Here is a 108,095-nt window from a genome sequence, read left to right as displayed (position 1 = left end):
TCGTAGAAGCGGAAGCCGCCGACGATCTGGTAGGGCAGGCCGATCGCGATGAAGCGTTCTTCGAATTCGCGGGTCTGGAACTGGGCGCGGACGAGGATGGCGATGTCGCTGAGGCTGCCGCGGCGCTGGTGCTGCTCGGCCTCTTCGCCGACCCGGCGGGCTTCCTCCGGGCCGTCCCACACGCCGACGACCTTGACCTTCTCGCCCGTATCGACCTCGGTCCACAAATCCTTGCCGAGGCGGCCCGAGTTGTTGGCGATGAGGCCGGAGGCGGCGCCGAGGATGTGGGGGGTCGAACGGTAATTCTGCTCGAGCCGGATCACCGCGGCGCCCGGGAAATCGCGCTCGAAGCGGAGGATGTTGGCGACCTCGGCCCCGCGCCAAGAGTAGATCGACTGGTCGTCGTCGCCGACGCAGCACAGGTTTCGGCGCGGCTCTGCGAGCAGCTTCAGCCATTCGTACTGGACCGCGTTGGTGTCCTGATATTCGTCGACCAGCAGATATTTGAAGCGGGTGCGATAGCGCTCCAGCACGTCCTCGTGGGTGCGGAAGATCACCAGCATGTGCAGCAGCAGGTCGCCGAAATCGCAGGCGTTCACCGCTTTGAGGCGGGCCTGATATTGCGCGTAGAGATCGGCGCCGCGGCCATTGGCGAAGGCTTCCGCTTCGCCCGCGTCGACCTGGTCGGGGGTCAGTCCCTTGTTCTTCCAGCGGTCGATGCAGGAAGCGAGCTGGCGGGCCGGCCAGCGTTTCTCGTCGAGTTCGGCGGCGACGATCAATTGCTTCATCAGGCGCAGCTGGTCGTCGGTGTCGAGGATGGTGAAATTGCTCTGCAGCCCGACCAGCTCGGCATGGATGCGGAGCATCTTGGCGGCGATCGAGTGAAAGGTGCCAAGCCACGGCATGCCTTCGATCGCGCCGCCGCTGATCCGGGCGATCCGCTCGCGCATCTCGCGCGCGGCCTTGTTGGTGAAGGTCACCGACAGGATCTCGCTCGGCCAGGCCTTCCGAGTCGCGATGAGGTGGGCGAGTCGCGCGGTCAGCGCGGCGGTCTTGCCGGTCCCTGCGCCGGCCAGCACCAGCACCGGGCCCTCGGTGGTCAGCACCGCCTCGCGCTGGGGAGCGTTGAGGCTGGCGAGATAGGCCGGCTCGGGCGACAGGGCAGCGGATTCGGACACGGATCAAGCAGTTAGGGCGAGGAGAACGGAACGGCAACAGCGCGGGGCGGAACAGCGGCGAAACGATTGCACCCGATATCCCCGTTATCCACAGCCACCGCGCTGTCGAATCCGCTTTGCGCGAATCAAAAAAAGAGTCATCTTTCAATGGTGATCGGGGGGCAACCGGCCCTCTCCTCCGAAGGACCCGCAAGGGTGTGACGGCAGGAAAGGAAAGGAACTTCCGATCTCCGCCGGCAAGGCGACGAAGTGGAATTCGTTTGCGAAGCTCGGGCTTCCCCAGGATGCCCGGACAGAGCGGCCGAAGGATCTTCGAAGCGAAGCCGGCAAGAGGCGCCGGAAGAGATGATCGTCTCACCGCCGCAGGCCGGGCATTCCGCAAGGAGCGTCAGGGCAGCGCGAAAGACGATGGTCCCAAGAAGGGCCGCGAACGGACGGTTGGTGGCGACACGGGTTTGAAACTGGCTTGCCAGGGAGAACTCGGGAAGCAGGTTCAGGACCGGACCGAAGCTTGGAAGGTTGCAGCGCTCCTCGGAGTGCAGCGAGTTCGAAGCGGAGGCGAGGACCAGGACCGTCGGAGCGGAACGGTGACAGGGCAAAGGTCTTCGGACTGGAGCTTTTGGATCCGGGAGGCGCCGGCAGAGCCGGGTGGAAGCGACGGAAAGGCCGCAAGGCTGGAACGTGGCGGATGCTTCGGGGAAGAGCTCGGGAGACCGGGCAGCCGATCGAGACCGACGCGACGCCTGAGCGAGTGCGCGAGGATCGTGGAACGCGGACGCTTTTCCTTCGGGATGGAGTGTCGGCACGAAGCGAAGACCGGCAATCTCAAGCTCGGCGCAGTGGGGCTCGGCAGCAATGCCGGGCCCCATTTCTGTTTGGGCGAGGCGCGAATGGCGCCGACCTGCACTCAAGGCCAGCCGCACCAGTGCGAGGCTCGTGCGTTCTCCTCCCAAGAAGGAGTGAGACCTATGGCCGACACCATCGACGCCGACGAACGTAGCGACATCCGCAAAGCTTTCACGGACGCCGTCAACATGAGCCCGTCCGAGCTCGAGAAGTGGCTCGACACCGACGAGAGCAGGGAAGTCGGCTGGAAAGGCGAGGACGGCAAGGGCAAGGGAGAAAGCGTCGGTCACAAGTCGGGCAAGCGGATCGTCGACCTGCTTCGGACAAAGGTCGCCGATCTCGACGAGGACGATCTCGCCCACATGAAGAAGGTGGCGGGCTATGTTCACCGCCACAAGGCGCAGAAGCCAGCGCATCCCGACGGGTCGCGCTGGGAGGCCAGCCTCAAGAACTGGGGACATGATCCGGCCAAGGGCTGAACCCTTGTGTGACGGGCGGTCCGGGCTAGGCTGAGCATCGTCGGGGCGGCGCCATGCCCTCCAGCGCGTGAGGGCCCGTGATGACCATGCTCCTGCTTGCCTTGCTCGGGACTGCCCAGGCCGCGGCGCCCCGTACCCCGCCGCTTGCGCACGGTCGCTACATCGCGCGGCCGCGCGCGAACCTTGCGAGCTACGTCACGTCGAACGACTATCCGCGTGACGCGATCCGCGCCGGACAAGAGGGGACCACCGGCTTCAAGCTGACCATTGGGCCCGACGGGCGGGTGACCAGTTGCGTGATCGAAAAATCAAGCGGCTCGGCATCACTCGATTCGACGACTTGCCGCATCATGGCCAGCCGCGCTCGCTTCGAGCCGGCGCTGGACGCGGCAGGCAAGCCGACCAGCGACACGATGTCGGCGCGGATCACCTGGCGGCTGCCGATGCGACAGACCATTCCGGACCTGGTCGTCAGCAGTTTCAGCCTCGCCCCCGACGGCACGCCCAGCGATTGCCAGATGGAAGTGACCATGGGCGGGCAGGTCGGACGCCGTGCCGCGCCAGACTGCGGTGCCACGCTCTCGGCGCAGCCTTATTTCGAGGCGATCAAAAAAGCAGCGAACGGCACTGCGACGCGGGTGACGATGGAGGTCAGGTTGATCCGCGATGCTGCGGCGCCCTGGCCCGATCTGGACGGGCCAGGGCGGCGGGTAATCTCAAGGGAATTGGCCCGGTTGCAGGTCTCGCAAGGCGGGCAGGTGATGGGTTGCTCGGTGCTCGATTACCGGCCGCTTCCGGGGCCGACCGTTCGTGCCTGTTCGGTGGTCGGGTCGCGCATCGGGCAGTATGAGGTGCCGGGCGACAGCGAGATGCGCATGGTCGTCACGACGGCGCTTGCGGACGGGCCGAAGCGCTGAGGTAAGAATCGGCGGAAGCGCTTATGCTTCCGCCGATCCCGAACTCGATCAGTCGATGAAGCTCGCCGGCACGCGGCCGCCATTGGCAGCAAGCTGCTTCATGGTCGCTTTGTGCAGCCAGATGTTCATCTCCGCCGAGCCGTTTAGCTCACCGGTGTAACCGAGTTCCTGCGCGAGTTCCTTGCGGTTCTCGAGGCTGGAATCGATGCCGAGCAGCTTCATCAGGTCGACGATCGACGTCTTGTAATTAAGGTCGGGATTGCCGCGCTGGGTGCTGATGTCAGCAAGCACCTGCTCGACATCCACTTCCTTGGAGGCGGGTGCGGGTGCGGGCTGAACCTGCGTGTCGGCCTGACCGATGGCTTGGCCTCCCGACGGCTGCGGCTGGGCTGGCGGACCGCCGGCCATCCCGGCCGGGATCGTCGGGCGATGGCCCGGTCCCGGATCCTTGTGACCGAAGATCGCGTCCTTGATCTTGCCGAAGATACCCATGGTGTCAGGCCTCCAGGCCGTGCTTCAGGCTGCTGATCTGGTCGTGGCCTTGGCGCACCGACTGATAAGCGCGCTCGATGATCGTGCGGGTTTCCGGCGCGACGTCGGTGGCGTTAAGCGCGGCCTCGAACTTTTCCTTGAGATAGTCCTCGCCGCGCTCGACCTCGTTGATGATCGCCTTGTCGTCACGACCGGTGACCGCAGCCTTGAGGTCGAGGAAGCGCTGGTGGGTGGCGCCGAGGAAGCTGCCGTCGTCGGGCGCATTACCGCCCAGACGGCGGATTTCGCTGCGAAGCTCTTCGGCGATGCGGCTGCGCTCGTCGGCGTTGCGGCGGAACAGTTCCTGGAACCGGGTGCCCTCGGCGTTCTGCGCGGCGTCGCGATAGCCGTTGACGCTGTCGATCAGGGTGGTGGTGAGGGTCTCGAGCGTAGCGACGCCCTTGTTGTCCGAACCGATCATGGAAATCTCCTCTGGTTCAATTCACGGGGGATGAACTGTCCGGGCCTCAACGCGCCTAGACCCCGGCTGGTTCGGGGGGAGGGGGCTTTTATTAAGCCGGGCCGCAGCGGCAGAGCGGTGGACCGCGCAAGGTGCGGCCACTTGCACGGTCCGACCGGGCCGCTAGTCAGGAGCCAAGCGTGCTCGCGCCTGGAGTTTGACAAAGAATGACTGACGCAACCGCTGCGCCCGCCGACCGACCCAAGGGTCCCGGCGGCAAGAGTGCACTGCTGCTGATGGCGGCGCTGATCGTCGGCCTGGTGCTGGGGATCCTGGTCGCGGGCATGGGCGACGGGATCAAAGAGCCGCTGGTCCAGGCGGCCGGGCTGATCGGCGGCCTGTGGCTCGACGCGCTTCGGATGACGGTCATTCCGCTGATCGTCGCGCTGCTGATCGTCGGCGTCGTCGGGGGCGCCGATGCGGCGCGGGCCGGTGGCCTTGCTGCCCGTGCAGTCGCCTGGTTCATCGGTTTCTACATCTTCTCGGCCTTGTTCGGCGCGATCATGACCCCGGCGCTGCTCAGCGTCTTCCCGCTTCCGCAGGCCGCCGCACAGGCGCTCCAGGCTGGTCTTGCCGGAGTGGATCAGGCGGCCACCGCCGCTGCCGTCCCGACCGTGGCCGACTTCTTCAAGACGATCATCCCGCCCAACCCGATCGCGGCGGCGGCCAACGACCATATCCTGCCCTTGGTCTTCTTTACCGGGGTGTTCGCCTTCGCGCTCGCCAGGGTCGAGCCGGCGCGGCGGGCAGGCGTGCTGGGCTTCTTCGAAGGCGTGTCGGACGCCATGTTGCGGGTGATCGGCTGGGTCCTGTGGCTGGCCCCGGTCGGCGTGCTGGCGCTGGCCTTCGCGGTCGGCGCGGGGGCGGGCGGATCGGCGCTTGGCGCCGTGGTCCACTATGTCCTGATCATCTCCGCGCTGGGCGTGGTCCTGACCCTGGTCGGGTTCGGGATCGCAATCCTGGTCGCGGGCTTCGCACCCGCCGCCTTCTTCAAGGCGATCACCGGGCCTTCGGTGGTGGCGCTGTCGACCCGCTCGTCGCTCGCGTCATTGCCGGCGATGCTGCAAGGCGCCGCAGACCTGCGGGTCCGCCAGCGCGACGCCGACGTCGTCCTGCCGCTTGCCGTCGCGCTGTTCCGGGCAACGGGGCCGGCGATGAATATCGGCGTGGCGCTGTATGTCGCGCACTGGCTTGGCGTGGAGATCAGCACGACCGGCTATGTGGCGGGGATCGCGGTGGCCGCCATGGCCTCGATCGGTGCGGTGAGCCTCCCCGGGCAGATCAGCTTCGTCACCTCGATCGCACCGATCAGCATTGCGCTTGGTGTGCCGATCGAGCCGCTTGCGCTGCTGCTGGCGCTGGAAACCATTCCCGACACTTTCCGCACGCTCGGCAACGTCGTACTCGACGTGGCGGTGACCGGCGTGGTGTCGGAGCGCGGAGCGGTGGCGGAGGAATTACTGGACTAGCGTCCGGCAATCTCCCGCACGCAGTCGGCGTAGAGGCGGCCGACCGGTTGCTCGGTGCCGTCCGCCAGCCGCGCGATCCACCGGCCCGAGGCGTTGCGCTGGAACCCGCTGATGAAGTCGCGGCGGACGATGGCCGACCGGTGCAGACGCACGAACTGCGCCGGGTCGAGCCCTTCCTCGAGCGCCGCCATGCTGTGGTGGATCAGCCAGCTGCGCGTTCCGACGTGGAGCCGCATATAGTCGCGCTCGGCCGAGACGCGGTCGATGTCGATGGCGCGGATCCGGACCAGACCACTGAGGTCGGAGGCCCAGAATTCTTCCAAGTGGCTGCCGGGCGGCGGAGCCGCCTCCTCGGCGCCGGAGCCGCGTCGACTGAGGTGGGCGCGGGCGCGTTCGAGGGCGCGCTCCAATCGCTTGGGATCGACCGGCTTGACCAGATAGTCGACCGCCTCGACCTCGAAGGCCGACACGGCGAACTGGTCGAAGGCGGTCACGAAGATCACCGCCGGCCGGCCGGCCGAACGGCCAAGCTCGCGGGCGACGTCGATCCCGTCCATCCCCGGCATGGCGATGTCGAGTAGCAGGAGGTCGGGACGAAGTGCTTCGGCCATCCGGCAGGCGGCCTCGCCGTCGCTTGCGGTGCCGACCAGGTCGATCCCGCCAAGCCTTGCGAGCAGCAGTTGCAGCCGCTCGGTGGCGAGCGGCTCGTCGTCGACGACCAGCGTCTTCAGGAGGAGATCATCCATCGATGCGGCTCGTCGGCAAGGTCAGGGCCACCCGGTAGCCGCCACCGTCGAGCGGGCCGTGCTCGACCCCCGCGGCGCGTCCGAACCGGGCGCTGAGGCGCTGTGCGACGTTGGCGAGGCCAACCTTCGTGCCGGCCGGCGGAACCGGCTTGCGCGGTGTTTTCAGGATCGTGCCCCCGAAGTTGGCGACCTCGATCCGCAGTCGGCCGGGCAGGGGTTCTTCCGCCGCGATGCGCAGCGTCACCTTGTCGCGGGTCTTGCCGAGGCCGTACTTGATCGCATTCTCGACGATCGGCTGAAGGATCAGCGCGGGCAGGCGGGCCGAAGCCAGCCCTTCCGGGACGTCGATCTCGACATTGAGGCGGCGGGGAAAGCGGACCTGCTCGATATCGAGGTACAGCCGCTGCAGGTCGATTTCCTCGGCCAGGCTGACGTCGGCGGTGGGGTCGATCGACAGGCTGGAGCGGAAAAAGGTCGACAGCTTGAGGATCATCTCCTCGGCTTCTTCCGGGCGGCCGGTCATGACCAGGCTCGACAGGCTGTTAAGCGTGTTGAACAGGAAGTGCGGATTGACCTGGTAGCGCAGCGCCCGGACCTGCGCGACCTGCGCCGCGCTTTCGGCGGCGGCGGCGCGCTTCTGTAGGTCGAGCGCCTGGCGCTGGCTGACAAGTGCCAGATAGACGGCCGACCAAGCCCCGAAGAAGAACAGCCAGATGACCGCAGCATCGGCAGCCAGGCGCAGTTTGTCGCGCTGGGCCATGTCCTGAACGGTTGGCATGGTGAACACTACCGGATCGGCAGCGCTGCGTTCGATACGCACCTTGCCTTCCTTTTGGATCAGGACGACGCCGTCGCGACCCTGGATCCGAAATTCCTCCTTGCTGGTCTTCTGCTGGCCTTCGCTCAGGACGAGGATCGCGGCATGAACGAGACTGGCGACGACCACTGCCGCACTCGCCACGACGGCCTTGCGGCGGATCGCCGGTCCGGTCGCGAATGTCGCGATCGCCAGATAAATCAGGGTCGTGAGCACGACCCCGACCAGGATCGTCAGCATCTTGTTCAGAAGGATCGTGGTCGGATCGCTGCCGAGAAAAGCGCGAATGACGATGGTGGCGATGTAAATCGCCCAGAAGCCCACGATGGTCTTTGCAGCCAGGCGCCAGTCGGCAAAACGACGCGGCGCAAGCTCATCGCCAAAGATCAGCCGGTCGCTGCTGAGGGGCATGTTCATGCGCGGCATCGTGGCGGGGGCCGACCCGCCGCGCAAGCGGCCGGCCGCCGGTTGCCGAACAGCGATGACCATTGGTCGAAGCGGAACGGCCACGGCGGGGAGAACGTTGTTGCGGCGAAAGGATGACCGAATGAGCGAAGAGAGGGGTAAGGACACGCCGCCGGCCGTGCACATTGCCGATCCCGATGGTGAACTGGAGAAGAAGCTGCGCCGCGATCCGGGCAACGACGATGCCAAGGTCGACGTGGGCAGCGATGAATCAATGGACGCATCGGATCCGCCATCCGCGTCCCAGCCCGGGTCGAGCGACCAGCCGGTTCCCTCGAGCGGGTTTCCCGCCAAGGACGGCTAGCCGACCGTCAAGGTGAGTTGATCACTGCGTTGCAGGATTGCGACAGCCGCGGGTCATCTCGCGGCTGTTCGATTAAGCACGTGCAATCACCACTCAATCCGGTTTCAATATGAACCGGGGTTGGGTTGATGGTTAAGCACTTTGCAACGCTTCAACTGTCATAGCTTTCAGCCCGAGTTATAGGAGCCTGGGGTCATGACGACGCGTTCGACGCAGCCTGCCGGTGGAGCGTTGCTGCTGAGCGAGATGAAGGAGTTCGCCGGGTTTCCCAAGGCGACCCAGCGTTACATCCGTCGCAGCCTCGACATCGCCTTCGGCCGCCGTGACGCGCTCGAATGCTGGGCGCGCGACGAGGGCGAAGCCGCCTCGATCCGCGGCCAGGGCCGGCTCTACAAGCAGCTTGACGCGCTTCGGATGCAGGTGCCGGACGACAGCGGGCTGGACACCATCGACCCGTTTATGGGCCTGCTGATCACGCTGACGGCGTTCGACCTCGGCCAGGACCGGATCCCCAACTTCGCCGCCTATCGTTTCCTTTACGAGCGGCTGCTGGGATCGGCTGCCCGCCCGTGGCTGCCCGCCGCCTTCTGCGCGGCGTCGGCGCTGCCGCATCTCCATCCCGATCGCCGCCGGCTGCTGCTGCAGTCGATCAGCGAAAGCGCGGCCACCGCGCCCGGCTGGTCGAACCGTGAGCCGGTGTTCTGGCCGGAGTGGGTCGAGAAGGTCGACATGGCGGACGCCGCCTGAGCCACGCCCGTCGCCGCTTCGGCGTCAGGCTTTCACGCTGGGATAGATTTCCGCCAGCCGCGCGATGCTGTCGCGCGCGCTGCGGTGGAGCACGTAGATCCCGCCCGCCGCTTCCCACGCCGCCATGTGGCGTTCGCTGTCGTCGACCAGCACGTCGGCGCCTTCCATGTGGCGATGCTTGTCGCGGGCCATGCAGGTGATGATCGGCACGCCGGGGAAGTGTTCGGCGGCCCACGCCACTTTCTGGGGTGCAGCCCAGTTGCCGATCGGAAGACCGGTGAGGATGGTCGGAGCCAGGTGCCTGACCGCAGCGAACAGCTCGTCGGCGTCGGGCATCTTGGGCAGGGCGGCGTAGAAGTCCCCCGCGCGGGCAAGCCGCTTCCAGAACTGGCCCTTGCCATTTTCCGCCTCAAAGGTCGCGGCATCGGTGCCGAGCAGGGCCCGGACGCCGGCATCGAAATCTGCCAGCACCCCGTCACAATCGAGGAACAGCCTGGGTTCGGTCACTAGAGGCGGGCCGGGGTCACGGTGATCGGGACCGGATGGTCGAGCTCCTTCCAGCCGCGCTCCTTCAGCACGTCGTTGCTTTCGCGCGCCTTGCGGCCGGGGGCGAGCGACCAGGTGATGTGATAGGTCGATCCGTCCGGGCGGTCGACGGTGCCGTCGATAGTCACCACCATCGCTTCGACCCCGCTGTCATCATCGGTCCGGCCGACGATCGCTGCTTTCACCTCGTGCGGCGGATCGCTTTTGCGGACGTCGAGGGTGACATGGTCGGCGACGACCTCCGCATAGCGCGGAGGGTGGTCGCGGAGCAGGGTTTCGCGCATCTCGCGGTCGAGTTTCCAGCCATTGGTCATGCGGGGCTCAATCAGCCGCGTGCGGCGAGGTTCCCGATCAGTTCGGCCGCGAATTCGCTGAGCGTGTCGTCGCGCGCGCCGAGGATCGCGATGGTGTCGCCGGGACGGGCAAGCTCGAGCAGCCGCGCGGCGATGGCGGGGCGCTCGGGCACATGCTCGGCCCCGCCGCCCTGGCTGCGCACCGCGTCGACCAGCCATTCGGAGCCGCGCGAACGGTCCACGGTGCCGCCCTGGTAGACGGGGTCCGACAGGATCAAAGTGTCGCCTTCGCGCAGGCCGCCGGCAAAGGTCGCCGCAAGCTCGTCGCCCATCTTCGCCAGCGGGCCGTAGCCGTGCGGCTGGAACATCACGAGCAGGCGGCCGGAGCGCGCGGTCAGCGTCGCGAGGGTGGCGGCGATCTTGTCGGGGTTGTGGGCGAAGTCGTCGATCACCGTGATCCCGTTCGCGCTGCCGACCGTCTCCAGCCGGCGCTTCAGGCCCTGGAAGGAGCCGAGCGCCTGTGCGGCCGCGTCGAGCGGCACGCCGAGCGCCTGGGCGGCGGCGAGGGCGGCCAGCGCGTTGCCCGCGTTGTGACGGCCGGGAAGGGGGAGCAGGACGTCGGCAGTTTCGCTGCCGGTGGTGACGGTGAAGCGGCTGCCTTCGTCCCCCAGCGCCAGGCCGGAGCCGCGGACCGCTGCAGCGCCGTCGAAGGCGAAGCCGGTGGCGCCGGCCGGCGCGAGCATCCGGCTTTCCTCGTCATCGAGGTTGACCACGGCGATGGTCGCCGCGGCCAGGAAGCCGCCGAACAGCGCGCGCAGTTCATCCATTTCCTTGTGGTCGAGGCTGACGTTGTTCAGCACCGCGACTGTCGGGCGATAGAGCGCGATCGAGCCGTCGCTTTCGTCCACCTCGCTGACGAACAGGTCGGGATCGCCGACCAGCGCGCTTGCAAAGGGCGTTTCGGGCGAGACGAAATTCTTCATCACCGCGCCGTTCATGACTGTCGGGTTGCGGCCCGCACGATGGAGGATCCAGCCGATCATACCGGTCACGGTCGATTTGCCCGAGGTCCCCCCGACCGCGACGCTGGCGGCGGCGGCGTTGAGCAGCTCGGCCAGCAATTGCGGGCGGGTGAGGTGCGGGAGGCCAAGCTCACGCGCCCGGGCGACGTCGGGAATGCTTTCCTCAACCGCGGCCGAGGTGACCAGGGTCATGCCGGGGCGCAGCCCGCTGCCGTCCTGCGGAAACAGCGCGATGCCCTGTGCGCGGAGAAAATCGAACTTGGCCGACAGCCGGCCGGCGTCGAGCGCCCGGTCGGAGCCGACGACCGCGCCGCCGCGGGCGCGGACGATGCAGGCGAGGGGAAGCATGCCACTGCCGCCGACGCCGCAGAAGAAGGTGCTGGAAGAGGTCATGGGCCTGCCCCTATTGAGGCGGCGGGCCAGTGGCAACGGAGCGAGTGCGCGATGAGGATCGGAGTGGTGGCGCCAAGCTGCCCGTTGAAGGTCGAAGCGGCAGAGCGGGTGCAGGCGCTTGCAGGGCAGGTCGGGGCAAGCCTCGTCATCCATCCCCAATGCTTTCTCGAGGACGGGCATTTCGCCGGGCCGGACGAAGCGCGGCTTGGCGCGCTCACCGAAATGCTGGCCGATCCCGGCATCGACGCGGTGTGGTTCGCCCGCGGCGGCTATGGCTCCAACCGGATCGCCGCCGAGGCCGTGCGCAACCTGCCCGAGGGCGCGCGATGGAAGCGGGTCGTCGGCTTCAGCGATGGCGGCTTCCTGCTCGCGGCGCTGCACAAGGCCGGGCTTGCGGTGGCGCACGGACCGATGGTCCAGGACATTCTCCGCAAGGATGGCGAGGACGCCGTGATGCGTACCCTGCGCTGGTTGGCCAGAAACGATTTCGATGCGCTGGAGCCGCGCCTCGATGGTCCGGCCTTCGCCTTCAACCTGGTCGTCCTGTCGAGCCTGATGGGTACCGACCTCGAGCCCGACTTCACCGGCGCCGAGCTGCTGATCGAGGAAGTCGACGAGGAGCTCTACCGGATCGACCGATTCCTGTTCCATGTCACGGGCCAGCCCGGCTTCGCCAGGGTCCGCCAGCTGCGGCTTGGACGCTGCGCGCTCAAGGCCAACGACCGGCCGTTCGGGGCCGAACCGGAGGCCGTCGCGCGGCACTGGTGCGAGCGGGCGGGCGTGCCGTATGGCGGCCGCGCGGATATTGGCCATGACAGCCAAAATCGAGTGGTGCCGTTCCCCTTGCGGAACAGAGGGGCCGCTCTCTCGTAGGAGCCTCTTGCAGAGGGACGCGCTTTGCGCTCTATCTCTCTGCCGAAACCAACAGGAGGGCCGTATGGCAAAGGAATCGAGCGGGACTGGTCGTAAGGCAGGGGGCGGTCTTGCGCGGCCCGTTCAACCTTCGCCGGATCTCGCCAAGATCGTAGGAAACGACCCGCTTCCGCGCAGCGAAGTGGTGTCGAAGGTGTGGGATCACATTCGCAAGAACAACCTGCAGAATCCTCAGAACAAGCGCGAAATCGTCGCTGACGACAAGCTGCAGAAGATCTTCGGCAAGGACCGTTGCACCATGTTCGAGATGAACAAGCACCTGTCCAAGCATCTGTCGTAAGCGCGTCTACCAGCGCTGCTGATGATGAAGGGGCTCGCCGCAAGGCGGGCCCCTTTCGCTTGTGGTGCGATCAGTCCTTGAACTGGATCGATTCGTCTTCGGCGTCGGTCAGCGGCAGGCGCGCCAGCCGGCCGGGCCGCGGTCGGCGGTATCGAGATGCAGGTGGTCGCGGTGCGCCTCGTTGTAATCGGGCGAAAGAACGGTGCTGAAGACCCTGCAGGCCGAATCCCTGGCGGCGCGAAGAAAGGCGGCGTCGGCCGGCGCGCCGGTCCAGTCGCGAAGGAGCGAGATGCGGCGTCCGTCGGTCAGTTCGAAGCCCAGGATGTCGACCGCATCGGCGGTGGCATGCTCGCTGAATGGCCCGCCCCCGCGATTGTAGAGGCGGCGGCAGGAATAGCTGCCGGCATGGACGAAGCGGGCAATTCCGGACCCCAGGAGCCGCTGCGCGTCGGCCTGCACCTGCCGCTCCCACACACCCAGTGCCGCCGCGACCGGGCAACTGGTGATTAGCCCGCCGGGGGAGGGGGCGATGCCAAGCGACACCCTGGTCCCGTCATTATAGCCGCAATTGTCGGACTCGCGGCGCGAGGGGGCAGGGCGGCTCTGGTTGCCGGCGGCTGCGATCAGGGCGCGGCAGCGCGGCGCGTCCTCTCCCAGTTCGGCGATCTTGCCGGCGGTGAAGCGGCCCGGAGGGGCGGCGAGGTCGAGCTGCGCCCAAGGCAGGTCCTGCCCGCGCCCGCGCAGCAACGCGGAGCCTTTGATCAGCAGTATGGCCAGGACGGTGAAGGCAAGGAAGATCCGGATTGCGCTGAGCATTGCCTGCTTCAACGCGTCCGGCCCGGATCAGGCCCGGATCGCGCGATCCAGCCTTTCGGCCGTAACCGGATAGCCAAGATGATCGGGGATGACGAGAAAGCGGGTGCCCTCCCGCTCCTCGATCCACGGGCTGATCACCTCGACCGGGTGCGCCTCGGCATGGTCGCGGATTGCGGCGAAGGAGGCGAACTGGGCCAGCCGCTCGAGGTTGCGGATGGTGGGGAAGATGGCGCTGGCCTGATTGGCGGCGATTTCGTCGAGCATGGCGGCCGCGGAGATCCATACCGCCCGCTCGCATTCCCCCGGCTGGGGCAGGAGCGGTCCGGGGTCAGGCGGGCAGGGGGCGATGAAGAAATAGGTGTCGAACCGGCGGTGGCGGACGTTGTCCGGACGCCAGCGGGCGAAGGGAAGCAGGTTGCCCGGCTCGATCCGCAGCCCGGTTTCCTCCGCCGTTTCGCGAACCGCGGCGCGGGCGGCGGCATGCGCCTCTGAACCTGCTCCCGCCCAGTCGGAAGGATCGACACGGCCACCGGGAAACACCATTGCCCCGGCGGCAAAGGCCATGGTCCTCGGCCGTTCGATCATCAGCAATTCGGGCGGGCCGTTATCCACCTCACGGATCACCACGAGGGTCGCCGCTAGAATTGCTGGATTGTCGGTCATGTCCGGGAGATGAGGCGCGGAAGGGCAAAAGAAAAGGCCGGCCTCCCGCAGTGGGGAGACCGGCCCGTCCCAATCGCTCAGGAAGCGATTGATTACATCGCGTTCACGGCAGCAGCCGCGCCAGCGCCGTTGGCGGCGTTGACGTCGGCGTCGTCGATCGCGTCTTCCTTGCGATCGCCTTCGGCCTCGAGGGCGTCGGCCTGGTTCTCGAGGCTGGCGGCTTCGGCGCCGTTGGTGGTGTTGTCAGCCATCGCTTCCAGGTTGTCGGCAGCGGCTTCGTAGTTGTCGTTGACGTTGTCACCGAGCGAATCGTCGCCCTTGCCGCCGCAAGCGGCGAGAGCGAGGCTGGCGGCGCCGACGAGCGCGAAAGAAAGCTTCTTCATATTGGTACTCCCCTTATGGTTCTTGTGACCCGCGGTTCTTTACCCGCTTGAGGGCGCCCAACGCCAGCCCAATCCTTTCGGTTCCGTCACGCATCACTTGGAATGCGGAACCCATGCGCCTACATTGGCCGGGCCGGGCAACCGGCTATGCTGGTAGAGTGTAGGTAGAAATAAGCATTTCGGACCCGGGGGGCAGTACCCCGGCGCCTCCACCAGCAGCGGCGAATTTTTCACGTCTCGCCGTTGCTGATGGGGGCGAAACAGGATCGACGGATGTGGTAAAGTGCTTGCTGCCAGCGGGCTTGGATCGGCCCTAAAACGGTCATTCTCACAAGTGCCAACGATAACGAGGCGCTCGCGATTGCTGCGTAACTGACGGCCTAACGGTCAGACGTTACAAAGCTTAAGCGCGGTTGGACCGAACCGGGCAACAGAATCGGATTCCAGCGGTACGGGAGGCACCGGGCAACAGAAGCCTCCCACCTTTTCTTTGCAGTCGCGCCGTGCAAGCTTCCCGTCATCATTTTGGGGGGAAACCATGCGCCTTTCACTCGCCGCTGCCGCTTTGCTGCTCACCACCTCGAGCGCCGCGCTTGCCGCCCACCCTGGCGAGGAACTGGACGGGCGCATCCACGCCGGCCTGTCGCAGGACCCGCCGGGCCCCGGAAGCGTGCCGCTGCCCAAGGAAAAGCTGCTGGTCCCGCCGGCCGGCGCCCAGCATTTCGTGGTCGTGTCCGATTCGGCCAAGCATGGCGATGCGTGGCTGTGGGACCAGCCCGACGGCAGCCGGGCCGGGCGCTTTTCCATGTCGCTGCGCGGGTGGATCACGGAAACCGACGGCGTCGTCCGCCTGAACCAGGCGGGCTTCCCGGCCTCGCTGGTGGTGCGCGGCGTGTCGCCCGAAGGCGATGCCGCAGAGACGATGAGCGTCGGCCCGGACGGCGTTGCGACCTGGAAGGCGGCCGCGGACAGCGGCTCGGCCCCGCTTACCGGCTTTTATGTCGACAATGGCGCTCCGCCGTTCCTGATGGAAGCGGCGCTCGGGGCGGCGCTTCGCAAGAGCGGTGCGGCGGGGGTTCCGCTGCTTCCGGTCGGGCGGGCGTTCCTCGAGCAGACTGGCGTCTCGGCGACGGTGCAGGGGCCGGGGGGACCAAAAACGCTGCGCCTGGTCCAGACCCGCGGCTTCGGCATGGCGCCGTCCTCCAGCTGGGTCGACGAGAAGGGCGAGCCGTGGGGCTCGGTCGGCTGGATCTCGTTCGTCCCCGCCGGCTATGAGGAAGCGCCCAAGGTGCTGCGCCCGATCCAGCGGGATTATGAGCGCAGCCAAGTGACGGCGGTCGCCGCCAAGTTCCTCGATCCCGTCAACCGCGCCCCGGTCCTGTTCGACAACGTCACCCTGTTCGATGCCGATGGCGGCCGCTTCGTGCCGGGGCAGGCGGTACTGGTGCAGGACGGTAAGATCGCGCGCATCGGCCGCGCCGGATCGCTCAAGGCGCCGGCCGGGGCGCGAAGCATCGACGGAGCGGGCAAGAGCCTGGTGCCGGGCTTGTGGGATGCGCATCGCCATGCCGGCAGCGAGCGGGCGCTGATCGGCAACCTGGCCACCGGCATCGTCAACTATCGCAGCCCCGGAAGCAGCATCGAGGATGCCGAACGGCTGATGGCCGCGCAAAAGGCCGGCACCCTGCTTGGCGGCGAGGGCTGGTTCCAGGCGATCGTCGACCGCAAGGACCCGCTTGCGGCGCAGGGCGCGACCACCGTGTCGAGCGCGGCGGAGGCGGTGGAAGCCGTTCGGATGATCAAGGCCAAGGGCCTGTGGGGGGTGAAATTCTACACCTCGATGGATCCGGCCTGGATCGCCCCGGCCGCCGCCGAGGCGAAGAAGCTGGGGCTTCACGTCAACGGCCACGTGCCGGCCCGGATGCGGCCACTGGAGGCGGTGCGGGCCGGCTATGACGAACTGACCCACATCAACTTCGTCGTCATGCAGCTGATGCCGCAAGCGGTGGTCGACAAGGCCAATACCGCGGCCCGGATCGAGGGGCCGGCGAAATATGCCCGCAGCCTCGACCTCAACAGTGCGGAAGCGCACGCCATGCTGGCCGAGCTGAAGCGGAAAGGCACTTGGGTCGATCCCAGCCTGGTGGTGTTCGAATCCACCCTCGTTGCCGATGGCGGCACACCGCAGGCCCCCGTCGCGGCCTATGCCGACAGCGTGCCGCCGCTGGTCGCCCGCGGGTTCAGGGCCAGCGGACACCCGCTGATCGAGAATTTGACCCGCGACGATTACCGCAAGAGCTTCGCCAAGCTGGTCGAGCTGACCGGCGCGCTGCACAAGGCGAGCGTGCCGATCGTCGCCGGGACCGACGGCGAGGGCCGTGAACTGGTCCGCGAGCTCGAACTCTACGAGCAGGGCGGACTCAGCAAGGCGGCGGCGCTGCAGACCGCCACCATCAACCCGGCCAGGCTGGTCGGCGCCGAGGCGCGCACCGGATCCATCGCGGTCGGCAAGGAAGCCGACCTGATCCTCGTCGACGGCGACGTCAGCAAGGATCTCGGCGCGCTGCGGCGGGTGTTGACGGTGGTCAGCAACGGGGTGGTGATGGACGGCGACGCACTGCGCCAGGCCGCGGGCTACACCGGCCGGCCGAAGTAGCATTGCAGCCGGCCGGTGTCCCACCTACGTAAGGCACCAGCAGTCAATTCCTCAGGGGGAACACCACCATGACGACCCTTCGCCGCCTCGGCCTGCTTGCGCCGCTCGCTGCCCTTTCGCTGGCCGGTTGCGGCCTCAACTCGGTCCCGACGGCCGAGGAGAACGTCAACGCCAAGTGGGGCGACCTGCAGAGCGAATATCAGCGTCGGTCGGACCTCATCCCCAACCTCGTCAACACGGTGAAGGGTGCGGCCCAGCAGGAGAAGAGCGTGCTGGTCGAGGTGACCGAGGCGCGTGCCGGTGCCAATCGCATCCAGCTCAGCCCGGCCGACCTGTCGGACCCGTCCAAGGTCAGCGCCTTCAACGACGCGCAGAACCGCATCACGCTCAGCCTGCAGCGGCTTCAGGAAGCCTATCCCGAGCTCAAGTCCAACCAGAACTTCCTGACCCTGCAGAGCCAGATCGAAGGGACCGAGAACAGCATCCTCGTTGCGCGCCGCGATTATAACGAGGCGGTGCAGGGCTATAACACCCGCATCCGCACCTTCCCCGACGCGATCGGCGCGAAGGTCATCTATGGCGCCAAGCCCAAGGTTCCGTTCGAGGCAGCGGCGGCCGCCCAGAACGCGCCCACGGTGAACTTCAACGCGCAATAAGCGGGTGCGCGCGGCCCTGACATTGCTCCTCGCCTGCGCTCTCGCTTCCTGCGGGGAGCAGGGCGGAGGCGAGTTCAGCTTCTGGCAGACCAAGCGCACCGGGGCCAATGCGACGCTGCGCGTCGAGGTCAAGACCACTGGCCTGGTCATCGACGCCGCCAACGTGCTCGAACCCGGTGAAGAACAAAGGATCGGCAGACTGGCGGAGAAGGCCGGCGAGACGTCAAGGCGCAAGGTGCTGGTCCTGACCGTGCCGCCGCTTGCGGGACAGTCGCTGGAGCAGTTCGGCTGGGCGATCAACGGCCAGCGCAAGGATGAAGGAACGGTGTTGCTGATGGTTCGACCCGACGACCGCATGGTGCGGGTGGAAAGCGGCGGCGCGCTGACGCCGGTGCAGGCGGCCCGGGTCGCGGCGGCCATGGGGCCGCAGCTTGCCGCCAAGCGGCCGGCGGCGGCGATCGAGACTGGTCTTGGCGTCTACGCATCGCTGTGGGGCGCCGACTGATGCTGCGCCGGCTCCTCCTCGCCCTCACCCTTGCCCTGTTCGCGCTGGCGCCGGCCACCGCACAGACCTTTCCCAAATTGTCGGGCCGGGTGGTCGATGCGGCGAACCTGCTCGATCCCGCGCAGGAAGCGGCGCTGACCCAGGAGCTGTCGGCACTCGACCAGCAAAGCGGACGGCAACTGGTGGTCGCGACCATCCCCAGCCTCGAGGGCCGGACGATCGAGGATTATGGCTACCGCCTCGGCCGCGAATGGGGAATCGGGTCGGCCGAGGAAGACGACGGCGTGCTCCTGATCGTCGCGCCCAACGAGCGCAGGGTGCGGATCGAGACCGGTTACGGCGCGCGCGTGTTTCTGACCGACGCCTTGTCCAGCGTGATCATCCGTAACGCGATCACGCCGCGATTCAAGGCCGGCGACTTTCCGGGCGGCATCGCCGCCGGCGTGGCTGCCATTTCCGAGCAGATGCGGCTTCCGCCGGCCGAGGCCGCCAAGCGTCTGCAGGAAGCGGAAGCCGGGGCGGCATCCAGCAAGCGATCGGGCGGAAGCATCGGGATCTTCCCGATCGTCTTCTGGGGATTGGTGGTCGGCTTCGTGTTCCTGTCGTTCGCGCGCCGGGGCCAGGGCCGCAAATATCGCGGTAAGCGGCGGCGCGGCAGCGGCGTCGATCCGATGGTCGTGCTGTGGGGCCTCGACGTGCTGAGCCATGCCGCCCGCGGCGGCGGCGGTGGCGGCGGATTTGGCGGGTTCGGCGGCGGCGGCGGTGGCGGCGGCTTCTCGGGCGGCGGCGGAAGCTTTGGCGGCGGCGGAGCGTCGGGATCATGGTAACCCTGCGGCTGGAACCCGACGACCATCGCAAGGTGAGCGAGGCCATCGCCGCGGCCGAAGCTGCCAGCGACGGCGAGATCCTGACCATCGTGTCGGCCGACAGCGACAGCTATCACGACGTCGCCCTGCATTGGGCGGTGGCCGGAATGATCGGGGTGCTGGCGATCTGCGCTTGGCAAACGGCGAGGCTTGCGAGCGCCTGGGAGGGGCTGTTCGGCTGGGGCGCGGAAGCGAGCGCGGGAGAACTGCTGTTCGCTGCGATGATCCTCGCGGTGGTCAAGTTCCTGGCCGTCCTGCTGGTCCTGAAATGGAAGCCGCTGCGGCTTGCGCTGACCCCCGGCGCGACCAAGGGCCGCCGGGTCCGCCGCCGCGCCATCGCGCTGTTCCGCGCCGCCGCCGAAAGCCGCACCGTCGGCCGGACCGCGGTGCTGATCTACCTCAGCCTTGCCGAGCACCGCGCCGAGATCGTCGCCGACGAAGCGGTGACCAGGGTGACTACGCCCGAATGCTGGGGCGACGCGATGGCCGAACTGATCGGCGAGATCAGGGAAGGGCGTCCCGGCACCGGCCTTGCGCTTGCAGTCGAGGAAGTGGGCGAGGTGCTGACCCGCCATTTCCCCAAGACCAGCGAGGACGTGAACGAGATCCCCGACAAACTGATCGAATTGTGAGCCGCGATCCGGACCTCGACCTGCCGCCCGAAACGATGTGGGCGGGCCGCTTCGTTCAGGCCCAGCGCAAGGGCAAATGGGAATATGCCGGCCGGGTCGGCGGGATCCGGGCGGTGGTGGTGCTGGCCGAGCATGAAGGCCAGTGGATCCTTGTCGAGCAGCCTCGCGCAGCGCTTGGCGGGCCATGCCTCGAACTGCCGGCAGGCCTGGTCGGCGATCACGGCGACGGCGCGACCATCGAGGACACCGCCGTCAAGGAACTGGAGGAAGAAACCGGCTTCACCGCCGGAAGGATCGAGCGGCTGGGCGACTTCCATGCCTCGCCCGGAATGCTCAGCGAAGGCTTCACCCTGGTCCGCGCCCATGATGTCCGCCGCATCGGCGAGGGCGGCGGCGTGCCGGGGGAAGAGGACATCGTCGTCCACCTCGTGCCCAAGGCGGAGCTTGCGAATTTCGTCGCGGCGCGCCGTGCGGCAGGTGTCGCTGTGGACGTCAAGCTGCTGCTTCCGCTCGCCCCGTTTCTCCTCTCCGATCAATAGCTTGGCCATATTGGGTTAAGCGGGTGCCAGCTATCGCGGGCCCCGATGCACATCCGTCCGTCGAACTTCCCCTTGGCCTCCGCCGGGAAGCGCGGCACTGCCCCTCCTGCAATCACCAAGAGGTCGTTCCTTGATGCTGAAATCCGTTCTCCTTGCCGGTTCCTCGATGCTGTTGCTGGCCGGCTGCGCGACCGTGCCGGCCGCTGAGCCCGCCGCGACGCCGCCGGCGGTCGCCGACGCCGCGCCGGTCGAGGCTGCACCGGCGGTGCCCGACAACATCCTGCTGGCGGACTGGACCGGCGCTTATGGTGGCGTCCCGCCGTGGGACCAGGTCAAGGTCGGCAACTTCCCCGAAGCGCTTACCTTCGCGATCGACGAGCAGCGCCGCGAATTCCGCGCCATCGCCGACAATCCCGATGCGCCGACCTTCGCCAACACGATCGAGGCGATGCAGGAGGCCGGCGACCGGCTCGACCGCGTCGGCAGCGTGTTCGGCGTCTACACCAGCAACCTGTCGACCCCCGAGGTCCAGGCACTGAACAAGGAGTGGAGCCCCAAGCTGTCGGCGGCGGGGGATGAGATCACCCTCGATCCCAAGCTGTTCGCCCGCATCGAGACGCTCTACAACAATCGCGCCGGCCTCGGCCTCGATCCGGTCCAGCTGCGGCTGCTCGAGCGCACCTACGAGGCGCGGGTCCGCAACGGCGCCAAGCTCGATCCGGCGCAGAAGCAGCAGCTCAGCGGCTACAACCAGCAGCTGGCGTCGCTGTTCAGCGATTTCAACGCCCGCCTGCTCGCGGACGAAAGCACCTTCATTCAGGCGAGCGAGGCGGAGATGGCCGGGGTTCCGGCCGACATCAAGGCGGCTGCCGCAGCCGTTGCGAAGGCCAAGGGCCTGCCCGCCGGCAGCTATGCCATCCGCAACACGCGCTCGGCGTTCGAGCCGGTGCTGACCTTTGGCACCAACCGCGCGCTGCGCCAGAAGGTGTGGACCGCTTTCGTCAACCGCGGCGACAACGGCAATGCCAACGACACCAACGGGCTCATCAGCCAGATCGTGAAGCTGCGCGCCGACCGCGCCAAGCTGCTCGGTTTCCAGACCCATGCCCATTGGCGCATGCAGGATACCATGGCCAAGACGCCCGACCGGGCGATGGACCTGATGATGCGGGTGTGGCCGGCAGCGGTTGCCCGGGCCAAGGAAGAGATTGCCGACATGGCGCCCTTCGCCCGCGCCGCGAAGATCTCGACCGTCGAGCCGTGGGACACGCGCTTCCTCAACGAGAAGGTGCGCAAGGCCAAGTACGACCTGTCGGAATCCGAGATCAAACCCTATTTCCAGCTCGATAATCTGGTCCAGGGCATGTTCTGGAGCGCTGGCCAGCTCTACGGCCTGCAGTTCAAGGAGAATACGGGAGCGGTCCCGGTATTCCACCCGGACGTCCGCACCTTCGAGGTCAGCCGCGAGGGCAAGACTGTCGGCCTGTTCTACCTCGACACCTACGGCCGCGAGGGCAAGCGCTCGGGCGCCTGGATGACCAGCTATCGCCTGCCGAGCGCACTTACCGGTCGCGACCCGGCGCTGGTCAGCAACAACAACAACTTCAACAAGCCCGAAGCGGGCCAGCCGGTGCTGGTCAGCCTCGACGATGCCTCGACCCTGTTCCACGAGTTCGGACACGCCATCAATTACCTGCTGTCGGATGTCCGCTATCCGGGCTTCAACGGCTCGCAGCGCGATTTTGTGGAATATCCGAGCCAGGTGAACGAGAATTGGCTGCTGACCCGGCCGGTGCTCGACCGCTTCGCGCTGCATTACCAGACCAAGCAGCCGATGCCGAAGAGCCTGGTCGACAAGATCGAGCGCGCCGACACCTTCGGGCAGGGCTTCCAGACGGTGGAATATCTGTCCTCGGCGCTGGTCGACATGAAGCTGCACCTGCAGCCGGGCGGGGTGGTCGATGCCGACAAGTTCGAGCGGGACACGCTGACCGAGCTTGGCATGCCCAAGGAAATGACCATGCGGCACCGCCTGCCGCAGTTCGGGCACCTGTTCAGCTCCGACGCTTATTCGGCCGGCTATTACAGCTACCTGTGGTCGGAAACGATGGACGCCGACACCTGGGCGGCGTTCGAGGAAACCGGCGACCCCTTCAACAAGCAGATCGCGGACCGCTTCCGCACGATCCTGTTGTCGACCGGCAGCCAGACCGACCGGGCCGAGGCGTATCGCCAGTTCCGCGGGCGTGACCCCGACGTGACGGCGCTGCTCAAGCGTCGCGGCTTTCCTTTGAAGTAAGGTGAAGGGGCCGCTGAAGTAAGGCGAAGGGGCCGCTCCGGGAGTACCGGGGCGGCCTTTTCGCTAGAGCCGGGCCTGTTCGGCCTGTGCCCAGGCCATGGCGGCCAGCGGCTCGAGGACCTTGGCGCTCTCCGCGGCGTGCGCGCTCGACGCATTGCCGCGGGCGAGGCGGCCCTTGATGCCGTGGATGATGGCGGCCAGCCGGAACAGGTTGAACACCATCAGGTAGTCGAACGCCGGGATGCCCTTGCGCCCGGTGCGGCGGCAATAGGCGGCGACATAGTCTTCCTCGCTTGGGATGCCGAGCGAGCCCAGGTCGAGTCCGCCAAGGCCGGTGAACAGCCCGGCCGGCATGCGGTACATCATGCAATGGTAGACGAAGTCGCTTTCGGGATCGCCGAGCGTCGACAATTCCCAGTCGAGCACCGCCCGGACCTGCGGATCGGCGGCATCGAAGATCATGTTGTCGCAGCGATAATCGCCGTGGATGACGCGGCTGTCCCCGCTGTCGGGCGGAAGGTGGGTGCCCAGCCAGTCGACTAGCCGGTCCATGTCCTCGTTGCGCCCGGCCTCGACGTCGCCGAGATACTGCTTCGACCAGCGGGCGACCTGCCGCTCGACGAAGCCGCCGGCCCTGCCATAGTCGCCGAGCCCGATCGCGGCGGGGTCGTAGCCGTGCAGCCGCGCAATGGTCGCGTTCATCGCGTCGAAGTGCGCAGCCCGCTCGACGGGCGTCAGGCCGGGAAACTGCGCCTCCCACACGATCCGCCCCGGCACCATGTCCATGACGAAGAAGGCGGTACCGATGATCCCCTCGTCCTCGCACAGGCCGTGGACGCAGGGGACCGGGAAACCTTGCGCGCCCAGCGCCGCCATCACCTTATATTCGCGGTCCACCGCATGGGCGCCCGGAAGCGTCTTGCCCGGCGGCTTGCGGCGCAGGACGTAGGAGGCGGCCGGCGTGTCGAGCTTGTAGGTCGGGTTGGACTGGCCGCCCTTGAACTGGCTGACGACCAGCGGTCCGGCGAACCCGTCGACATGCGCTTCAAGCCAGCGTCCGAGCGCGGCCTCGTCGAAGCGAAGGCGCTCCGACACCTCGCGCGTGCCGGTGTTTGCGGTGGTGCGGTCCATGGGCTCGGCACCCTAAGCGCGAGGCGGCACGAAACAAGCCGCCCCGTCGGCGCATTGTGACCCCATGGCCCGTATCGTACATCTTTCCGACCTTCACTTCGGCGCGCACGACGAGAGGATCGTCGCCGCCGTCCTGGCCGAGGTCGACTCCGCCGCCCCCGACCTCGTCATCATCAGCGGCGATTTCACCCAGCGCGCGAAGACCGAGCAATATCAGGAGGCCTGCCGCTTCCTCGAGAAATTGCGCGACGCGGGGCACGAGATGCTGGCGGTTCCGGGCAACCACGACGTGCCGCTGTACGACGTGTTCCGCCGCTTCCTGTCGCCGCTCGCCCGCTACAAGAAGTATATCGACGAAACCCTGTGCCCCTGGCACCGGATGGACGGGGTGTCGGTCCTCGGCCTCAACACCGCGCGGTCGCTGACGATCAAGGACGGGCGGATCAATTCGGAGCAGCGCGATTTCGTCTGCCGCCATTTCGAGGAAGCACCGCAAGGCGACCTCAAGGTGCTAGTCACCCACCATCCGCTGTTCGCGCTGCCGGTCAGCGACGAGGGCATCCTCGGGCGTCCGGTCGGGCGGCAGGAGAAGGCGCTCGACGTGGTGAACGAGCTTGGGATCGATCTCCTGCTCGCCGGGCACAACCATCGCGCCTCGACCCATCACGCACGGGACCTGGTGACTCGCGCCGGCGGAGCCCTGGTGGTGCAGGCCGGCACCGCTACCTCCGTCCGCACGCGCGAAGAGGAACAGAGCTTCAACATCCTCGAGGTCGAGCCCGGCGCGGTGGCGCTCGGCCTCAAGCGCTGGACCGGCGACTCGTTCGAGACCGCCGAACCGACCCGTTTCACCAAGGAGGACGGCGCCTGGCACCGGGCCGAGGTGCTGGCGGACCCCGCCGAGGCTTGAGCCCGCGGCTCCCCCGCTCCATGAGCGATGCCATGATCAACGGCTTCGACATGCACGACTTCGTCACCCGCACCCTGGCCGAGGACATGGGCGAGGGCGGGGACGTCACCTCGGCCGCGACCATCCCGGCGGAGGCGCGCTTCACCGCCACCATGAATTGCCGCGAGGAGATCGTGGTCGCGGGAATCGAGATCGCTGCCGCCTTCTTCCGCCGGCTCGATCCCGACGTCATCCTGGAGTGCGCCATCGCCGATGGCATGCGCGTGCCGGCCGGAACGGTGCTGATGCGGATCGAGGGCAAAGCGGCCTTGATGCTGACCGCCGAGCGCGCGGCGCTCAACACGCTGCAGCACCTGTCGGGTATCGCCACGCTCACCCGCCGCTATGTCGATGCGATTGAGGGCACCGGCGCGATCCTGCTCGACACCCGCAAGACCATCCCCGGCCTGCGGGTGCTGGAGAAATATGCGGCGCGGATGGGCGGGGCGCAGAATCACCGGATGCGGCTCGACGACGGGCTGCTGATCAAGGACAATCACGTCGCTGTGAATGGCTCGGTCGAGGCGGCCGTCGCCCGCGCGCGGGCCTATGGTTCCAGTCTGCCGGTGCAGGTCGAGGTCGACCGGGTGGAGCAGATCGAGCCGGCCCTTGCGGCCGGTGCCGACCGCCTGCTGCTCGACAATATGGCCCCGCCGGTATTGCGCGAGGCGGTGGCGCTGGTCGCCGGGCGGGTGCCGCTGGAGGCGTCGGGCGGGGTGCGCCTCGACACCATCCGCGCGATTGCCGAAACCGGCGTCACCTACGTGTCGGTCGGGCGGATCACGCAATCGGCTCCGGCGGTCGATATCGGGCTCGATTTCGCGCTCGCCTAGCTGAACGAACGCCAACAGCGCGGTTCAGGCAAGCGACACGGCGAAAGGCCCAGAACGGCTCCAACGCAAAGGAGCCAAGCTCATGGTCAACAAGTTCATCATCGCCGCCGCTGCCGCCTCGCTCGTCGCCATTCCGGGCGCCGCCAGCGCGCAATATTATCCCGGCTACGGCGGGTATAACGGTGGCTACAGCAACACTTATCAGCGCGGCTACAACGGCTACAACAACTACCAGCGCGGCTACAACGGCCAGACCTATTACGGCAACCGTTGCTCGGGCACGACCGGCACCATCGTCGGCGGCGTCGCCGGCGCGGTGGTCGGAAGCCAGATCGCCGGTGGCCGTCGCAGCTACGATTATTACGGCAACCGCCGCGGTGGCAGCGGTGCGACCGGTGCCATCATCGGTGGCGCGGTAGGCGCCCTGCTGGGCCGCAAGGTCGACAAGGACAGCTGCAACCGCCGGAACAACAACTACGGCTATCGCTACTAAGCGAGGGGCGTCGCTTAGGGGGGGCTGCTGGGCAATGGTCCAGCAGCCCCTTTTTCGTTTGGGGCTGCGGTGGGCCGGAGTATAGGCGCTGTTTCGCAAAGAACTGGGAGTGCCGACGTGTTCAAGGGTTTGTCGCCGATCAACTACCGCGGGCGCGACGTGTGGCCGCTGGTCGAGGGCGGCAAGGGGGTCTCGGCCACCAACCACATGAGCTCGGGCGCGTGGGCGGCCGCCGGCGGTATCGGCACGGTCAGCGCGGTCAACGCCGACAGCTATGATCCCGAAGGGCGGATCATCCCGCAGGTGTACAGCGGCATGACCCGCCGCGAACGCCACGAGGAATTGATCAAGTACGCCATCGACGGCGCGGTGACGCAGGTCGAGCGCGCCTACGAGATGTCGAACGGCAAGGGCGCCATCAACATCAACGTGCTGTGGGAAATGGGCGGCGCGCAGCCGATCCTCCACGGCGTGCTGGAGCGGACCCGCGGCAAGGTCGCGGGCGTCACCTGCGGCGCCGGCATGCCCTACAAGCTGTCCGAGATCGCCGCCTCCTACGGCGTCTCCTACCTGCCGATCGTCAGCTCTGGCCGCGCGTTCCGCGCCTTGTGGAAGCGCGCTTATTCCAAGTTCGCCGACTATCTGTCGGGCGTGGTCTACGAGGATCCGTGGCTGGCCGGCGGCCACAACGGGCTGAGCAACGCCGAAGACCCCAAGGTCCCGCAGGCGCCGCTTCCCCGCGTCGCCGAGCTGCGCACGATGATGCGCGAATGCGGCGTGCCCGACAGCGTTCCGATCGTCATGGCCGGCGGCGTGTGGCGGCTCGACGAATGGGAAGACTGGATCGACAACCCCGAGCTTGGCGCGATCATGTTCCAGTTCGGCACCCGCCCGCTGCTGACCCAGGAAAGCCCGATCCCGCCCGAGTGGAAGGCGCGCCTGACCACGCTGGAGGAGGGCGACGTCCTGCTGCACAAATTCTCGCCGACCGGCTTCTACAGCTCGGCCGTGCGCACGCCGTTCCTGCGCAACCTGGAAGCGCGCTCGCATCGCCAGATCGCCTTCACCAAGGAGGCCGTGGGCGACCACATGTTCGAGCTGGACGTCGGAATCGGCACCAAGAAGAATTACTGGGTGACCAAGGGCGACCTGCAGCACGCGCGCGAATATTATGGCGCCGGCTTCACCCAGGCGATGAAGACCCCCGACGACACTTTGGTGTTCGTCACGCCGGAGGAAGAAAAGGTCATCCGCAAGGACCAGGCCGACTGCATGGGCTGCCTCAGCCAGTGCAGCTTCTCGAGCTGGGCCGACAATGAGAAGAACTCCACCGGCCGGCTGGCGGACCCGCGCAGCTTCTGCATCCAGAAGACGCTGCAGGATATCGCCCACGGCGGGCCGGTCGACAACAACCTGATGTTCGCCGGCCATTCGGCCTTCCGGTTCAAGACCGACCCCTTCTATTCGAACGGCTTCGTCCCCACCGTGGGGCAGCTGGTGGAACGGATCCGGACCGGCGCGTGATGAAGCGGCTGGCCGGACTGGTGCTGCTGGGGCTGGCGGCGGGCGCGTCGGCGCAGGACCGCGCGGTGCCTTACTGGGCGTCGATCAGCAGCGGCGAAGCGATGATGCGCACCGGCCCGGCCCGCACTTATCCCGGCATCTGGCTCTACAAGCGGCGCGACCTGCCGATCCGGGTCCTCAAGATCCACGAGAACTGGCGGTTGATCGAGGATAGCGAGGGCACCCGCGGCTGGATGCTGCGGACCATGCTGAGCGACACCCGCACCGCGATCGTCAAGGGCAGCGAGCCCCGCCCGGTTCGCGCCAGCGCCGACGACGGCAGCCGGGTCCGCTACCTTGCGGAACCCGGCGTGGTCGGCCGCATCGACGAATGCGGCGAGGGCTGGTGCCACATCAGGTTCGGCAAGCGCGAGGGCCACATCAAGGTGGCCGACCTGTGGGGCGTCGCCGAGGGTGAGACGGTCGAGGATTGAAAGCTCCCCGGCCGCAACCGGGGAGCCTCTGGCTTACAGCAGTTCGACCGCCACCGCCGTGGCTTCGCCGCCGCCGATGCAAAGGCTGGCGATGCCGCGCTTCAGGCCCTTTTGTTTCAGCGCGTTGAGCAAGGTGACGATAATGCGGGTGCCGCTGGCGCCGATCGGGTGACCGAGCGCGGTGGCGCCGCCGTGGACGTTGATCTTGTCGTGGCCGATGCCGAGGTCCTTCATCGCGAACATGGCGACGCAGGCAAATGCCTCGTTGACCTCGAACAGGTCGACTTCGCCGATCGACCAGCCAGCCTTGTCGAGCACCTTGTGGATCGCGCCGATCGGGGCGATCGTGAATTCGGCCGGGGCCTGGGCGTGGGCGGCGGTGGCGACGATGCGGGCGACCGGGGTCAGCCCCTTGGCCGATGCATCCGACTCGCGGGCGAGGACGACCGCGGCGGCGCCGTCGGAGATGGACGAGCTGGTCGCCGCGGTGATCGTGCCTTCCTTGTCGAAGGCGGGCTTGAGCTGCGGAATCTTGTCGGGGCGGCCACGGCCCGGGGCTTCGTCGGTGTCGACCACCGTCTCTCCGGCGCGGCTCTTCACCGTCACCGCGACGATCTCATCCTTGAACCCGCCGCCGTCGATCGCCGACTTGGCGCGGTTGAGGCTTTCGATCGCATAGGCGTCCATGCCTTCGCGGGTCAGCTGATAGTCGTTGGCGGTGGCTTGGGCGAAGCTGCCCATCGCGCGGCCTTCCTCATAGGCGTCTTCGAGCCCGTCGAGGAACATGTGGTCGTAGATCTTGTCATGGCCGATGCGCGCGCCGCTGCGGTGCTTCTTGAGGAGGTAGGGCGCGTTGGTCATGCTCTCCATGCCGCCGGCGACGATGACGTCGGCATTGCCGGTGAGGATCGCCTCGGCGCCCATGATCACGGTCTGCATGCCCGAGCCGCAGACCTTGTTGACGGTGGTCGCCTGGACGCTGGTCGGAAGTCCCGCCTTGATCGCCGCCTGCCGCGCCGGGGCCTGGCCGAGGCCGGCCGGAAGCACGCAGCCCATGTAAATGCGGTCGATGTCGCCGCCGTCGACTCCGGCCCGCTCGACCGCCGCCTTGACCGCGGTGGCGCCAAGATCGGTCGCGCTGACGTCGGCCAGCGCGCCCTGCATCGCTCCCATCGGGGTGCGGGCATAGGAGAGGATGACGACGTTATCGGATGCGGTGGCCATGACAGCGGACTCCGTGAGAAGAATGTTGCACTGCAATAAGCATTCGGGCCGCCTTGTCCAAGTCTTAGCCCCTCTGCTAGCGCCGACGTCATGTCAGCACCGACCCTCGACTTCGACCTCGGCGAGATGGCCGATACCATCCGCGAGTCCACGCAGCGCTTCGCGGCCGACCGCATCCAGCCGATCGCGGCGGAGATCGATCACAACGACCGCTTCCCGATCGAACTGTGGCCAGAGATGGGCGAACTCGGCCTTCACGGAATCACGGTCGAGGAGGAGTGGGGCGGGCTTGGCCTCGGCTACCTCGAGCATGTCGTGGCGCAGGAGGAAGTCGCCCGCGCTTCGGCCTCGGTGGGCCTCAGCTACGGCGCGCACTCCAACCTGTGCGTCAACCAGATCCGCCGCTGGGCGAACGACGAGCAGAAGAAGAAGTACCTGCCCGGCCTGATCGACGGCACCAAGGTCGGCGCGCTGGCGATGAGCGAGGCGGGCGCCGGGTCCGACGTCGTGTCGATGAAGCTTAAGGCCGAGAAGTCGGGCAATGGCTATCGCCTCAACGGCACCAAGTTCTGGATCACCAACGGCGCTTATGCCGACGTGCTGGTGGTTTATGCCAAGACGACGCCCGACGCCGGCAGCCGCGGCATCACCACCTTCCTGATCGAAAAGGGCATGGAGGGTTTCTCCATCGGCCAGAAGATCGACAAGGTTGGCATGCGCGGCTCGCCGACCAGCGAATTGGTGTTCGACGATTGCCTCGTGCCGGCCGAGAACATCATGGGCCCCGAGAATGGCGGGGTCGGGGTACTGATGAGCGGCCTCGATTATGAGCGCACGGTGCTGGCGGGCATCCAGCTCGGCATCATGCAGGCCTGCCTCGACGTGGTCATCCCGTTCGTGCGCGAGCGGGTGCAGTTCGGCAAGCCGATCGGCGCGCAGCAGCTGATGCAGGCCAAGATCGCCGACATGTATGTCGCGCTGAACAGCGCTCGCGCCTACGTCTATCAGGTCGCCAAGGCCTGCGACGCGGGCAAGACCACCCGCTTCGACGCGGCGGGCGCGATCCTGCTGGCGAGCGAAAGCGCGTTCAAGGTGGCGGGCGAGGCGGTCCAGGCGCTGGGCGGAGCGGGCTATACCAAGGACTGGCCGGTCGAACGCTTCATGCGAGACGCCAAGCTGCTCGACATCGGTGCGGGAACGAACGAGATCCGCCGGATGCTGATCGGACGGGAACTGATCGGGGCGTGATCAAGCTCAAGGTTTGAGATCACCAAAAAGAGCTGGGAACTCTGCAATCAGCGCTTTGCGTTTGTCGTGATTGTAATTGCGACCGCTCCAAATGCCGAGAACCAGTAAACTCAAACCGACTGGAAAGGCGGGAAGGAGTAGAAGTATGCCTGCCACTATTGTTCCGATTGAGAACCAGTTTTGTGTCAACGTCCATCGCGCTCGGGCTTCTGTCTTGAGAAGTCTTTCCAAAGCACTCCGGCCGTAATCGGTCGGCGCCAGTGCGGCCAACGGCGACTCGTGAGCAATCGATAGCTTTCCGCATTCGTGACGTAACGGCACTCCTATGGCCGTCTTTTCGGCAACTAAAGCGTCCAGTGCAGCAGCCTGACGTTGCTGTTCTTGGCGGGCGAGGTCAGCGCGGGCCTCCTGCTTCTTGCGCGCCTCGTCTCCGTCCTGACTTGCCAGTTCCGCCCGCCGCGCCGCTACCTTTGCCTGAATGTCCATTTCAAGCCTCGTCGCTGTTGCTGAGAAGAGCACCCAGAAATGCGCCACCGGCAGCTAAGCCGATAGCTCCGGCCGCTGCGCGTCGGCCACCCTGTCGCGCTCTGTCCTCGGCAGCGATGACATCGTCCACGCACCGTGCCGCGCGGTTTTCCCGTTCAGCTTCAGCAACGGGACGTTCGAAGGTAATCATCAATGTCTCGCGATCCGACAGAACGAGATGGCGCTGAAGGACCTTCTCCATAAACTTCAGGCGCCACCCTTCCGACGCCATGGCGTTTATGTACGCTTCAAGAACATCAGTTTCGATTCGCCCTTCGCCAATAAGAAGCGAACTAAGCGCGCCGTCTGCGACATCAATGACCCGATACTCATACGCCATTCCGTGCGACAAGATTCCTGCTCCCCCGATACTAGACCGAGTGAAGCATGATCATTCGTCGTGAACAATAACTATTGGCCGGGCAATTTTGCGCTGATTACCAAAGCCTGCTTGGCTTATGTGGTCGATTGCCGAGCACCCGCGAAGTTTATCGGGCGAAGGCTAGCGCGCGGCCTGCTTGCCGACGACCTTGTCGTAGGCGTGCAGCACCTTGTCGCAGGCGGAGCGGACCACCGCATCGACGCCGGCGCCTTCGGCCGAGGCGACCACGGGCGACAGATGCTCGGGACGGACTTCGATCGAGCAGCGATATTCGGGAGTGCTGCCCCGGCTTTCCTTGACGTGGGCGATATGGACCTGGGCGCTGGTCACCTTGCCGTCGAGGCGCCCGAGGCGATGATTGACGATGCTCTCGACCTGCTCCTGGCTCGCTTCGTTTTCCTGCACCTGATTATCGCGATTGAAGTCGATGAACACGCCCGTCTCCTGAAAGTTGAGTCGGGTGGTGAACGTCCGCGATGGAGTCGCGGTTGCGCGACTTACTTGCCGGCGAACAGAAATCCGACGGCGGCCATGATGCATCCGAAGGCGGCGAGGTGCCGCCAGTGGAGCGGTTCGCCAAGCACGGTTACCATGAAGCCGCCGAACACGATCAGCGTGATCGCTTCCTGCGCGATCTTGAGCTGGGCGCCGGTCCAGCCGTTGGCGTAGCCGATCCGGTTGGCCGGCACCGCGAAGCAATATTCGACCAGCGCAATGCTCCAGCTGATGAAGATCACCAGCAGGATCGGTTTGCTCATCCCGCCTTTCAGGTGCCAGTACCAGGCGGCGGTCATGAAGATGTTGGAGCAGATGAGCAGCAGGATCGTCGGCATGACGTCCTGCTAGCTCATCCGGCCAATCGCGGGGAGGGGCTTACCAGACCTTCACCCGTTGTTCGGGCGCGAGATACAGTTTCTGCCCGGCCTTGATGTCGAAGGCGCCGTACCAGGGATCGAGGTTTCGGACGGTCTGGGCGCGATATTGGCCCGGTGCATGGCCGTCGGTGGCGATCCGGCCGCGGAGCGTCTCCTCGCGCATCTTGGTGGCCCAGGCCTGGCCATAGGCGATGAAGAAGCGCTGGTCGGCGGAGAAGCCGTCGATGGTCGGCGCGGGCTTGCCGCCGAGGCTGTCGTGATAGGCCTGGTAGGCGGCGGCGAGCCCGGCGACGTCGGCGATGTTCTCACCCAGCGTCAGCTTGCCGTTGACGTGCAGCCCCGGAAGCGGCTCGTAGGCGTCATATTGCTTGGCCAGCGCGTCGCCGGCCTGGCTGAAGCGGGCGAAGTCCTGCGGCGTCCACCAGTTGCGCAGCTTGCCGGTCGAATCGAACAGGGCGCCGTTGTTGTCGAAGCTGTGGCTGATCTCGTGCCCGATCACGCTGCCGATCGCGCCGTAATTATAGGCGGGGTCGGCCTTGGGATCGAAGAAGGGCGCGACCAGGATCGCGGCCGGGAAATTGAGCGCGTTCTGGACCGGCAGGTTGACCGCGTTGACCAGCTGCGGCGGCATCCACCATTCGCTTCGGTCCATCGGCTTGCCGATCTTGGCAATCTGATGCTTGTATTCGGCGAGGCCCGCCGCCTTCTGGTTGGCATAGGCATTGTCGGCGGCGATGGTCACCGCGCCATAATCGCGCCAGCTGTCGGGATAGCCGACGCCGACCACGATCGACTTCACCTTGGCCAGCGCTTCCTGCTTGGTCGACGGCGCCATCCAGTCGAGCGCTTCGACCCGCTTGGCGAAGGCGGCCTTGATCTGGTCGACCATCGCCTGGACCTCGGCCTTGGCCGAGGCCGGGAAATAGCGTTCGACATAAGCCTTGCCGACCGCGTCCTGCAGCGCGTTGCTGGCGGCGTTCAGGGCCTGGATGTCGCGCGGGCGCTGTTGCGGAGTGCCTTGCAGCGCGGTGCTGTTGAAGGCGAAGCTGGCGTCGCGGATCGGGCGGGGCAGCACGTTCGCCTGCTGGTTCAGCGTGTGAAACGCCAGCCAGTCCTTCCATGCGTCGAGCGGCTCCGACCCGACCAAAGCGGCGAGCCGGGGGATGGCGGTCGAGTGATAGGCCTGGAACTTGGGCGCGCGCCCGAGCTGTGCGGCGCCGAGCAGCGCGCCCCAGTCCAGGCCGGGGGCGTTCTTTTCGAGTTCGGCGCGGGTCCAGACCTTGGCCGCCTTGCTGAAGTCCTCGCTCTCCTCGCGGCTGGCATGGGCCTGAGCGATCTTGGTCTCCAGCGCCACGACGCGGCCGGCGGCACCGGCGGCGTCGGGGTGGCCGGCGGCCTGCATCATGGTCTGGACGTAGTTGCGATACTTGTCGCGGAGGCCACCCATCTTGGCGTCGGCGGACAGGTAATATTCGCGCTCGGGCATGCCGAGGCCGCCCTGGAGGATGTAGGGCAGGGTTTCGCCCGGCGTGTTCAGCCCCTGCGTGACGAAGATTCCGAACAGGTTGTCGGTCTGGAAATTGGTCGCGTTGAGCGGGTCGACATCGGCCCTGAGCGAAGCGCCGATCGCGGCCGACAACGCGCGCTTGTCGGGAATGGCGGCGATGGCGTCGAGATCGGACTTGGCCGGCGTCATCCCCGCGCGGTCGATCGCGTCGGTGTCGAGATACGCCTTGTAGTAGTTGGCGATCCGCCCCTCGTTCGAGTTCGCGTCCTGGTCGGTCTTGAGCAGGTCGTCGAACAGCGCCCGGGTGTTCTTCTCGCGGACCTGGTCGGCGATGTAGAAGGCGCCGATGCTCGACCGGTCGGCGGGGATTTCGGCGGTCTTCATCCAGCCGCCGTTGGCAAACTGATAGAAATCGTCGCCCGGGGCGACCGACCGGTCCAGCGAGGCCGGATTGATGCCAAGCGCGGTGCCGGCCTCGGTCGCAGCCGCTTCCGTCGGATTGCCGTCCTTGGTGCTGACGTTGCACCCGCCAAGCGAAAGGGCGAGCGCGGAGGCGGCGAGCAGGAGCGGCGAGCGGAGCATAAGGGACCTCGTGACGTGAACCATGTTCGCAATGCGCTGCGACCACCTGCCGCGCTTTGCAAGCGCGCACCGCGCGGCTAGGCGCGGAGACGACACGTGTTTTCGACGAACGGGATAGCCAACAGCATGAGTGCGCCGCGCCTCGACACCAAGGTCCAGCCCGACAGCCCTGAATATCAGGCGCGCGCGGCGCATAATCGCGCGCTGGCCGACAGGCTGCGCGCCGACGTCGCCAAGGCCGCCCTCGGCGGCAGCGAGAAAAGCCGCGAGCGCCACGTTTCGCGCGGCAAGCTGCTGCCCCGCGAGCGGGTCGAACGACTGCTCGACCCCGGCTCGCCCTTCCTCGAGATCGGTCAGCTTGCGGCCTGCGACATGTACGAGGGCGACGTCCCGGGCGCGGGAATCATCTGCGGCATCGGGAGCATTTCCGGCCGCCAGGTGATGATCGTCTGCAACGACGCCACGGTAAAGGGCGGCACCTATTATCCGCTGACGGTCAAGAAGCACCTGCGCGCCCAGGAGATCGCCGAGGCCAACCGGCTGCCGTGCATCTATCTGGTCGACAGCGGCGGCGCCAACCTGCCGCACCAGGCCGAGGTGTTCCCCGACCGCGACCATTTCGGGCGGATCTTCTTCAATCAGGCGAACATGAGCGCGCTCGGCATCCCGCAGATCGCCTGCGTGATGGGCAGCTGCACCGCCGGCGGCGCCTATGTGCCGGCGATGAGCGACGAGAGCATCATCGTGCGCGAGCAGGGCACCATCTTCCTTGCCGGCCCGCCGCTGGTGAAGGCCGCAACGGGCGAGGAGATCAGCGCCGAGGAGCTGGGCGGCGGCGACCTCCATGCCCGCAAGTCGGGGGTGGTCGACCATCTGGCGGACGACGACGAGCATGCGCTGACCATCGTTCGCGACATCGTCAGCACCCTGCCGCCCCAATATGCCGAGCTGGAGGGCACCGAGCCGCGCGATCCCGCCTACGATCCGCAAGAGCTGTACGGCATCGTCCCGCAGGACGTCCGCGCCCCCTACGACGTGCACGAGGTGATCGCCCGCATCGTCGACGGGTCGGAATTCCACGAATTCAAGCCGCTTTACGGCACGACCCTCGTCACCGGCTTTGCGCATATCCACGGCCAGCCGGTCGCGATCCTCGCCAACAACGGCGTCCTGTTCAGCGAAAGCGCGGTCAAGGGCGCGCATTTCATCGAGCTGGCCTGCCAGCGCCGCGTGCCTCTGCTGTTCCTGCAAAACATCTCCGGCTTCATGGTCGGCGGCAAATATGAGGCCGAGGGCATCGCCAAGCATGGCGCCAAGCTGGTCACCGCCGTCGCCACCGCGCAGGTGCCCAAGCTCACCGTTCTGATCGGCGGCAGCTTTGGCGCCGGCAATTACGGCATGTGCGGCCGCGCCTACTCGCCCCGCTTCCTGTTCAGCTGGCCCAACAGCCGGATCAGCGTGATGGGCGGCGAGCAGGCGGCGAGCGTGCTGGCCACCGTCCACCGCGACGCCGACAAGTGGAGCCCGGAAGAAGCCGAAGCCTTCAAGGCCCCGATCCGCGAGGACTATGAGGCGCAAGGCAATCCCTGGCACGCCACCGCGCGGCTGTGGGACGACGGCATCATCGACCCCGCCCAGACCCGCGACGTCCTCGGCCTCGCGCTCGCCGCCTGCCTCAACGCGCCGATCCCGGACCGCCCGCGGTTTGGCGTGTTCCGGATGTAGGCCTCGGCAGCATCCTGTTCTTCCCTGTTCAGTAAGGAATTTTCGTGGCGTCATCGCGTGCCGGTCGCTTGGCCATCCTGCCCACCGCCGTCACCGGATTCGCGGTGGTCATGGTCATGAACCTCCTGCACGAGGCAGGGCATGCCCTCGCCGGCAAGGCCATGGGCTATGACGTGATCGTGCGCACCAATCATGCCACCGTCGCCTCGGGCCGGTTCGATTCGGTCGCCGACGGCCTGACCATGGCGGCCGCCGGACCGCTGGTGACCATCGCCATCGCCCTGGTCGCCTGCCTCACCGCGCGGCGTGGCTCGATCCTGGCCGCGGGGATCGTCCTAGCGGCTTTGGCATCGCGCCTCATCGCTGCAGCCGCCAGCCTCAATTATCCCAACGACGAAGCGCGTATCTCGATCGCGCTTGGCCTTGGCAAATGGACCCTGTTCGGGGCCGTGATCTCCCTTCTCGCGCTGCTCACCGCGTTCGCCTTGCGCGGAAAGCGCCTCGGCTGGCGCTGCTATCTCGGCGCCTACATCGGCGCTTCGGTCGGCACCGCCTTGGTGGTGCTGGGCGAACCCTGGCTTCCCGTCCTTCGTTTTTGATTCGCAACGCTTCCGGAGAAAGCCGCCTTGTCCTCCATCGTCCGCCAAGATTGGGCCCGCGCCGAGATCGCCGCGCAGTGAGCGTGCGCGCGCCGGCAATGGCGTTTCGCCCCGATATCCAGCTGCTCCGCGCCGTCGCGGTCCTGCTGGTGCTCGGCTACCATCTCGGGTTCGCCGGTTTCGGCAATGGCCTGCTTGGAGTGGACGCCTTCTTCGTCATCAGCGGCTATCTGATGGAGAAGCTCTACCGCCCGGGCGATGGCGCGATCACCTTCTGGCGCCGTCGCGCGGCGCGGCTTCTGCCGGCCTATTTCACCATCCTCGTCGTGACGCTCGTCACCGCATTCCTTGTGGTCCTCCCCGATGCCTTCGCGCAGGTCGCGGCTCAGGCCGTCAGCGCCGCACTGTTCGTCCCGAACATCCAGTTCTGGTCGGCCGACAACTACTTCAATCCGATCAGCTTCGTCCCCTTGCTCCACCTCTGGTCGCTTGGCGTGGAGTTCCAATATTACCTGCTGGTACCGGCCATCGTGTTGCTTGTCCGACGCTGGCCGTGGCTGATGGGGCTGATGATCCTTGGCTCGTTGCTCGCCTGCCTGGCCATGGTGACGATCAGCCCGAAGACCAGCTTCTTCATGGTGCCGTTGCGGCTGTGGGAGTTCGGACTTGGCATGCTGGTCGCCTCGCGTCGCGGGGATGCGCCGATCCTGCCGCGCTGGGTCTTCCCCGTGGCGCTCGCGGGACTTGCCGCGCTGATGGCGTTGCCGATCGATGGCACCGCGACCAGCATCGTGCGGGGGCATCCAGCGCTTGGTGCGATGCTTGCCTGCGCGCTGACCGGACTGGCGCTGGCCAGCGGCCTTCGCGACACGGTCCTCGACAATCGGCTTGGTCGCGGCGCAGTCCGGCTCGGCGACATCAGTTATTCGCTCTACCTCGTCCATTTTCCGCTGATTGCGCTGGTCGGCTATGTCCCGTTTGGCGGCACCCGCCTCGGCAACGGGGACGGCACTGCCGTTCTTCTGTTCGCCATCGCGCTGGGGCTGGCGATCTTGCTTCATCGACTGGTCGAACGACCGGGCGGATCGATCGTCACCTGGCCGCGCGCCCTGATGGCGGCGGCGGTCATGGCTGCGATCGCCCTTGTTGCGCCGAGGGTGCAGCAACACCGCTTCGATCCTTATGAGCAAAAGGTCTTTGCCGGATTCGAGGACCGCGCTCCCTACCGCTGCGGGAAAATGTTCCGCATCACCAATTTCGGCGAGGGGGCCTGCATCTTGGCTCCGGCTTCGGGCGAACGAACGGTGCTGCTGGTCGGCGACAGCCACGCCGACGCCATCAAGCGCAGCTTTGCCGCGGCCGCCACGGCAAACGGAACACGGGTCGCCTTCCCGGTATCGAACGAGCCCTTGCTGATCCCGGCGCTCGGCCCTGACTGGCTGCTGGGCGAGGCGAAGCGGGTCGGCGCCACCCATATCTACCTCCATTATCATTCCGCGCACCTCACGCCCGCGCTGGTCGAGGCGACGGTGGTCGCGGCGCGCGCGAAGGGGATCGGGGTAACGGTGATCCTGCCCGTGCCTGAGGACCAAGCGTCGATTCCCGCGCTTCTCTACGCCGCGCATCGTCGCGGCGTTTCCGCGCCGATGCTCGACCGCGCTGCATACGACCGCTCGATCGAGCCCCTTCTCTCGGCCTTTGCGAAGATGGAGGGGGTGGACGTGCTCCCCGTTGCGCGGGCGCTGTGCGGGGCAGGGCCTTGCCCGCTCGCGGCCGCCGATGGCACGACCTACTATTTCGACGCGAACCACCTGACCCTGACCGGTGCAAGACGGCTCCAGCCCATCTTCGCCGCGCACATTGCGGGACTCGCACCGGGCCGCAAATCGGATAGTGAGGCGCTATGATCACCTCTCTCCTCATCGCCAATCGGGGCGAGATCGCCTGCCGGGTCATCCGCACCGCACAGGCGCTCGGCATTCGCACGGTTGCGGTCTATTCCGATGCTGACGCCAGCGCACTGCATGTCCGAATGGCGGACGAGGCGGTGCACATCGGGCCGTCGCCTGCGCGCGAGAGCTATCTGGTCGGCGAGAAGATCATCGCTGCGGCGAAGGAGACTGGCGCCGAGGCGATCCATCCGGGCTATGGTTTCCTGTCGGAGAATGCCGATTTCGCGCAGGCGGTGATCGACGCCGGACTGGTCTGGGTCGGACCCAAGCCTGCCAGCATCCGCGCCATGGGCCTGAAGGACGCCGCCAAGAAACTGATGGCCGATGCGGGCGTGCCGGTGACGCCGGGCTACATGGGCGACGACCAGTCGGCAGAGCGGCTCAAGGCGGAATCCGACGCGATCGGCTATCCTGTCCTGATCAAGGCGGTGGCCGGGGGCGGCGGCAAGGGGATGCGCAAGGTCGACCGCGCGGTAGACTTTGCCGACGCGCTGGACAGCTGCCGGCGCGAGGCAGCGTCGAGCTTCGGTAACGACGTTGTGCTGCTCGAGAAGTGGATCGAAAGCCCGCGTCACATCGAGGTGCAGGTGTTCGGCGACAGTCACGGCAACGTCGTCCACCTGTTCGAACGCGACTGCTCGCTTCAGCGCCGCCACCAGAAGGTGATTGAGGAAGCCCCCGCGCCCGGGATGGACGAGGAAACGCGCGCGGCGGTGTGCGGCGCCGCGGTGCGCGCGGCGCAGGCGGTCAATTACGAAGGCGCCGGCACCATCGAGTTCATTGCCGATGGCAGCGAGGGTCTGCGCGCCGACCGCATCTGGTTCATGGAGATGAACACGCGGCTGCAGGTCGAGCATCCGGTGACCGAGGAAATCACCGGCCAGGACCTCGTCGAATGGCAGCTTCGCGTCGCCAGCGGCGAACCGCTACCGAGGCGCCAGGACGAACTCGCCATCACCGGCCATGCGATCGAGGCGCGGCTTTATGCCGAGGACCCGTCAACCGGCTTCCTGCCCAGCACCGGGCGGCTCGACCATTTCGACCTCGGCGAAGAAGGCCGGATCGAAACCGGGGTGGAAGAAGGCGATGCGATCTCGCCCTTCTACGACCCGATGATCGCCAAGCTGGTCGCCCACGGCGATGACCGTGACGAGGCGATCGGCACGCTTACGGCGATGCTCGACGGGGTGGAAGTGTGGCCGGTCCGGACCAACGCCGGGTTTCTCGTCAACTGCCTGCTCGACGAGGATTTCGAGGACGCCGCGCTCGATACCGGCTTCATTGGTCGCAAGCTCGATACGCTGGTCCCGGACAATGAGCCCGACGACGCACTGTGGCGGGCCGCCGCGGTGGTCGCGCTCGCGGCCGAGGAGCAGCCCGCGCTGGCCGGGTTCCGCCTCAACGCCGCCACGGCGCCAGCCGCGACATTGAGCTTCGGCGCCGACCGTCGCCGCATCGTGCTCGACGATGCCGAGGATTATGCGCCTGCTTCGGGCTTTGCCGATGACAGCCGAGTGGTGCTGTTCGAAGGCGGGCAGGTCTATGCCTTCGACCGCCGCGCCCGCGGCAGCCATGCTGGCAGCGCGGGCAGCGGCAGCCTGCTGGCACCGATGCCGGGCAAGGTCACCAGCGTCGATGTCGCGGCCGGCGAGCGGGTCGAAAAGGGCCAGCGGCTGCTGACGCTCGAGGCGATGAAGATGGAGCATGCGATGCTTGCCCCGTTCGACGGCGTGGTTGCGGAATTGAACGTCGAGGCCGGCGCGCAGGTGCAGGTCGAAGCCGTGCTGGCGCGGGTCGAGGCGTCCGAATAATCCTGTCCACCAAGCGAGCCTTTGGGTAGACGCGCTGCAGTCACGCAGGCGTCCGAACCTGACCAAGGGACGCCATCAGTTACTTCTCGGGAGAGCGCTCGATCATGAATATCAACGGCATTGCGGCGGTAGTCACCGGCGGCGCGTCGGGGCTTGGTGAAGCCACTGCCCGGGCGCTCGCCGCCAAGGGCGCCAAGGTCGCCATCTTCGACCGCAACCAGGAGCAGGGCGAAAAGGTCGCGGCCGACATCGGCGGCATCTTCTGCGACGTGGACGTCACAAATGACGACACCGTCGCCGCCGGCTTCGAGAAAGCCCGCGCCGCCCATGGGCAGGAGCGGGTGCTGGTCAATTGCGCCGGCGTCGCCAATGCGGTGAAAACCGTCGGCCGCGACCGCGAAACCAAGGCGGTGAAGAAGTATCCGCTCCACCAGTTCGAACTGGTGATCGGGATCAACCTTGTCGGCACCTTCCGCTGCATTGCCCATTCGGCGGCCGGGATGGTCGACGCGGAGCCAGGTGAGGACGGCGAAAAGGGCGTGATTATCAACACCGCCTCGGTCGCGGCCGAGGACGGCCAGATCGGCCAGGCGGCCTATTCGGCGTCCAAGGGCGGCGTGCTGGCGATGACCCTTCCGATTGCCCGCGACCTCATGAACGAGGGTGTCCGGGTCAACACCATCCTTCCGGGCGTGTTCAAGACGCCGATGGTCGCGATGATGCCGCCGCAGGTCCAAGATGCGCTGGGCGCGCAGGTGCCGTTCCCCAAGCGCCTCGGCCAGCCGCATGAATATGCCAACCTCGCCGTGTTCATGATCGAAAGCGGATACATGAACGCCGAGCATGTCCGCCTCGATGGCGGCATCCGGATGGCGCCCAAGTAAGGTGGATCTGGCGGCGCTGCTGGACCCGCTCGGGGCTGCCTGCCGCGAGGCGGGGGAGGCCATCCGGGCAGTCCGGAGCCGGGGCTTCGCAGTCGAGCGCAAGGGCGACCTGTCACCGGTGACCGAGGCCGACCGCGCGGCCGAGGCGATCATCCTGGCGGCGCTTGCCCGGCATGCCCCCGGTGTTCCGGTGGTGGCCGAGGAGGAAGCGGCGGCGGGCCGCATCCCCGACCTCGCCGAGGCCTTCTTCCTGGTCGATCCGCTCGACGGCACCCGCGAATTCGTCCGCGGCGGTGACGATTACACCGTCAACATCGGCCTGGTTGTGGCAGGAACGCCGGTGCTGGGCCTGGTCCTGGCCCCCGAGCAGGGGCGCCTGTGGGCAGGTGTTGTCGGACTTGGCGCCTGGGTCGAAGAAGCGGACGGGAAACGCAGCGTGCTCAAGGTCCGCTCGCTAGGCGAGCGGCTGAGCGTGGTCGCCTCCAAATCGCACATGAACCAGGCGACCCGCGATTTCCTTGCCGCCGAATTGCCCAACGCCGAGCTGGTATCGGTCGGCTCAAGCCTCAAATTCTGCCTGCTGGCGGAAGGGAGCGCCGATTATTACCCGCGGCTGTCGCCTACGTCGGAATGGGACACGGCCGCCGGCCATGCGGTCCTTCTCGCCGCCGGGGGGCGCGTCGAGGGACCGGACGGCTTGCCGCTGGGTTACGGCAAGCCCGGCTTCCTGAACGCAGGCTTCGCCGCCTCCGCCGGCTGGGATGGGCCGGTGCTCGCGACCTACATGCCGGACTGACTGGCCGCGCCCGTGCGAAAGGGGTGCGGCGGCAGGTCCCAGAGCGGGTCGTTGTGGGCGCGGCGGATGTCCGGGTTGCTGAACGCGAGGCTGTCCAGCTCTGCGCCGATCGCCTTGAGGCGGCCGAGCAGGCCCAGCGCTTCGTTGCCGACGATCAGATCGCCGGTGAGTTCCTCGGCCAGCCGCGACGACTGGCGGATGCCATGGCGCAGGCTGATCAGTACCTTGCCCCGGTACCAGGTGTCGTCGCTGTTGCCGCTGGTCATTTCGCCCTCGTTATAGTCGCCCCCAACCCGCAAGACACCCGTTCTTGTTGCCGCCCGATGGCAGTCACATCCGATGCGGACGAAGATTTCGCTGACATGGCGCCGATTTGCAGTGTAGTCTGCTCAGGCTCGGTTAGTTTGACTCCCACAGGATGGTGTCATGACCGTTGCCACGTCTTCACTCCGTTATGACAATGCAGAACCCGCCCGTGCGCCCATCATGGTCGTCGGCGACACGCCCGCCGCGCGCCACCGTGCCCGCACCACGGCAGAACTGAGCGGGCTCAGGACCTTGTCGGAGCTCAGCCCGGCGGAAGCGGTGGAAGCGCTGGAGGAGCGGGCGACGCTGTCCGCCTTGTGGATCGAGCTCGACGACGAGCCGACCCTTCCCGTCCGACGCCTGCTCGATCGCGCCGGGCGGGAGTCGGCACGCAAGAGCTTCGGGGTGGTGGTCGCCACCCGGCTGGAGCAGGTCGACGAGGTGTTGGCGCAGCTTGCCGATGCCGATGTCGAATTGCTGGTCAGTGCCGATGAGATGGAACGCTTCTCCAGCCTTTCGCTGGCGGTGCAACCCCAGCATATCGGCGCCGCGCGGGACGTTGCCTCGGACGCCAGCGCCGCCCGCCTGCGGCAGCTGAGCGAAGAGGTCAGCCGCATCGCCTCCACCTTGGCGCGCCTGAGCACGGCCTCCGCCGGCCCACCGCTGTCGCCCGCGACCATGGCGCCACCGCGTTCGGACGTTCCCAACGTGTCCGCCGAAGCGCTGCGGTCGATGATCAGGGCACGGCGGCTTCGCTCCACCTTCCTTCCCGCAGACCTTTTCGCCGATCCGGCCTGGGACATGCTGCTCGACCTGCTGCAGGCCGAGATCGTTCAGCATCGGGTCCCGGTTTCAAGCCTGTGCATTGCCGCCGCGGTTCCCGCGACCACGGCCCTGCGCTGGATCAAGTCGATGACCGATCGCGGCTTGCTGGTGCGGCGGGACGATCCCCACGACGGTAGGCGCGTCTTCATCGAAATGGCTCCGGCCACAAGCGCGGGACTGCGCCGCTACTTCCAGGAAGTGGGGATGGCCGCGGTGTAGGCGCCACGGTGACGGGGGCAGAGGATTGCGCTTTGGCGGACTGTGAGGATGGCCATGTCAAAGGACCGAATTCTGTCGGTTCTGTCCCGATATCCGGCAGCCCGTCATGGGCGGGATGTGGTGGGCGCTGACGGGTTCGAACCGCCGACCTACTCGGTGTAAACGAGCCGCTCTACCAACTGAGCTAAGCGCCCCAAGGCAGGGGAGCGGCGCCTTTTCCAGTCTTTTCGCCGCCGGTCAACCGCCGCCAAGCGCTCAGCAAGTCGGGCGGGGGGTTCAACCGAGCTTGCGAACGAGTCTGGCGGGAAGCGCGAGGAAGCTCGGATCGCTGACCACGACCTGGCGGGCACCGCTGCCAAGGGGAAGCAGGTGCAGCTTGCCTTCTTCGCGCGCGAGCAGCCGCCCAAACTGGAAGCGGCCACTGGGGCGAGGAACCAGGACATCGCGATTGAGCGCACGTCCAAATTGCTCCGGGCTCAAGCGATCGCACCACAGTTCGTCGCCGGTGCGATAATCGGCGATGCTGGCGGTGACGAGGATGGCGACTTGCGCCGGCTCCGGGCGAGGAGGAAGGACCACCTGGGCCTTGCGCGGAGCGACGGCGCTGTCACCGTTGAGGAGGGCAATGACCTCCAGCTTCTCAGCCTCGGGATGATCGACAAGATCGGTCGGTGACACGCCGAGCGCATCCGCGATGCGATTGAGCCACCCGATCGAGACCGTCCGCATGCCGGTTTCGAGGCGTCCGATCGTTTGCGGTGTCGTCGCCGGCGAGCAGGCCCGTGCCACGTCGTCCAAGGTCATGCGCTTGGCTTTGCGGACTTCGCGGATACGCGTGATCATCAACTTCCCCCTACGAACCTTTTAGGTTTTTTTCTCCTGTCCTACATTCGACGCGATCTGGCAAGTGGGGACGACTCGGGTCTGGCAGGGGGGATGCATGGCCAAGCGCGTGATTATCGAGCAGGCGGTCAAGGACGGCGGCAAAGTTACCCGTGGGGTTCGTCGCTCGGTCAGTGTCAATCAGGTGGAGTCGCCGCTCGGATGGCTTCATCGCCATGGCCATCTCGATCGCCGGCAGTTCGATGCCGGCGAGCAGCTGCGTGCGGACTGGGAACGTGCGAACTTGTCGCCTTGCGTGACGATGCGGTGGGATCCGGCTCCGGGTTCCAGTGCGCAGGGCAGCGGACAGAAGCTCGAACGAACCGAGATGCAGGCGATCGCCAAGGCCCGATTCGACGATGCCCTCCAGTCCGCCGGGACGGGGCTGTCGGACATCCTGTGGCGGATCGTCTGCGCGGGCGAGGGGATGCGGGACGCTGAAACGGCCCTTGGGTGGCCGGCGCGGGCAGGCAAGCTGGTCCTGAAAATGGCACTCGACCGGGTCGCGGACTACTACCGCATCCGATAGCCGATCGAGCCAAGGAGGCGAGAATTGGCCTGGGAGCGCAACCGCGCGCGCCCCCAGGCCGAAAACCTTACAGGCTGCTTCCCTCGATGTCGCCATCGCGACTGTGGGCGCGCTCGGTATCGATGTCGGTCGTTCCGCCCTTTTCGGCCGAACCCATTGCGTCACCGCTCATGGCACCCTGGCCTTGATCGGCGAAGCTCTGGTCCTCGGCGTCGAGGCTGCCTTCGATACCCGAGCGACCGGTACTGCCGCCGAGATTGGCGTTCGACCTATTGGGATCATCGACACTTCCCGCGATGCCGGACCGACCTGTGCCGGCGCTGCCAAGGTCATTCTCGGTGCCGCTGAACAGCCTGGTTTCGCGACCTTCGCCAGTCTCACCGGACTGTCCCTCGTCGCTCTCCTGGCCGAGGCTGCTGCCATTCGGGTCGAGAGTTTCACTGCCCGTGTCACCGCTGTTGCCGTACGAGGCCTGGCCGGTCGACATGCCGCCATCCGCCTGTCCAGCGGTTCCTGGTTGTGGGGCAGGCTGGCGGCCCTGAGGGGTTTGTCCGTCGAGGCCTTGCTGGCCAGGGATGCGATCGTCGGCGTTCATGTCGTCTCTCCTCCAAGTCCCACGCTCTTCAAGGGAAATGGCCGGAGAAGACGAGCGTTCCGCGGCGTTGCGGCAGACGGAAGTCCTTGCGACAAAAGGAAAGGGCCGCCCGGTAATACCGGACGGCCCTTGTCACTGGTTGCAGCGATGGAGATCAGGCTTCGGGAGCCTGCTCTGCCTCCGCTTCGCCTTCCTCGGCAATGGTGCCGGGCTCGGCGTTGGGATCGTAGGCCTCGGTGAAGCCGGCGTTATCACGCTCGAACATCTGGGCCATGACGTCGACGCCCTGCGCCTGCAGCTCGGCCTCTTCAGGCGAGCGGGCGACGTTCACCTTGACGGTGACCGCAACCTCGGCGTGGAGGACGACGCGCACTTCGTGCATGCCGATCGACTTGATCGGACGATCAAGCACGACCTGGCTCTTGGCGACCTTGGCACCGTCGGCCTCGAGGGCATCGACGATATCGCGGGCGCTGACCGAACCATATAGCTGGCCGGTGTTCGATGCCTGACGAATCAGCTGGACGGTCTTGCCGTCCACACCCTTGGCCGAGTCCTGCGCCGCCGTGCGACGCTCGGCATTGTCGGACTCGATCTTGGAACGATTGGCCTCGAACAGCTTCCGGTTGGCTTCGTTGGCACGAAGCGCCTTCTTGCGCGGCAGGAGGTAGTTGCGAGCGAAACCGTTCTTGACGGTAACGACATCGCCGATGGCGCCGAGCTTCTCGACGCGCTCAAGCAGGATGACATCCATGGGTAGCGCTCCTTACTTGACCACGTAGGGGAGCAGGCCGATGTGGCGGGCGCGCTTGATCGCCTTGGCCAGCTCGCGCTGCTTCTTGGTGCTCACCGCGGTGATGCGGCTCGGGACGATCTTGCCACGCTCAGACACGAAGCCCTGGAGCAGACGAACGTCCTTGTAGTCGATCTGGGGAGCATCCTTGCCCGAGAAGGGGCACGACTTGCGGCGGCGGAAAAATGCACGGGCCATCGGTTACGCTCCCATCTCTTCGCGCGGACCACGGTCGGGGCGATCGCCCCGGTCCATGCGGGGACCACGATCGCCGCGGTCACCACGATCACCGCGATCGCCACGCTCACTGCGGTCACGCTCCTGACGACGCATCATCGCCGACGGACCCTTCTCATGCGCGTCGACGCGCACGGTCATGTAGCGGATCACGTCTTCGTTGATGCCCGTCTGGCGCTCGAGCTCGGCGACGGCAGCGGCCGGCGCGTCGATGTCGAGCATCACGTAATGGGCCTTGCGGTTCTTGGCGATCCGATAGGCGAGGCCACGGAGACCCCAGGTCTCGGCCTTGACGATGCTTCCACCGTGTTCGTTGATGATGTTGGTTGCCGTCTCGGCAAGGGCGTCGACCTGGGCTTGAGCCAGATCCTGCCTTGCGAGAAAGACATGCTCGTAAAGCGGCATGCAAGTCTCTCATGTTGACCGATCGCTGACATCCGCCCCATGCGAACGCCCCTCCGGCTGTCGTCGGTATTCCTGATGCCCGCCGCGCAAACGGATTGCGGCAACGGACGCGGGCCTTTGGCACAGGTGGGGCCAGCACGCAAGTCCGGCTCATGACCGCACAAACCCAACTAACCTATCAGGCACAAAACGCTTGACATCGTCACGCTATTCTGGCACATACATGAACACTGGGACGAATCGCAGGACGGTCGGCCCGATCATCAAAGGATCTGAGATGCGGTGGTTCGGACGCAAGTCGGCGGACGTTCCGCCGCTGTTCCTGTCTTATCCGGGGCCAAGCGAACGCAACCTCTTCCCGAGCGGCTATCAGGCACAGCTAAAAGAGGTGTTCCTTGGTAATCCGGTCGGTCAGCGGGCAGTACGGATGGTCGCTGGCGCGGTGGGCGCGCTCAAGGTGTACGCGCTCGAAGGCGATAACGCAGCGGCCTCGCTGATCGGGCGCGCCAGCCTGCTCGAGCAGGTTGCGGCTTCGCTGCTGCTGCATGGTAACGCTTACCTTCAGCTGGTCGAAGCGCTCGGTGCCCCGGCAGAGCTGTTCCTGCTGCAACCGGACCGCGTCACGGTCGACACGGACGAGCGCGGATGGCCGCGCGGCTATACCTACCGGGCCGGTCGCAGGTCGGTCAGGATCAATCGCCACGATGCTCTCGAACGCGTCCAGCTCATCCATATCAAATCGCTCAATCCGGTGCAGGATCAGAGCGGGCTTGGATGCCTGGAAGCGGCATGTGCTGCCGCGTCCATCCACAATCGTGCGAGCCGCTGGAACAAGGCGTTGCTCGACAATGCGGCGCGGCCCTCGGGTGCGCTGACCTACGATCCGCCGGATGGCGCGCCGCTGAGCGCGTCGCAATTCGAACGTCTTCGCGAGGAGATCGAGAAGCAGTTCAGCGGGAGCCTCAACGCCGGCCGGCCGATGCTGCTGGAGGGGGGATTGCGTTGGCAGTCGCTTGGGTTGAGCCCGACCGACATGGATTTCGTGGCGGTCAAGGAAGCCGCGGCACGCGATATCGCGTTGGCCTTCGGAGTGCCGCCGGTGTTGCTCGGCCTGCCCGGGGACACCGCCTACAGCAACCTGCGGGAAGCCGGGCGGGCGCTTTACCGGCAGACGGTGCTGCCACTTGCCGAACGCATCATCGGCGAGATGTCGGAGGCGCTGCGTGACTGGATCGGTCCGGTCAAGCTGGCCATCGACACGGATGCGATCAGCGAGCTTGCGGAGGATCGCGAGCGGCTGTGGCAGATGGTGGCCCAAGCCGACTTCATTTCGTCCGAGGAGAAGCGCGAAATGCTCGGCTTCGAGCGCAAGAGGCAGCAGCATTGATCCGGCGGGATTCGGACGAGCTGCTCGCCCAGCTTATCGCCAGCGCGGAAGGGCAGCCGGTCAATTTCGTGATCCTGCAGGCCATGGTCGAGGAGGCCAGCAACGCCGGCGCCTGTCGGGCACTCACTTCCTTAGGCCTTGAGGACAAAACGGCGCGACGCGACATGGATGAGCTGCGCGAGTTGCTTGGGGCCTGGCGCGACGTCAAGAAATCGGCCTGGCAAACGGTCGCCAAGTGGTTGGTCCGAATTTGCCTGGCCGGACTGATGGTGTCGATCGCCTACCAGTCCAACCTTCGCGACCTGCTGAGGAACTGAGCAATGCGCATCGAGCGAGCCCGGAAGGGGCTGCGCTTCGCCGGCTATGCGTCGGTGTTCGACCGCGTCGATCGCGGCGGCGATATCGTGCGCGCTGGCGCCTTTCGGCAGTCGCTGGAACGGAACGGCACGGTGCCGCTGTTGTGGCAGCACCAGGCGGGGCGGCGGGTCGGGCAGATCGAGCATCTGGCCGAGGATGCGCGGGGGCTACAGGTCATCGGGCGGTTGAACGATGACGAGTTCGGACGACTGCTGGCCCGAGAGATCGAGCAGGGGCGATTGTCGGGACTGAGCTTCGGCTACCGCGTGAGGTCGGCGGAGCAGCGCGCTTCGGCCCGCGAAATCCGCGACCTCGAGCATCTGGAAGTCAGTCTAGTGCGGCGGCCAATGCAGCCGCTCGCCTGCGTCCACAAGGTTGCTCCGTAACCATTCTGGTTGCGGGGCCACGATTCCACACTGGAGAACATGCATGGAATTCAAGGCTGATTCGCTTGCAGAGTCGTTCACGGCTTTGCAGGGGCAGGAGGGCGTGAGCGGGCTTCGTGCCGAGATCGACGATCTCAAGGCGAAACTTCGCAGCAACCTCGTCGAGGCGGGTCGCCCGGACCTCGGCACCGAACAGAAGAGCGCCGCGCAGGAGGGCTTTGGTGATTTCCTCCGGACCGGCGACAGCGGGTTCGAAGGAAAGTCGGTCGACAACGCAAGCGTCGGTGCCGGCGGTCACGCCATTCCGCGCGAGATCGACGAGGTCATTGATCGCACGCTGGTGGCCATTTCCCCGATCCGCCGGATCGCCAACGTGGTGAAGATCGGCAGTTCGAACTATCGCAAGCTGATCTCCACCGGTGGAACGCCGGCGGGCTGGGTCGGCTTCGAAGCGCTTCGGCCGGAAACCGCGACGCCTACCTTTACCGAGATCGTCCCGGCATCGGGCGAACTCTACGCCAATCCGGCCGCGTCGCAGCACATGCTGGACGATGCGATGTTCGATGTCGAAGGCTGGCTTGCCAACGAGATCGCGACCGAGTTCGCGCGGGCCGAGGGATCGGCTTTCGTGAAGGGGACTGGTGCCAACCAGCCGCTCGGCTTCCTTTCCTCGCCGACCGCGACGACTGCCGATGGTGTTCGTCCGATCGGTACGCTGCAGACGATCGGCACCGGCGTGTCCGCGGCCTTCCCGGCGACCAATCCGCAGGACAAGCTTGTCGACCTGGTCCAGTCGCTGCGCCAGCCGTACCGGCAGGGCGCCGTGTTCGTGATGAATTCGGCAACCGCGGCGCTGGTTCGCAAGATGAAGACTACCGACGGCGCCTTCATCTGGCAGACCGGGATGGTGGCGGGCCAGCCTTCGACGCTGCTCGGCTATCCTGTGATCGAAGCCGAGGACATGCCCGACGTGGCCGCGAATAGCCTGTCGATCGCCTTTGGCAACTTCAAGGCCGGCTACATCATCACCGAGCGCGCCGAGACGAGCATCCTCCGCGATCCCTATTCGAAGAAGCCCTACGTCTACTTCTACGCGACCAAGCGGGTCGGCGGGCAGGTGGTGAACTCGGAAGCGATCAAGCTTCTCCGCTTCGCCTGATCCTTCCTTGAGCGGCTCCGGCCGAGGCTCGTCAGCAAAAGAGTGTCCCAAGACATGGCGCTAAGCTTTACCCCAACGTTCGCAAATATGGTCCGGGTGACCACGTCCACGCAGGGCACCGGTCCTTTTCTTTGCGGTCCCGCGGTGACGGGCTTCGCGAGTTTTGCTGAATCGGTCTCGGCCGGAGACAGTTTCTATTATTCTGTCCAAGGCGTCGACAAGCCGCAGGAACGGGAGGTCGGTCGCGGCACCTACCTTGCCAACGGCACGATCACGCGGTCGGCATTGGGCGGATGCCTGACCCATTTCAGCAGCGGCGCAAAGACCATCGCGCTGGTGGCTGCGGCGGAATGGTATGCGGGCGTTCAGGAGTCGCTCGCACAGGGCGGTGACAGTAGTATCGTCGCCAATCGGACTGCACTGACCGCCCCCGCGGCCGGAGCGATCGGAGCCTGTTTACTCAAGGAGCTCGGGCGCGAGGGGATGTTTTCCTGGGATCCTGCGGTCCCGCCCGCCGTGCACCAGGCTGATCCGGGCCAAGGCTTGTTCGTCGCTCCTTCTGCGACTGCCAACGGGGCCTGGGTCCGACGCTTCGACGGTCCGGTCAATGTGCGGTGGTTCGGCGCCAAGGGCGACGGCAGCACGAATGACGGCGCGGCCTTCACGCGCGCGCTGACCTGCTTGAGGGCGGTCGCTCAGCAGGGATTCGGATATGGCATTGGTACCAATCGGCTGTACGTTCCCAAGGGGCATTATTTCCTTGGGACGACGACCCTCGACCTTTCCGCGTCGATGGTCATCGAGGGGGACAGCAGCGGTCTGCCAAGCGGGGGCGCCAGTGTCCTTCGCTGGTCGGCGAACACGACGGGTATCCGCATTCAGGGAAGCGGAACCAGCGGGGCAGAGGCGACCAAACCGACCGACTATGTGACGGGCACTTCAATGGTCCGCGGGCTGCACCTGATTGGCGGCTATATCCATGGATCGACCGCCGAGGGCGAGTTCCACGGCGTGCACATGCGGGCGATGGCAGCCGTCGAGGACTGCTTCATCCGGGGCTTCCAGGGCGATGGCATCCATGCGCGCGGTGATGTGGGTTTCGGCAACAATGCCAACCAGTCCTGCGTCACGCGCACGAGCATCGAATTGTGTCGCAACGGTGTGTTCCTGCAGGGCGGCGATGCCAACGCCTGCACTTTTTCGCACCTCAATGTGAATTCCAATCGGCAATGGGGTGTCCTGGATCGCAGTTTCCTCGGCAACACGTTCATCGGCTGTCATTCGGCCACCAATGGATCAATGATCGACAGCAGCGGCCCGAGCATCGTTGCGGCCAATCGTGCCCGCTATGGCGGCCGCGTCTACGCGGTGCTGATCGGCCAGGAAGACTGGTGCTCAACGAATGCGCCAAGCGGTACGGACGCGACCAACCAGGGTTGGCATTACATCGGCCCGATGGCCGACGACCAGCCGTGGAACAACATCCGGGGTTGGGTGAGCGGCAGCGCCTATCGATCTGGCGGTTCTTATGCCGCTTCGGACGCCAATAACCGAACGCAATATCTGTCCTGCTACAGCGAAGGCGACATGGCGCCGAGCCAGATCTATGGGCGCGGCCGTGTCGATGGTGGTCTGCACGAGAACGGTGTTCGCGGCCTTTACGTTTACAACGAATATGATGGCCTGCGCGTCGGCGGGAACTACCTGACGGCCTGCAAGGGTTTCCGGGCGTGGGGTCCGACCGAGCTTGGCGAAGGGGACAAGCCGTTTCAGGGCGCCTCGATCCTGAGCTCGAATTACTCGTTCCTGAAGTTCAAGGTGAACTACGCCGACATTGCCGAGATTTACGCGAATGCGTCCGGCCTGCACCTCAGCGCCAGCACTCAAGGCGTGCGTCTGCAGGTCGCGGCCGTAACGACGGCCACGGTGACGGCCGATGGGATCGACCTGACAGCAGGAAAGACGCTCAGGGTCGCCGGAACGCAGGTGGTTGGAGCACAGCGCACGGGCTGGACAGCTGCGACCGGGGCGGCAAATCGGAGCGCGTTCGCTGCTGCGACCGCGGGGACGGCGGCCGCTACCTACGTCCAGACGGAGGCTCAGGAGGTGCGCAATCGCATCGCTGCGCTGGAAGCACGTTTGGTCGCCCTCGAGACGGATTGCCGGGCGCACGGCCTGATCAACTGACGATCAGCCGGGGCCGTGGCCCCGGCCAATCCCTCGCACCAGAAGAGATAGGAAAGGACGTGCCGTGAGCATCGCAGCCTTCGCGCCTGCGCAGCACCCTGTCGCAGCAATTGCGGCGCCTTCGATCGTCAAGGCGCCGCCCAAGCGGACCGTCACGCCGCTCTACGACCAGATCATCGTTCCTGAACCCCGCTGAGGAGGCAAGATGGCCCTTGTGTTGAAAGATCCGGGCAGTGCGCTCGATTACAGCGTGGATTGGGGACTGCGGTACCTCACCGATGATGTCCTGGCGGAATCCAGCTGGAGCGTGGTTCCCGTCGAAAGCGGCGGAGTGACGATCGATGGGAGCCGCTTCGACGAACTGAGTGCCACCGTGAACGTCAGCGGAGGGGTGCCGGGCAAGGTCTACCGGCTGCTCAACCAGATCACCACCAGTCAGGGGCGGCACGACAGCCGTTCGATCCTCGTTCGCGTGGAGGTCCGTTGATGATCGTCGAGGCTAAGACCGCACTCTGCGTGAGCCTGTCCGAGGTTCAGGCCTACGCACGAGTGGAGACGGGCGAAGAGGAGGCGCTGCTTGCCGGCTTGCTGCGAACCGCCAGCGAAATGTGCGAAACGTTCCTCAACCAGGCGCTCATCGTTCGCAGTTTCGAGGCCAGGGTTAGAGGAAATGAGGGATGGACCTTGCTGCCTGTGCAGCCGGTGCGATCCGTCGCGTCGATCCGCAGGCTCAACGAGGTCGAGGTGCTCCCGGCCGCTTCTTACCGGTGCGATGTCGATTACGAGGGGCGGGGACATGTGGCCGGTCTGCAAAGTGGTGAAACCTTCTTGGTTTCCGGCACTGTCGGCATGGCAACCGAAGGCAATGACGTACCCGAGCCGATCCGGCAGGGCATCCTTCGCCTTGCCGCTACCATGTTCGCCAATCGCGACGGCCCGGTCGGCGACCTTCCCAAGGCGGTGACGGCGCTCTGGCGGCCGTATCGAAAGGCAGGACTATGCCGGTGAGCGAGTTTGCCGGAAGCCTCACCCAGCGCATCGAGTTGTGGGAGCGATCGCAGGATCGGCTTGCGACCGGTGCGTCGAGCGAAACCTTGAGCATGGTGCTTTCTTGCCTTGCAGCGATCGTCGCTGAGGGCGCGGGGGCCGCCAATGAAGCGATGAGCGTCAGCGCCATGCCGCGTTTCAAAGTCACCGTTCGGCGACAATCCGAGTTCGCCATCGATCAGCAGGTCAGGTGGCGGGGCCGGCGCCTGGTTGTCCGCCAGATAGTGGACGACCCCATGCTGCCGGACAGGCTGGTCCTGCGCTGCGAGGAGCAACGATGATGAGCGCCACCATCGCCCTTCAGGAAGCCTTAGTCGCAAAGTTGAATAATGGAGGCCAGCTCTCGGGTATCTACCACGATGCCCCGGCCCGCGCGCAATATCCGTACGCCGTGCTCAACTGCAGCGACGAACGCGACTGGAGCTGCAAGCAGAGGCAGGGGCGGGAGATCGCCCTGCAACTCGTGCTGTGGGACGAGTGGCCGTCGCGGTTGCTGACGCTTGAGAACCTCATCGAGGTCGAACTCGGCTCGTTCGAAGCAGGAGCCGACTGGCATCTCAGCACGATGGTACTCACGGGCAAGCGCCGTTCCCGCGATCCGGGTGGTCCGTGGAGTTGCATGTTCGAACTCCGGGCACGTCTCATCGAAACAACCGTGAGTTCAGCAGCATGAGCCTCCCCATTGCTGGAAGCGACTGCCTGCTTCGAATCTCCAACGGCGAGCCAACCCCCCAGTATCTCCTGGTGGAAGGGCTCCGCCTGAGCGGCTGGAAAGTGTCGCAAGAGGAAGTGGATGTCTCCGACCTGAGCGATGGCGGATGGCGCAAGCTGCTGTCGGGAGCGGGGCTGAGGTCATTAGAGGTCAAGCTGACCGGGCTATACCTGGGCTCGGAGGGCGAACTCCGTTTGCGCGACATGGCATTCAGCGGCGTGAGTGCCGAATGCACGCTTTCGCTGGACCAAGGAACGGCTGTTCGCGGGCAATTCATCGTGTCGGAGCTGCGATTCGACAGCGCTGTGAACGAGGAGGCGACCTACGCCTCGATCCTTCGCAGCACTGGACCTGTCAGCATCAGCTGAACAAGCAATTTTGGAGGAGGCGACCATGCGGCACTGGTTGACGCGTGACGACCGACGGCTGCGCCGCGACGTCATCAAGCGCTTCGAACCTTCGCACTGGACGGTGGATTTCCCGCGGGGGAGCATGGCTTGCGTCGTCAGCCACCCTGGCGAAACCCGCCTTACTGCGACTGCGACTTTCGGACGAAAAGGCGATCTGGTTGGGCTTATCTTCACGACGATCGATGAGGCTGTCCACGTCGCGCATCGGCGTCACGCGATCACCAATTATTCGCGCTGTACGTTGCGGTTCCGCTGGCGTTCGATCGGCCTCGCCCAACTCGACGCAGTGAATGGACCTTCACTGACCATCGAGGGGCGGGACGAAGCCGGGAACGAGCGCATCTGGTATGTTCGTTTGTGGAACTACGCCACGGGCAGCGGATCGGATGCGACCGTCGAGTTGCCCTTCGACAGGCTGATGGCCGGCTTCCAGATCGACGAGAATAGTGAGCGGATTCATGTCGGTGACATCAGCCGCATGTTCATCAGCCTGGTCCCTCCGGGCTTCGTGGATGGAAGCCAGGAACGCTTCTCCGATATAACGGAGGCAGAAGTCGATCTGAGCGAAATAGAGTGTCTCGGTTCCGGTAGCGTCATTCCGATCAACGATGCCTTCGTGCCTGAGCACAAATTGCGGATCTGCACGGCCTACGACGACAGCTATCACCTCACTCCCGAGCGGGTGATCGATAGCCTGGAAAGGCTCGGCTATCGCGGGTTGCTCGATCATTACGTCGGGATGAGCCACTATCCAGCGCTCGATGGGGCAGGACTGGCGGATCCGACAAAGACGCTGTGCCTGCCGGCGCGACGCTGGCACGAGAGTTTCGCTGCCGTTGCGCAAAGCCGAGGCTACGACGTCATTTGGTCGCTTTCCATGGAGCTTCTGGAAGAACTGTGCCCGGAGGCCTGGAAGCAGCGGGCGTGGAATGGAGCGCCGGCTCGGACGGGGTGGGTTCCGCCCTCGACCTTGTTGTCGCCGGCCGTTGACGAGGCGATTGGCTACCTCAGCCGGGCCGCGTGCGACTTCGTCGAGATTGGCGTGCAGGCGGGCCTGGCGCCCAAGTTGCAGATTGGCGAGCCATGGTGGTGGGTCACGAGCGCTCATGCCATCTGCATTTACGACGAGGCAAGCGCGGCGCGATGGCCAGTCGGTCACGTTCCGATCGAGGATGTGCGTACTGTTTCAGCCGAGCAAATACATGTTCTTGATCGTGCCGGAGCGCTGCTCAGCTCAGCGACTGCCTCAATCGTCGCAGCGGTGAAGCAGAATACACCGCTACTCCAGTCACATATCCTGATTTATCTGCCTTCGCTCTTGCGATCGGATGCACCCGAGGTCGTGAGGGCCAATGTTCCGGTTGGCTGGTGCGCACCTGCCTTCGATGTCCTCCAGCTCGAAGATTATGACTGGGTCACCGAGGGCCTGACCACCAGCCGTCTCAACGCGCTCGAAGTGGCGAGGGCCCGGCTCGGCTACGCGCTTGAAGACTGCCATTACCTGGCCGGCTTCGTCACTGCGCCAGAGCATGCAAGCGACTGGAACGAGATCATGGCCGCGGCAATCGCAGCCAGCGACGCAGGCTTTCGCGAGGTCTTCTTGTGGGCCCTCCCGCAGGTGCTTCGTGACGGCCTCACCGTCTTTCAAGGAGAGCAGGAAGTGCAAGCCTTTCGCGACGTTGCCTTCCCAATCGAGCTTGGCCTCAACGCCACTGTTGAGCCGTGCTTCTCGACCACCATTGCGACGTCGCCCGGCGGGGTCGAATATCGCAATGCCGACTGGCAGCAGGCACGTTTGAGGTTCGATGTGGGCCCCTGCCTGCGCAGCAATGACGAACTGCGGACGCTGATCGCCTTTTTCCGGGAAATGCGCGGCAACGCTATCGCCTTTCGCCTTCGTGACTGCACGGACTTCAGTTCCTCGGGCATGATCGGCGTGCCATCTGCAACGGACGTCTTGCTTGGAACCGGGGATGGCGTCCGCAGGCGTTTCCCGCTCATCAAGCATTATGGTGAGGGGGAGGAGCGGCGAATAACCCGCCCGGTCGCAGAGAGCTTGGAGATTTCCGTTGGCGGTCTGCCCACGGATGCATGGAGCCTCGCAAACAAGGGCGTGGTTGAGCTTGCGGAAGCCCCTGCCGCCGACGTTGAAGTCCGAGCAGGGTTCTATTTCGACGTCCCTGTACGGTTCGAGGAGCCAAGCCTTCGGATCAGTCACAAGACGCATCTTGCGGGCGAGTTGATCAGCGTACCGCTCCTGGAGGTCCGTGAGGGATGAGCCAGTCAACGGATGAAGTCACGACCCTGGCCTATGATTGGATCCTCCAGCGGCCGGATGGTGCAGGCTTCGGAGCGACCAGCCACGATCGCCGGCGGATGGCGGGATCGATTACCTTCACGCCCGATCTGGACCTCGCACCGAGTGATCTGCTGATCAGCGAAGAGATGTTTCCAAGCAGGCTGCAGCTTCGTGGCAGCCTCGGCGGTGGCGCGCTTGCGAGTGCTGACCTGCTCTCCGGGAAATGGCGAGGAGCAAGTGTGCGATTGCTCTCGAGCGATTGGGCGCAACACGCAGATGGAGTGGTGATCTGCGACGGCGAACTCGGCGGGGTAGAGGTGGATGGCAGCAAGAATTCGATGCAAGTCGATCTTCTCCCCGCCGCGCTTCGCCGGCAGCCCTGCATTCAGACCAGCCCCGAGTGCAGGGCAGTACTTGGTGATCGACACTGCAGGGTGGACATGCGCACTCGTCGGCTACGCGTCCAAGTCACTGCGATCGAGGCAGAGACGATTATCGTGAACGAGGCTCAGACCGAGCGCTTTCGCCTGGGTCGGTTGCGGTGGATCAGCGGCGCACAGTGCGGTGTCGAGCAGACTGTGATTGCGAGCGATGCAGGGAAGCTTTCGCTGCAGAACTCCGAGCATCATCCTGCAGCGATTGGCGATTGGGCAATACTCAGCGAAGGGTGCGACGGTCGGCGGGCCACCTGCGCGGAGCGTTTCAGCAACATCCTGAATTTCCGCGGTGAACCTGATCTGCCGGGGTCTGAAATTCTGATGCGCTTTCCGGGTGCCTGAGCCGCACGAACGCGCACGGGCGCTCATCGGTATTCCTTTTCGCCCGCAAGGGAGGGACCCGCTTGTGGGCTTGGATTGCATCGGGGTGGTCGCTCACGCCTTCGAGCTGACTCTGCTCGAAGCCCCTCGATACCGCCTTACGGACGGTGACTGGGGCCTGGTGGAGCGAGGCGTCGCCCCGTGGTTCAACGCAGTCTTCGGTCGCGAAAGAAGCAATAGCGATCTTGCAGTCTTCAGGCTCGCGCGGTCCTGTCATTTTGGCGTGGTCAGTGGCGACGATCTGATCCACGCCGATCTCAAGATTGGCCGGGTAGTAGCCCGCCGCTTGCCGGCAAGACTTGGGCGCGAATGCCGCTTCTTTGAATTTCGTAGAGGGTGTTGAGGCATGGCCAATCTTGTTCTGGGCGCTGCCGGCGCAGCGCTCGGTGGGCCAGTGGGCGGCGCCCTGGGATCAATGCTTGGCCGGCAGATCGACCGCAGCCTGGGGCGGGTTCCAAGTGCACGACTGTCCGACTTGCGAGCACCGTCCTCGCAGTATGGCGACCAGATACCATCCATTGTTCGCTCCATGCGTGTTGCTGGAGTGGTTAATTGGACCGCGCAGCCAGTGGCTACCGCAACGGTGAGCAAGTCTGGTTCCAGCCAGGGGAGCAGCGTCAGCTTCGCCTATGCCATAAGCTCGGGCCGCGTCGGCCAGATCGGGCGCATCTGGGCCGATGGGCGAGTAATTCGCGACCAGGAGGGGCGGCAGGAAGTCTCCTTCGAGATGCGATTGCACGATGGAGACGAAGATCAGCCGAGCGATCCTCTCATCGCCTCCATTCTGGGGGATGCGAGCGCCCCAGCCTTCCGAGGCATCGCCTACATTCTCTTCGAAGATTTCGATCTATCAAGCTTTGGCAATCGCCTGCCGTTCATCACTGTGGAGCTGCTCGGAACCGGAGAGCCGATTGCTGCCGAGCAAGTTCTGAGCAGCCAGCTCGGCATCGACGGCGCGATAGCGGCTGCGGAGCATCTGATTGAGGGTTGTGCGCTGACCGGCGATAACCTTCTCTCGGCAATAGGCCCGTTCTGCGATGCCTTCGAACCGTCATTCGCTTATGCCGATGGTGAGTGGTCGCTTGGAAAGGCAGCGATCCATCACGTCATCGACGATGCCTTGTGGACCTTGGACCATGCAGCGCAGAGCGTCGTGGGGGTTGGGGGAAATGATCATCCAACCAAGGTGTCGGTGCGGTTCTTCGATCCGGATCTGGACTTCGCGGCAGGCGAGAAAAGCGCGCGGTTTCTAGGCGTTGAACGATTGAAGCGCATCGAGCTCCCGGCTGCGCTTGAGGGCAAGCATGCGAAGGCTACGGCGTTCGAGCGATTGGCAAGCACAAGGGGGAAGGCCCACCCGGCCTGGCTCAAGCTCCCACTCAGCTACGCAGATGTTTGCGTCGGCGATCACGTCAGCTCCTCACGCAGTCCCGCTCAGCGTTTCCTGGTTTGCACGAAAGAGCTGGCTTCCGGGGAGCTGAAGTTCGGCCTGCGAAGGCAGGCAGCCTCCATTGCGTCCGAGGAGGCAGATGCAGGCGGCAGGCGACTTGCAGGCGCACTCGGTCGGGAGCCATTGGCGGTGTCCGTTGTGGAAATGCCCGGTTTGCCAGGAGAAAATGAACCCGAAGTCGCAATTCTCGTCAGTGGCGGCCACGTTCCTTTCCAGCAACTGCCGCTAGCTATCTCGATTGATGGTGTTGAACAGACCAGCTCATCAGCTCCAACCGCGTGTTCACGTGCAGTGCTACTCGATCCGCTGCCGGCCTCCGCAGGCGAACTGATCGATAAGCGCAACGCGATCCGCGTCGAATTCGACAAGGATCCATTCTTGACCAGTTGCGACGAGAGCGCGTTGCTGGCGGGCGCCAACCTCGGCTGGCTGGATGGAGAATTCATCCAGTTCGCAACGGCGAAGCACCTTGGTAGAGCGCGGTACGAGCTATCTGGCTTGATCAGGGGGCGTTTCGACAGTGGCGTCGCAGTCGTTCACGACAGCGGCTCACAGTTCATCATGTTGGCGCCCACTGCCTTCACGACGCTGAAGGTAAGCCACGCAAATATCGGCGCTACCTTTGTTGCCAAGGTGCATGGTCCCGACGGCACCGTCGCCGAGGCGACTGCGACGATTAAAGGCTTGGCTGCAAAACCCTGGACGCCCGTCCACCTTTCCGCTGCCGATGTCGCCGACGGATTGGCCGTCAACTGGGTGAGACGGTGCAAGGAAGGGGCGCCCTGGCTCGATGCCGTGGAAACGCCGATCGGTAGCAGCCGAGAGGCTTATCGCGTCAGGCTGACCGATCAGGAAAACGTTACCTTGGAGCTCGAGACATCGACTTCCTCGGCCGTTTTCGCTGCGCAAAGCCTTGCCAGTTTGGGTGCCCGCCCGTGGCGCCTCGTTATCGTGCAACTTGGTGACTTTGCCGCAAGTCGCGAAGCAATTCTAACGGTCAAATAAGGAGCGCGGGATGGCAAAATCGCATCGCATTGGACTGCCGTTCCTGTCCGCGGGGCAGGCGCAAAAAGAGCTTTTGCACAACGAGGCCCTAATTCTTCTGGATGCAGTCGTGCAGGGATGTTGCGAGGGAGGGCCTCTCAACTCTCCACCGGAGATCCCGGAGCAGGGTCTTTCTTATCTTTGCGGAAACGACCCCATAGGCGAATGGGCCGGTCGCCCGCGCGACGTGGCATGCTGGTCGGACAGCGGATGGAGGTTCATCACTCCTTTCGACGGCCTGCAGATGGTGGATCGGAGCAACGGCTGCACATGGCGCTTCATGGCGGGTCAGTGGTCATCGGGGATCGTCAGGGGAAGCGAACTTCACCTCAATGGGGTACGGGTCGTGGGCGATCAGTATACCGCGATCGCTAATGTCTCTGGCGGAACCGTCGTCGACACTCAGGCGCGTGATGCGCTGGCGCAGGTCCTGTCAGCCTTGCGGAGTCATGGACTGATAGCGTCAGCATAGTGAGGCTTGAAAGCCACACGCCGTCGTTTTCGAGGCGCTGGTGAAACAAACAGAGGAACATCGGCGGCCGGTTTCCTATTATGGACCCCAACTTACCAACGAGGGGGACGTATGACGTCTAAATCTGCTCTGCTCGCCGCAACGCTGCTCGCGCTTGCCCCGTCTGCCGCCCTTGCGCGCGATGGCCTGCCGTACGTCGGCTTCGAGGGCGGCGCGGTGAAGCCGGAGAAGCTCAAGCTTGATTATCAGTTGGGCGCGTTAAACGTCTCGAACGGGATCGTCGTCGAGCACAAGACCGGTTTCGATCTCGATTTCATTGCAGGTTATGATCTTGGCCTGGTGCGTGCCGAAGCTGAGCTTGGCTGGAAGCGTGCCGTGCCGAATGGCGTTTCGGTTGCGCCTGCGATCCAGTTCAACAACACTGGCCCGCTGACCATCGATGGAAGGACGAACGTCCGCTCCGCAATGGCCAATCTCCTTCTCGACTTCGGTAGCGACGACGCTCTGCAGGTGTACGCCGGCGGTGGCGTCGGGCTGGCTCGCGTTTCGCTTAACAACGTCATCGCCGGGCCCAACGTGCCGGCAGGGCGTGGAGTGAGCGGTAGCGACCGTTCGTTCGCATGGCAGTTGATCGCCGGCATGCGGGTGCCGGTCAGCTACAATGTCGATCTCGGCCTCAAGTATCGCTACTTCAGGTCCAAGGTCGATCTTGAGGACGCGACCAACCTGTCGACTGTGGAAAGCCTCGACGGTCGCTTTCGGTCGCATTCGATCCTGGCCAGCCTGATCTTCAACCTGGGTCGCGAGCCGGTTCCGCCGCCTCCGCCGGTCGTTGAAGCTGCGCCTCCGCCTCCGCCTCCGCCGGCCACGCAGACCTGCCCCGACGGAACGGTGATCCTCGCGACGGATCCGTGTCCGGCCCCGCCGCCGCCGCCTCCGCCCCCGCCGGTTGCGCCCGTTCGCGGCTAATCTTCGTGAGACCCGGTTTCGGCAAATGCCGGGCCGGGTCTCTCGACCTGCGAGTCCGCGCACGCTAAGGCTCGCCCATGCATTTCCCCTTGGCTCTGCGGCACTGCAAGAGTGCGCTGGCGGCCAATTATCACCATCTTCGCGTCCGTTCCGGGACCTGCGCCGGCGCCGCCATCAAGGCTGATGCGTACGGCCTTGGCATTGAGACAGTCGCCCGTCTCCTCCTGACGGAGGGCTGTCGCGATTTTTTCGTGTCCACATGGACCGAGGCGGCCAAGCTCGATTTCCTTGAGCCCGGCACGTTGTCCGTCCTGCACGGATTCGGACCGGACGACGAGCCGCGTTCCGGCGTTCGCCCGGTCCTGATTTCCCCGACGCAAATAGCACGGTGGAAGGCGTCGGCCTGGGCATCCGAGCCATGCGACGTCATGGTCGACACCGGAATGAACCGGCTCGGACTGGCGCTGGACGAGCTCGGCTGCCTCGAAGGTCTCTCGATCCATACTCTGCACAGCCACCTCGCGTGTGCAGACGAGCAGCATCAACTCAATCAAGTCCAACTGGATCGTTTTCGTGCGATCCGGTCCGCCGTGACCGCCGACAGGTACAGCCTTGCAAACAGCGCCGGCATCTACCTCGGTCGCGATTTTGCATTCGATCTCGTGCGGCCCGGGCTGGCCCTCTACGGCGGCATTCCGTGCCCTGCCGCTGCCGCCGAAATCAAGCAGGTCTGCATTCCCAGCGCTCAGATAATCCAGCTTCGACAGGTCGTTGCGGGCGAAAGCGTTGGCTATAATGCGACGTTCACCGCGGCGCGTGAGACAAGGGTGGCCGTGATCAATATCGGCTACGCGGACGGCTACCGCCGCGCCTTTTCCTCGGTTGGCCATGCGACATTCGAGGACTGCGACCTCCCGGTCATCGGCCGCGTGTCGATGGACCTTGTCACGCTCGACGCCAGTGCTTCTCCCCAGTTGCGCGAAGGGGACTGGGTAGACCTCGACTTCGATCTCCAGCGTGCCGCTGCCCAGACGGGAATTTCGCAGTACGAGCTTCTTACTGGGCTCGGTCAGCGCTTTCAGCGGTCCTGGACCTAGGCGGGGTCAGGCGCTTGTCGCGGTAGCGGCAGATCTCGACGATCGGGCACCGCCAGCACTCCGGCGCCCGCGCCTTGCAGATGTACCGACCATGCAGGATCAGCCAGTGGTGGGCATGAAGTAAGTATTCGCTCGGCGTCACCTTCGCGAGCTTGCGCTCGACCTCGAGCGGCGTCTTTCCCGGAGCGAGGCCTGTACGGTTGGCCACCCGGAAAACGTGGGTATCGACCGCAATCGTCGGCAGGCCGAAGGCAATGTTGAGCACGACATTGGCCGTCTTGCGCCCGACTCCTGCCAATTGTTCCAGCGCCTCCCGGTCCGCCGGCACCACCCCATCATGCCGCTCGATCAGCTGGGTCGCCATCAGCACCAGGTTCTTCGCCTTGGTGTTGAACAGGCCGATGGTCTTGATGTGCTCGCGAATGCCCTGCTCGCCCAACGCCAGCATCTTGTCCGGCGTGTTGGCGACCCTGAACAGCTTCCGGGTGGCGATGTTGACGCTGACATCCGTGGCCTGGGCGGAGAGCGCCACGGCCACCAGCAGCGTGTAGGGGCTCGTCCATTCAAGCTCCCCCTCCGGCTCGGGATTGAGCTCGGCAAGGCGCAGGAAGAGCTCGGCCGCCTGGGCCTTCTTCACAGCGCCCCGACCACGTCGCGCATGGTGTAGAGGCCGGGCGCCTGACCAGCGAGGAACCGGGCTGCGGCCAGAGCCCCGCGGGCGAAGATCATCCGGCTGTCCGCGCGATGCGACAGGATCACCCGCTCGTCGGTGCCGGCGAAGATCACATCGTGGTCGCCGACCACGGTTCCTCCCCGCAGGGCCGCGAAGCCAATCGCGCCGTCTTCCCGCTCCAGCTGCCGTCCGCTTCGCGCATCTTCCCGGCGCATGGGCGTACCGCGGCCCCGCGCTGCCGCTTCACCAAGGGTCAGGGCCGTCCCGGACGGTGCGTCGCGCTTGCGGCGATGGTGTATTTCCAACACCTCCACGTCCCACCCGGTACCGAGCACCTGCGCCGCCCGCTCGACCAGTTCTTCCAGCAGCGCCACGCCCAGCGAGGTATTCGACGCGCGCAGCACCGCGACCGAACGGCTCGCTTCCAGGATCCGCCGGCTGGCCAGATCGTCGAGCCCGGTCGTTCCGATCAGTATGGGTATCGCGGCGAGGGTCGCTCGCTCCAGCGAATTGGCAAGCGCTTCGGGCGCCGAAAAATCGACGATCACGTCGCCGTGGTCGGGATCGAGCACGAAGCCCGGATCGTCGGCGACAGCCTCGGCGATCGCTTTCCCCATCCTCCCCTCGGGAGCGACAAGCGTCAGGCGAAGCGGCTGGGAAGTCGGGCGCATCGGCGCACCTTGGCCGGCAGCCCGGGCCGAAGCAACCGGCCTCAGGCCGGGACGAAGCGGCTGACGATGTCCTTGGCAAGGCGGGCAGGCCGCATGGAGGTCGCGTCGAGGCAGCACCAGGTGCTCTTTACCTCCGCAAGCACATCCTCACCGCGGCGAATCACCGTGGTGAACAGCGCTCTCGCACCCTGCACCCGCTCGGCGATCACGTCGGCCACCACCACGTCGTCGAGAAACGTCGGGCGCCGGAACTCGATCTCGTGCTTCAGCGCTACCCACAGGTGCCGGGTCACCGCGTCAGCCGGGGCGACACCCTCCCAATAGCGAACTACCGCTTCCTGAACCCACTTCAGGTAAACACTGTTGTTCACATGACCCATGTGGTCGATGTCGGAAGGATCGATGCCGATCTCGTGGCGGTACATGGTGCTTTTATCCTATGATCAGCGCTTGCTGACAATAGTGTAAACAAAAAGGTTTCAGGATGGTTGCCGACGGCAGGCGAATTGGCGACAGCCTGGTTATCCTCACCGGCGCCGGCATGTCCGCCGACAGCGGCGTGCCCACCTTCCGCGCCGCCGACGGCCTGTGGGAAGGTCACCGGGTCGAGGAGGTCGCAACGCCGGAAGGCTTTGCCCGTGACCCGGCCCTGGTCCACGCCTTCTACGACGCTCGCCGCGCGCACTTGGCGGCGGTCGAACCCAACGCCGGCCATCTTGCCCTCGCCCGGCTCGAACGCGAATGGCCCGGCAACTTCCTGCTCGTCACCCAGAATGTCGACGACCTCCACGAGCGCGCCGGATCTGAGCGCCTGATCCATATGCATGGTGAATTGCAGCGCGGCTGGTGCCTCGCCTGCGACCATCGCTTGCCGTGGGCCGGCGCAATGGGGGAGGGGGCGGTGTGTCCAGCCTGCGCCGCCACCGGCCAGGTCCGCCCCGATATCGTGTGGTTCGGCGAGATGCCCTACCAGATGGATCGCATCGACGAGGCGATCCGCACCTGCGACCTGTTCGTCTCGATCGGCACGTCCGGCGCGGTCTATCCGGCGGCCGGCTTCGTCCAGACCGCCCGCTACGTCGGCGCCCGCTGCCTGGAACTCAATCTCGACCCCAGCCAGGGCAGCATCTTCTTCGATGAAACGCGGCTCGGTCGCGCATCGGAGATCGTGCCCCGATGGGTCGATGAACTCCTCGACTAGTTCGACCAGTCGAGCCCGATGTCCTCGTAAAGGCCCTTGTCCTCGCTCCACCGCGGATTGACCTTGACGTGCAGGAACAGGTGGACCTTGCGGCCGAGATGCTCGCCGATCGCCTCGCGGGCGGCCGCGCCGATCGCCTTTAGCTTGGACCCGCCCTTGCCCAGCACGATGGCCTTCTGGCTGTCGCGCTCGATCAGGATCTGCTGGTGGATCACCGCTGATCCGTCCTTGCGCTCTTCCCACTTCTCGGTCTCGACCGCGCTGGCATAGGGCAGCTCGGCATGGAGCTGGAGATACAGCTGCTCGCGGGTCAGCTCGGCCGCAACCATCCGGTCGGTCGCGTCGCTAAGCTGATCCTCGGGATAATGCCACGGCCCTTCCGGCATCGCTGCCGCCAAGTGCTTCTTGACGTCCGCCACGCCATCGCCGCTGGTGGCGGAGACCATGAACACGATCTCGGGTTCAAGTCGCGCGCTGAGCTCGGTCGCGAACTTCAAGAGGTTGGCCTTGTCGGCGATGTCGACCTTGTTCAGCACCAGGATCTTGGCCTCGGGCCGGCCCTCGATCCCCTGCAGCACCATCTCCGCGCGCTGGCCGATACTGGCCGCGGCATCCACCACCAGCACCAGCCGGTCGGCGCTTTCCGCGCCCTCCCACGCCGCCTTGACCATCGCCCGGTCGAGCCGCCGCTTGGGCGAGAAGATTCCCGGCGTGTCGACCAGCAGGATCTGGCTGTCGCCCTCGATCGCGATCCCCATCAGCCGCGCCCGCGTGGTCTGAGCCTTGGGGCTGACGATTGCCACCTTCTGCCCGACCAGCGCATTCACCAGCGTCGACTTGCCCGCATTGGGGGCGCCGATCACTGCCACCAGGCCGCACCGCTTGCTCAACAGATCTTCTCCAGCAAGGCAGCCGCAGCCGCCGTTTCCGCTTCCTGCTTGCTCGCGCCCTCCGCCTCGGTCTCGCCGGCACCGCCGACGCTCACCTTGACCCGGAAGGTCGGCGCATGATGCCGCCCGAATTGGCCCAGCAACTCGTAGACCGGCGGCTTGAGGCCGCGCGCCGCCGCCACTTCCTGCAGTAACGACTTGGGGTGCTGCGGCGCTTTTTTCTGGTCGTTGAGATAGCCGGCCCAGCTGGCCCGGACCAGCCGCTCGGCCGCTTCCAGCCCCCCGTCCAGCAGCACCGCGCCAAGCAGGGCCTCGACCACGTCGCCGACCACATTGTCGGACAGCTGCGCGCCATCCTCGCGCGCCTGCTTGCCCAGCTTGACCAGCTTGGGCACGCCCCAGTCGCGGCCAACCTCGGCGCAGGTTTCCCGCGCCACCAGCGCATTGTAGCGTCGGCTCATCTTGCCCTCGGGCTCGTCGGGGAAGCGCTCGAACAGCCAGCGCGCGATCACCAGGCCCAGCACCCGGTCGCCAAGGAACTCCAGCCGTTCGTAACTGTCCCGGCCGGCGCTGCCGTGGGTCAGCGCCCGCTCGAACAGCTTGGGGTCGGTCGGGCGATGGCCCAGCCGCTCGCTGACGAAGGTTCCGACGTCGGCCATCAGTGCGCCGACCCGATCCGGTCCCACCGCGCGGCGCTGAACCAGGTCCACGGCAGCAGCCACGATGCGCTGCCATCGGTCGACCAGAAGGTCGTCTGGGCCTTGCCGACCAGCGACTCGATCGGGATCATGCCCATCCCGCCCATCTCCGGGGGAACGCGGCTGTCGGCACTGTCGTCGCGATTATCGCCCATCAGGAAGACGTGGCCCGCGGGGACCTGTGCCGGTGCGAATTCGTCGACCACCGGATTGTCGATCTGGTCGAGAACGACATAGCTCTTGCCGCCAGGAAGCGTCTCGCGGAAGGCGGTGAACAGGCAGTCGTTCCCCTGCACCCGTGGCTGCACGGCGCGGCACGGGCTGTTGGGGCTGACCGGAATGCCGATCGCGCCCACCGGGCGCGTGGCCAGCGGCTGGCCGTTCAGGATCACCCGGCCGCCAACGGTCCCGACGCTGTCGCCCGGAAGCCCGATCACCCGCTTGATGACGTCGTTACCGGCCGGACCCCGGAAGACCACCACGTCGCCGCGTTCCGGCAGCTTCGCCAGCAGCCGTCCCTCGATCGGCGGAAAGCCGAACAGGAAGCTCGCCCGGCTGTACCCGTAGTTCCACTTGGACACGAGCAGGTAGTCACCAATGTAGAGCCCCGGCAGCATGGAGCCCGACGGGATGCTGAACGGCGCCGCGATCAGGCTGCGCAGGATCCACGCCAGCACCAGGATGACCAGCAGTCCGCGCAGCAGTCCGCCGCCACCGTCCTGTTTCGACTTGTCGTTCGTAGTTTCTGCCATTCTGCAGATGGCCTTGGGCTCGGGCGGGGCTCGCGGTCAAGCAGGGCAGGGTGGATTTCGCGGCCCCCGTCGCTATGTCCCCACCATGCCTTCCCCCCAGTCCTCGCTCGCCGCGCTCGGCGCCGGCCCCCGGTCCACCCTTGCCGAGCTGTTCGCCGCCGATCCCGCCCGGGTGGAGGACTTCACGCACGACCTCGGCGGCATCCGCTTCGACTTCTCCAAGACCCATCTTACCCGCGAAGCGGTCGCGGGCGTCGGGACCGAGGATTATTACGACGCGCTCGCCCGGTTGTTCGCCGGCGAGGTGGTCAATCCCACCGAGGGCCGCGCTGCCGAGCACCCGGCCGAGCGCGGCTTCGGCTCCCCCGATGCGGTGGCGCTGGCGGCGCAGCGCCGGGCCCGGATGCGCGGCCTGATCGACGCGATCGAGGCGGGCGCCTTCGGCGACATCACCGGCATCCTCCACATCGGCATCGGCGGGTCGGCGCTCGGCCCGGCGCTGCTGGTCGATGCGCTCGGCCGCAACGAGCGGCGCTACCGGACCGAGATCCTCTCCAACATCGACGGCCAGGCGGTGGACGAAGCGCTCGGCCGGCTCGATCCCGCCACCACCTTGGTCGCCATCGCCTCCAAGACCTTCACCACCGCCGAAACCCTCCGCAATGCCGAGGCGGCGCTGGCCTGGCTGCAGGAAGCCGGGGTCGAGGACCCGTACGGCCGGCTGATCGCGCTGACCGCCGCACCCGACAAGGCGATCGAGTTCGGCATCGACGAGACCCGCGTCCTCGCTTTCGCGCCAAGCGTCGGCGGCCGCTACTCGCTGTGGTCGGCGATCGGCTTCCCCGCCGCGCTGGCGCTCGGCACCGATGCCTTCGAAGCCCTGCTCGACGGCGCGGCGATGGTCGACGAGCATGTCGCCGAAGCGCCCGCAGAGGCCAACGTGCCGCTGCTCGCCGCGCTTGCCGACCTCACCTACACCCAGGGCCATGGCGCCGCGACCCGCGCCGTCTTCGCCTATGACGAGCGGCTTCGCCTGCTTCCCTCCTACCTCCAGCAACTGGTGATGGAATCGAACGGCAAGTCGGTCCGTCTCGACGGTTCGGCGGTGGAAGGCACCACCTCTGCGATCCTGTGGGGCGGCACCGGCACCGATGCCCAGCATGCGGTGTTCCAGCTGCTCCACCAGGGCACCCACCTCGTGCCGGTCGAGTTCATCGCGGTCGCCGAGGGCAATGACGAGCAGGACCCGGCTCACCACCGCGAACTGCTCCTCAACTGCTTCGCGCAGGGCGCCGCGCTGATGACCGGGCGCTCCTCGGACGACCCGCACCGCAACTACCCCGGCAACCGCCCGTCGACCACCATCCTCCTCGACGAACTGGACCCTTCCGCGCTCGGGACTTTGCTCGCCTTCTACGAGCATCGCACCTTCGCCGAAGCGGTGCTGCTCGGCATCAACCCGTTCGACCAGTTCGGCGTCGAGCTCGGCAAGGACATGGCCCGCGCCATCGACGACCCCGACACCCGCGCCGCCTTCGACCCTTCGACCCGCGCGCTCATCGAGAAGGCTGGCCTGTGACCGATCAGACTTACGACTACGACCTGTTCGTCCTCGGTGCCGGGTCCGGCGGGGTCCGCGCCGCCCGTATCGCATCGGGCCACGGGGCCCGCGTCGCGGTCGCCGAGGAGCATCGCGTCGGCGGGACCTGCGTCATCCGCGGCTGCGTCCCCAAGAAGCTGCTGGTCTATGGCGCCCACTTCGCCGAGGATCTCGACGACGCCGCCATGTTCGGCTGGGACATTCCCACCCGCCGCTTCGACTGGCCGGTCCTGCGCGACAATGTCATGGCCGAGGTCAGCCGGCTCGAAGGCCTCTACGGAGAGACCCTCGCCAACCACAAGGTCACCGTCCTCAAGTCCCGCGCCGTGGTGACCGGCCCCCATTCGCTCCGCCTGGCCGACGGCCGCACCGTCACCGCCGGCAAGATCCTGCTCTCGCCCGGCGCCCGTCCGGCACTGCCCGACATCCCCGGTGTCGAACATGCCATCACTTCCAACGAGGTGTTCGAGCTCGAGCGCATGCCAAAGCGGGTGGTGATCGCCGGCGGCGGCTACATCGCCAACGAATTCGCCGGCATCTTCCACCAGCTTGGCGCGCACGTCACCATCGTCAACCGCTCGGACACCATCCTGCGGGGCTATGACGAACAGATCGTCGACCGGCTGGTCAAGATCAGCCTCGCCAAGGGCATCGACTTCCGCTTCAACGCCAGCTTCACCGCGCTCGAGCGGCAGGACGATGGCTCGATCCGCTGCCGGATGAACGGCTGCGACGACATCGAGGCCGATCAGGTCCTGTTCGCCATCGGCCGCCTGCCCAATACCGAAAACCTCGGGCTCGATGCGGTCGGGGTCAAGCTGACCGAGCGCGGCGCGGTGGTGGTCGACAAGCAATATCGCTCGTCGGTCCCCTCTATCTTCGCGGTCGGCGACGTCACCGACCGAATCCAGCTCACGCCCGTCGCCATCCGGGAAGGCCACGCCTTCGCCGACACCCAGTTCGGCAACAAGCCGTGCGAAGTGGACTATGAAAACATCCCGTCGAGCTGCTTCAGCCACCCGCCGATCGGGCTGGTCGGCCTCACCGAAAGCGAGGCCAAGAACAAGCTCGGGGTGATCCGCACCTACACGTCGGACTTCCGCCCGATGAAATATGTTCTCGCCGGCCGCAACGAGCGCGCGCTTTACAAGATCGTGGTCGAGGAAGGGTCGGAAAAGGTCGTCGGCGTTCACCTGATCGGCCCCGATGCGCCCGAAATCCTCCAGGGCGCCGCCATCGCGGTCAAGGCCGGGCTGACCAAGGCTGACTTCGATGCCACCGTCGCGCTACATCCGACCATGGCCGAAGAACTGGTGCTGATGCGCTGACGAACCCGATGTCCTACGACGCGATCATCATCGGCGCCGGCCACAACGGCCTCGTCTGCAGCTTCTACCTCGCGAAGAAGGGCCTCAAGGTCCTGCTTCTCGAGAGCCAGTCGCAGGTCGGCGGCGCCGCCGTCACCGACGAATTCCTGCCCGGCTTCCGCAATTCGGCTGCCAGCTACACCGTCTCGCTGCTCCAGCCCAAGGTCATCCGCGACCTCGATCTCGCCCGTCACGGCCTCAAGGTCGTTCTGCGCAAGATCGACAACTTCCTCCCCGGCGAACACGGCGACTATCTGCTCAGCGGCCGCGGCGGCCTGACCCGCGCCGAGATCGCCCGCCACCATGCCGGGGATGGCCCTGCCTACGACCGCTACATGGCGGAGCTCGACACCATCGTCCCGCTGCTCCGCAAATGGGTGATGAAAGCCCCGCCGGAGGCCGGCGCCGGGTTCCGCGGCCTGCCTTCGCTGCTCAGCCTCGGCCGCGACCTTGCCGGCTTCTCGACCGACCAGGTCCGCACCGTCCACGATTTCACCACCCGCTCGGCCGGCGACATCCTCGACCGCTTCTTCACCGGCGACCTCGCCAAGGCGCTGTTCGGCTTCGACGGCGTGGTCGGCAACTTCGCCTCGCCCTACACGCCGGGCACCGCCTACGTCCTGCTCCACCACCTGTTCGGCGAAGCGGCTGGCGTTCCCGGCGCGTGGGGCCACGCCATCGGCGGGATGGGCGCGATCACCCGCGCCATGGCCAGCGCCGCGCGTGAGGCGGGGGTCGACATCATCCTCAACTCGCCGGCCGAGGAGATCATCGTCGACCGTGGACGAGCGGTCGGCGTGGTCGCCAACGGCAAGGCGTGGCGAGCGCCGCAGGTAATCGCCGGCCTCAACCCGCGCCTGCTGTTCGATAAGCTTGTACCCAGGGGCGCGGTGCCCGAACCCGTCCATCGCCACATGACCGACTGGGCCTGCGAAAGCGCCACCTTCCGCATGAATGTGGCGCTGTCGGAACTCCCGCGCTTCACGGTCAAGCCGGAGGCGGGCGATCACCTCACCGGCGGCATCATCCTCGCTCCCAGCCTCGCCTACATGGACCGCGCCTACGACGACGCGAAGCGCGACGGCTGGTCCAAGCGTCCGATCGTCGAGATGCTGATCCCGTCGACCCTCGACCCGTCGCTGGCGCCCGAAGGCAAGCATGTCGCAAGCCTGTTCTGCCAGCACTTCCGCTACCAGCTTCCCGGCAAGCTCCACTGGGACAAGCTCCGCGACAAGGTCGCCGACCATGTCATTGCCACCGTCGACGCCGCCGCCCCCGGCTTTGCCCGCAGCGTCATTGGCCGCCAGATCCACTCGCCGCTCGACCTCGAGCGCCGCTTCGGCCTCGTCGGCGGCGACATCTTCCACGGCAAGATGGGCCTCGACCAGTTGTTCAGTGCGCGGCCGATGATCGGCGCCGCCGACTACCGCCTGCCGCTCCCCGGCCTTTATCTCTGCGGCTCGGGCGCCCACCCCGGCGGCGGCGTTACCGGCGCCCCGGGCCACAATGCCGCGCAAGCTGTGCTCGCTGACCGCAAGCCGTGGCGCCGCCGCGCCTAAGCCCCTCCCGCTGGCGGGAGGGGTTGGGGTGGGCTCCGTGCTCCGTTACGGAGCACCGATGACAAAGCCTCTCGCCGGCATCCGCGTCCTCGACCTCTCCCGCGTTCTCGCCGGCCCGTGGTGCACCCAGCTACTCGCCGACCTCGGCGCCGACGTCATCAAGATCGAACGGCCCGGCGTCGGCGACGACACCCGCCTGTGGGGCCCGCCCTGGGTCGAGCACGAGAACGGCACCCGCACCGCCGCTTATTTCCTCGCCGCCAACCGCGGCAAGCGGAGCGCCGCGATCGACCTTGCAAGCGACGAAGGCGCCGACCAGATCCGGCGCATCGCGGACCGAAGCGACGTGGTGGTCGAGAACTTCAAGGTTGGTGCGCTCGCCCGATATGGCCTCGACGCCGCCACCCTGCGTGCCCGCAACCCGCGCCTCGTCTATGCCAGCATCACCGGCTTCGGGCAGGACGGCCCACGCGCGCGCCAGGCCGGCTACGATTTCATGATCCAGGGCCAGGCCGGGCTGATGAGCATCACCGGCCTTCCCGACGAAGTCGACGGCGGCGGCCCGCTTCGGGCCGGGGTGGCGATCGTCGACCTGTTCACCGGCCTCTACACCGCCAACGCGATCCTTGCCGCGCTGGTCGGCCGGGCGACGACGGGGCAGGGGGCGAGCATCGACAGCGCGCTGTTCGACTGCGGCCTCGCCATGCTCGCCAATCAGGCCAGCAACTATCTCGTCAGCGGCGAAGCGCCCCCGCGCCAGGGCAATACCCACCCCAATCTCGTGCCCTACCAGCCCTTCGCTTGCGCCGACCAACCCCTGATCGTCGCAGTCGGCAACGACCGCCAGTTCGCGTCGCTGGCCGCCATCCTCTGCCATCCCGAATGGGCGACCGACCCGCGCTTCGCCACCAACGCCGCCCGGATCGCCCACCGCGCCGTGTTGGTCCCGTCGATCGAAGCGATCATGCGCGCCTCACCCGCCGCTTATTGGTACGAAGCTTGCGAGCGCGCCGGCATTCCCGCCGGACCGATCAACAGCATCGCCAACGCGCTTGCCGATCCCCAAGCCACCCACCGCGCCATGCTGCGCGAAATGGACGGCATGCGCCTGCTCGGAAGCCCGGTCCGCTTGTCCGGCCACCGGATGGACAGCGATCGGCCGCCTCCGCGCCTCGGCCAGCACACCGCCGAAATCCTCGCCGAGCTTGGCTAATTGGCGCCGCTCGTGCGTTACCCTTTCGTCATGATCAACACACTGACCCAGCCATGAGCGTCGCCTTCCGCCGTGAGAGCGACGACGAGCATCTCGAGCCCAAATACGAGCTGCCGATCCCGCCCGGCCCCAACCTCGTCACTGAGCGCGGCCTCGCCGAAATCGAGGCCCGCGTCGCCGCGCTCGAAGCCGCACTTGCCGAGCCGATGGACGAGGAAGCACGCAAGAAGGTGCAGCGCGATGCCCGCTACTGGCTCAACCGCCGCGCCACCGCCCAGCTGGTGCCCCCGCCCAATGGCGAGGAAGTCGCGGTCGGGACCCGCGTGACCTACGCCCGCGATGGTCAGACCCGCACCATCACTATCGTCGGCCATGACGAGAGCGATCCCGATACCGACCGCATCGCCTTCACGGCGCCACTGGTCCGCGCCATGCTCGGCAGCGTCGAGGGCGACGAGGTCGCGCTCGCCGATGGCCAGACCCTTATCATCGAGGCGATTGAGCCCGCCTGAGCTTGCCTGGCGTTACCTCGGCTGACGACCATCCCAGCCTCGGAGCCCGACCTCATGCAAACCCGCCGCCTCGGTGACAGCGACCTTCACGTGTCAGAAATCTCGCTCGGCTCGTGGCTGACCTATGGCGTCGGGGTCGAGGCCGACAAGGCGCGCGCCTGCCTCGACGCCGCCTTCGAGGCAGGCATCAATTTCATCGACACCGCCAACGTCTATGGCCAGGGCGCGGCGGAAAGCTTCCTTGGCGACGCCCTCGCCGATCGCCCGCGCGACAGCTACGTCCTCGCCACCAAGCTGTTCTTCCCGATGAGCGATACGGACCGGGGCCTGTCGCGCGAGCAGGTCCGCAAACAACTCGACGCGTCCCTGGCCCGCCTCCGCACCGACTACGTCGACCTCTACCAATGCCATCGCTACGACGAGCACACCCCGCTCGAGGAAACGATGGAAGCGCTTTCCGAAGCCGTGCGCAGCGGCAAGGTGCGATACCTCGGCTTCTCGGAATGGCCCGCCGACCGCATCCAGGCGGCGATCGACATGGGCGGCGTCGAGAAGTTCATCTCCAGCCAGCCGCAATACAGCCTGCTTCATCGCGATCCCGAAAACGAGGTCATTCCGCTGTCGGCCGCCAACGGCATCTCGCAGATCGTCTGGTCGCCGCTCGGGCAGGGCGTACTGACAGGAAAGTACAAGCCGGGCGAAGCGCCGGCGGCGGGTACCCGCGCGACCAGCGAGGAGATGGGCGGCTACCTCAACGACCTGATGACCACCGCCATCCTCGAAGCGGTGCAGCAGTTCCGTCCGATTGCCGAGGAGGCGGGCCTCAGCCTCTCGCAATTCGCCCTCGCCTGGGTGCTTCGCGAGCCCAACGTCGCCTCGGCAATTATCGGTGCGTCACGGCCCGAGCAGGTGCACGAAAACGCCGCGGCGTCGGGCGCCAAGGTTGACCCAGCCCTGTTCGCCCGCGCCGAACAGATCGTGAGGCAAGCAAAGACCTGAGCCTCCGCCGGCTGGGTACGTCGAGACCTCAGTGACGACGGGCTTCAGTCGGTCTGGCCGTATTTGCTTTCGATAAAGCGTCCCTGCGTGCTGAAGGCGTCGACGTCGCGCTTGGCCAGCCGCTCGCTGACTTCACCCAGCGCGGTGCGCGTGGCGCTCAGGCCCTCGACCAGCCTCTGGTCGACGGTCTTGCCCTCGCCGTCCGCTTCTTGGCGATAGGCGGCGGGAACCTTGGCATAGCGGTCGATCAGGCCGGGCAGGTGAACGCTCATCAGTCGCCGCGCGTCCTGCGCGTCGGGATCCATCGGGTCGATCCGCTCCAGTGTCTGCTTGAGCGTGCCGAGCTTGCCGCTGATCGAGTCCACCACCTCCTGCGCCGGGGCGGGCAGGGCACGGCGGTTCTGATACAGGTAGCTTCCGAACCGCTGCACCATCTCCCCATTGGGAAGGTCCTTGGACACCGACGTCATCGGCTCCTCCCGCGCTCCCCACATGAAAAGCAGACCGGCCACTGCCACCGCCAGCATTACCGCCGCCAGGAAGCCGAACATTCCGATGGGCGTCACGACACCCAGGGCAATCGTTGCAATGCTGATCGCCAGCAGCGCCAGCGCGGCATTGCGTGTCGCCTTGCCGTAGCGGCGGATGGTGCGCTGCCGCTCCTGCCGTGCCTGCGTGGCGATCGGCCCCTCACGCTCGTCGACCACCGCCATGACCCGGTCGAACCGGGCCAGTGCCTTCGTTACCTTGGCGTCGGTCTCGCTCACTTGGTCTCGATCGCCGCAAACGGGGAACTGGCCTCTAGCCGGCTTCCGCCACCGCTGTTCGCGCCCTCGGCCCGGGCGATGTACCCGCGGCTCTTCTCCACCTCGTTGCCGAGCGTGTTGACGGTCTGCTTCATGTTCTCGAGCGCCTTCAGCTTGAAGCTGTCGATCGAATCCATCGTGTCGTAGATGTTCTGGAACGCCCGCTGCAGCGTTTCGAGCGGGATGGTCGAGCTTGCCGCCTGCTCGTGGATCGTCGCCGACTGGCTCTTCAGCAGTTGCCCGGTCGAATCGATCATTCCGGCGGTCGTCGTGTTGAGCGCGCTGATCTGTTCCAGCACCAGCCGCTGGTTGGTCAGCGCCTGCGCCACCGTCACTGCAGTCCGCAGCGCCGACACCGTGGTAGTGCTGGCACGGTCGACACCTTTCACCAACTCCACGTTGTTCTTCTTGACGATGTCGAGCGCCAGATAGCCCTGCACCGTCACCGCCATCTGGGTGAGGAGGTCGGTGGTGCGCTGGCGGGTGTAGAACAGGGCGGTCTCGCGTACCGCCTTGGCCTTCATCGGCTCGGTCGCGTCCAGCTCGGTCGCCTTCTCCTCGAGCCGGGCATCAAGCGTCTTGGAGATGTGGATCATCTGCTCGAGCTTGTGCATCGTCTTCCACAGGTTGGCGCGTTCGGTGTCGATGGCGGCATTGTCCATCAACAGTTCGTCCTTGCCGCTCTGCAGCCGCGCCAGGATCGCGCTGATGTGCCCTTGCGCGCTCTGATACTGGCGGAAGTAGTTCTTGATCGACTTGCCGAAGGGGATCAGCCCGAACAGCTTCTTGGTCGGGGTCAACGCGCCGTTGCGCTTCGGATCGAGCGCTTCGACGGTGGTCCGCAGCTGCGTCAGGTCCGCGCCGATGCCGGTATCGCTGTCGATCGCCTTGACCGGTCGGTCGAGAAAGCGGTTGGACGCGCCCGCGGCTTCCGAGATTTCCTTGCGGCCCATCGCGGTCAGCTGGTCGACCTTCCTTCCGAATTCGGGCGAATTGCTGTCCAGCGCGACGAGTTCGTCGACGAAACCATCGACCTTCTTCTCCAGTTCGCTGCGCTCGGTTTCCTTGAGCGGCACGAGCCCGGCCGCTTCCTGCGGCACGACTGCCTGAAGCGCTTCCGGCGGATCTAACTTGAGCCGGGTGGCAGTCTGAGTCTCGGTCGGGTCGGTCGCCATAATATCCTCAATCCCCTTCTTGAGCACGAACATGGCTGCCGCTGAGCCCGCGTGCAAGAAGCGAGTGTATGATATGGCTGACACAGTCGGGCTTCAAGTCCGCGACGGTCAACGCGCCATTAACCTCGTTCTGGAAGGAATTGCTCACCTTGCCGGGGGTAGGAACCTATCGGTTTAGAGGAATTGAGGCCCATTCGATGCTGCGACTGCTGAAAAAGCTCCGGCGCAACGAGCGCGGCAATGTCCTGATTCTGGCGGGCATGGCCATGCCGCTGATCATTGGATCGGCCGGCCTCGCGGTCGACGGCATCCAGTGGGCGCTGTGGAAGCGCCAGCTGCAGCGCGCCGCGGACTCGGCAGCCCTCGCTGCGGTCTATGCCAAGGTTCAGGGCGCTTCCAGCCAGACGCCGGAAGAAGCGGTCGACTATGAGCTTGGCATCGGCGCCACGGCGGGCACGCGTCGCAATGCCAGCGGTTTTGCGCTTACCGCCGCCAACCGTGCCGTCACCGTCGCGACCGGAACCGGTTACACCAACGGTTCGCGGGTGGTACTAACGGTCGACCAGGTTCCTGCTTTCTCGTCGATGTTCTGGCCAAGCATGAACATCAAGGCGGGCGCTACCGCCGCGACCGTGGAAACCGGCGTTTATTGCGTCGTGAGCCTGATCAATACGGGCGCTACCGGGATCACCGCTTCGGGCAACGCAGACATCAACCTTGGCTGCGGGATGATCACCAATTCCACCTCGATGGATGCGGCGATCGCCACCGGCAATTCGGAGGTGTTCGCGACCCCGGTGGCGGCCGTCGGTGGGATCAGGTCCAGCGATAACTGGAACGGCGCCGAATTGCTGCCGTTCACGGTCAAGCAGGACGATCCGTTCGCCGGCATCTCGCCGCCGCCGCCTACCGACTACGCGGCTCCCTGCTACGACCTGTCGGTCGGACCTCAGGACACCGTCAACGTTGCCGCGCCAACGACCGCAGGCAAGGTCACCTGCTTCAGCAGCCTCCATGTGCAAGGTAATCTGACGCTGGCGCCCGGAACCTATGTCATCAATGGTGGCGATGTGAGCGCCAATTCAGGTGCCAAGCTCAGCTGCACGGGATGCACCTTCATCCTGACCAACTCCAACAGCGACACGAGCGCGGCCATCGGCGATGTCGATTTCAACGGCGGGGCTGAGATCAAGATCTCGGCCTCGACGACGGGAACTTACAAGGACATCCTGTTTTACCAGGACCGCCGAGCCTCCTCTGGCACCAATACCATCAACGGCAATTCGAACTCCACGTTCAGCGGCGCGATGTATTTCCCCAAGCAGCTCTTGAGGATCAACGGCACTTCGGACCTGACCTTCAGCTGTGCTCAGTTCGTGGCGTGGCAGGTCGAATTCTCGGGCAACACCGACATCGTCAACACTTGCTCGACCGGCTACGGCACCCGCCGCGTCATGGGCCGCCACGTGAGGCTTGTCGCATGAGGTTGTTCCGCAAATTCCTTGGTGACGAGAGCGGGGCTTCGGTAGTCGAACTAGGGCTGCTCGCACCGATCCTGTCCGGCTTGCTGATCGGCGTTGTCGATCTTGGCAAAGGCTTCAGCGAGAAACTCGTGCTCGAGCAGGTCGCGCAGCGTGCGATCGAAAAGGCGATGCAGGGAGTGCAGGTCGACTCGCAGAGCTCGATCTTCGCCACGCTCAAGTCGGAAGCAGCGACCGAGGCCGGCGTTCAGAACAGCGCGGTGGTCGTGAAGTACTGGCTTGAGTGCAACGGCACTTCGACCTTCGTCGACTTCGCTTCCATGGACACGAAGTATAACGACGATTGCCCGGCGGGTCAGCGCTATGCCCGCTTCATCGAAGTGAAGATCGAAAAGGCCTACACGCCGACCTTCGCGATGCCGTGGCTGAACACCAATTCCGCCGGCAAGGTGTTGGTCAAGGCACGGGCCGGGACCCGGGTGCAATGATGGCGCTACTGCACAAGCTCGCGCGTGATGACAGTGGCGGAGCCATGGTCGAGACGGCTCTGGCTCTCCCGATCGGTCTGACGATGATCTGGGGAGTGATCCAGTTCGGCCTCGCCCTCTATGCCAATGCCGGCATCCAGAATGCGCTCGGCGAGGGCGCGCGCTACGCGACCCTGTGCGTCGCCCCGAATGCCGCAACGGGCTGCGGCCGCCCAACGGACGAACAGATCGTCACCCGCATCAGCGAGCGGCGCTTCAGCTCCACCTACGGGACTTTCGGAACCCCGACCGTCGCGGCAGGACAGACTTCGTCGGGCCTGCGCTACCTCGACCTCAAGGTCACCTACAGCGTGGTGCCGAGCCTCATTCTCGTCAACGGGCCCACCATCGTGTTCACGCGCACCAAGCGGGTCTACATCGCCGCCTAGCGCGCGGCGCGTGCAGCAAAGAAGCGCTGGATCGCCTCCCTCACTTCAACGGAGGTCAGCCGCTCCGAGAAGTGACCATTCTCCCATTCCATCCGCTCGAGCACCTCGTCCTGTGACGTTCCGCGAAGCAGGCGCTGGGTCAGTCGCATGGCTTCTGGTGGGCGGGAGAGAAGGGTGCCGACCACGGTCTCCAGCCGCTCGGCCAGGTCGCCGGTCGCGGCGCGGTGGGTGACCAGGCCGAAGCGTTCGGCTTCCTCCACTCCGAACGGCTCGCCCAGAAGGAGATATTTAGCGGCTAGCTGGCGGCCAGCCAGGCGCGGAAGGATCAGCGAGCTCGCGGCTTCGGGAACCAGGCCGAGTTCGGTGAACGGCATCTTGAATAGCGTTCCCTCCTCGGCGAGCACCAGGTCGCAGTGGAACAGCATGGTGGTGCCGATCCCGACCGCATTGCCATGCACCGCGGCGATCAGCGGAACCTGGTTGGTGGCCAGAGCCCGCAGCAACCGCCACACCGGGATGTCGGTCTGGCCGTCCTGCGGCATCTCCTTCATGAAGTCGGCGAGATCGTTTCCGCCGGTGAAGTCGACGCCCTCGCCCTCGAGCGTGATGACCCGGATGCCCGGATCGTCCTGTGCCGCGGCGATCGCGTCGGCCAGCGCCGCATACATGGCGACGGTGATCGCATTGCGCCGCTCGGGCCGGTTCAGCGACAGGCGCAGGTGGGCGCCGCGGCGTTCGTTCAGGACATGCTCGGTCATGGACGCCTGTGTGCCGCGCCGCTAAGCGCAGGGCAACTGCACTTGGGATGGTACCACCATGAAGTTCTTCGCCGACACCGCTGATCTCGCCGACATCCGGGAGCTGATGGACACCGGACTTCTCGACGGGGTCACGACCAATCCGTCACTGGTGAAGAAGTCCGGCGGCGACTTCATCGAGACGGTGACCGAGATCGCCAAGATCTGCCCCGGGCCGGTGTCGGCCGAGGTGATCGCGCTCGATCACGCCGGCATGATGCGCGAGGCCGAGGTGCTGCGCCGGATCGCCGACAACATCACCATCAAGGTCCCGCTGACGCTCGACGGGCTCAAGACCTGCAAGGCGCTGACCAGCGACGGGACGATGGTCAACGTGACCCTTTGCTTCTCCGCCAACCAGGCACTGCTGGCGGCCAAGGCGGGGGCGAGCTTCATCTCCCCGTTCGTCGGCCGTCACGACGATGTCGGCTATCCGGGGATGGAGCTGATCGCCGACATCCGCATGATCTACGACAATTACGACTTCGGGACCGAGATCCTGGTCGCCAGCGTGCGCAGTCCGATCCATGTCCACGAAAGCGCCAAGCTGGGCGCCGACGTGATGACCGCGCCGCCCAGCGTCATCCGCCAGCTCTTCTCCCATCCGCTGACCGACAAGGGCATCGCCGCCTTCCTCAAGGACTGGGAAGCGACCGGGCAGAAGATCGGCTGACACCGTTGCGTCCAGGCACTGGACGTTAACCTTCCCGGGCATACACTGCCGCCATGGGACAGCTCCTGTCTTTCGAGGATCATGCGCTGGCGCGCCTGCGTGAGCGCGTGGCTGCGGCCGAGGAGGCCCGGGAGGACCTGCTCGCCTTTGCACGCGGCCAGTCCGGCGCAGTGGCGGCCATCCACCAGGCGGTCCTTGCAGCGCTCGACGCGACTGACTTCGACCATCTGCTGCACGTCGTGGTGCAGGAATGGCCGCTGATCCTCGGCCTTGATGCGGTGGCCCTCGGATTGATCGTCGGTCAGCAGGGATTCCGGGTCGATTCGAGCGGCGTCCAGCATTGCGAAGCGGCATTGCTGCGCCAGTGGGTCAACGGCGGCGAGCCGGTCGAAGTCCGCAGCGTGGAGCGCGGCCACGCGCTGTTCGGGCCGGCCTGCGACCTCATCGGGGCGGAGGCCCTTATCCGTCTTCCCGACGCCCTTCCCGACGCCATCCTCCTGCTCGGACAACGCGGGGCAGAGCCGCTCGACGGTCATCACGGATCGGAATTGCTGCTGTTCCTCGGGGCCAGCCTCGGCGCTATGCTGCGGCGGTGGACGCTGAACCCCTGATCCCCGACGCGCGGTCGCTGGCCGCGACATTCGACCGGCAGTTGCGGCTCGACCGCCGTTCCAGCCCGCACACGGCGCGGGCCTATGTCGCAACCGCCCATCGCCTTATCGACTTCCTGACGGTCCACCTGGGCGAGCTGCCAAGCCCGCTCCTGCTGACCCGGGTCGAGGCGACGGACCTGCGCGCCTATCTCGCCCGGCGGCGCGGGGAGGGACTCGGTCCGTCCGCCGCGGCGCGGGAGATGTCCGCGGTTCGGGCCTTTCTACGCTTCGTCGCCGAGCAGCAGGGCGTCCCCGCGGCGCTGCCGCGCATCGCGACCCCCAAGCGCCCGCGTACCCTGCCGCGCCCAGCCGCCCCCGCCGACGCCATTGCGCTGGCCGAAGAAACCGGTGCACTCGCACGTGAGCCCTGGATCGCGGCGCGCGACACCGCGCTCCTGCTGCTGCTCTACGGCTCCGGCCTTCGCATCTCCGAAGCGCTTGGACTGCCGGCAGAGGTGCATCCGCTCGGCGATACGCTTCGCCTCACCGGCAAGCGCAACAAGACGCGGGTCGTCGCCATGCTGCCGGTGGTGGCGGAGGCCGTCGCCACTTACGTCGCGCTCTGCCCTTGGCCGCTCGACTTCAGGCAACCGCTGTTTCGCGGCGCCAGGGGAGGGCCGCTGAGCGGCGACGTGGTGCGGCGCGCGGTGGCGACGGCGCGGCGGACGCTCGGCCTCGGCGACCGCATCACGCCCCATGCGCTGCGCCACAGCTTCGCCACCCACCTGCTTGCCGGCGGGGCTGATCTCCGGTCGCTGCAGGAGCTCCTCGGGCACGCCAGCCTCAGCTCGACGCAACTCTATACCGCGGTCGATGCAGCGCACATGCTGGATGTGTGGCGGACCGCGCACCCTCGGTCCTGACCGAGTCTGTCGAGGCGACCGGCTGTGGGTTTGACCGGCCGCCTCGACACCACCCTCAAAGCGTTCCGCCGGTTAACGCGAGGCTAAACAACTGAATCGGAGCGATCTTTCGTGATCCGCCGCGCCATTACAGCAACCGTATCGGATCAACTCATCGCGCGATAACGGATCAGCCGCCATAGATAGCCGAGGACCAGGGTGACCAGGATCGCGTTGCTGACCGGGCCAAGCCACTGGTCCACCTCGGTGAACTGTTCGCGCAGCTTGAACCCTGCATAGGCGAGCGCCGAGGTCCATCCTGCCGTTCCGATGGTGGAAGCGATGAAGAAGGTCTTGAAGCGCATCTTGAGGAGTCCGGCCGGGACCGAGACGAGGCTCCTGACCGTCGGCAACATCCGGCCGAGGAAGACGAAGAAGGTGCCGTTCTGCCGGAACCAGTGTTCCGCGCGCTGCACCTCGTTCCAGTCCATTGTGATCCAGCGCCCGAACCGGTCGATCAGGGGCTTGAGCCGGATAATGCCGAGCGCGCGGGCGGCAAGATACCACACGATATTGCCGAGCATCGCGCCGGTGGTTCCAGCGGCGATCACCCCGGCCAGGCTCATCTGCCCCTTGGCCGCGGCCACCCCCGCGACCGGCATGATCACTTCCGACGGGATCGGCGGAAAGATGGTTTCCAGGAACATCAGGAAGCCCACGCCGAGGTAGCCCGATTGCTCGATCAGGCGGATGACCCAATCACCCACGGACGTCACCCCGCCCGAGCTTGCGCTCGATCGCATCCCAGATCAGCCCGGCGCTGTTGATGCCCTCGAACCGGTCCAGCGCGACGAGGCCGGTCGGTGAGGTGACGTTGATCTCGGTCAGCATGCCGCCAATCACGTCGATGCCGACGAACAGCAAGCCGCGGCGGCGAAGCTCGGGACCGAGCGCCTCGCAGATCTCGCGCTCGCGGTCGCTGAGGTCGGTACGATGCGCGGTACCGCCGGCGGCAAGGTTGGAACGGATTTCTCCCGCGCCGGGTACGCGGTTGATGGCGCCGATCGGGTCCCCATCGACCAGGATGATGCGCTTGTCCCCCTCGCTGACGGCCGGGAGAAAGGCCTGGGCGATAAACGGCTCTTTCCAGGTTTCGGAGAACAGCTCCGCCAGCGCGCGCAGGTTGCTGCCGTCGTGGCCGATGCGGAACACGGCGGCACCGGCATTGCCATGCAGCGGCTTGACCACGATCTCGCCGTGACGGGCACGAAAGGCGGTCAGTTCCTCCATGCTGCGGGTGATCAGGGTCGGTGGCATGAAGCGGGCGAAGTCGAGCACCCACAATTTCTCGGGCGCACTTCGGACATTGGCCGGGTCGTTGACCACCAGGGTCTTGCCGTCGAGCCGCTCGAGCAGGTGCGCGGCGGTGATGTAGCCCATGTCGAAGGGCGGGTCCTGGCGCATCAGGATGACGTCCACGTCCTCGGCCAGATCGAGCGAGGTCGGGTCGCCTGGCGCGAAATGCTCGCCATGCGCCCGCTTGACCGTAACCGGCCGCGCCCGGGCGCGGAGCGCCCCATCCTCGTAGGTCAGGGCATCGGCCGGATATTCGAACAGGCGATGCCCGCGCCCCTGCGCTTCGAGCATCAGCGCGAAGGTCGAATCCCCGTCGATATTGATGGATTCGAGCGGATCCATTTGGACCGCGACGGTGAGGCTCATGGGGACTCCGGCAAAAACTGAGCCGCCGCCTTAGTGACCCGCCAACCCCCTGTCATCCTTGCCAGACGTCGACCAGATAGCGCGGCAACTGGCCCGGGACGATGTGGATGACGTCGATCCGGACGTCCTCGGCCTCCCCGATGAAGCGTGGCAGCAGCAGCTCGGCGGCAGCGGCGACCCGCCGCAGGCGGTGGGTGTCGAGCGAGGCATCGGCCGCTGCGCGGGTCGCGCGGGCCTTGACCTCGACAAAGGCCAGCACCTTGCCGCGGCGGGCGACGAGATCGACTTCGCCAACCGGGGTCCGAACCCGCTGGCCGAGCACGGTCCAGCCCTTGCAGCGCAGATACCATGCGGCGAGGTCTTCCGCTCGCCGGCCTCTCCGCTCGGCCTCGGCGCGGGCCTCGCTCAGCGGCCGAGTTCCAGCGCGCGTTCATAGGCAAGCTTGCGCCGCACTCCGAGACGCTGGGCGATCGCGGCGGCGGCCCGGCTCGGGCTTTCCCCGGCGGCGAGGGCGGCGCGCAGTGCACTGTCGAGGTCCTCGAGACTGGGCGCTTCGGCGTCGGGCGGCGGCCCGACCACGACCACGATCTCGCCCTTGGGCGGCGCCTCGGCATAGCGGGCGGCGAGTTCGCGTAGGTCGCCGGTCACGCACTCCTCGTGCAGCTTGGTCAATTCCCGCGCCACCGCCCCTTCCCGCGCCCCAAGCCCATCGGCAAGGGCGGTCAGCATGGCGGCGAGGCGCGGCCCGCTTTCGTAAAGCACGAGGGTCGCGCGGATGGCGGCGACTTCGGCAATGGCGTCGGCCCGGGCTTTTTCCTTGGCAGGAAGAAAACCGAGGAACAGGAAGCGGTCGGTGGGCAGGCCGGCGAGGGTCAATGCCGCCACCGCCGCGCAAGCGCCCGGCACGGTGACGATGTTGTGCCCGGCGGCCCGCGCTTCCCGCACCAGTTTGTAGCCGGGATCGCTGATCAGCGGGGTTCCGGCGTCGCTCACGAGGGCGATCGCTTCCTGTCCGAGGCGGGCGACGATCGCGTCGCGGTCGGCGGAGTCGCTATGGTCGTTGTAGGTGCGCATCGGCACATGGGCGTCGACGTGCGCCATGATCCGCGAACTGACCCTCTTGTCCTCGGCCAGGACTAGCGCCGCACGCCGCAGCACATCGGCGGCCCGCATCGTCAGGTCGCCGAGATTGCCGATGGGGGTCGCGACGATGTAGAGGCCAGGGGGCAAGGGATCGTTCATGGGAAGCAGCACCGTCATGGCACTCTCGGCCAGCCCGGCACAAGGCCGCCGGACTTTTCTCACCGCCGCGCTTGGCGCGCTGTTGCTGGCGGGTTGCGCCGGCCGTCCGCTCGATCGGCCGGGATCCGGCGGCTCCCGGGTCAATCGCGTCGCGGTTCTGGTCCCGCTGACGGGTCCCGACGCGGCGGTTGGCCGGGCACTTGGCAATGCAGCCCGGCTGGCGATGCTCGACACGGGAACCAAGGCCTTTGAGCTCACTCTCTTCGACACGGCCCAGCGCGGCGCTCTCGCTGCGGCCCAGCAGGCGATCGCTGCCAATCACGGCCTAATCCTGGGTCCATTGCTCAGCGCCGACGTCCGCGCGGCTACTCCGCTGGCCCAGCGGGCCCGCGTGCCACTGATCGCCTTCAGCAACGATCGCGACGCCACGGCGCCCGGCGCGTACATCCTGGGCTTTACGCCGAGCCAGGCCGTCGAGCGGGTGGTGCTCGAGGCCGCGGCGCGGGGCAGCCGGCGCTTCGCGGCGATCGCGCCGGCGAGCGACTATGGCCAGCGCTCGATGCAGGCATTCTCCGCGGCGGTCCGGCAAGCGGGCGGCCAGTTGGTCGGAATCGAGACGTATGACGCGCCGGGCTCCGCACGTGCGGCGGCGCGGCGGCTCGGGAACCGTCCCTACGATGCCATCCTCATCGCCGACAATGTGCGCGTGGCGGGCGCTGCAGCGGCCGGAATTCCCGGCGGAGCGCGGATCCTCGGCACGGAACTGTGGGCATCGGGCGGAGCCGGAAGCAGCACGCGCCTGCGCGGCGCTTGGTTCGCGGCACCGACGGAGGGGCGCTGGAGCCAGTTCGTCGGGCGCTACCGGGCGCGCTATCCCGGTCAGAACCCGCCCCGCATCGCCAGCCTCGGCTATGATGCGGTTCTGCTGGCCTCCCGGGCGGCGCGTAGCTGGAAGCCTGGCCGGCGCTTTCCGTTGGGCGCCATCGACGACCGCGAAGGCTTTGCAGGCGTCGATGGCATCTTCCGCTTTCGCTCCGACAACGTCGCCCAACGCGCGTTCGAGGTGCGGGCACTGACAGCCTCTGGTTCGACCCCGGTTTCACCGGCACCGACGAGCTTCTGAGAGGACTGGAAAACACCCGCGAATCGAGTCATCCTGCGCCCCGCAACCACTTGGGGAGGGGCCTTTGTGATGCTTACAGGGTTGATGTTGATTGGCGCCGCTGCGGCCATGCAGGCGGACGGGGCGACGCAGCGAAAGGCATTCGTGACGTGCCTGCGGACCACTGTCGAACAAGCCACGAAAGACAAGAAGACTCCCGCCGATTTCGACGGCATGGCGCGGGCCGGCTGTTCGGCGCAGATGACGGCGTTCAAGTCGGCGCTGGTCGCGGTCGACCTTCGCAACGGCAGGTCGCGCAAACCGGCGGAAAGTGACGCCGACCAGCAGATTTCGGACTATGTCGCCAGCTATGCCGAGCGGATCACCGCCGACGGGGGTTGAGGGTCGGCTATCAGGCCCAGGATGTGATCGAGCAGCAGCCGGCCCGCGGCGGTGGTCCGGAGCCGATCGCCTGTCCATGACAGGTGGCCGCTGGCGACGAGCCGGGCGACCGCGCGATCGTCGAGCAGGCGGTCGAGGCCGAAGCGCGACCTGATCGCCTCCGGGTCGATGCCCTCGGCCAGCCGCAGGCCCATCACCAGTGCCTCGTCGGCCGATTCGATCGGCGACAGGGGCGCTTCCTCGACGATGCCGTGGCCGTTGCGAGCGAGGCCCGAAAGGAAATTCTCGGGCTTCCGGTGGCGAACGGTGCGCTGGCCGAGGCGGCGGCCATGGGCGCCAGGGCCGACGCCCGCATAATCGGCGTAACGCCAGTAGGTGAGGTTGTGGCGGCTTTCCTGGCCCGGCCGGGCATGGTTGCTGACCTCGTACAGCGGCAGGCCGGCGGCGGCGGTCACCTCGCCGGTCAGTTCGAACATGTCGGCGGCCTGGTCGAAATCGAGCGGATCAAGCTTGCCCGCGGCATGCAGCGCGGCGAAGCGGGTGCCGGGTTCGATCGTCAGCTGGTAGAGCGAAAGGTGGCCGGTCCCGAGCGCAAGGGCGCGGTCCAGCATCGCCTGCCAAGCGGACAGTGCCTGACCGGGGAGGGCATAGATGAGGTCGAAGGTCACGCGGCCGAAGTGGCGCTGGGCGATATCGAGCGCGCCGAGGCCTTCGCCTGCGGAATGGGCGCGGCCGAGGAAGCGCAAGGCGCTGTCGTCGAGCGACTGGAGGCCGAGGCTGACGCGGTTGATCCCCGCCGAAGCGAGATCGGCGAAGCGTGCGGCCTCGACCGAGGACGGATTGGCCTCCAGCGTGATCTCGATATCGTCCGCGGCGGGCCAATGGCGGCGGGCCGCGTCGATCAGCGCCTCGGCGGTGGCCGGGTCCATCAGCGAGGGCGTGCCGCCGCCGAAGAAGATGCTGGTCAGCCGCCGTCCGGGAAGCAGCGCCGCTTCATGCGCGAGGTCGGCCAGCAACGCGTCGCGCCATGCCTGCTGGTCGACCGACTCGCGGACGTGGCTGTTGAAGTCGCAATACGGACATTTGCTGACGCAGAACGGCCAGTGGAGGTAGAGGGCTAGGTCGCCAGCCATTGCACCAGTTGCTCGAACGCCTTGGCGCGATGGCTCATGGCGTGCTTGGCTTCCGGCTCCATCTCGCCGAAGGTCTGCTCGTGGCCGTGGGGCACGAACACCGGGTCGTAGCCGAAGCCGTTTGCACCGCGCGGCGGCCAGACGAGATGACCCAACGACTTGCCTTCGAAGCTTTCGGTGCGGCCGTCGGGCCAGGCGAGGCTGAGTGCGCAAGTGAAGTTCGCGTCGCGGCCGGCTTCGGGTCCGGCGGCCTCGAGAGCCTCCTCGACCTTCTGCATCGCGCGGCCGAAGTCACGGTTGCCGGCTTCGTCCTCGGCCCAGCGGGCGGAGTGGATGCCCGGGTCCCCGTTCAAGGCATCGACGCTGAGGCCGCTGTCGTCGGACAGGGCGGGCAAGCCGGTCAGGTCGGCGGCGGCACGCGCCTTCAGTTCGGCGTTGGCGACGAAGCTGGTGCCGGTCTCCTCGGGCTCAGGCAGGTCGAGTTCGGCGGCGCCGACGCATTCGATTCCGAACGGTGCGACCAGCGCGCGGATTTCGCGCAGCTTGCCCTCGTTATGGGTCGCGATGACCAGCTTCGGCCCGACCGCGTTCACCGCCCGCACGCCTTCAGCTGCGCCGCGAAGATGTCGCCGCAGCCGATCCGGGCGAGGCGGAGCAGGCGCAGCAGGCCCTCTTCGTCAAAGGTCGCGCCTTCGGCAGTAAGCTGCGCCTCGACGATCGCGCCATCCGCGGTCAGCACGAAGTTGCCGTCGCTGCCGGCGGTCGAATCCTCGAGATAGTCGAGGTCGAGGACGGCAGTATCCTGGTGGAAGCCGCAACTGACCGCGGCGACCTGGGTGCGGATCGGGTCGGCGGAGAGCTTGCCCATGGTGCCGTCCACCGCGAGGCGAAGCGCGACCCAGGCGCCCGAGATGGCGGCGGTACGGGTGCCGCCGTCGGCCTGGATGACGTCGCAATCGAGCACGATCTGGCGCTCGCCGAGCAATTGCAGGTCGGTGACGGCGCGCAGGCTACGGCCGATCAGGCGCTGGATTTCCTGGGTGCGGCCCGACTGCTTGCCCTTGGCGGCCTCGCGCGCGCCGCGGGTGTGGGTGGCACGGGGGAGCATGCCATATTCCGCGGTGACCCAGCCCTGGCCCTTGCCGCGCAGGAACGGTGGCACCTTCTCCTCGAGGCTGGCGGTGACCAGCACGCGGGTGTCGCCGAAGCTGACGAGGCACGAGCCTTCGGCGTGCTTGGTGAAGCCCGGCTCGAAGCTCAGGGTGCGCATCTGGTCGGGGGCGCGGCCGGATGGGCGCATTGATCTGTCTCCTGCAATGGGGTTTGCGGGCCCTTACCCCCTCCTGCGCCGCGAAGTCGAGGCATGGGGAGCGGCCAAGTTCAAAGGTGACGGAACGAGACGGCGATCCTACATGCCTGCCATGAGCCCGCCGCTGCCCGAATTGACGACCAGGATGCGCGACATCTTCGGCCGCGTGGTGGAGGCCTATCTCGAGCGCGGCCAGCCGATCGGATCGAAGTCGCTGAGCGGCGCCGTGAACCTGTCGCCGGCGTCGATCCGCTCGGTCCTGGCCGAGCTCGAGGCGTGCGGATTGCTGACCCATCCGCACACGTCGGCCGGGCGGCTTCCGACCGAGACGGGGCTGCGGCTGTTCGTCGACGGGATCATGCAGTCGCACCTGCCGAGCGCGGAGGAGCGGGCGGCCATTGAGCGGCAGGTCAAGGACCGGCCGCTGGAGGAAGCGCTGGCCAACGCCACCGCGGCCCTGTCCGGACTGTCGGCGTGCGCCGGGGTGGTAGTCGCGCCCAAATTCGAGCGGCGGCTGCGCCAGCTGGCGTTCGTTCCGCTCAACGCCGCCCAGGCGCTTGCGGTCGTGGTCGGCGAGGATGGCAGCGTCGAGAACCGGATGGTCGCGCTTCCGCCCGGACTGACCGCTTCTGCGCTGAGCGAGATCGCGGCGTTTGTGACGGCACGGCTTGCGGGGCTGACGCTGGGCGAGGCCGAGGCGCGGCTGAGGCAGGAAATCAGGGACCGGCGCGAGGCGCTGGATGCGGCGGCGGCCGAGCTGGTTGCGACCGGCCTGGCCGAGTGGCGGGAAGATGGCCCGGCACGGCCAATCCTGATCGTGCGCGGCCAGGCCAACCTGCTGGACGAGGCGGCGGCGCTGGATCTGGACCGGGTGCGGCGGCTGCTCGACGAGCTGGAAGACCGGCAGGAAATCGTCCGCCTGCTCGAAAGCGCGCGCGAGGGCGAAGGATGCCGGATCTTCATCGGATCCGAAAACCGGATGTTTGCCTTGTCGGGCTCAAGCGTTATCGCGGCGCCGTATCGCGGGGCCGAAGGCCGGGTAGTCGGCGTGGTGGGGGTGATCGGGCCGACGCGGTTGAACTATGCGCGGATCGTTCCCATGGTTGATTATACGGCGCAAGCACTCACCAGATTGATGGGATAAGAATGACTGATCGTCACGACGAGGCCGAGGAAATCCGCGCGGAAACTGCGGAGAACAGCCCCGAATTACAGGAACATGACCAGTTCGCCGAGCTTCAGGCGAAGCTCGAGGAAGCGCAGCAGAAGGCGTTGTACGCCGCCGCCGAGGTGCAGAACGTGCGCCGGCGGGCCGAGCAGGAGCGGACCCAGGCGGTGGCTTACGCCAACACCGGATTTGCCCGCGACATGCTCAGCGTGAAGGACAATCTCGACCGTGCGCTGTCGCACATCCCGGAGGGTGCGCGCGACGGCGAATTGAAGAACTTCATCGAGGGCATCGAGGCGACCGCACGCGAGCTGGACGCTGTATTCGGCCGTCACGGCGTGACCCGGGTCGAGGCCAAGGGACTGCCGCTCGATCCCAATCGGCACCAGGCGATGATCGAGATTCCCTCCGATGCCGAGCCTGGCACCGTGATCGAGGAAATGCAGGCCGGCTACGTGCTGAAGGACCGCCTGCTGCGCCCGGCGCTGGTCGGGGTCGCCAAGGCCGGCTGAGGTCAGATAACGGCGCGGTTCGGCTTGGTGCCCTTGGTGGCGAGGCTGAACCGCGGGTCGGGACGTGTGCCGTCGAGCGTCAGTTCGGCGGCGATCCGCCCCACTTCCGGGCCGTGCTTGAAGCCGTGGCCCGATCCGCCGCCGACCAGGATCATGTTCGTCCAGCGCGGATGGCGGTCGATCAGGAAATCGCCGTTCGCGCTGTTTTCGTACTGACAGACTTCGGCCGTCGCCAGCGGGGCGCCGCGCAGGCCCGGGAAGCGGCGGTCGCGAAAGGCGACGACTTCGGCCAGCGCAGCGTCGGTGGGACGGCGATCGTTGCGATCCGGATCGACGTCGGGGCCGTGCGAATCGTGGGCGAACTTCACTCCTTTGCCCTCGAGGTCGGGGAAACCGTAATAAACGTCGCCGCCGTTGAAATCGGCCCAGCCGGGCATCGCTCCCGGCCGGTACGGATGGTTGCCCGGGGGCGGGGCAAAGGTGAACACTTCCTGCCTCGTGGCGACGATGCGGCGGCCGATGACCTCCGGAAACAGCTTGGCCATCCAGGGTCCGGCCGCGGCTACGAAATGGTCGGCTTCGATGCGCTCGCCGCTGGTAGAGTGCAGGGCGTCGATCCTGTCGCCTGCCGGGCGGGGCGGAGCGGCGGCGAACGACAGGAACGCTCCGCCGTCGGCCTGGAAGCGCTGCGCCAGGGTCTGGACCGACCGCCGGGCCATCAGCGCGCCGAAGCCGGGTTCGAACATCCCCGCCGAGACACCGGCAAAGTCGATCATCGGGAAGCGCCTGGCCATTTCGACGTGGGACAGCGCTTGCGTCGGCAGGCCGAGCTCGCGGTGCACGCGAAGGCTCTCGGTCAGGTAGGGGTTCTCGCCCTGGAAGAAGAACAGGACGCCGGTCGGGTGGAAGATGGGGAGCCCGGAAAGCAGGCTGAGCTTCTTCCATTCGGTCAGGCTGGCGACCGCCATGCGGGCATAGATGGCGTCCTTGCCATAACCCGCCCGGGTCATGCGCGACTCGCCGCCGCTGCTGGCACGGCTGTGCGCGGGGCCCGCTGCGTCGAGCAGGGAAACGCGGGCTCCGCGCCGGCGTAGCTGCTCGGCGGTCCACGTCCCGAACACGCCGGCGCCAAGCACCGCGATTCGCGGGGCCGAACCAATGCTCTCGGCGCGTACCATCGCCGGGGCCGAGACGGCAGCGCCGCCCGCTCCGAGGAGGAGCGAGCGGCGCGTTACCGTGACAACGGGAGTGGTGTCGCTCACCCCCGGACGGGGGCCGGGGCTGGCGGCGGAGGCGGCGGCGGCGTCACCGGCGGGCAGACATCGGTCGCGAGAATGACCGATCCGTCGCCGCAGGTCTGCGTCGGCGGCGGCGGAGCCGGCGGTGGTGGCGGCGGCGGAGGCAGAGGCGCCGCTTCCTCGCGGACCGACGCGAACTTGTACCGCAGCGTCAGCCCGATCTCGCGCGGGCGGCCGATGTTGTAGCCGAGCCGGGCCCGTCCGCCGCGCTCGCGGTCGAACGACAGGAGGGCGTTCTCGTCGAACAGGTTGTTGGCGTAAAGCTGCACGCCAAGACCGCTGTCGAAGTCGATCCCCGCCGACAGATTGACGAGGTCATAGGCCGGAAGCAGCAGGTTGACCCGGGTCGAGGCAGTCGCGGGCGCGCCGTTGAACGGCAGGCCGGAGACGAAGGTGCGCGGGTTGTTCTCCTGGTCGGCGGGCTGGGTGTAGCGATTGCCGACCCGCTGCCAGCTGGCCGAGACATACCATTCGCTGCTGTCGCTGAAGCGGCTGCCATAGGTGGCCGAGGCGGCGAACTGATATTTGGGCACGCTCGGCAGGCGGTTGCCGTCCCGAATGCCGGTCGCGGCGGCGAGGGCGCCGGGCAGGGTGGTGTCGAACTCGGCATTGAGCAGGCTGCCGGCAAAGCTCAGGTCGAGACCCTGCGCCGGGCGGAGGTTGAATTCGGCCTCGATTCCGCGGGTGTGCGCCTTGTCGACGTTGAACACGACGCGGCTGGAGCAGCTGCCCGCATCAAGGGTCACCTGCAGGTTCTTGATGTCGGTGTAGAAGGCCGCTGCGTTGAAGGTCACCGGGCCGCGGCTGAATTTCACCCCGCCCTCGTAATTCCACAGCGTCTCGTCGTCGTAATTCTGGAAGCCGCCGAACAGCGTCCGGTCGGCCGGCGAGCAGAGCGGCAGGTTGAGCGGATCGTTGACCCCGCCGAGCCGGAAGCCCTTGGCTGCCTGCAGGTTGAAGGTGAGGTTGCGGTTCGGCTCGAACGACAGGATGGCGCGCGGGCTGAAGCCGTTCGACTTGGTCTTGTCGCCGATCCGGCGGTCGCCGTTGGCGAACAGGCCACCGGAGATGAAGTCGCGGCTTTCCGAGAAGTCGTAGAAGCGGCCGCCACCGGTCAGCTTGACCTGCCCGAAGTCGTAGGTCGCTTCACCGAACACCGCCTTCTGCTTGATGTCGTAAGGCAGGTCGGCGTTGTAGGGCGAGTTGGCGGGGAAGCCGTTGCGGACGGCGACGGCGGTGCCGGCCCCGAGCGCGGCATCGGTGGCGGCGTCATAGCCCGGGGTGGGCAGGCGCTGCGTATATTGCCGGTCGACCTTGGAATAGAAGCCGCCGACAACCCACGAGAAGGGGCCGCTGCCCGTCGAGGATAGGCGAAGCTCCTGGCTCCACTGCTTGAGGTCGGTGGTATCGACGAGGTTCGACGGGAGGTTCACCGCCGCGTTGCTGAAGCCGAGGTCGACCGACACCGAGCCGGTCAGCGCCGAGGCGTCGCGGCTGACCAGGATGTCGCGGTCGATGTAGCTGGTGACGGAGGTCAGCTCGACTCCGCCGAGGTCCGCGCTTGCGGTAAGGTCCGCAAGGCGGGTCTTGTCGCGGAATTTCTCACGCAGGAGGAGATATTGCTCGCGCTCCTGGAAGGTGCGCGCCGGCACGGTGAAGGGGTTCGAATAAAGATTGAAGATCTCCTGGCGGTTGAAGCCGTCGGCCTCGATCTCCTGGTAGACGATGCGCGGCGTGAGGCGGATGCCGGGCGCGGGCTGCCACAGCAGCGAGATGCGGGTGCCGACTCGGGTGCCGTCGTTGACGTCCTCGCCGGCGGCCGGTCCGACCGCATCGACGAAGCCCGCGAACTTGGTCGCATAGCCCACCACCCGAAGCGCGGCGGTGGGGCCGAGCGGAAGGTTGATGGCGCCCTTGAGATGCCCACCCTGGCCGCCGTCGGCGAGGGTGTTGATGTTGGCTTCGATCTGACCTTCGGTGCGGTCGGTGCGCGGCTGGTTGGTGATGTAGCGGATGGTGCCGCCGACGCTGCCCGAACCGAACAGCGTTCCCTGCGGCCCGCGCAGGGTTTCGACGCGGTTAAGGTCGAACAGGTCGAAGTCGGGCGTGAACAGCGACAGCGAGACGACGCTTTCGTCGAGGTAGACCCCGACCTGTTCCTTCACGCCCGGCTGGTCGCGGACGATCTGGCCGGCGGACACGCCGCGGACGCTGACCTGGCTCTGTCCCGGCCCGAGGTTCTGGACCTGCAGACCGGCGACGTTGCGGCTGATGTCCTCGATCGTCGAAGCGTTGGCGCGCTGAATATCTTCCTGGGTCTGGGCGTTGATCGAAAAGGGAACGTCCTGGACGGTCGAGGCGCGCTTGGTCGCGGTGACGATGATGTCGCCAAGGCCACGCTCATCCTGGTCCGGCGCAGGATCGGAAGCGGTCGACGTGGCGGCCTGCGCCTGGCTTTCGCCGGTCGTCTGCGCGGCTGCCGGAACGGCAAGGGCGAGGCTGGCGGTGGTGGCGAGCAGCGTCCGGGTCGGACTGACGGACAGGCGCATGATGGTCCCCCTTCTGTTTGACAGTGAGAGGCTATCGCGAAGTGACGTCATCGGCGAGGGGAGGCCGGGCTCAAGGCGGCTATTGCGCAACCTTTGTGGCTGTCAGGTAACAGTACGCTCAGGATCAGAAAACGGCAGAATACGCTCGATTCTGGCAAGGTCGGCGGCCTTGGCCAGCCTGATGCCGTGGCGCTGGAGAAACGCGTGGCGGACAAGTTCCGCTTGCTGTTCAAGCCCGTAGCCAAGGAACGGGCGGCCCTCGTCGAACCGGTAGGCGTATCGGCAGAAGGGGTGGCGCATCAGCGGCAGGTAGAAGCGGCCCGAGCGGGCGGTCTGCCAGACATGGGTCATCTCATGGATAAACAAGCCCTGCAGTGCCCAGTCCGCCTTGCTGAAATCCTCCCGCCAGTTGGGATCGTCGGGGTGGAAGTGGATATGGCCGCACGGGGCCATCACGATCCCGCGCGACTGGAATGGCCACCATTTGCGCCGGACGAGCTGGACGGACGGGTAATCGATGCCGTCGCCGAACACCGATCGGGCCATCTCGATCTCGCCTCGGGTCAGGGGGCGTGCGGGCGTCATGGGACACATCCTCTTGGCAACGCCCAAGCGTCTCGCTAACGCACTGGCCAAAGCTTTGCAGGAAGGAAAGTGTTGAGATGAGCGAGACCGCAGAACGGGTGAAGAAGATCGTCGTCGAGCATCTGGGCGTCGAAGCCGAGAAGGTCACGGAAGAAGCGAGCTTCATCGACGATCTCGGTGCCGACAGCCTCGACATCGTCGAGCTGGTCATGGCGTTCGAGGAAGAGTTCGGGGTCGAGATCCCCGACGACGCGGCCGAAAAGATCACCACCGTCAAGGATGCGATCGACTACATCGACCAGCATCAGAGCTAAGCTCGTCCACACGGGCTCGCCGAGGCGATAGGAACAGGCTCGGCGTTGCCGGGCCTGTTTCTGTATTCGGCCCAGATCATGTCTACTCAGGGGAGTGCTTATGCGTCGTGTCGTGGTGACCGGTCTCGGGTTGGTGACGCCGCTTGGTTGCGATGTCGAAACCGCCTGGAGCAACATTCTCGCCTCCAAGAGCGGCGCGGGGCCGATCACGCGGTTCGACGCTTCCGACTACAAGTGCCAGATCGCCTGCGAGGTGAAGCCGGCCGATCATGAATATGGGTTCGACCCGGGCAAGAGGGTCGATCACAAGATCCAGCGCCAGGTCGATCCGTTCATCATCTTCGGTCTCGATGCGGCCGGCCAGGCGCTCGAGGATGCCGGGCTGACCGACATGTCGGACGAGATGAAGCTGCGCGCCGGCTGCTCGATCGGCAGCGGCATCGGCGGTCTTCCGGGCATCGAGAGCGAAAGCCTGGTGCTGGCTGAAAAGGGTCCGGGCCGGGTCTCCCCGCACTTCGTCCATGGCCGCCTGATCAATCTCATCTCGGGCCAGGTCTCGATCAAATACGGCCTGATGGGGCCGAACCATGCGGTGGTGACCGCCTGCTCGACCGGCGCCCACTCGATCGGCGACGCGGCGCGAATGATCCGCGACGACGATGCCGACATCATGGTCGCGGGCGGCGCCGAGGCGACCATCTGCCCGATCGGAGTCGCCGGCTTCGCCCAGGCCCGCGCGCTCAACATGAGCTATAACGACCGGCCCGAGCAGGCCAGCCGCCCCTACGACAGGGACCGCGACGGATTCGTCATGGGCGAAGGCGCAGGCGTCATCGTGCTCGAGGAATATGAGCATGCCAAGGCGCGCGGCGCCAAGATCTATGCCGAGGTGGTTGGCTACGGCCTGTCGGGCGATGCCTATCACGTGACCGCCCCGCACCCGCATGGTGCCGGCGCCGAGAATGCGATGCGGATGGCGCTTCGCAAGGCGGGCATGGAGCCGGGCGACATCGATTACATCAACGCCCACGGCACCTCGACAATGGCCGACACGATCGAGCTGGCGGCCGCCAAGCGGGTGTTCGGCGACGATCTCGGCGGCGCGTCGATGAGCAGCACCAAGTCGGCGATCGGCCACCTGCTGGGCGGCGCGGGCGCGGTGGAGAGCATCTTCTGCATCCTCGCGCTGCGCGACCAGATCGTGCCGCCGACACTCAACCTCGACACCCCGGACGAGGGCACCGAGGGGGTCGACCTCGTCCCCCACGTCGCGAAGAAGCGGCCGGTGAAGGCGGTGCTGAACAACAGCTTCGGCTTTGGCGGGACCAACGCCTCGCTGATCCTGAAAGCGATCTGATCGGGAGGGCTCCGGCCTGGCCGGAGCCCGTCACATCTCGCCGCGCGCGCGGCGGATGGCGAACCACTTCTGGACGTTGGCATTATGCTCGCTGAGCGTGCGGGCGAAGATGTGCCCGCCGGTGCCGTCGGCGACGAAGTAGATATACTGATGTTGTTCGGGGTCGAGCACGGCGGCGATGCTGGCGCGGCCGGGATTGGCGATCGGGCCGAGCGGAAGGCCGGGCCGGCGATAGGTGTTGTAGCCGGTGTCCGCGTCGAGCTCCGAGCGGAGGATCCGGCGGCCGAGCGGCTTGCCCTTGGTCACCGGGTAGATGACGGTCGGGTCGGCATCGAGCTTCATGCCGATCTTGAGGCGGTTGCAGTAGACACCGGCCACCGCGCGGCGCTCGGAGGGCTTGCCGGTTTCCTTTTCGACGATCGACGCCAGCGTGACCGCTTCCTGCGGGGTGGCAACTGGGCAAGTGCCGACCTTCCGGGAAGGCCATAGCTCGGCCAGCGTCCGGTCCATCGCCGCCTTCATCCGCGCTGCGACCTCGGCCCGGGGTTCGCCGCGGGCGAAGCTGTAGCTGTCGGGGAGCACCGATCCTTCGGCGATCTCGGGCACCGGTCCGGTGAGGAAGGGGACGGCGGCAAGCTTGTCGGCGACGAGGATGCTGGGCGTGCCCTCGGGAATGGTGACGAGGCGCTGCACCGGCTGACCGTGCTGGAGGATATCGAGCAGCTTGGCGCCGCTGGTGCCGGCCGGGATTTCGAATTCGCCGGCCTGGATGCCGTCGGCCGATCCCAGCAGTCGCGCGAACAGGCGGTAGCTGGTGCAATTGCCGGGAATCAGGCTGCGGCGCTCAAGCTCGGGGCACAGGCGGGTCAGGGTGGCGCCTTCGGTGACGGTGACCGTTTCGGCCTTGGCCGAGCCGCCGGACCACCACAGCAGCGTCACCGCGGCGAACGCCGCAAGGAGGCCCGCCACGATCGCGCCGAGAAGAAACCGGATCATGCGCCGACGGCGGCGGCCGAAACATAGCCGACCAGCCCGCCGGCATAGCCCCAGACCCACCCGCGGCTGCGGTCAAGGATCCGGATCGACGCGCCCGGCTCAAGCTCGGCCAGCGTTTCGGATTCGGCGGAAGGACCGGCCTTCAGTGCGGCGGCGCGGGCGACGTGACACTGCAGCGGCTCCGCGTAATGCGAAGCGATCACTGTCCCGGCGAGCGCGATATCCGCCAGGTCCTGGCGATAGGCGTGGGTACGCGGATCGGGATGGGTGGACGGGCCGGCCAGTGGAAAGCCGCCGGCCGGAGCCTCAGCGATGGGCGTGGGCGAGCTGCCCGAGGGCCGGCCGCCGGTCGGGATCACGGTCGCCGCCGCGTTCGCTGCCCCGGATGTTACGCTTGAACCCTTCAAGGAAATCGGCCCCGCTGCTGGTCCGGACGACGAAGACATTGCGCCTGTCGTCCTGATCTCGTTCGCGGCGCAGATAGCCGAGCGCACCCAAGGTATTCAAGGCGCGGGTGACAACGGGCTTTGAAACACCCAGAACACGAGCAAGACCGCGGACGGTGTGGGGGCCAGGCGTCAGATAGACGATCATCAGCAGGGCCATCTGCCGGTTGGTCAGATCCGGTTCGCCGGATCGGACGTAGCCGACAAGGGCTCGCATCCACCCGCTTAGCGATGCATCGCTCATTGGACTGGAAACTCCTCGCCTGCCTAGCGTGCCCTGTTAACCGGCGAGGAACCGAAATGTTGCGCCCGTGCGACGTTTGGACCGAAAAACAGTCGCTAAGAGCGACGGAACCGGCGGGACAGGGCAGCATGGACAGCGCGAAGCCCAAGCGCTTCGCCGCCCTTGGGACGCCCCGGACGAGGCGCGGGTCGCCAGGCAAAGGTGTCGAGATGGGCCCAGGCCGTGCCCTCGCGGACGAAGCGGCGCAGGAACAGGGCGGCGGTGATGGTCCCGGCGAAGGGCGAGTCGGCACTGTTCGACAGGTCGGCGAGGTCGCTTTTCAGCATGTCGTCATAGCCGTCCCACAGCGGGAGCCGCCACAGCGGATCGGCAACGTCGGAACCGGCGGCGATGAGGTCGGCGGCAAGCGCGTCGTCGTTGCTGAAGGTGGCCGGAAGGTCGGGGCCGAGCGCGATCCGGGCCGCGCCGGTCAGGGTGGCGAAGTCGACCAGCGTTTCGGCACCTTCCTCGCCCGCGCGGGTCAGCGCATCGGCGAGGATCAGGCGGCCCTCGGCGTCGGTATTGTCGATCTCGACCTTGAGGCCCTGGCGGCTGGTCAGGATATCGCCGGGACGGAAGGCGCCACCCGCCACCGCATTCTCGACCGCCGGGATCAGCAGGTGGAGGCGGACCGGCCAGCGTTCGGCGACGATCAGCCGGGCCAGCGCCAAGGCGTGGGCAGCACCGCCCATGTCCTTTTTCATCAATCGCATCCCGGCGCCGGGCTTGAGGTTAAGGCCGCCGGTGTCGAACACCACGCCCTTGCCGACGATCGCCAGCCTGGGGTGGGATGGGTCGCCCCAGCGGGCCTCGATCAGCCGCGGCGCGCGGGCGGGAAGGGCGGCCGCGCCGACCGCGTGGATCATCGGATAGCCCTGTTCGAGCGCGTCGCCCTTGGTGACCTCGACGTCGACGCCCGAGCCCTTGGCCCAGTCGCGCACCGCGCGTTCGATTTCGGCCGGGCCAAGATCGCCGGCCGGGGTATCGACGAGATCGCGGACAAGGGCGGTGGCGTCGGCGAGACGGACCATCTCGTCGACCCGCGCTGGCTCCGCGCTGAGCAGGATGCGGGGGCCGGCAGGCTGCTCCGGCTTGCTCTTGTAGGACGTGAAGCGGTGCTGGGCGAGCAGCCAGCCAAGCGCGGCGTTGCCCGGGACCATGTCGCCGGCAAGGCGATAGCTGCCCTCCGGAAGGCGCTCGGCGGCGTGAGCGAGGCACCAGGGCGTGAGCGCAGACAGCTTGGCCACCCCGACAAGGGCTTCCCATTCGCCGGCGGTGCCGCCGGGGATCAGCAGGAACTGCCCGGCCTTGCCCTCGAAACGGGCCGCCTCGACCAGTTGGCGGCGCGGCCCGGCGTGGGCTTTCAGCCATTCGGGCAGGAGCGTCGCATCGACGAGGTGGAGGAGGCGCGCGGCTTCCCCGCGGTCGGGACGGAGGAGGGTGGCGAAATCGGTCATGCCCAGCCCTTAGCCGACAAGGTCACGGCTCAGGAAGGCGGCTGTTGGGGCCCGTCGGCGTCAGGGGCGGCTCCGGCCCGGTGCTTCGCTCAGTCGCCCGGGCTTGCGGCGGAGCCGGCGAGGAGGCCGCCGTCGATGGTGAATTCCGAACCGGTGACGTAGGCGCTTTCGTCGGCGGCGAGATAGGCGACCATCGCTGCAACCTCCTCCGTCGTGCCGAAGCGGCGGAGCGGGGTGTCGGCGACCATCGCTGCCATTTTTGCCTCACGGTCGGGTCCGTCGCCGATCAGCGCTTCCCACATCGGGGTCAGGATGGCGGCCGGGTGCACGCTGTTGCAGCGGATCCGCCAGCCTTGCTGCGCGCAATAAAGCGCGACCGACTTGCTGTGGTTGCGGATCGCGGCCTTGGACGAAGCGTAGGCGGCCGCGCCGGGGATGCCGACCAGACCCGAGCGCGACGAGACATTGATGATCGAGCCGTCGCCCTTCGCCTTCATCGCGCGGATTGCATAGCGGCAGCCGAGGAAGGTGCCGTCGAGATTGGTGCGATGCACCGCATGCCATTCGGCGAGGCTGGCGTTCTCCGGATCGTGTGCGGCGGGCGCGCCTTCGAAGCCGGTGACCCCGGCGTTATTGACCAGCACGTCGCAGGCGGGATGAGGCCGGGCCAGTTCGTCCCAATGCTCTTCCTCGCGGACGTCGAGCAGCAGGAAGTCGGCGCCGAGCTTTTCGGCCGCGGCCGTTCCGGCGGCTTCGTCGATGTCCGTCATGACCAGCCGGGCGCCCTCCGCGTGGAAGCGCCGGGCGATCGCATGACCGATGCCGCGGGCGGCGCCGGTCACGATGCAGAGCTTACCCTCGAGCCGACTCAAGCGCCTGCTCCTGCACGGGAACGCCAAACAGGTCGTGCTCGTCGGCTTCCTCGACCAGCACCGTGGCGAAGTCGCCGGCGCGAAGATGGCCCGCATCGCGCAGATGGACCTCGCCATCGATCTCGGGTGCGTCGGCCTTGCTGCGGCCAGTCGCGCCGCCGGTCTCGGCATCGACCGCATCGACGATGATGTCGATCGTCTGCCCGACCTTGGCGGCGAGCTTTTCGGCCGAGATGCGCGCGGTCAATTCCATCACGCGCGCGTAACGCTCTTCCTTGACCTCTTCGTGCACGTGGCCGGGGAGGTCATTGGCGGGCGCACCCTCAACCGGCTCGAAGCGGAAGGCGCCGACGCGGTCGAGGCGGGCCTCGGCCAGCCATTGCAAGAGGTAGTCGAAATCCTCCTCGGTCTCGCCGGGGAAGCCGACCACGAAGGAGGAGCGGATGGCGATGTCGGGGACTTGCGCGCGCCATTGCACCAGCCGTTCGAGCACGCGGGCCTCGTTGGCGGGGCGGCGCATCGCCTTCAGCACCTTGGGACTGGCGTGCTGGAAGGGGATGTCGAGATAGGGGAGGACCAGCCCCTCCGCCATCAGCGGCATGATCCGGTCGACGTGCGGATAGGGGTAGACGTAGTGGAGGCGGACCCAAGGGCGATCGCCCTCGGGGGTGCGCAGCTCGCCCAGCGCGCGGGCGAGGTCGGTCATGTGGGCGCGGACGTCCGAGCCTTTCCACGGCCAGGCCGCATGCTTCAGGTCGAGGCCGTAGGCGCTGGTGTCCTGGCTGATGACCAGCAGCTCGCGCGTGCCCTGGGCGAGGAGCTTTTCGGCCTCGCGCAGGATGGCGTCGGGGCGGCGCGAGACGAGATCGCCGCGGATCTGCGGGATGATGCAGAAGGCGCAGCGGTGATTGCAGCCCTCGGAAATCTTCAGGTAGCTGTAGTGCTTGGGCGTCAGCTTGAGGTGCGGCGTCGCCTGCGGCACGAGGTCGAGATAAGGCGAGCGCGGGGCCGGGGCGGCGTCGTGCACGGCGGCGACCACGTCTTCGTAGGCGTGGGCTCCGGTGATCGCGAGGACGTTCGGGAAGCGGGCACGGATGACCTCGGCCTCGCGTCCCATGCAGCCGGTGACGATGACGCGGCCATTCTCGGCCAGCGCTTCGCCAATCGCCTCAAGGCTTTCTTCCTTGGCGGAATCGAGAAAGCCGCAGGTGTTGACCAGCACGACGTCGGCGCCTTCGTAGTCGGCGCTCATCTGATAGCCGTCGGAACGCAGCTGACCGAGGATCCGCTCGCTGTCGACGAGGTTCTTGGGACAGCCGAGACTGACCATGCCGACGCGCGGCGGGGTGGGAAGTACTGTTGCCATGGGAGGCGGCGCCGGTAGCCGAAAAGTGCGGCGAAAGCTAGGCTCAGCGCTATTTGCGGATGGTCTCGTTCAGGACGGCGACGCGGATTCCGAACTTGTAGGCTTCCAGCCGGTTGAGGATCGTGCGGCCATCGGGCTGGAGCGCGAGTTGCTGCTTGATGCGCAGCCCGCTTGGCGTGGTGTAGGCGAGATAGGCGCGCGGGCCGCGTACATCGACGCTGACCGGGCCTTTCGCGTCGGTCAGCGTGCTGAGATAACCGCCGGCCGGGAGCGTGCGGATCGTCCACACCCGCGTGCGCTGCGGCTTGTCCCCTTCGCTGATGCGCTGGGTAAGGGTCAGGGTATCGCCCGTCCTGATCCCACGGCTTTCGACCGAGACGGGCGCCTTTCCGCCGACGATGGGGTCAAGCGTTCCGCTTCCGCGGCTGTCGCCGGTGAAGAAGGCGACCGGATCGAGCGGCGCCGTGCCGGCCGCAAGTTCGGGCGCGGCGCAGCCGCCGAGCAGCAAGGCGAGCGGGAGGGCGGCCCTAGCGGTCGCGGACGAGCGCATCGACGACCCCCGGATCGGCCAGCGTGCTGGTGTCGCCGAGCTGGTCGAGCTGGCCTTCGGCGATCTTGCGGAGGATCCGCCGCATGATCTTGCCGCTGCGGGTCTTGGGGAGGCCGGGGGCGAACTGGATGCGTTCGGGGATGGCCAGCGCGCCGATATGCTTACGGACCTCGGCGTGAAGCTCGCGAACGATATCCTCACCGCCTTCCTCGCCGGCGTTGAGGGTGACGAAGGCGTGGATGCCCTGGCCCTTTAGGTCGTGCGGGGCGCCGACCACGGCGGCTTCGGCGACCAGCGGGTGGGCGACCAGGGCGCTTTCGACTTCGGCGGTGCCGATGCGGTGGCCCGAGACGTTGATGACGTCGTCGACCCGGCCGGTGATCCAATAGTCGCCATCCCCGTCCCGGCGGCAGCCGTCGCCGGTGAAGTAGAGGCCGGGGTAGGTGGTGAAATAGGTGTCGATGAAGCGCTGCGGGTCGCCCCAGACAGTGCGCATCTGGCCGGGCCAGGACCCACGCAGGCAGAGATTGCCGCTGACATCGTCGCCGTGGATTTCGCGCCCTTCGGCATCGACCAGTAGCGGCTCGATGCCGGGAAGGGGCCGGGTGGCGCTGCCGGGCTTCATCGAGGTGGCGCCGGGGAGCGGGGTCATCAGGACGCCGCCGGTTTCGGTCTGCCACCAGGTGTCGACGATTGCGCGGCGGCCGTCGCCGACCACATCGTGATACCAGCGCCAAGCCTCGGGATTGATCGGCTCGCCGACGGTGCCGAGCAGGCGGAGGCTTTCGCGGCGGTGCTTCTTCACCGGCTCGTCGCCCTCCCGCATCAGCGCGCGGATGGCAGTGGGGGCGGTGTAGAGGATCGTGACGCCGAGGCGGTCAATGGTTTCCCACAGGCGGCTGGCGTCGGGCCAGGTCGGCACGCCGTCGAACATGACGGTGGGGGTGCCCGCCATTAGGGGGCCGTAGAGGGTGTAGCTGTGCCCGGTGATCCAACCGATGTCGGCGGTGCACCAGAAAAGGTCGTCGACCTGCGGCTCGAACACCCAATCGAAGGTGGTGGCGACCCAGACGGCGTAGCCGCCGGTGGTGTGGACCACGCCCTTGGGCTTTCCGGTCGATCCCGAGGTGTAGAGGATGAACAGGGGATCTTCGGCGGCCATCGGCTCGGCCGGGCAATCAGCCTCGAGACGGTCGCGGTGGTCCTCCCAACGCAGGTCACGGCCCTCGCACATCGTGACTTCGCCCCCGGTGCGGGTGACGACGATGACGGTCTCGATGCCGGTCGCAAGGTCGCAGGCGGCGTCGACATTGGCTTTCAGGGGAATGCGCTTGCCGCCGCGCACGCCTTCGTCGGCAGTGATGACGACGCGGGCACCGCAATCGTCGATCCGGCCGGCGAGGCTTTCCGGCGAGAAGCCGCCGAACACCACCGAATGGACCGCGCCGATGCGGGCGCAGGCAAGCATCGCCGCCGCCGCTTCAGGGATCATCGGCATGTAGATCATCACCCGGTCACCCTTGCCGACCCCGCGCTCCTTCAGGAGATGGGCGAAGCGGCAGGTGTCGGCGTAGAGTTCAGCGTAGGTGACCGAGCGGCCGGCGCCGGGTTCGTCGGGCTCGAAGACCAGCGCGGTGTCGTTCGCCCGCTCGGCCAGGTGCCGGTCGAGGCAATTGGCCGACAGGTTGAGGATGCCGTCCTCAAACCAGCGGATGTGGAAGTCGGAACGAGTGAACGAGGTGTCGCCCGACCGCTCCGGAAAGGTCACCCAGTCGAGCCGCCGCGCCTGCTCCAGCCAGAAGGCGTGGGGATCGGAGGCATGAGCCTCGTGCAGCGCGGCGAGCTCGGTCGGGGTCATCTCAGGCGGTCTGCTCCATGTCGATCACGAAGCGGTAACGGACGTCGTTCTTGAGCAGGCGCTCATAGGCGTCGTTGACCTGCTCGATCCTGATGTGCTCGCAGTCGGGATAGATGTCGTGCTTGGCGCAGAAGTCGAGCATCTCCTGCGTTTCGGGAATGCCGCCGATCGCCGAGCCGCCGACGGCGCGGTTCCACCAGATGAGCTGGAAGCCCGTGAAGCCCGGCATCGGGGTCAGCGCGCCGACGATTACCATCCGGCCGGAGCGACCGAGGAGGTTGAGGTAGCCGTCGATCTCGTGGCTCACGGGGATCGTGTTGAGGATGAAATCGAAGCGGGTAGCGGCGGCGGCCATCTGCTCGGGATCGGTCGAGACGATCACGTCGTGCGCGCCAAGCTCGCGTGCGTCCTTGGCCTTTTCGGGCGTGGTCGTGATCATTGTCACGTGCGCGCCCATTGCGGCGGCGAGCTTCACGCCCATGTGGCCGAGCCCGCCGAGACCGATCACCGCGACCTTGGTGCCTTCGCCGACGTTATACTGGCGCAGCGGCGAATAGGTGGTGATGCCAGCACACAGCAACGGCGCGACGCGGGTGACGTCCATGCCGTCGGGCACCTTGCAGACGAAATGGTCGCGGACCACGACGTGGTCGGAATACCCGCCCTTGGTGACCGTCCCGTCGTGGAAGTCCTTGCTGTTGTAGGTCTGGATGCAGCCCTTGCGGCAGAACACTTCCCAGCCTTCGAGGCACTGGTCGCACTCCATGCAGCTGTCGACCATGCAGCCGACCGCGACGGTGTCGCCGACCTTGTGCTTGGTCACCTCGGGCCCGACCTCGGTGACGGTGCCGACGATCTCGTGACCCGGGACGACCGGATATCGGCTTCCGCCCCAGTCGTTGCGGCAGGTGTGGAGGTCGGAATGGCAGATACCCGAATGGGTGATCTTGATCGCGACATCGTTTGGCCGGAGGTCGCGGCGTTCGAACTCCATTTCGCGGAGCGGCTGGTCGGCGGCGTCGGTGCCCCAGCCCTTGGCGATGGTCGGCATGCTTATTCTCCTGCGCGGGCCAGCGTGCGCTGAGCCTGGATCAGATGGGGTTTGTCGACCATTCGGCCGTGGACGCTCAACACGCCGGCCGACGGATCGGCTGCAAAGGCTGCGACGATCGCACGGGCATTTGCGACCTGGTCAGGGGTAGGGGAGAAAGCCGCGTTGATCGGGCCGACCTGGGCCGGGTGGATCGCGAGCTTGCCCGTGAAGCCGTCGCGGGCGGCGTCGAGCGCTTCGTCGATCAGGCCGGCCTCGTCGCGGAAATCGGCGAACACGCCGTCGACCGGTTGCACTCCCGCGGCCGCAGCGCCGGCTAGGGTCAGGGTGCGGGCGAGCGTGTAGGGGGCAGTGTAGCGACCCTCGCCATCCTTGTTCGAGGCGGCGCCAAGCGCGGCGGAAAGGTCCTCCGCACCCCAGCTCATCGCGGCGAGCGGCGAATCCTTGACGTCGCGATAGGACAGCAGGCCGAACAACGAGGCGGCGGTTTCGGTGACAATGGCATGGATCGGGATCGAGCCCGAGCGGTGGGCAAGCTCGGTGATGTCGGCGCCGCTCTCGGCCTTGGGCAGGACCAGGCCGTGGATGTCAGCGGAGCCCAATAGTTCGAGGTCGAGGCGGTGGTCCTCGGTGCGAAGCGGGTTGATCCGGACCCACCATTGCGGCCCACCCGAACGAGAAGGCAGGTTGCGGAGGAGATCGCGGCCAAGCGCCTTGTTGGGGAGCGCGACGCTGTCCTCGAGGTCGAAGATCAGCGCATCGGCCTCGCTCTCCAGCGCCTTGGCGATCTTCTTCTCGCTGTCGGCGGGGACGAACAGCCAGGAACGTGGCTGGCGGCTCACGCAGCGGCCTTCTGGATGAGCGCGGTGCGCTTCATGGTGCAGACGGTCTGGCCGCGCTGGTTGATCGCGCGATGCTCCCAGGTGACGAGACCGGCGGTCGGGCGCGACCTGCTTTCGCGCTTGGACAGGCAGCTGCTTTCGAAGTGCAGCGTGTCGCCGATAAACACGGGGGAGGGCAGGCGGACTTCGTCGAAGCCGAGGTTGGCGACCAGCACGCCTTCGGTGGTGTCGGCGACCGACGCGCCAACCAGCAGCGAGAAGGTGAAGCAGCTGTTGACCAGGATCCGGCCGAACTCGGTGTCCTTGGCGGCTTCGGCGTCGAGGTGCAGCGGCTGGGGATTATGGGTGAGGGTGGAGATCAGGAGATTGTCGGTCTCCGTCACCGTGCGGCGGAGGGCGTGGGCGACCGTGTCGCCTTCCTTCCACTCGTCATAAAAGCGTCCGGGCATGGGTTGGGCTTAGGCCTCGCTTCAGCCGATGAGAAGCCCCGCCATCGCCTCGGTGATCGCCTCCCCGTCGAGGCGATATTCGCCATAGAGGTCGGGGAGGTTACCGGTCTGGCCGAAGCGGTCGACGCCGAGCGGGGCGACACGGTGGCCGAGGACGGCGCCGAGCCACGACAGCGAGGCGGGAGCGGCGTCGCACAGGGTGACAAGACGGGCGGTCGGCGACAGGCGGGAAAGCAAGGTGGCGGCGTGACTCGGCTGGCGTTCGCCGCGCCATTCGGCCGCCTGCGCCGCGCTCCATCCGCGATGGAGGAGGTTGGGGCTGGTGACGCTGAGGAGGCCGAGGCCGGGCACGTCGTCCTTGAGCGCGTCGAAGGCGGCGAGGGCTTCGGGCATGACCGCGCCCATGGCGACGATGGCGGCCTCGCCACCGGCGCCGGGCTCACGCAGCCAATAGCCGCCGGCGAGGGCATCGGGCTTCCAGTCGTCGGAGGCGCGGGGTTCCTGCTGGATGCTGCGGGTTGAGAGGCGAAGGTAGGTGGATTCGCCCGCCGGCTCGTCGATCAGGCGGAAGGCTTCGCGCATGAAGAGGGCGAGTTCGTCGGCGAAGGCGGGCTCGTAGTGGCGCAAGCCAGGCTGGCCGAGCGCGATCAGCGGCGGGTTGATCGACTGATGCGCGCCGCCTTCGGGCCCGAGGGTCAGGCCCGAGGGGGTGGCGACCAGCAGGAAGCGGGCGTCCTGGTAGCAGCCGTAATTGAGGCTATCGAGGCCGCGGGCGATGAACGGATCGTAGAGGGTGCCGATGGGCACGAGGCGGTGACCGAACAGGTCGCCCGACAGGCCGGCGGCGGCGAGCATCAGGAACAGATTGGATTCGGCGATTCCGAGCTCGACATGCTGGCCGGCGTCCTTCGCCGCCCACTTCTGCGCGGACGGGATCTTGGCTTCGGCGAACACGTCGCGGATGTCCCGGCGGTGGAACAGGCCGCGATTGTTCACGAACGCGCCGAGGTTGGTGGACACCGTGACGTCGGGCGAGGTGGTCAGGATCCGGTCGGCCAGCGGATCGCCCGACTTGGCGAGGTCGAGCAGGATGCGGCCGAACGCGGCCTGAGTGCTCTGCTCCTCGCCGGTAGGGGTGGGAAGTTCAGGGACCGCCCAACTGGTGAAATTGCGCGGCTCCTTCTGGCGGCGAATTTTGGTCGCATCGACCAGTGC

119 protein-coding genes, 1 tRNA gene and 1 other RNA gene (2 of these 121 cut by a window edge) are annotated in these 108,095 nt (G+C 66.5%); 65 read left to right on the top strand and 56 right to left on the bottom strand.

The window, feature by feature from the left end:
* On the bottom strand, positions 1 to 1,178 hold the 5' portion of the coding sequence (locus GGQ97_RS14100) for a UvrD-helicase domain-containing protein (protein WP_168070540.1). It extends 1,138 nt beyond the left edge of the window; 1,178 of the gene's 2,316 nt are visible here — the first part of the coding sequence; its start codon is at positions 1,176 to 1,178; the stop codon falls past the left edge of the window.
* 968 nt (positions 1,179 to 2,146) lie between these two features.
* Between GGQ97_RS14100 and GGQ97_RS14095 the strand changes: the two genes are divergently transcribed.
* Both GGQ97_RS14095 and GGQ97_RS14090 read left to right on the top strand, forming a co-directional pair.
* Positions 2,147 to 2,503, top strand: a complete 357-nt coding sequence (locus GGQ97_RS14095) for a DUF3140 domain-containing protein (RefSeq protein ID WP_168070538.1) — start codon at positions 2,147 to 2,149, stop codon at positions 2,501 to 2,503.
* Between the two features lie 80 nt (positions 2,504 to 2,583).
* Entirely contained in the window at positions 2,584 to 3,420 is an 837-nt protein-coding gene (locus GGQ97_RS14090) for an energy transducer TonB (protein ID WP_168070536.1), read from the top strand.
* A gap of 48 nt (positions 3,421 to 3,468) precedes the next feature.
* On the opposite strand, the gene GGQ97_RS14085 is transcribed toward GGQ97_RS14090, so the two are convergent.
* Both GGQ97_RS14085 and GGQ97_RS14080 read right to left on the bottom strand, forming a co-directional pair.
* A complete protein-coding gene (locus tag GGQ97_RS14085) occupies positions 3,469 to 3,912 on the bottom strand; it encodes a DUF3597 domain-containing protein (protein WP_168070534.1) in 444 nt (147 codons plus the stop codon).
* A gap of 4 nt (positions 3,913 to 3,916) precedes the next feature.
* A complete protein-coding gene (locus GGQ97_RS14080) occupies positions 3,917 to 4,372 on the bottom strand; it encodes a ferritin-like domain-containing protein (RefSeq protein WP_168070532.1) in 456 nt (151 codons plus the stop codon).
* Positions 4,373 to 4,578: 206 nt separating this feature from the next.
* Between GGQ97_RS14080 and GGQ97_RS14075 the strand changes: the two genes are divergently transcribed.
* Positions 4,579 to 5,880: a dicarboxylate/amino acid:cation symporter gene (locus GGQ97_RS14075; RefSeq protein ID WP_168070530.1), complete on the top strand. Its 1,302-nt coding sequence runs from the start codon at positions 4,579 to 4,581 to the stop codon at positions 5,878 to 5,880.
* Here GGQ97_RS14075 and GGQ97_RS14070 read toward each other — a convergent pair.
* Together GGQ97_RS14070 and GGQ97_RS14065 are read right to left on the bottom strand one after the other, a co-directional pair.
* Positions 5,877 to 6,626, bottom strand: a complete 750-nt coding sequence (locus GGQ97_RS14070) for a LytR/AlgR family response regulator transcription factor (RefSeq protein ID WP_168070529.1) — start codon at positions 6,624 to 6,626, stop codon at positions 5,877 to 5,879. The two genes, GGQ97_RS14075 and GGQ97_RS14070, sit on opposite strands and share 4 nt — an antisense overlap.
* Complete coding sequence (locus GGQ97_RS14065; RefSeq protein ID WP_168070527.1) at positions 6,619 to 7,860, bottom strand: sensor histidine kinase; 1,242 nt, start codon at positions 7,858 to 7,860, stop codon at positions 6,619 to 6,621. The genes GGQ97_RS14070 and GGQ97_RS14065 overlap by 8 nt, the downstream gene beginning before the upstream one ends.
* Before the next feature lie 130 nt (positions 7,861 to 7,990).
* Between GGQ97_RS14065 and GGQ97_RS14060 the strand changes: the two genes are divergently transcribed.
* Entirely contained in the window at positions 7,991 to 8,212 is a 222-nt protein-coding gene (locus GGQ97_RS14060; RefSeq protein WP_168070525.1) for a hypothetical protein, read from the top strand.
* Between the two features lie 195 nt (positions 8,213 to 8,407).
* Positions 8,408 to 8,959: a hypothetical protein gene (locus GGQ97_RS14055; RefSeq protein WP_168070523.1), complete on the top strand. Its 552-nt coding sequence runs from the start codon at positions 8,408 to 8,410 to the stop codon at positions 8,957 to 8,959.
* Between the two features lie 24 nt (positions 8,960 to 8,983).
* Here the strand turns inward: GGQ97_RS14055 and GGQ97_RS14050 are convergent, their stop codons facing one another.
* Genes GGQ97_RS14050 through GGQ97_RS14040 form a run of 3 tightly spaced genes read right to left on the bottom strand, consistent with a single transcriptional unit; the run spans position 8,984 to position 11,213 of the window.
* Positions 8,984 to 9,466 (bottom strand): 5' nucleotidase, NT5C type, encoded by a 483-nt coding sequence (locus tag GGQ97_RS14050; protein ID WP_168070521.1) that lies wholly within the window; start codon positions 9,464 to 9,466, stop codon positions 8,984 to 8,986.
* Positions 9,466 to 9,819, bottom strand: coding sequence for a hypothetical protein (locus GGQ97_RS14045; RefSeq protein ID WP_168070519.1), 354 nt, complete (start codon positions 9,817 to 9,819; stop codon positions 9,466 to 9,468). The genes GGQ97_RS14050 and GGQ97_RS14045 overlap by 1 nt, the downstream gene beginning before the upstream one ends.
* Before the next feature lie 11 nt (positions 9,820 to 9,830).
* Positions 9,831 to 11,213 carry a glutamate ligase domain-containing protein gene (locus GGQ97_RS14040; protein WP_168070517.1) on the bottom strand — a complete coding sequence of 461 codons (1,383 nt, stop codon included), beginning with the start codon at positions 11,211 to 11,213 and terminating at the stop codon, positions 9,831 to 9,833.
* Positions 11,214 to 11,264: 51 nt separating this feature from the next.
* On the opposite strand from GGQ97_RS14040, the gene GGQ97_RS14035 reads away from it, so the two are divergent.
* Together GGQ97_RS14035 and GGQ97_RS14030 are read left to right on the top strand one after the other, a co-directional pair.
* Entirely contained in the window at positions 11,265 to 12,086 is an 822-nt protein-coding gene (locus GGQ97_RS14035; RefSeq protein ID WP_168070515.1) for an LD-carboxypeptidase, read from the top strand.
* 64 nt (positions 12,087 to 12,150) lie between these two features.
* Positions 12,151 to 12,426, top strand: a complete 276-nt coding sequence (locus GGQ97_RS14030) for an SWIB/MDM2 domain-containing protein (RefSeq protein WP_168070513.1) — start codon at positions 12,151 to 12,153, stop codon at positions 12,424 to 12,426.
* Between the two features lie 108 nt (positions 12,427 to 12,534).
* Here the strand turns inward: GGQ97_RS14030 and GGQ97_RS14025 are convergent, their stop codons facing one another.
* The 3 genes from GGQ97_RS14025 to GGQ97_RS14015 all read right to left on the bottom strand — a co-directional run bounded on the left by GGQ97_RS14025 (position 12,535) and on the right by GGQ97_RS14015 (position 14,288).
* The gene (locus tag GGQ97_RS14025) at positions 12,535 to 13,242 is read right to left on the bottom strand and encodes an extensin-like domain-containing protein (protein WP_168070511.1); all 708 of its coding nucleotides are present in this window, start codon (positions 13,240 to 13,242) and stop codon (positions 12,535 to 12,537) included.
* A gap of 27 nt (positions 13,243 to 13,269) precedes the next feature.
* Positions 13,270 to 13,905, bottom strand: a complete 636-nt coding sequence (locus tag GGQ97_RS14020; protein ID WP_168070510.1) for an NUDIX hydrolase — start codon at positions 13,903 to 13,905, stop codon at positions 13,270 to 13,272.
* 92 nt (positions 13,906 to 13,997) lie between these two features.
* Positions 13,998 to 14,288 carry a hypothetical protein gene (locus GGQ97_RS14015; RefSeq protein ID WP_168070508.1) on the bottom strand — a complete coding sequence of 97 codons (291 nt, stop codon included), beginning with the start codon at positions 14,286 to 14,288 and terminating at the stop codon, positions 13,998 to 14,000.
* A 93-nt stretch (positions 14,289 to 14,381) separates the two neighbouring features.
* Between GGQ97_RS14015 and ssrA the strand changes: the two genes are divergently transcribed.
* The 8 genes from ssrA to GGQ97_RS13975 all read left to right on the top strand — a co-directional run bounded on the left by ssrA (position 14,382) and on the right by GGQ97_RS13975 (position 22,441).
* Positions 14,382 to 14,733, top strand: a transfer-messenger RNA (tmRNA) gene (gene ssrA / locus GGQ97_RS14010).
* 93 nt (positions 14,734 to 14,826) lie between these two features.
* Positions 14,827 to 16,944 carry an amidohydrolase family protein gene (locus GGQ97_RS14005; RefSeq protein WP_168070506.1) on the top strand — a complete coding sequence of 706 codons (2,118 nt, stop codon included), beginning with the start codon at positions 14,827 to 14,829 and terminating at the stop codon, positions 16,942 to 16,944.
* A gap of 68 nt (positions 16,945 to 17,012) precedes the next feature.
* Positions 17,013 to 17,600: a LemA family protein gene (locus tag GGQ97_RS14000; protein WP_168070504.1), complete on the top strand. Its 588-nt coding sequence runs from the start codon at positions 17,013 to 17,015 to the stop codon at positions 17,598 to 17,600.
* A gap of 4 nt (positions 17,601 to 17,604) precedes the next feature.
* The gene (locus tag GGQ97_RS13995) at positions 17,605 to 18,105 is read left to right on the top strand and encodes a TPM domain-containing protein (protein ID WP_168070502.1); all 501 of its coding nucleotides are present in this window, start codon (positions 17,605 to 17,607) and stop codon (positions 18,103 to 18,105) included.
* The gene (locus GGQ97_RS13990) at positions 18,105 to 18,932 is read left to right on the top strand and encodes a TPM domain-containing protein (RefSeq protein WP_168070500.1); all 828 of its coding nucleotides are present in this window, start codon (positions 18,105 to 18,107) and stop codon (positions 18,930 to 18,932) included. The genes GGQ97_RS13995 and GGQ97_RS13990 overlap by 1 nt, the downstream gene beginning before the upstream one ends.
* Positions 18,926 to 19,603, top strand: coding sequence for a TPM domain-containing protein (locus GGQ97_RS13985; protein WP_168070498.1), 678 nt, complete (start codon positions 18,926 to 18,928; stop codon positions 19,601 to 19,603). Before GGQ97_RS13990 ends, GGQ97_RS13985 begins: the two co-directional genes overlap by 7 nt.
* Complete coding sequence (locus GGQ97_RS13980; RefSeq protein ID WP_342448545.1) at positions 19,600 to 20,142, top strand: NUDIX hydrolase; 543 nt, start codon at positions 19,600 to 19,602, stop codon at positions 20,140 to 20,142. The genes GGQ97_RS13985 and GGQ97_RS13980 overlap by 4 nt, the downstream gene beginning before the upstream one ends.
* Before the next feature lie 133 nt (positions 20,143 to 20,275).
* Positions 20,276 to 22,441, top strand: a complete 2,166-nt coding sequence (locus GGQ97_RS13975) for a M3 family metallopeptidase (protein WP_168070496.1) — start codon at positions 20,276 to 20,278, stop codon at positions 22,439 to 22,441.
* A 63-nt stretch (positions 22,442 to 22,504) separates the two neighbouring features.
* Here GGQ97_RS13975 and GGQ97_RS13970 read toward each other — a convergent pair whose 3' ends face one another.
* Positions 22,505 to 23,572, bottom strand: coding sequence for a phosphotransferase (locus GGQ97_RS13970; protein ID WP_168070495.1), 1,068 nt, complete (start codon positions 23,570 to 23,572; stop codon positions 22,505 to 22,507).
* A gap of 64 nt (positions 23,573 to 23,636) precedes the next feature.
* Between GGQ97_RS13970 and GGQ97_RS13965 the strand changes: the two genes are divergently transcribed.
* The 5 genes from GGQ97_RS13965 to GGQ97_RS13945 all read left to right on the top strand — a co-directional run bounded on the left by GGQ97_RS13965 (position 23,637) and on the right by GGQ97_RS13945 (position 27,844).
* Entirely contained in the window at positions 23,637 to 24,482 is an 846-nt protein-coding gene (locus GGQ97_RS13965; protein WP_168070493.1) for a metallophosphoesterase family protein, read from the top strand.
* Between the two features lie 20 nt (positions 24,483 to 24,502).
* Positions 24,503 to 25,354, top strand: a complete 852-nt coding sequence (gene nadC / locus GGQ97_RS13960; protein WP_245197968.1) for a carboxylating nicotinate-nucleotide diphosphorylase — start codon at positions 24,503 to 24,505, stop codon at positions 25,352 to 25,354.
* An 82-nt stretch (positions 25,355 to 25,436) separates the two neighbouring features.
* Entirely contained in the window at positions 25,437 to 25,847 is a 411-nt protein-coding gene (locus GGQ97_RS13955) for a glycine zipper 2TM domain-containing protein (RefSeq protein ID WP_168070491.1), read from the top strand.
* 117 nt (positions 25,848 to 25,964) lie between these two features.
* Positions 25,965 to 27,371, top strand: a complete 1,407-nt coding sequence (locus GGQ97_RS13950) for a nitronate monooxygenase (RefSeq protein ID WP_168070489.1) — start codon at positions 25,965 to 25,967, stop codon at positions 27,369 to 27,371.
* Positions 27,371 to 27,844 carry an SH3 domain-containing protein gene (locus GGQ97_RS13945; protein ID WP_168071098.1) on the top strand — a complete coding sequence of 158 codons (474 nt, stop codon included), beginning with the start codon at positions 27,371 to 27,373 and terminating at the stop codon, positions 27,842 to 27,844. The genes GGQ97_RS13950 and GGQ97_RS13945 overlap by 1 nt, the downstream gene beginning before the upstream one ends.
* Positions 27,845 to 27,877: 33 nt before the next feature.
* Here GGQ97_RS13945 and GGQ97_RS13940 read toward each other — a convergent pair whose 3' ends face one another.
* A complete protein-coding gene (locus GGQ97_RS13940; RefSeq protein WP_168070487.1) occupies positions 27,878 to 29,068 on the bottom strand; it encodes a thiolase family protein in 1,191 nt (396 codons plus the stop codon).
* Positions 29,069 to 29,158: 90 nt separating this feature from the next.
* Between GGQ97_RS13940 and GGQ97_RS13935 the strand changes: the two genes are divergently transcribed.
* Complete coding sequence (locus tag GGQ97_RS13935; protein WP_168070485.1) at positions 29,159 to 30,316, top strand: acyl-CoA dehydrogenase family protein; 1,158 nt, start codon at positions 29,159 to 29,161, stop codon at positions 30,314 to 30,316.
* A 6-nt stretch (positions 30,317 to 30,322) separates the two neighbouring features.
* Here the strand turns inward: GGQ97_RS13935 and GGQ97_RS13930 are convergent, their stop codons facing one another.
* The 5 genes from GGQ97_RS13930 to GGQ97_RS13910 form a co-directional block, all read right to left on the bottom strand.
* The gene (locus tag GGQ97_RS13930) at positions 30,323 to 30,802 is read right to left on the bottom strand and encodes a hypothetical protein (RefSeq protein WP_168070483.1); all 480 of its coding nucleotides are present in this window, start codon (positions 30,800 to 30,802) and stop codon (positions 30,323 to 30,325) included.
* Position 30,803: 1 nt separating this feature from the next.
* Entirely contained in the window at positions 30,804 to 31,181 is a 378-nt protein-coding gene (locus GGQ97_RS13925) for a DUF4177 domain-containing protein (protein WP_168070481.1), read from the bottom strand.
* Between the two features lie 162 nt (positions 31,182 to 31,343).
* Positions 31,344 to 31,658 carry a hypothetical protein gene (locus GGQ97_RS13920; RefSeq protein ID WP_168070479.1) on the bottom strand — a complete coding sequence of 105 codons (315 nt, stop codon included), beginning with the start codon at positions 31,656 to 31,658 and terminating at the stop codon, positions 31,344 to 31,346.
* Between the two features lie 62 nt (positions 31,659 to 31,720).
* Positions 31,721 to 32,056 carry a DMT family protein gene (locus GGQ97_RS13915; protein ID WP_168070478.1) on the bottom strand — a complete coding sequence of 112 codons (336 nt, stop codon included), beginning with the start codon at positions 32,054 to 32,056 and terminating at the stop codon, positions 31,721 to 31,723.
* A gap of 40 nt (positions 32,057 to 32,096) precedes the next feature.
* On the bottom strand, positions 32,097 to 34,187 hold the full coding sequence (locus GGQ97_RS13910; RefSeq protein WP_168070476.1) for a M13 family metallopeptidase: 2,091 nt from the start codon (positions 34,185 to 34,187) through the stop codon (positions 32,097 to 32,099).
* 126 nt (positions 34,188 to 34,313) lie between these two features.
* On the opposite strand from GGQ97_RS13910, the gene GGQ97_RS13905 reads away from it, so the two are divergent.
* From GGQ97_RS13905 to cysQ, 6 genes are all read left to right on the top strand, one after another.
* On the top strand, positions 34,314 to 35,912 hold the full coding sequence (locus GGQ97_RS13905; protein ID WP_168071097.1) for a carboxyl transferase domain-containing protein: 1,599 nt from the start codon (positions 34,314 to 34,316) through the stop codon (positions 35,910 to 35,912).
* A gap of 44 nt (positions 35,913 to 35,956) precedes the next feature.
* Positions 35,957 to 36,511, top strand: a complete 555-nt coding sequence (locus GGQ97_RS13900; RefSeq protein ID WP_168070474.1) for a hypothetical protein — start codon at positions 35,957 to 35,959, stop codon at positions 36,509 to 36,511.
* Positions 36,512 to 36,588: 77 nt separating this feature from the next.
* On the top strand, positions 36,589 to 38,418 hold the full coding sequence (locus GGQ97_RS13895) for an acyltransferase family protein (protein ID WP_168070472.1): 1,830 nt from the start codon (positions 36,589 to 36,591) through the stop codon (positions 38,416 to 38,418).
* Positions 38,415 to 40,274: an acetyl/propionyl/methylcrotonyl-CoA carboxylase subunit alpha gene (locus tag GGQ97_RS13890; protein ID WP_168070470.1), complete on the top strand. Its 1,860-nt coding sequence runs from the start codon at positions 38,415 to 38,417 to the stop codon at positions 40,272 to 40,274. The genes GGQ97_RS13895 and GGQ97_RS13890 overlap by 4 nt, the downstream gene beginning before the upstream one ends.
* 104 nt (positions 40,275 to 40,378) lie before the next feature.
* Positions 40,379 to 41,158 carry an SDR family oxidoreductase gene (locus GGQ97_RS13885; protein ID WP_168070468.1) on the top strand — a complete coding sequence of 260 codons (780 nt, stop codon included), beginning with the start codon at positions 40,379 to 40,381 and terminating at the stop codon, positions 41,156 to 41,158.
* Position 41,159: 1 nt separating this feature from the next.
* Positions 41,160 to 41,954, top strand: coding sequence for a 3'(2'),5'-bisphosphate nucleotidase CysQ (gene cysQ, locus GGQ97_RS13880; protein WP_209022868.1), 795 nt, complete (start codon positions 41,160 to 41,162; stop codon positions 41,952 to 41,954).
* On the opposite strand, the gene GGQ97_RS13875 is transcribed toward cysQ, so the two are convergent.
* Positions 41,939 to 42,220, bottom strand: a complete 282-nt coding sequence (locus GGQ97_RS13875; protein ID WP_168070466.1) for a hypothetical protein — start codon at positions 42,218 to 42,220, stop codon at positions 41,939 to 41,941. The two genes, cysQ and GGQ97_RS13875, sit on opposite strands and share 16 nt — an antisense overlap.
* Positions 42,221 to 42,380: 160 nt before the next feature.
* Here GGQ97_RS13875 and GGQ97_RS13870 point away from each other — a divergent pair, with 160 nt between their 5' ends.
* The gene (locus GGQ97_RS13870) at positions 42,381 to 43,304 is read left to right on the top strand and encodes a winged helix DNA-binding protein (protein WP_168070464.1); all 924 of its coding nucleotides are present in this window, start codon (positions 42,381 to 42,383) and stop codon (positions 43,302 to 43,304) included.
* 118 nt (positions 43,305 to 43,422) lie between these two features.
* On the opposite strand, the gene GGQ97_RS13865 is transcribed toward GGQ97_RS13870, so the two are convergent.
* Together GGQ97_RS13865 and GGQ97_RS13860 are read right to left on the bottom strand one after the other, a co-directional pair.
* Positions 43,423 to 43,498 (bottom strand) — tRNA-Val (locus GGQ97_RS13865).
* 82 nt (positions 43,499 to 43,580) lie between these two features.
* Entirely contained in the window at positions 43,581 to 44,147 is a 567-nt protein-coding gene (locus tag GGQ97_RS13860; protein ID WP_168070462.1) for a helix-turn-helix domain-containing protein, read from the bottom strand.
* 97 nt (positions 44,148 to 44,244) lie between these two features.
* Here GGQ97_RS13860 and GGQ97_RS13855 point away from each other — a divergent pair, with 97 nt between their 5' ends.
* Positions 44,245 to 44,715 carry a DUF6456 domain-containing protein gene (locus GGQ97_RS13855; protein WP_168070460.1) on the top strand — a complete coding sequence of 157 codons (471 nt, stop codon included), beginning with the start codon at positions 44,245 to 44,247 and terminating at the stop codon, positions 44,713 to 44,715.
* A gap of 67 nt (positions 44,716 to 44,782) precedes the next feature.
* On the opposite strand, the gene GGQ97_RS13850 is transcribed toward GGQ97_RS13855, so the two are convergent.
* The 4 genes from GGQ97_RS13850 to rpsF form a co-directional block, all read right to left on the bottom strand.
* Complete coding sequence (locus tag GGQ97_RS13850; protein ID WP_168070458.1) at positions 44,783 to 45,310, bottom strand: hypothetical protein; 528 nt, start codon at positions 45,308 to 45,310, stop codon at positions 44,783 to 44,785.
* A 154-nt stretch (positions 45,311 to 45,464) separates the two neighbouring features.
* Positions 45,465 to 46,064 carry a 50S ribosomal protein L9 gene (rplI, locus tag GGQ97_RS13845; protein WP_168070456.1) on the bottom strand — a complete coding sequence of 200 codons (600 nt, stop codon included), beginning with the start codon at positions 46,062 to 46,064 and terminating at the stop codon, positions 45,465 to 45,467.
* A 12-nt stretch (positions 46,065 to 46,076) separates the two neighbouring features.
* Complete coding sequence (gene rpsR / locus GGQ97_RS13840) at positions 46,077 to 46,301, bottom strand: 30S ribosomal protein S18 (RefSeq protein WP_168070454.1); 225 nt, start codon at positions 46,299 to 46,301, stop codon at positions 46,077 to 46,079.
* 3 nt (positions 46,302 to 46,304) lie between these two features.
* The gene (gene rpsF, locus GGQ97_RS13835) at positions 46,305 to 46,745 is read right to left on the bottom strand and encodes a 30S ribosomal protein S6 (protein WP_168070452.1); all 441 of its coding nucleotides are present in this window, start codon (positions 46,743 to 46,745) and stop codon (positions 46,305 to 46,307) included.
* Positions 46,746 to 47,022: 277 nt separating this feature from the next.
* Here rpsF and GGQ97_RS13830 point away from each other — a divergent pair, with 277 nt between their 5' ends.
* The 17 genes from GGQ97_RS13830 to alr all read left to right on the top strand — a co-directional run bounded on the left by GGQ97_RS13830 (position 47,023) and on the right by alr (position 62,539).
* Positions 47,023 to 48,132 carry a phage portal protein gene (locus GGQ97_RS13830; protein ID WP_168070450.1) on the top strand — a complete coding sequence of 370 codons (1,110 nt, stop codon included), beginning with the start codon at positions 47,023 to 47,025 and terminating at the stop codon, positions 48,130 to 48,132.
* Positions 48,129 to 48,449, top strand: a complete 321-nt coding sequence (locus GGQ97_RS13825; protein WP_209022867.1) for a DUF6127 family protein — start codon at positions 48,129 to 48,131, stop codon at positions 48,447 to 48,449. Before GGQ97_RS13830 ends, GGQ97_RS13825 begins: the two co-directional genes overlap by 4 nt.
* Before the next feature lie 3 nt (positions 48,450 to 48,452).
* Complete coding sequence (locus GGQ97_RS13820; protein ID WP_168070448.1) at positions 48,453 to 48,875, top strand: HK97 family phage prohead protease; 423 nt, start codon at positions 48,453 to 48,455, stop codon at positions 48,873 to 48,875.
* 43 nt (positions 48,876 to 48,918) lie between these two features.
* Entirely contained in the window at positions 48,919 to 50,034 is a 1,116-nt protein-coding gene (locus GGQ97_RS13815) for a phage major capsid protein (protein WP_168070446.1), read from the top strand.
* 96 nt (positions 50,035 to 50,130) lie between these two features.
* Positions 50,131 to 52,221, top strand: a complete 2,091-nt coding sequence (locus GGQ97_RS13810; protein ID WP_168070444.1) for a glycosyl hydrolase family 28-related protein — start codon at positions 50,131 to 50,133, stop codon at positions 52,219 to 52,221.
* Positions 52,222 to 52,285: 64 nt separating this feature from the next.
* Positions 52,286 to 52,417 carry a hypothetical protein gene (locus GGQ97_RS14615; protein WP_280740522.1) on the top strand — a complete coding sequence of 44 codons (132 nt, stop codon included), beginning with the start codon at positions 52,286 to 52,288 and terminating at the stop codon, positions 52,415 to 52,417.
* 9 nt (positions 52,418 to 52,426) lie between these two features.
* A complete protein-coding gene (locus GGQ97_RS13805; RefSeq protein ID WP_168070443.1) occupies positions 52,427 to 52,708 on the top strand; it encodes a phage fiber-tail adaptor protein in 282 nt (93 codons plus the stop codon).
* Complete coding sequence (locus GGQ97_RS13800; RefSeq protein WP_168070441.1) at positions 52,708 to 53,229, top strand: head-tail connector protein; 522 nt, start codon at positions 52,708 to 52,710, stop codon at positions 53,227 to 53,229. The genes GGQ97_RS13805 and GGQ97_RS13800 overlap by 1 nt, the downstream gene beginning before the upstream one ends.
* The gene (locus GGQ97_RS13795; protein WP_168070439.1) at positions 53,226 to 53,549 is read left to right on the top strand and encodes a phage head completion protein; all 324 of its coding nucleotides are present in this window, start codon (positions 53,226 to 53,228) and stop codon (positions 53,547 to 53,549) included. Before GGQ97_RS13800 ends, GGQ97_RS13795 begins: the two co-directional genes overlap by 4 nt.
* A complete protein-coding gene (gene gp17, locus GGQ97_RS13790) occupies positions 53,546 to 53,941 on the top strand; it encodes a tail completion protein gp17 (protein ID WP_168070437.1) in 396 nt (131 codons plus the stop codon). Before GGQ97_RS13795 ends, gp17 begins: the two co-directional genes overlap by 4 nt.
* The gene (locus GGQ97_RS13785; protein ID WP_168070436.1) at positions 53,938 to 54,348 is read left to right on the top strand and encodes a phage tail tube protein; all 411 of its coding nucleotides are present in this window, start codon (positions 53,938 to 53,940) and stop codon (positions 54,346 to 54,348) included. Before gp17 ends, GGQ97_RS13785 begins: the two co-directional genes overlap by 4 nt.
* 25 nt (positions 54,349 to 54,373) lie before the next feature.
* Positions 54,374 to 56,668: a DUF2460 domain-containing protein gene (locus tag GGQ97_RS13780; protein WP_168070435.1), complete on the top strand. Its 2,295-nt coding sequence runs from the start codon at positions 54,374 to 54,376 to the stop codon at positions 56,666 to 56,668.
* Positions 56,665 to 57,468, top strand: a complete 804-nt coding sequence (locus GGQ97_RS13775) for a DUF2163 domain-containing protein (protein WP_168070434.1) — start codon at positions 56,665 to 56,667, stop codon at positions 57,466 to 57,468. The genes GGQ97_RS13780 and GGQ97_RS13775 overlap by 4 nt, the downstream gene beginning before the upstream one ends.
* Before the next feature lie 385 nt (positions 57,469 to 57,853).
* Complete coding sequence (locus GGQ97_RS13770) at positions 57,854 to 59,962, top strand: GTA baseplate fiber-binding domain-containing protein (protein ID WP_168070433.1); 2,109 nt, start codon at positions 57,854 to 57,856, stop codon at positions 59,960 to 59,962.
* Positions 59,963 to 59,972: 10 nt separating this feature from the next.
* On the top strand, positions 59,973 to 60,473 hold the full coding sequence (locus GGQ97_RS13765) for a DUF2793 domain-containing protein (protein ID WP_168070432.1): 501 nt from the start codon (positions 59,973 to 59,975) through the stop codon (positions 60,471 to 60,473).
* 111 nt (positions 60,474 to 60,584) lie between these two features.
* Complete coding sequence (locus GGQ97_RS14610) at positions 60,585 to 61,442, top strand: outer membrane protein (protein ID WP_168070431.1); 858 nt, start codon at positions 60,585 to 60,587, stop codon at positions 61,440 to 61,442.
* 77 nt (positions 61,443 to 61,519) lie between these two features.
* Positions 61,520 to 62,539, top strand: a complete 1,020-nt coding sequence (gene alr, locus GGQ97_RS13755) for an alanine racemase (protein ID WP_168070430.1) — start codon at positions 61,520 to 61,522, stop codon at positions 62,537 to 62,539.
* On the opposite strand, the gene nth is transcribed toward alr, so the two are convergent.
* The 3 genes from nth to GGQ97_RS13740 are packed head-to-tail and all read right to left on the bottom strand — an operon-like array spanning position 62,499 to position 64,308.
* Complete coding sequence (gene nth, locus GGQ97_RS13750; protein ID WP_168070429.1) at positions 62,499 to 63,176, bottom strand: endonuclease III; 678 nt, start codon at positions 63,174 to 63,176, stop codon at positions 62,499 to 62,501. The genes alr and nth overlap by 41 nt on opposite strands.
* Entirely contained in the window at positions 63,173 to 63,883 is a 711-nt protein-coding gene (dapB, locus tag GGQ97_RS13745; protein WP_168070428.1) for a 4-hydroxy-tetrahydrodipicolinate reductase, read from the bottom strand. The genes nth and dapB overlap by 4 nt, the downstream gene beginning before the upstream one ends.
* A gap of 41 nt (positions 63,884 to 63,924) precedes the next feature.
* Positions 63,925 to 64,308: an acyl-CoA thioesterase gene (locus GGQ97_RS13740; RefSeq protein WP_168070426.1), complete on the bottom strand. Its 384-nt coding sequence runs from the start codon at positions 64,306 to 64,308 to the stop codon at positions 63,925 to 63,927.
* 59 nt (positions 64,309 to 64,367) lie between these two features.
* Between GGQ97_RS13740 and GGQ97_RS13735 the strand changes: the two genes are divergently transcribed.
* Entirely contained in the window at positions 64,368 to 65,084 is a 717-nt protein-coding gene (locus GGQ97_RS13735; RefSeq protein ID WP_168070424.1) for an NAD-dependent deacylase, read from the top strand.
* Here GGQ97_RS13735 and era read toward each other — a convergent pair.
* Genes era through lepB form a run of 3 tightly spaced genes read right to left on the bottom strand, consistent with a single transcriptional unit; the run spans position 65,081 to position 67,424 of the window.
* The gene (era, locus tag GGQ97_RS13730) at positions 65,081 to 65,974 is read right to left on the bottom strand and encodes a GTPase Era (protein ID WP_168070422.1); all 894 of its coding nucleotides are present in this window, start codon (positions 65,972 to 65,974) and stop codon (positions 65,081 to 65,083) included. The genes GGQ97_RS13735 and era overlap by 4 nt on opposite strands.
* Positions 65,971 to 66,633 (bottom strand): ribonuclease III, encoded by a 663-nt coding sequence (rnc, locus tag GGQ97_RS13725; RefSeq protein WP_168070420.1) that lies wholly within the window; start codon positions 66,631 to 66,633, stop codon positions 65,971 to 65,973. The genes era and rnc overlap by 4 nt, the downstream gene beginning before the upstream one ends.
* Positions 66,633 to 67,424 carry a signal peptidase I gene (gene lepB / locus GGQ97_RS13720; RefSeq protein WP_168070418.1) on the bottom strand — a complete coding sequence of 264 codons (792 nt, stop codon included), beginning with the start codon at positions 67,422 to 67,424 and terminating at the stop codon, positions 66,633 to 66,635. Before lepB ends, rnc begins: the two co-directional genes overlap by 1 nt.
* An 85-nt stretch (positions 67,425 to 67,509) precedes the next feature.
* Here lepB and pgi point away from each other — a divergent pair, with 85 nt between their 5' ends.
* The 6 genes from pgi to GGQ97_RS13690 are packed head-to-tail and all read left to right on the top strand — an operon-like array spanning position 67,510 to position 74,674.
* Positions 67,510 to 69,003, top strand: coding sequence for a glucose-6-phosphate isomerase (gene pgi / locus GGQ97_RS13715; protein ID WP_168070416.1), 1,494 nt, complete (start codon positions 67,510 to 67,512; stop codon positions 69,001 to 69,003).
* Positions 69,000 to 70,352, top strand: coding sequence for a glutathione-disulfide reductase (gene gorA / locus GGQ97_RS13710; protein WP_168070414.1), 1,353 nt, complete (start codon positions 69,000 to 69,002; stop codon positions 70,350 to 70,352). The genes pgi and gorA overlap by 4 nt, the downstream gene beginning before the upstream one ends.
* Before the next feature lie 8 nt (positions 70,353 to 70,360).
* Complete coding sequence (locus GGQ97_RS13705; RefSeq protein ID WP_168070413.1) at positions 70,361 to 71,950, top strand: phytoene desaturase family protein; 1,590 nt, start codon at positions 70,361 to 70,363, stop codon at positions 71,948 to 71,950.
* Positions 71,951 to 72,008: 58 nt separating this feature from the next.
* Entirely contained in the window at positions 72,009 to 73,163 is a 1,155-nt protein-coding gene (locus tag GGQ97_RS13700; RefSeq protein ID WP_168070411.1) for a CaiB/BaiF CoA transferase family protein, read from the top strand.
* A gap of 53 nt (positions 73,164 to 73,216) precedes the next feature.
* Complete coding sequence (locus GGQ97_RS13695; RefSeq protein WP_168070409.1) at positions 73,217 to 73,675, top strand: GreA/GreB family elongation factor; 459 nt, start codon at positions 73,217 to 73,219, stop codon at positions 73,673 to 73,675.
* Positions 73,676 to 73,729: 54 nt separating this feature from the next.
* Entirely contained in the window at positions 73,730 to 74,674 is a 945-nt protein-coding gene (locus GGQ97_RS13690; protein ID WP_168070408.1) for an aldo/keto reductase family protein, read from the top strand.
* Positions 74,675 to 74,718: 44 nt separating this feature from the next.
* On the opposite strand, the gene GGQ97_RS13685 is transcribed toward GGQ97_RS13690, so the two are convergent.
* Both GGQ97_RS13685 and GGQ97_RS13680 read right to left on the bottom strand, forming a co-directional pair.
* Positions 74,719 to 75,441: a hypothetical protein gene (locus GGQ97_RS13685; RefSeq protein WP_168070406.1), complete on the bottom strand. Its 723-nt coding sequence runs from the start codon at positions 75,439 to 75,441 to the stop codon at positions 74,719 to 74,721.
* Positions 75,438 to 76,655: a toxic anion resistance protein gene (locus GGQ97_RS13680; RefSeq protein ID WP_168070404.1), complete on the bottom strand. Its 1,218-nt coding sequence runs from the start codon at positions 76,653 to 76,655 to the stop codon at positions 75,438 to 75,440. The genes GGQ97_RS13685 and GGQ97_RS13680 overlap by 4 nt, the downstream gene beginning before the upstream one ends.
* A 68-nt stretch (positions 76,656 to 76,723) precedes the next feature.
* Here GGQ97_RS13680 and GGQ97_RS13675 point away from each other — a divergent pair, with 68 nt between their 5' ends.
* The 3 genes from GGQ97_RS13675 to GGQ97_RS13665 are packed head-to-tail and all read left to right on the top strand — an operon-like array spanning position 76,724 to position 79,052.
* The gene (locus GGQ97_RS13675; RefSeq protein ID WP_168070403.1) at positions 76,724 to 78,139 is read left to right on the top strand and encodes a pilus assembly protein TadG-related protein; all 1,416 of its coding nucleotides are present in this window, start codon (positions 76,724 to 76,726) and stop codon (positions 78,137 to 78,139) included.
* Positions 78,136 to 78,624, top strand: a complete 489-nt coding sequence (locus tag GGQ97_RS13670; RefSeq protein WP_168070401.1) for a TadE/TadG family type IV pilus assembly protein — start codon at positions 78,136 to 78,138, stop codon at positions 78,622 to 78,624. The genes GGQ97_RS13675 and GGQ97_RS13670 overlap by 4 nt, the downstream gene beginning before the upstream one ends.
* Before the next feature lie 44 nt (positions 78,625 to 78,668).
* Positions 78,669 to 79,052 carry a TadE family protein gene (locus GGQ97_RS13665; protein ID WP_168070400.1) on the top strand — a complete coding sequence of 128 codons (384 nt, stop codon included), beginning with the start codon at positions 78,669 to 78,671 and terminating at the stop codon, positions 79,050 to 79,052.
* Here the strand turns inward: GGQ97_RS13665 and GGQ97_RS13660 are convergent.
* On the bottom strand, positions 79,049 to 79,810 hold the full coding sequence (locus GGQ97_RS13660; RefSeq protein ID WP_168070399.1) for an enoyl-CoA hydratase-related protein: 762 nt from the start codon (positions 79,808 to 79,810) through the stop codon (positions 79,049 to 79,051). The two genes, GGQ97_RS13665 and GGQ97_RS13660, sit on opposite strands and share 4 nt — an antisense overlap.
* Positions 79,811 to 79,868: 58 nt before the next feature.
* Here GGQ97_RS13660 and fsa point away from each other — a divergent pair, with 58 nt between their 5' ends.
* The 3 genes from fsa to GGQ97_RS13645 are packed head-to-tail and all read left to right on the top strand — an operon-like array spanning position 79,869 to position 82,038.
* On the top strand, positions 79,869 to 80,522 hold the full coding sequence (gene fsa, locus GGQ97_RS13655; RefSeq protein WP_168070397.1) for a fructose-6-phosphate aldolase: 654 nt from the start codon (positions 79,869 to 79,871) through the stop codon (positions 80,520 to 80,522).
* Between the two features lie 53 nt (positions 80,523 to 80,575).
* Complete coding sequence (locus GGQ97_RS13650) at positions 80,576 to 81,133, top strand: DUF484 family protein (RefSeq protein WP_168070396.1); 558 nt, start codon at positions 80,576 to 80,578, stop codon at positions 81,131 to 81,133.
* The gene (locus tag GGQ97_RS13645; protein WP_342448543.1) at positions 81,115 to 82,038 is read left to right on the top strand and encodes a tyrosine-type recombinase/integrase; all 924 of its coding nucleotides are present in this window, start codon (positions 81,115 to 81,117) and stop codon (positions 82,036 to 82,038) included. The genes GGQ97_RS13650 and GGQ97_RS13645 overlap by 19 nt, the downstream gene beginning before the upstream one ends.
* 146 nt (positions 82,039 to 82,184) lie before the next feature.
* Here the strand turns inward: GGQ97_RS13645 and GGQ97_RS13640 are convergent, their stop codons facing one another.
* Genes GGQ97_RS13640 through rsmI form a run of 4 tightly spaced genes read right to left on the bottom strand, consistent with a single transcriptional unit; the run spans position 82,185 to position 84,981 of the window.
* Entirely contained in the window at positions 82,185 to 82,784 is a 600-nt protein-coding gene (locus GGQ97_RS13640) for a VTT domain-containing protein (protein WP_168070394.1), read from the bottom strand.
* On the bottom strand, positions 82,777 to 83,739 hold the full coding sequence (gene gshB, locus GGQ97_RS13635; RefSeq protein WP_168070392.1) for a glutathione synthase: 963 nt from the start codon (positions 83,737 to 83,739) through the stop codon (positions 82,777 to 82,779). The genes GGQ97_RS13640 and gshB overlap by 8 nt, the downstream gene beginning before the upstream one ends.
* A gap of 52 nt (positions 83,740 to 83,791) precedes the next feature.
* On the bottom strand, positions 83,792 to 84,148 hold the full coding sequence (locus GGQ97_RS13630) for a YraN family protein (protein ID WP_168071089.1): 357 nt from the start codon (positions 84,146 to 84,148) through the stop codon (positions 83,792 to 83,794).
* Positions 84,145 to 84,981, bottom strand: a complete 837-nt coding sequence (gene rsmI, locus GGQ97_RS13625; RefSeq protein WP_168070390.1) for a 16S rRNA (cytidine(1402)-2'-O)-methyltransferase — start codon at positions 84,979 to 84,981, stop codon at positions 84,145 to 84,147. Before rsmI ends, GGQ97_RS13630 begins: the two co-directional genes overlap by 4 nt.
* On the opposite strand from rsmI, the gene GGQ97_RS13620 reads away from it, so the two are divergent.
* Both GGQ97_RS13620 and GGQ97_RS13615 read left to right on the top strand, forming a co-directional pair.
* Positions 84,980 to 86,104, top strand: coding sequence for a penicillin-binding protein activator (locus tag GGQ97_RS13620; protein ID WP_168070389.1), 1,125 nt, complete (start codon positions 84,980 to 84,982; stop codon positions 86,102 to 86,104). The two genes, rsmI and GGQ97_RS13620, sit on opposite strands and share 2 nt — an antisense overlap.
* 84 nt (positions 86,105 to 86,188) lie before the next feature.
* Entirely contained in the window at positions 86,189 to 86,485 is a 297-nt protein-coding gene (locus tag GGQ97_RS13615; protein ID WP_168070388.1) for a hypothetical protein, read from the top strand.
* Here the strand turns inward: GGQ97_RS13615 and hemW are convergent.
* From hemW to rph, 3 genes are read right to left on the bottom strand one after another with little or no spacing between them, the layout of a single operon-like run.
* On the bottom strand, positions 86,452 to 87,618 hold the full coding sequence (gene hemW, locus GGQ97_RS13610; protein WP_168070386.1) for a radical SAM family heme chaperone HemW: 1,167 nt from the start codon (positions 87,616 to 87,618) through the stop codon (positions 86,452 to 86,454). The two genes, GGQ97_RS13615 and hemW, sit on opposite strands and share 34 nt — an antisense overlap.
* The gene (gene rdgB, locus GGQ97_RS13605) at positions 87,603 to 88,211 is read right to left on the bottom strand and encodes an RdgB/HAM1 family non-canonical purine NTP pyrophosphatase (protein WP_425338725.1); all 609 of its coding nucleotides are present in this window, start codon (positions 88,209 to 88,211) and stop codon (positions 87,603 to 87,605) included. Before rdgB ends, hemW begins: the two co-directional genes overlap by 16 nt.
* Positions 88,208 to 88,918: a ribonuclease PH gene (rph, locus tag GGQ97_RS13600; protein WP_168070383.1), complete on the bottom strand. Its 711-nt coding sequence runs from the start codon at positions 88,916 to 88,918 to the stop codon at positions 88,208 to 88,210. Before rph ends, rdgB begins: the two co-directional genes overlap by 4 nt.
* A gap of 121 nt (positions 88,919 to 89,039) precedes the next feature.
* Between rph and hrcA the strand changes: the two genes are divergently transcribed.
* Positions 89,040 to 90,071 carry a heat-inducible transcriptional repressor HrcA gene (hrcA, locus tag GGQ97_RS13595; RefSeq protein WP_168071087.1) on the top strand — a complete coding sequence of 344 codons (1,032 nt, stop codon included), beginning with the start codon at positions 89,040 to 89,042 and terminating at the stop codon, positions 90,069 to 90,071.
* A 2-nt stretch (positions 90,072 to 90,073) separates the two neighbouring features.
* Positions 90,074 to 90,607: a nucleotide exchange factor GrpE gene (gene grpE, locus GGQ97_RS13590; protein ID WP_168070382.1), complete on the top strand. Its 534-nt coding sequence runs from the start codon at positions 90,074 to 90,076 to the stop codon at positions 90,605 to 90,607.
* Positions 90,608 to 90,609: 2 nt separating this feature from the next.
* Here grpE and GGQ97_RS13585 read toward each other — a convergent pair whose 3' ends face one another.
* The 3 genes from GGQ97_RS13585 to GGQ97_RS13575 all read right to left on the bottom strand — a co-directional run bounded on the left by GGQ97_RS13585 (position 90,610) and on the right by GGQ97_RS13575 (position 95,039).
* On the bottom strand, positions 90,610 to 91,869 hold the full coding sequence (locus tag GGQ97_RS13585; RefSeq protein WP_168070380.1) for an FAD-dependent oxidoreductase: 1,260 nt from the start codon (positions 91,867 to 91,869) through the stop codon (positions 90,610 to 90,612).
* Positions 91,866 to 94,454, bottom strand: a complete 2,589-nt coding sequence (locus GGQ97_RS13580; protein ID WP_168070378.1) for a TonB-dependent receptor — start codon at positions 94,452 to 94,454, stop codon at positions 91,866 to 91,868. The genes GGQ97_RS13585 and GGQ97_RS13580 overlap by 4 nt, the downstream gene beginning before the upstream one ends.
* A gap of 102 nt (positions 94,455 to 94,556) precedes the next feature.
* A complete protein-coding gene (locus GGQ97_RS13575) occupies positions 94,557 to 95,039 on the bottom strand; it encodes a vgr related protein (protein ID WP_168070377.1) in 483 nt (160 codons plus the stop codon).
* A 77-nt stretch (positions 95,040 to 95,116) separates the two neighbouring features.
* Here GGQ97_RS13575 and GGQ97_RS13570 point away from each other — a divergent pair, with 77 nt between their 5' ends.
* Both GGQ97_RS13570 and fabF read left to right on the top strand, forming a co-directional pair.
* Entirely contained in the window at positions 95,117 to 95,353 is a 237-nt protein-coding gene (locus GGQ97_RS13570; RefSeq protein WP_168070376.1) for an acyl carrier protein, read from the top strand.
* A 100-nt stretch (positions 95,354 to 95,453) separates the two neighbouring features.
* Positions 95,454 to 96,710, top strand: a complete 1,257-nt coding sequence (gene fabF, locus GGQ97_RS13565; RefSeq protein ID WP_168070374.1) for a beta-ketoacyl-ACP synthase II — start codon at positions 95,454 to 95,456, stop codon at positions 96,708 to 96,710.
* Between the two features lie 30 nt (positions 96,711 to 96,740).
* On the opposite strand, the gene mltG is transcribed toward fabF, so the two are convergent.
* From mltG to GGQ97_RS13505, 12 genes are all read right to left on the bottom strand, one after another.
* Positions 96,741 to 97,706: an endolytic transglycosylase MltG gene (gene mltG / locus GGQ97_RS13560; RefSeq protein WP_168070373.1), complete on the bottom strand. Its 966-nt coding sequence runs from the start codon at positions 97,704 to 97,706 to the stop codon at positions 96,741 to 96,743.
* On the bottom strand, positions 97,703 to 98,065 hold the full coding sequence (locus GGQ97_RS13555) for an SH3 domain-containing protein (RefSeq protein ID WP_168070372.1): 363 nt from the start codon (positions 98,063 to 98,065) through the stop codon (positions 97,703 to 97,705). Before GGQ97_RS13555 ends, mltG begins: the two co-directional genes overlap by 4 nt.
* Positions 98,013 to 98,369 carry a MarR family transcriptional regulator gene (locus tag GGQ97_RS13550; protein WP_168071085.1) on the bottom strand — a complete coding sequence of 119 codons (357 nt, stop codon included), beginning with the start codon at positions 98,367 to 98,369 and terminating at the stop codon, positions 98,013 to 98,015. The genes GGQ97_RS13555 and GGQ97_RS13550 overlap by 53 nt, the downstream gene beginning before the upstream one ends.
* Positions 98,370 to 98,491: 122 nt before the next feature.
* The gene (locus GGQ97_RS13545) at positions 98,492 to 99,892 is read right to left on the bottom strand and encodes a leucyl aminopeptidase family protein (RefSeq protein WP_168070370.1); all 1,401 of its coding nucleotides are present in this window, start codon (positions 99,890 to 99,892) and stop codon (positions 98,492 to 98,494) included.
* Between the two features lie 89 nt (positions 99,893 to 99,981).
* Positions 99,982 to 100,764, bottom strand: coding sequence for an SDR family oxidoreductase (locus GGQ97_RS13540; protein WP_168070369.1), 783 nt, complete (start codon positions 100,762 to 100,764; stop codon positions 99,982 to 99,984).
* Entirely contained in the window at positions 100,745 to 102,130 is a 1,386-nt protein-coding gene (rimO, locus tag GGQ97_RS13535; protein ID WP_168070367.1) for a 30S ribosomal protein S12 methylthiotransferase RimO, read from the bottom strand. The genes GGQ97_RS13540 and rimO overlap by 20 nt, the downstream gene beginning before the upstream one ends.
* Before the next feature lie 49 nt (positions 102,131 to 102,179).
* Positions 102,180 to 102,680: a DUF3833 family protein gene (locus tag GGQ97_RS13530; protein ID WP_168070366.1), complete on the bottom strand. Its 501-nt coding sequence runs from the start codon at positions 102,678 to 102,680 to the stop codon at positions 102,180 to 102,182.
* A complete protein-coding gene (acs, locus tag GGQ97_RS13525; RefSeq protein ID WP_168070365.1) occupies positions 102,658 to 104,538 on the bottom strand; it encodes an acetate--CoA ligase in 1,881 nt (626 codons plus the stop codon). Before acs ends, GGQ97_RS13530 begins: the two co-directional genes overlap by 23 nt.
* Before the next feature lies 1 nt (position 104,539).
* On the bottom strand, positions 104,540 to 105,589 hold the full coding sequence (locus GGQ97_RS13520; protein WP_168070363.1) for an NAD(P)-dependent alcohol dehydrogenase: 1,050 nt from the start codon (positions 105,587 to 105,589) through the stop codon (positions 104,540 to 104,542).
* Between the two features lie 2 nt (positions 105,590 to 105,591).
* Positions 105,592 to 106,431 carry an aldolase/citrate lyase family protein gene (locus GGQ97_RS13515; protein WP_168070361.1) on the bottom strand — a complete coding sequence of 280 codons (840 nt, stop codon included), beginning with the start codon at positions 106,429 to 106,431 and terminating at the stop codon, positions 105,592 to 105,594.
* The gene (locus GGQ97_RS13510) at positions 106,428 to 106,880 is read right to left on the bottom strand and encodes a MaoC family dehydratase (protein ID WP_168070359.1); all 453 of its coding nucleotides are present in this window, start codon (positions 106,878 to 106,880) and stop codon (positions 106,428 to 106,430) included. Before GGQ97_RS13510 ends, GGQ97_RS13515 begins: the two co-directional genes overlap by 4 nt.
* A 21-nt stretch (positions 106,881 to 106,901) precedes the next feature.
* Positions 106,902 to 108,095, bottom strand: partial view of a transketolase gene (locus tag GGQ97_RS13505; RefSeq protein ID WP_168070357.1) — the 3' portion only. 1,116 nt of this gene lie beyond the right edge of the window; 1,194 of the gene's 2,310 nt are visible here — the last part of the coding sequence; the start codon falls outside the window, past its right edge; the stop codon is at positions 106,902 to 106,904.

The sequence above is a fragment of the Sphingomonas kaistensis genome (assembly GCF_011927725.1).
GTDB lineage: Bacteria > Pseudomonadota > Alphaproteobacteria > Sphingomonadales > Sphingomonadaceae > Sphingomicrobium > Sphingomicrobium kaistense.
This window is presented reverse-complemented; position numbering and strand designations above follow the sequence as displayed.

What these genes read in the sequence shown, in the direction of transcription:
- GGQ97_RS14095 (WP_168070538.1), top strand. Translation starts at nt 2,147, where the DNA reads ATGGCCGACACCATCGACGCCGACGAACGTAGCGACATCCGCAAAGCT.
- GGQ97_RS14090 (WP_168070536.1), top strand. Translation starts at nt 2,584, where the DNA reads ATGACCATGCTCCTGCTTGCCTTGCTCGGGACTGCCCAGGCCGCGGCG.
- GGQ97_RS14085 (WP_168070534.1), bottom strand. Translation starts at nt 3,912, where the DNA reads ATGGGTATCTTCGGCAAGATCAAGGACGCGATCTTCGGTCACAAGGAT.
- GGQ97_RS14080 (WP_168070532.1), bottom strand. Translation starts at nt 4,372, where the DNA reads ATGATCGGTTCGGACAACAAGGGCGTCGCTACGCTCGAGACCCTCACC.
- GGQ97_RS14075 (WP_168070530.1), top strand. Translation starts at nt 4,579, where the DNA reads ATGACTGACGCAACCGCTGCGCCCGCCGACCGACCCAAGGGTCCCGGC.
- GGQ97_RS14070 (WP_168070529.1), bottom strand. Translation starts at nt 6,626, where the DNA reads ATGGATGATCTCCTCCTGAAGACGCTGGTCGTCGACGACGAGCCGCTC.
- GGQ97_RS14065 (WP_168070527.1), bottom strand. Translation starts at nt 7,860, where the DNA reads ATGAACATGCCCCTCAGCAGCGACCGGCTGATCTTTGGCGATGAGCTT.
- GGQ97_RS14060 (WP_168070525.1), top strand. Translation starts at nt 7,991, where the DNA reads ATGAGCGAAGAGAGGGGTAAGGACACGCCGCCGGCCGTGCACATTGCC.
- GGQ97_RS14055 (WP_168070523.1), top strand. Translation starts at nt 8,408, where the DNA reads ATGACGACGCGTTCGACGCAGCCTGCCGGTGGAGCGTTGCTGCTGAGC.
- GGQ97_RS14045 (WP_168070519.1), bottom strand. Translation starts at nt 9,819, where the DNA reads ATGACCAATGGCTGGAAACTCGACCGCGAGATGCGCGAAACCCTGCTC.
- GGQ97_RS14040 (WP_168070517.1), bottom strand. Translation starts at nt 11,213, where the DNA reads ATGACCTCTTCCAGCACCTTCTTCTGCGGCGTCGGCGGCAGTGGCATG.
- GGQ97_RS14035 (WP_168070515.1), top strand. Translation starts at nt 11,265, where the DNA reads ATGAGGATCGGAGTGGTGGCGCCAAGCTGCCCGTTGAAGGTCGAAGCG.
- GGQ97_RS14030 (WP_168070513.1), top strand. Translation starts at nt 12,151, where the DNA reads ATGGCAAAGGAATCGAGCGGGACTGGTCGTAAGGCAGGGGGCGGTCTT.
- GGQ97_RS14025 (WP_168070511.1), bottom strand. Translation starts at nt 13,242, where the DNA reads ATGCTCAGCGCAATCCGGATCTTCCTTGCCTTCACCGTCCTGGCCATA.
- GGQ97_RS14020 (WP_168070510.1), bottom strand. Translation starts at nt 13,905, where the DNA reads ATGACCGACAATCCAGCAATTCTAGCGGCGACCCTCGTGGTGATCCGT.
- GGQ97_RS14015 (WP_168070508.1), bottom strand. Translation starts at nt 14,288, where the DNA reads ATGAAGAAGCTTTCTTTCGCGCTCGTCGGCGCCGCCAGCCTCGCTCTC.
- GGQ97_RS14005 (WP_168070506.1), top strand. Translation starts at nt 14,827, where the DNA reads ATGCGCCTTTCACTCGCCGCTGCCGCTTTGCTGCTCACCACCTCGAGC.
- GGQ97_RS14000 (WP_168070504.1), top strand. Translation starts at nt 17,013, where the DNA reads ATGACGACCCTTCGCCGCCTCGGCCTGCTTGCGCCGCTCGCTGCCCTT.
- GGQ97_RS13990 (WP_168070500.1), top strand. Translation starts at nt 18,105, where the DNA reads ATGCTGCGCCGGCTCCTCCTCGCCCTCACCCTTGCCCTGTTCGCGCTG.
- GGQ97_RS13985 (WP_168070498.1), top strand. Translation starts at nt 18,926, where the DNA reads ATGGTAACCCTGCGGCTGGAACCCGACGACCATCGCAAGGTGAGCGAG.
- GGQ97_RS13975 (WP_168070496.1), top strand. Translation starts at nt 20,276, where the DNA reads ATGCTGAAATCCGTTCTCCTTGCCGGTTCCTCGATGCTGTTGCTGGCC.
- GGQ97_RS13970 (WP_168070495.1), bottom strand. Translation starts at nt 23,572, where the DNA reads ATGGACCGCACCACCGCAAACACCGGCACGCGCGAGGTGTCGGAGCGC.
- GGQ97_RS13965 (WP_168070493.1), top strand. Translation starts at nt 23,637, where the DNA reads ATGGCCCGTATCGTACATCTTTCCGACCTTCACTTCGGCGCGCACGAC.
- nadC (WP_245197968.1), top strand. Translation starts at nt 24,503, where the DNA reads ATGAGCGATGCCATGATCAACGGCTTCGACATGCACGACTTCGTCACC.
- GGQ97_RS13955 (WP_168070491.1), top strand. Translation starts at nt 25,437, where the DNA reads ATGGTCAACAAGTTCATCATCGCCGCCGCTGCCGCCTCGCTCGTCGCC.
- GGQ97_RS13945 (WP_168071098.1), top strand. Translation starts at nt 27,371, where the DNA reads ATGAAGCGGCTGGCCGGACTGGTGCTGCTGGGGCTGGCGGCGGGCGCG.
- GGQ97_RS13940 (WP_168070487.1), bottom strand. Translation starts at nt 29,068, where the DNA reads ATGGCCACCGCATCCGATAACGTCGTCATCCTCTCCTATGCCCGCACC.
- GGQ97_RS13935 (WP_168070485.1), top strand. Translation starts at nt 29,159, where the DNA reads ATGTCAGCACCGACCCTCGACTTCGACCTCGGCGAGATGGCCGATACC.
- GGQ97_RS13930 (WP_168070483.1), bottom strand. Translation starts at nt 30,802, where the DNA reads ATGGACATTCAGGCAAAGGTAGCGGCGCGGCGGGCGGAACTGGCAAGT.
- GGQ97_RS13925 (WP_168070481.1), bottom strand. Translation starts at nt 31,181, where the DNA reads ATGGCGTATGAGTATCGGGTCATTGATGTCGCAGACGGCGCGCTTAGT.
- GGQ97_RS13915 (WP_168070478.1), bottom strand. Translation starts at nt 32,056, where the DNA reads ATGCCGACGATCCTGCTGCTCATCTGCTCCAACATCTTCATGACCGCC.
- GGQ97_RS13910 (WP_168070476.1), bottom strand. Translation starts at nt 34,187, where the DNA reads ATGCTCCGCTCGCCGCTCCTGCTCGCCGCCTCCGCGCTCGCCCTTTCG.
- GGQ97_RS13905 (WP_168071097.1), top strand. Translation starts at nt 34,314, where the DNA reads ATGAGTGCGCCGCGCCTCGACACCAAGGTCCAGCCCGACAGCCCTGAA.
- GGQ97_RS13890 (WP_168070470.1), top strand. Translation starts at nt 38,415, where the DNA reads ATGATCACCTCTCTCCTCATCGCCAATCGGGGCGAGATCGCCTGCCGG.
- GGQ97_RS13885 (WP_168070468.1), top strand. Translation starts at nt 40,379, where the DNA reads ATGAATATCAACGGCATTGCGGCGGTAGTCACCGGCGGCGCGTCGGGG.
- GGQ97_RS13875 (WP_168070466.1), bottom strand. Translation starts at nt 42,220, where the DNA reads ATGACCAGCGGCAACAGCGACGACACCTGGTACCGGGGCAAGGTACTG.
- GGQ97_RS13870 (WP_168070464.1), top strand. Translation starts at nt 42,381, where the DNA reads ATGACCGTTGCCACGTCTTCACTCCGTTATGACAATGCAGAACCCGCC.
- GGQ97_RS13860 (WP_168070462.1), bottom strand. Translation starts at nt 44,147, where the DNA reads ATGATCACGCGTATCCGCGAAGTCCGCAAAGCCAAGCGCATGACCTTG.
- GGQ97_RS13855 (WP_168070460.1), top strand. Translation starts at nt 44,245, where the DNA reads ATGGCCAAGCGCGTGATTATCGAGCAGGCGGTCAAGGACGGCGGCAAA.
- GGQ97_RS13850 (WP_168070458.1), bottom strand. Translation starts at nt 45,310, where the DNA reads ATGAACGCCGACGATCGCATCCCTGGCCAGCAAGGCCTCGACGGACAA.
- rplI (WP_168070456.1), bottom strand. Translation starts at nt 46,064, where the DNA reads ATGGATGTCATCCTGCTTGAGCGCGTCGAGAAGCTCGGCGCCATCGGC.
- rpsR (WP_168070454.1), bottom strand. Translation starts at nt 46,301, where the DNA reads ATGGCCCGTGCATTTTTCCGCCGCCGCAAGTCGTGCCCCTTCTCGGGC.
- rpsF (WP_168070452.1), bottom strand. Translation starts at nt 46,745, where the DNA reads ATGCCGCTTTACGAGCATGTCTTTCTCGCAAGGCAGGATCTGGCTCAA.
- GGQ97_RS13830 (WP_168070450.1), top strand. Translation starts at nt 47,023, where the DNA reads ATGCGGTGGTTCGGACGCAAGTCGGCGGACGTTCCGCCGCTGTTCCTG.
- GGQ97_RS13820 (WP_168070448.1), top strand. Translation starts at nt 48,453, where the DNA reads ATGCGCATCGAGCGAGCCCGGAAGGGGCTGCGCTTCGCCGGCTATGCG.
- GGQ97_RS13815 (WP_168070446.1), top strand. Translation starts at nt 48,919, where the DNA reads ATGGAATTCAAGGCTGATTCGCTTGCAGAGTCGTTCACGGCTTTGCAG.
- GGQ97_RS13805 (WP_168070443.1), top strand. Translation starts at nt 52,427, where the DNA reads ATGGCCCTTGTGTTGAAAGATCCGGGCAGTGCGCTCGATTACAGCGTG.
- GGQ97_RS13800 (WP_168070441.1), top strand. Translation starts at nt 52,708, where the DNA reads ATGATCGTCGAGGCTAAGACCGCACTCTGCGTGAGCCTGTCCGAGGTT.
- gp17 (WP_168070437.1), top strand. Translation starts at nt 53,546, where the DNA reads ATGATGAGCGCCACCATCGCCCTTCAGGAAGCCTTAGTCGCAAAGTTG.
- GGQ97_RS13785 (WP_168070436.1), top strand. Translation starts at nt 53,938, where the DNA reads ATGAGCCTCCCCATTGCTGGAAGCGACTGCCTGCTTCGAATCTCCAAC.
- GGQ97_RS13780 (WP_168070435.1), top strand. Translation starts at nt 54,374, where the DNA reads ATGCGGCACTGGTTGACGCGTGACGACCGACGGCTGCGCCGCGACGTC.
- GGQ97_RS13775 (WP_168070434.1), top strand. Translation starts at nt 56,665, where the DNA reads ATGAGCCAGTCAACGGATGAAGTCACGACCCTGGCCTATGATTGGATC.
- GGQ97_RS13770 (WP_168070433.1), top strand. Translation starts at nt 57,854, where the DNA reads ATGGCCAATCTTGTTCTGGGCGCTGCCGGCGCAGCGCTCGGTGGGCCA.
- GGQ97_RS13765 (WP_168070432.1), top strand. Translation starts at nt 59,973, where the DNA reads ATGGCAAAATCGCATCGCATTGGACTGCCGTTCCTGTCCGCGGGGCAG.
- GGQ97_RS14610 (WP_168070431.1), top strand. Translation starts at nt 60,585, where the DNA reads ATGACGTCTAAATCTGCTCTGCTCGCCGCAACGCTGCTCGCGCTTGCC.
- alr (WP_168070430.1), top strand. Translation starts at nt 61,520, where the DNA reads ATGCATTTCCCCTTGGCTCTGCGGCACTGCAAGAGTGCGCTGGCGGCC.
- dapB (WP_168070428.1), bottom strand. Translation starts at nt 63,883, where the DNA reads ATGCGCCCGACTTCCCAGCCGCTTCGCCTGACGCTTGTCGCTCCCGAG.
- GGQ97_RS13740 (WP_168070426.1), bottom strand. Translation starts at nt 64,308, where the DNA reads ATGTACCGCCACGAGATCGGCATCGATCCTTCCGACATCGACCACATG.
- GGQ97_RS13735 (WP_168070424.1), top strand. Translation starts at nt 64,368, where the DNA reads ATGGTTGCCGACGGCAGGCGAATTGGCGACAGCCTGGTTATCCTCACC.
- rnc (WP_168070420.1), bottom strand. Translation starts at nt 66,633, where the DNA reads ATGGCCGACGTCGGAACCTTCGTCAGCGAGCGGCTGGGCCATCGCCCG.
- lepB (WP_168070418.1), bottom strand. Translation starts at nt 67,424, where the DNA reads ATGGCAGAAACTACGAACGACAAGTCGAAACAGGACGGTGGCGGCGGA.
- pgi (WP_168070416.1), top strand. Translation starts at nt 67,510, where the DNA reads ATGCCTTCCCCCCAGTCCTCGCTCGCCGCGCTCGGCGCCGGCCCCCGG.
- GGQ97_RS13705 (WP_168070413.1), top strand. Translation starts at nt 70,361, where the DNA reads ATGTCCTACGACGCGATCATCATCGGCGCCGGCCACAACGGCCTCGTC.
- GGQ97_RS13700 (WP_168070411.1), top strand. Translation starts at nt 72,009, where the DNA reads ATGACAAAGCCTCTCGCCGGCATCCGCGTCCTCGACCTCTCCCGCGTT.
- GGQ97_RS13695 (WP_168070409.1), top strand. Translation starts at nt 73,217, where the DNA reads ATGAGCGTCGCCTTCCGCCGTGAGAGCGACGACGAGCATCTCGAGCCC.
- GGQ97_RS13690 (WP_168070408.1), top strand. Translation starts at nt 73,730, where the DNA reads ATGCAAACCCGCCGCCTCGGTGACAGCGACCTTCACGTGTCAGAAATC.
- GGQ97_RS13680 (WP_168070404.1), bottom strand. Translation starts at nt 76,655, where the DNA reads ATGGCGACCGACCCGACCGAGACTCAGACTGCCACCCGGCTCAAGTTA.
- GGQ97_RS13675 (WP_168070403.1), top strand. Translation starts at nt 76,724, where the DNA reads ATGATATGGCTGACACAGTCGGGCTTCAAGTCCGCGACGGTCAACGCG.
- GGQ97_RS13670 (WP_168070401.1), top strand. Translation starts at nt 78,136, where the DNA reads ATGAGGTTGTTCCGCAAATTCCTTGGTGACGAGAGCGGGGCTTCGGTA.
- GGQ97_RS13665 (WP_168070400.1), top strand. Translation starts at nt 78,669, where the DNA reads ATGGTCGAGACGGCTCTGGCTCTCCCGATCGGTCTGACGATGATCTGG.
- GGQ97_RS13660 (WP_168070399.1), bottom strand. Translation starts at nt 79,810, where the DNA reads ATGACCGAGCATGTCCTGAACGAACGCCGCGGCGCCCACCTGCGCCTG.
- fsa (WP_168070397.1), top strand. Translation starts at nt 79,869, where the DNA reads ATGAAGTTCTTCGCCGACACCGCTGATCTCGCCGACATCCGGGAGCTG.
- GGQ97_RS13650 (WP_168070396.1), top strand. Translation starts at nt 80,576, where the DNA reads ATGGGACAGCTCCTGTCTTTCGAGGATCATGCGCTGGCGCGCCTGCGT.
- gshB (WP_168070392.1), bottom strand. Translation starts at nt 83,739, where the DNA reads ATGAGCCTCACCGTCGCGGTCCAAATGGATCCGCTCGAATCCATCAAT.
- GGQ97_RS13620 (WP_168070389.1), top strand. Translation starts at nt 84,980, where the DNA reads ATGGGAAGCAGCACCGTCATGGCACTCTCGGCCAGCCCGGCACAAGGC.
- rsmI (WP_168070390.1), bottom strand. Translation starts at nt 84,981, where the DNA reads ATGAACGATCCCTTGCCCCCTGGCCTCTACATCGTCGCGACCCCCATC.
- GGQ97_RS13615 (WP_168070388.1), top strand. Translation starts at nt 86,189, where the DNA reads ATGTTGATTGGCGCCGCTGCGGCCATGCAGGCGGACGGGGCGACGCAG.
- hemW (WP_168070386.1), bottom strand. Translation starts at nt 87,618, where the DNA reads ATGGCTGGCGACCTAGCCCTCTACCTCCACTGGCCGTTCTGCGTCAGC.
- rph (WP_168070383.1), bottom strand. Translation starts at nt 88,918, where the DNA reads ATGCGCCCATCCGGCCGCGCCCCCGACCAGATGCGCACCCTGAGCTTC.
- hrcA (WP_168071087.1), top strand. Translation starts at nt 89,040, where the DNA reads ATGAGCCCGCCGCTGCCCGAATTGACGACCAGGATGCGCGACATCTTC.
- grpE (WP_168070382.1), top strand. Translation starts at nt 90,074, where the DNA reads ATGACTGATCGTCACGACGAGGCCGAGGAAATCCGCGCGGAAACTGCG.
- GGQ97_RS13580 (WP_168070378.1), bottom strand. Translation starts at nt 94,454, where the DNA reads ATGCGCCTGTCCGTCAGTCCGACCCGGACGCTGCTCGCCACCACCGCC.
- GGQ97_RS13575 (WP_168070377.1), bottom strand. Translation starts at nt 95,039, where the DNA reads ATGACGCCCGCACGCCCCCTGACCCGAGGCGAGATCGAGATGGCCCGA.
- GGQ97_RS13570 (WP_168070376.1), top strand. Translation starts at nt 95,117, where the DNA reads ATGAGCGAGACCGCAGAACGGGTGAAGAAGATCGTCGTCGAGCATCTG.
- fabF (WP_168070374.1), top strand. Translation starts at nt 95,454, where the DNA reads ATGCGTCGTGTCGTGGTGACCGGTCTCGGGTTGGTGACGCCGCTTGGT.
- mltG (WP_168070373.1), bottom strand. Translation starts at nt 97,706, where the DNA reads ATGATCCGGTTTCTTCTCGGCGCGATCGTGGCGGGCCTCCTTGCGGCG.
- GGQ97_RS13550 (WP_168071085.1), bottom strand. Translation starts at nt 98,369, where the DNA reads ATGCGAGCCCTTGTCGGCTACGTCCGATCCGGCGAACCGGATCTGACC.
- GGQ97_RS13545 (WP_168070370.1), bottom strand. Translation starts at nt 99,892, where the DNA reads ATGACCGATTTCGCCACCCTCCTCCGTCCCGACCGCGGGGAAGCCGCG.
- rimO (WP_168070367.1), bottom strand. Translation starts at nt 102,130, where the DNA reads ATGGCAACAGTACTTCCCACCCCGCCGCGCGTCGGCATGGTCAGTCTC.
- GGQ97_RS13530 (WP_168070366.1), bottom strand. Translation starts at nt 102,680, where the DNA reads ATGCGCTCGTCCGCGACCGCTAGGGCCGCCCTCCCGCTCGCCTTGCTG.
- acs (WP_168070365.1), bottom strand. Translation starts at nt 104,538, where the DNA reads ATGACCCCGACCGAGCTCGCCGCGCTGCACGAGGCTCATGCCTCCGAT.
- GGQ97_RS13520 (WP_168070363.1), bottom strand. Translation starts at nt 105,589, where the DNA reads ATGCCGACCATCGCCAAGGGCTGGGGCACCGACGCCGCCGACCAGCCG.
- GGQ97_RS13510 (WP_168070359.1), bottom strand. Translation starts at nt 106,880, where the DNA reads ATGCCCGGACGCTTTTATGACGAGTGGAAGGAAGGCGACACGGTCGCC.